The organism is Nocardia transvalensis NBRC 15921 (assembly GCF_000308875.1).
Lineage (GTDB): Bacteria > Actinomycetota > Actinomycetes > Mycobacteriales > Mycobacteriaceae > Nocardia > Nocardia transvalensis.
In genome coordinates this window covers 56,339-142,428 of the sequence record NZ_BAGL01000081.1, presented here as the reverse complement: position 1 = coordinate 142,428, position 86,090 = coordinate 56,339, and the positions used below count along the sequence as shown (strand labels likewise).

Below are 86,090 nucleotides of genomic sequence, written 5' to 3'. Positions count from 1 at the left end.
TCGAACGGTGCCGGCCGAACGGGTACGGGTCGAACGGCTCCGACTTGGGCGGATACGGCGCGAACGGTGCCGACCTGAACGGATTCGGGTCGAACGGGTACGGGTCTAACGGTTCCGACCCGAGTGGGTTCGGCGGCTACGGGGCCAACGGCTCAGACCCGGGCGGCTTCGGCGCGAACGGGTTCAACGGTTACGGATCCAGCGGCCCCGACCTGAACGGCTACAACGGCGGCGCTCCGAACGGCGCCCCGCCCCCGTTCGAACAGCACTCCTACCAGTCACCCGCCATGTCGGACGCCGCGCTGCGCGAGCCCACCGGATACGGCGGCTGGCCCGGCACGCCGTCTCCCGAAGCGCCCGCTCCGGCGGAACCCGATCCCGTCGATCCGTTCGCCGGCCCCGGCGGCCGCCGCGCGCGCCGGGAGCGCATGGAAGCCATGGACGCGCTGGCGGAGCCGGGCTTCGACGCGCCCGCGCCGGATCAGGCGCCCGGCCGCCGGCACCGCCACGGTCCGGCCGACGAGGCGACCGAGGTACGCCCGCTCCGCGGCCCGTTCCCGCCCCCCGACGGCGGCGCCCCGCCCGCATGGTCGCCCGCGCCCCCGCCCCCGGACGCGGAGTCGCTATCGCCCGGGCGCCCGCAGTTGCCGCGGCGCAACGGCGCCGGTCCCGCCGGTCCCGCGAACGGTCTACCCGCGTGGTCGGCGCGCAGACGGCCGACTCCCGAGCCGCCCGCCCCGCCGCTGGATTCGCCGAACGGCATGCCCGGCAATCCGGACGCGCAGGCCACGGCCGTCTGGTCGCTGGCCGGACGTGACCAGCAGCTGGTGTCCGGTTCGACGGTGGCCGGAGATCTCCTGCGCGATCAGGCCGACCGCCGCGAATCCGGTTCGCGCCGCGGCCGGGCGGCCGTCGCCGAGATGCCGGCGCCCGTCGACGATCGCACCGATATCTACTCGCCGGTCCATCCCGACGAGGACTTCGACGACGAATTCGATTCCGACGAGTACGACCTCGACGACCTCGATCTGGACGACGACGACCTCGACGACAAGCCCAAACCGTGGGCGGCCGCGGCGGCCAAGATCGCCGAGGTGCGTTCCCGGGCGGCCGCGCGGGCTCCCTCGAAGTCCTCTCGCGCCTCCCGCGCACTCAGCGACGACGACATCGCCCGCAAACAGTGGATGGTGCTCGGCGGCCAGGTCGCCGGGGCCGCGGTGGCGGGCATGCTGCTGTTCAAGGGCTTCGAGAAGATGTGGGACGTCCTGCCGTTCGTCGCCCTGGTCCTGGCCATGGTCGTGATACTCGGCCTGGTGGCCCTGGTGCGCGTGCTGCGCCGGACCGACGACATCACCAGCACCGTGATCGCCGTCGTCGTGGGCATCTTCGTGACGCTCGGCCCGCTAGCCTTCCTTCTCAGCACCAACTGAGCAGGGAGCGGCAGTGGGGACCAGTCAGGCCGGGAACGTCATCCAGGTGGGGTTGTCGACGGCGTCGGTGTACCCGGAGAACACCGAGGCGGCGTTCCGCTACGCGGCCGAACTCGGCTACGACGGCGTGGAACTGATGGTCTGGGCCGAACCGGCCAGCCAGAGCATCGCGACCGTGCAGACCTACGCGCGCCGGTATTCGGTGCCCGTCCTGGCGGTCCACGCGCCCTGTCTGCTCATCTCGCAGCGGGTCTGGGGCCCCGACCCCATCGCGAAGCTGGAGCGCAGCGTGCACACCGCGGAGGCGCTCGGCGCGGATACGGTCGTGGTGCACCCGCCCTTCCGCTGGCAGCGGCGCTACGCCGAGGGTTTCTCCGAGCAGGTGGACCGGCTGGAGGAGAACGGCTCGGTGGCGGTGGCCGTCGAGAACATGTTCCCCATGCGCGCCGACACCCTCTTCGGCCGGGGGCCGGGTTCGGCGCGCCGACTGGAACGCCGCGGCGGTCCCGGACTGTCGCTCACCACGTTCAGCCCGTCCTACGACCCGACCGACACCGGCTTCCGGCACTACACGCTCGACCTGTCGCACACCGCGACCGCGGGCGTCGATCCGCTCGCGCTGGCGGCCCGGATGGGCGGCAACCTGGTGCATCTGCATCTGGCCGACGGCACCGGCGCCGCCCACGACGAGCATCTGGTCCCGGGCGAGGGCACACAGCCGTGTGTCGAGGTCTGCGAGGCTCTCGTGCACGGCGGATTCGGCGGCCACGCGGTGATCGAGGTGAACACCCAGAACGCTCGCACCACGGGAACGCGCGCCGCCGCCCTGCGTCGCGCGCTGAGCTTCGCCCGCGCGCATCTGAACGATCCGCACGCGGCGCCCACTCCGGAGTCCACCGGGGCCAACAGGGCCTGATATCGGCCGGATGTGGTGCGTTCGTCACATCGGGTAGGGAATCGCCGCGCCCCGAGCCACACTTATACGCTGTACGAGCGAATCGAGACCTGGGCAGGAAGGAGCGGCGGTGACGGAACTGGCGACGGATACGGGACGGTCGGACACCGACCTCGGAGACGCCCCGTTCAGCCGGGTGTGCGCGGTGACCGAGCTTCCGGACGCCGGACGCTATCTGGGCCGTATCGACCGGGTCTGGACCATCGGCAAGAAGCTGCACGGCGGCACGATGGTCGCGGGCAGCGCCGCGGCGGCCGCCCGCCGGCTGCGTGATCGCGAACCCGCCCTGGCCGAGATGTTCCCGATCGCGGCCGCCACCGACTTCCTCGGCGCCCCGGATCCGGGCGACGTGGAGTATCACGTCGACATCCGCAAGACCGGCAGGCAGATCTGCCTGGTCGACACCGACCTGGTGCAGGACGGCCGCACGCTGGTGCACACCACCTTCACCTTCGGGCACCTCGACGACACGGCGCCCGCCTACACCCGCGACAGCCACACCGACATGCCGGTCGAACCGCCCGCCGACGCCGTCGGCTACGAGATCGACTCCCCGATGGGCCGCCTCGTGCACGTCGCGCAGGGCGCCTCGGTGGCCATCGATCCGGGCTGGGCCCGCTTTCTGAAGGGCGAACAGGGCGAGCCGCGGTTGCGACTGTGGATCCGGCCGCGCGCCGGCGACGAACAGGATCCGGACGTCGCCGCGTACTTCGCGATGATGGCCGGCGATATGAGCCCGCCGGTGCCGATGAATCTGGGCACCTTCGGCTGGGCCCCGACCGTTCAGATGACCACCTACCTGCGCCGCCGTCCGGCCCCGGGCTGGCTGCGGATCATCGCCACCGCCGAGGAGATCGGCGGGCGCATGTTCGACGAGGACCAGCTCGTGCTCGACTCCACCGGCGCCGTGGTCGCCCAGTCCCGGCAGCTCGCCCTCATCCCGCAACCGCGATAAGAACCCTTTGCCCGCCGCCGCGCGGCACGCGGATAGCCTTGACCATCATGACGAGAATTGCGGTGATCGGTGGCGGACGGATCGGTGAGGCATTGATCGCCGGGCTGCTCGAGTCGGGGCGGGCGAGCAAGGATCTGGTCGCCGTCGAGACGGCGGCCCCGCGCGCCGAATTCCTCGGCGAGCGGTTCGGCATCCGGGTCACCGGCAGCATCGCCGACGCCGCGACCGCCGCGGATCTGCTCGTGATCGCCGTCAAGCCCCACGACGTCGACGCCGTGCTGACCGAGCTGGGCAAGGCCGAACTCGACAACGATCGCGATCAGGTCCTGGTGTCGCTGGCCGCCGGGGTGCCCACCGCGCGCCTGGAGTCCAAGATGCCCGCCGGGTTCCCGGTCGTGCGCGTCATGCCCAACACGCCGATGCTCGTCGGCCAGGGCATGAGCGTGCTGGCCTCGGGCCGCTACGCCAAACCCGAGCAGTTGCAGCAGGTCAGCGAGGTCCTCGAGGCGGTCGGCAAGGTGGTGACCGTGCCGGAGTCGCAGATGGACGCCGTGACCGCGGTCTCCGGCTCGGGCCCGGCGTACTTCTTCCTGGTCGTGGAGGCCATGGTCGAGGCCGGCGTCGGCCTCGGGCTCAGCCGCGATGTGGCGACACAGCTCGTCGGGCAGACCATGCTCGGCTCCGCGGCGCTGCTGGACGAGTCGGGTCAGGACGCTGCGGAGTTGCGCGCGGCGGTCACCTCGCCCGCCGGAACCACTGCCGCGGCGGTGCGCGAACTGGAGCGCGGCGCCGTGCGCTCGGCGTTCTGGGAGGCATTGCATGCCGCCAAGCGACGCTCTGTGGAACAGGGATCGACGGCCGAGTAGCGCGCAATCGACACTGTTATCTCCCACCCGTCGCAGTAATCCCACTGGTCCCGCTAAGCTTCAAGGAGCACGTGCGTGTCTGTTCCGCCGGTGGGGAAGCCGGCGGCGCGGACGTGCCGGAGGTGTGAGTGGCGCAATGATGTCTGGAAACAGCTCTGCGAGTACCGGTCCCGCTATCGGTGGAGGGACGCAGTTCCTCACCGTCGCCGAAGTGGCGAGTCTGATGCGGGTGTCCAAGATGACGGTGTACCGGCTGGTGCACTCGGGAGAGCTGCCCGCCGTGCGGGTAGGTCGATCGTTCCGGGTGCACGCGAAGGCCGTGCACGATTATCTGCAGACGTCGTACTTCGACGCCGGGTAGACAACCGGTCGGGCCCGAACCGTTCCGGCGACAGCCGGAGCGGCGGGTCCGGCGACCCTGTTGACGGGCCGGCCGTCGGCGATCCCCGTTTCGTTCGCCGATGGTTGGCCCGGTACGATGAACCACCGTCGTGTTCTCCCGCGGGCGTGCTGGATCCAGCCGGGTGGACACGGGCGTACGTAAACCGGCGTGCGCGCCGAGGTAGAGAGAGAACGCGAGGAACAACCCTATGGGTTCTGTGATCAAGAAGCGCCGCAAGCGCATGTCGAAGAAGAAGCACCGCAAGCTGCTCCGCCGCACACGCGTGCAGCGTCGTAAACTCGGCAAGTAACGCTGCGGTTGCTGAAAGCCCGTCACCCGATGTGGTGACGGGCTTTCCATTTTGAAAATCACGAATTTAAAACCTCGTGGTTTCCGGTGGCGGAAGTCATCGTAAGAAGCAGGTTAAAGACTGCTGAGGTAGTGGCGGCAACGGCTACTCTGGAACGCGGGAATCAGGCGAAAATCGGGGCTGCATAGGTGGGATCCGGCGTGGGTGCGAGTGTGCGGGACGGGCATACGCCCAAGGTCGTCCTGGTGACCGGCGCGAGCCGGTTCTTCGGCGGCAACGTGGTCGCGCGGCTGGCCGCCGACCCCACCGTCGAGCGCGTCATCGCCGTGGACGCGCGGACGCCGGGCCGGGAGCTGCTGCGGCGCATGGGCCGGGCCGAATTCGTCCGCGCCGATATCCGAAATCCCTTGATCCGCAAGGTGATCGACGGTAACGAGGTCGACACCGTGGTCCATCCGGCGGTGCTGTCGCGCCCGCCGTCCGGCGGCGGCCGGGCGGAGATGAAGGACTTCAACGTCCTCGGCGCCATGCAGCTGATCGCGGTCTGCCAGAAGTCGTCCACCGTTCGCCGGGTGGTGGTGCGCTCGTCCTCCGCGGTCTACGGATGCAGTGCGAAAGACCCCGCGAAATTCACCGAGGAAATGAGCGCGCGCACCCCGCCGCGGGGATGGTTCGCGCGTGACATGATCGAAGTGGAAGGTTTCGTCCGCGGCCTCGCCCGGCGGCGTCCGGATATCGCCGCCGCGATTCTCCGTTTTCCGCCGATCGTCGGCCCGCGCCTGGCGCATCGGGGCGTCCAATATTTCCGTTCCCCGGTGACGCCGACCATCCTCGGCCGGGACCCGCGCCTGCAACTGCTGCACGAGGAGGACGCGATCGCCGCCCTCGCGCACTCCGCGCTGGCCGCGCCCGGCGGCACGTTCAACGTGGGCGGGGACGGATCGCTGGTGCTGTCGCAGGCCATCCGGCGCGCCGGCCGCATCGCGCTGCCGGTGCCGTACTCGCTGTTCCGTTCCGTGGGCCGCTCGTTTATGGGCCCGGTGATGCGGGAATTCACCGCAGAACAGATCGACTACTTCCACTTCGGCTGCGGTCTGGACACCACGCGGATGCGCGCCGAACTCGGATATCAGCCGCGCTGGACGACAGTGCAGGCATTCGACGACTTCGTCGGGGGCGCAGCGTTGCGGCCCGTCATAGATCCACGGTGGATCGACGCCGCGGAGACGAGACTTCTCGGCCTGGTCGGGGCCGGAGCGGGAGCACACCAATGAGTGACGTGGCCAAGGTAATTCAACTGCACGATGTGGACACCGAGGCGCGACACCGCGCGGCCGCGCGGCGTCGTCAGGGGGAAACCGCGCCGAGCCCGGTGACCTCGCTGACCGAACGGCTGGCCGAGACGGGCCCGCAGGAGCCGCCGTCGCTGGGGGAGATGCTCCGCGGCGCGGTCACCGACGGCATCCGCGGCACCGCCGACTTCGCTCGCCGCCGCCTCACCGGCGACTACCAGATCGACGAGTTCGGCCTCGACGAACACCTGCTCGAGACGCTGGTGCTGCCGGCGCTGCGGCCGCTGTCGGAGCTGTGGTTCCGGGTGCAGGTCAGCGGCATCGAGAACCTGCCCGAATCGGGCGGCGCCCTCATCGTGTCCAATCACGCAGGCGTGGTCCCGATCGACGGCCTGATGCTGCAACTCGCCGTGCACGACCGCCACCCCAAGCAGCGCGCGCTGCGGCTGCTGGCCGCCGACCTGATCTTCGAACTGCCGGTGCTGGGCGGGCTGGCCCGCAAGGCCGGGCACACCCTGGCCTGCCCCGCCGATGCCGAGCGACTGCTGCGCGCGGGCGAACTGGCCGGTGTGTTCCCCGAGGGCTTCAAGGGCATCGGCAAGCCGTACAGCGAGCGCTACAAGTTGCAGCGGTTCGGGCGCGGCGGATTCGTGTCGGCCGCGGTGAAGACGGGCGTGCCGATCATCCCGTGCTCGATCGTCGGTTCCGAGGAGATCTACCCCAAGCTCGGCGACCTCAAGCCGCTGGCCCGCCTGCTCGGCCTGCCGTACTTCCCGGTCACCCCGCTGTTCCCGCACCTCGGCATGCTCGGCGCCCTCCCGCTGCCGTCCAAGTGGTACATCGAATTCGGCACCCCCATCTGCACCGGCGGCTACGAACCCGAAGCCGCCGACGACCCCATGACCATGTTCGAGGTCACCGACCAGGTCCGGGAGACCATCCAGCAGACGCTGTACAAGCTGCTGATGAAGCGCCGGAATCCCTTCACGGGATAGTCGCCCGGAAACAAGAGGGGAAGCGCTCAGTGCGAGTTTTCCCGCTTGCGGGTCAGGACGGCCGCAGCCGCACCGCCCGCCGCGCCCAGGGCCAGGGCTGTCGGGACGCCGATCTTGGCGGCCTTGCGGCCGGTGCGGAAGTCGCGGACCTCCCAGCCTCGGTTCTTCGCGACCTCGCGCAGGTCGGAGTCGGGGTTGATGGCTACCGAGGTGCCGACGAGCGACAGCATGGGGACGTCGTTGTGGCTGTCGGAGTAGGCCGTGCAGCGCTTGAGGTTCAGGCCTTCGCGAATGGCCAATGTGCGTACCGCGTGCGCCTTGCCCAGGCCGTGCAGGACATCGCCGACCAGGCGACCGGTGAACACCCCGTCGACGCTCTCGGCGACCGTGCCCAGCGCACCGGTGAGACCCAGCCGCTTCGCGATCACCTGGGCCAGCTCGACCGGCGTCGCGGTCACCAGCCACACCTGCTGACCGGCGTCCAGATGCATCTGCGCCAGCGCACGGGTGCCGGGCCAGATCTTGTCGGCGATGATCTCGTCGTAGATCTCCTCGCCGAGGGCGGCCAGTTCGGCTGTGGAGCGCCCGGCGATGAACGACAGCGCCTTTTCCTTGCCGCTGACCATGTCGCCCTGGTTCTCCTTGCCGGTCACCCGGAACTTCACCTGCTTCCAGGCGATATCGACCAGATCCGTGGTCCGGAAGTACTTGCGCGCGGCCAGCCCGCGGGCGAAGTGCACGATCGACGCGCCCTGCACCATCGTGTTGTCCACATCGAAGAACGCGGCCGCCGTCAGATCCCGCGGCGGACGAGCGTGCGGCGGCAGCTCCGAATCGGCCTCGTCGACACCGGATTCGGCCAGTTCGGCATCGTGCAGCGCGAGGGCGGCGTCGGCGCTGGCCTCACCGGCGAGGTTCGCGCGCACCTCCTCCTCGCTGGGCCCGAACGGGCTGCGCGCGATGCGGGTGAGCTGGTCGGACAGGCCCTGGCTCCAGCGTGCCGGGAATTCGCCGAACCTGCCCGCGATGAAGCCCGTCCTCGCCTCTTTCGATCGTTCCGGCACCAGTACCTCCGCCTGTCCGCGCGAACATCTCAACCCTACTGTGTTTAATGGCGCCGCCTTCGGCGTCGCGGGTTTGCGGCGCTCGTGTGGCTCGCGTTCGGTGGGCGTTTGCTTGCTCCTTCGTCGCATCGCAAACGCCCACCGAACGCGAGCCGCGCCGCAAACCTTGTGGGGAGTACCCAATTCGTGGCTTGGCCTGGGGGGCCTCTCACTCTCGGCCTGGTCCCCCTCTCGTTCTACTGCTCGTTCGTGCGCATTAAATGGTGGCATGAGTGAGGCGTTGCATTCTGTGACCTTGTTGACCCGGGCGGGGTGTGGGCTGTGCACCGTGGCTCTCGATCGGCTGCGGGCGGTGTGCGCGGAGTTCGGGATCGCGCCGGACACCCTCGACGTGGACGAGGCCGCGGCGACCGATCCGGGGCTGCGGGCCGAGTACGGGGACCGGCTTCCGGTCGTGCTGCTGGACGGGCGCGAACACAGCTACTTCGACGTCGACGAGCCGCGGTTGCGCGCCGACCTGAGTCGCTGAGCACGGGCTTCGGCGCGTTGGGTGGAAACGCACGGGTAATTGCCGGTTGAATGCGGGTGTGACGTCGGGTGCGAGCGCGCCCGCGAGTGACTGAATTCACCGACTTTGTGCAGGGCTTCACAAGCGGTTACGGTGGTGACACGCAAACCCGACTGCTGTAGGCAGCGGGCGCACCCGAAGCCCCGATGTATCGAGACCGGCGCCTGGCCCGGCGTCGGCGGTGCACAGCGAACCGGACACCTATCCCCGGCCGGACGAGGAGCCGAACGACGTGACAGAGCAGCATGAGACGCCAGGTGCAGGCGTCTCCGGCAGGGCTCTGCATAAGGACATCCCGCAGGCCACAGTGACGCGGCTGGCCACCTATCTCCGGGTGCTCGCCCTACTCGCCGACGAGGGTGTCCTCATCGTATCGAGTGAAGAACTGGCTGTCGCGGCGGGTGTCGGTTCTGCGAAGTTGCGCAAGGATCTGTCGTTCCTCGGCCCCAACGGGGTTCGCGGTGTCGGATACGACGTCGCCAAGCTGCGCGCCCGCATCGAGAACGTGCTCGGCCTGTCCGAGGGACACCGGGTGATCCTGGTCGGCGCCGGAAATCTGGGGCGCGCGCTGGTCGGGTACGGCGGCTTCCGGCGGCGCGGGTTCAGCATGGTCGGCATCTTCGATTCCGATCCCGGGGTCGTCGGCGACGCCGTATGCGGCCTGATCGTCCGCGATGTCGCGGGCCTGCACGCCGCGGTCACCGAACTCGAACCCACCATCGCCGTGATCACCGTGCCGGACGCCGCCGCGCAGGACGTCTGCGATCAGCTCGTCGCGGCCGGTGTGCAGAGCATTCTCAGTTTCTCGCCGACCGCGCTCGACGCGCCGCCGACGGTCGAGGTCCGCCGGGTCGACCTCGCCGTCGAGATGCAGATGCTGTCGTTCGAGCGAGCGCGCAGCGCGGAGGCCGAGGCACAGGACGAGGCGCACAGCGTGGCCGCGGGTGAGACCGTGACCGCGGTGTCCACGCCGATCGGGCGCCGGGTGGCGGACCGGTCGCACGTGGGCATCAAGCATTCGGCAACGGAGCCAAACAAGGGATCGGTGGTAGCACCATGAGCGTGCTTCTCGTCGGAATTTCGCATCGCAGCGCACCGGTCGCGGTGCTGGAGAAGGTTGCTGTCACCGAGGACGACCGGCCGAAGCTGACCGATCGCATGCTGACCTCGCAGCACGTCTCCGAAGCGATGATCGTCTCCACCTGCAACCGCGTGGAGATCTACGCGGTGGTCGACGCCTTCCACGGCGGCCTCGCCGAGGTCGGCGACCTACTCGCCAAGCACTCCGGCCTGCCGCTTCCCGAACTGACCAGGCACGCCTACGTGCGCTACAGCGAGGCCGCCGCCGAGCACCTGTTCGCCGTCGCGAGCGGGCTGGACTCCCTGGTGGTCGGCGAGCAGCAGGTGCTCAGCCAGATCCGCGCCGCCTACGCCGCCGCCGACGCGCAGCAGGCCGCCGGGCGCACCCTGCACGAACTGGCCCAGCACGCGCTGCGGGTCGGCAAGCGGGTCCACTCCGAGACCGGGATCGACCGGGCCGGCGCCTCGGTGGTGTCGGTGGCCCTCGACCGGGCGCGCAGCGTGCTCGGCGGGGTGGACGGCCGCGCCGCCGTGGTGATCGGCGCCGGCGCGATGGGCGGTCTCGCGGTCGCGCACCTCGCGCGGGCCGGGGTCGGCCACATCACCGTCGTGAACCGGACGCTGGAGCGGGCGCAGCGGCTGGCCACCACCGCCGCCACCATGCACGGCGCCTCGGCATCCGCCGCCGATCTGTCCGGCCTCGTCCCCGCCTTGGCCGATGCCGACATCGTGATCACGAGCACCGGAGCGGTCGGTTCGGTGGTCACCCTCGCCGACGCGCACCGCGCGCTCAACGCCGCGCGGGTCGGCCACCAGATGGTCATCTGCGATCTGGGCCTGCCGCGCGATGTGGACCCCGCGGTCGCCGGCCTGCCCGACGTGACCGTGATCGACATGGAGACGCTGCAGCGCGATCCGGCCGCGGGCGCGGCCGCCGACGACACCACCGCCGCGCGCGCGATCGTCGCCGAGGAACTCGCGAAATACCTTGCGGGCCAGCGGATGGCGGAGGTGACGCCGACCGTGGCGGCGCTGCGCCAGCGGGCCGCCGACGTGGTCGAGGCCGAACTGCTGCGGCTCGAGTCGAAGCTGCCGGACCTCGCCGATCCCGAGCGCGAGGAGGTGGCCCGCACGGTGCGCCGCGTGGTCGACAAGCTGCTGCACGCGCCGACGGTGCGGGTCAAACAGCTGGCCTCCACGCCGGGCGGCGACACCTATGCCGAGGCGCTGCGCGAGCTGTTCGAACTGAAACCGGGCGCGGCGCAGGCCGTCGCCGCGCCGATGGAGATCGCGGCACTGGGCGATCTGGCCGACGACTTCACCCCCGGCCACCCGAGCGAGGGGCAGGGACACACCGCATGACCGAGACGACGATGACCGGGGAAATCGTGACCGATGCACTGATGCAGGAGCACGACATGACCGCACGAGGCACTACCGACGCGCCGTGGCGCATCGGCACCCGCGGCAGTCTGCTGGCGCTCACGCAGGCCGGTACGGTCCGCGACGCGCTGATCGCGGGCGGGCAGCACGCCGAACTCGTCGTCGTGAAAACCGCCGGAGACAAATCGTCCGATCCGGTCGAGAAGATCGGCGTCGGCGTATTCACCGCCGCGCTGCGCGACGAACTGGCCGCCGGCACCGTCGATATCGCGGTGCACTCCTACAAGGATCTGCCGACCGCCCCGGACCCGCGCTTCGTCATCCCCGCGATCCCGCCGCGCGCGGACCCGCGCGACGCGGTGGTCGCCCGCGACGGCATGGTGCTCGGCGAACTGCCGCCCGGCGCGAAGGTCGGCACCTCCGCGCCGCGCCGGATCTCGCAGTTGCGGGCGCTGGGCCTGGGCCTGGAGGTCCTGCCGCTGCGCGGCAATATCGACACCAGAATGCGCAAGGTCGCCGACGGCGAACTCGACGCGGTGATCCTCGCCCGGGCCGGACTGGCCCGCGTCGGCCGCCTCGACGAGGTCACCGAGGCGCTCGAGCCGGTGCAGATGCTGCCCGCGCCCGCGCAGGGCGCGCTGGCCGTCGAATGCCGCGTCGAGGACACCGATCTCGTGACCATCCTGTCCGGCCTGGACGATGCCGCCACCCGGGCCGCCATCCTCGCCGAGCGCTCCCTGCTGGCCGAGCTGGAGGCCGGTTGCACCGCGCCGGTCGGCGCACTCGCCGAGGTGGTCGAGTCGCTCGACGACGACGGCCGGGTGTTCGAAGAACTGTCGCTGCGCGGGTGCGCGGCGGCGATCGATGGCTCGGACGTGATCCGGGCATCCGCGGTCGGCTCGCTCGACCAGGCCGAGGAGCTCGGCCGCGCGCTGGCGCGTGAGCTCCTGGAGCTGGGGGCACGCGACCTGCTCGGCGGTAGCGACGGGGCCGAAGGAGGCAGCCTGCGTAACCACGAAGGCCCCCGCGGACGCCGCGTCGAGCACAGCGCTGACGACAGCGCCCCCTCAGACCTCAGTAATCCCAGCCCGATGGAGAACACCTAATGAGCCGAGCCACCAAGAAGCACCCCGGTCGGATCCTGTTCGTGGGATCGGGCCCCGGTGATCCGGCGCTGCTCACCGTGCGGGCCCGCGAGGTGCTCGGCCGGGCGACGCTGGCCTTCACCGATCCCGATGTCGACAAGGGCGTGCTGGCCCTGGTCGGGACCGCGGTCGAGCCGGAACCGGACGGAGAGCTTCCGGTCGACGTGCGCCCGGCGCTCGGCGAGCCGGCGGAGGTGGCCAAGACCCTGATCGCGGAGGCGCGCAACGGGCACGACGTGGTCCGCCTGGTCTCCGGCGACCCGCTGACGACCGATTCGGTGATCTCCGAGGTCAACGCCGTCACCCGGTCGCATATGACCTTCGAGGTGCTGCCCGGCCTGCCGTCCGGCACCACCGTCCCGTCCTACGCGGGAATCGCGCTGGGCTCCAGCCACACCGAGGTCGACGTGCGCGGCGAGGTCGACTGGGCCGCCGTCGCGGGCGCGCCCGGGCCGCTGGTGCTGCACGCCACCTCCGGGCACCTGGCCGAGACGGCGAGCGCCCTGGTCGAGCACGGCCTCGCGCCGCAGACCCCGGTCGCGGTGACTGTGCGCGGCACCACCCGCCAGCAGCGCACCATCGAGGCCACGCTGGCCACGCTCAACTCCGCCGCCTCCGAACTGGTCGGGCCTCTCGTGGTCACGGTCGGTAAGGAGGTCGAGAAGCGGTCGAAGATGTCCTGGTGGGAGTCGCGCGCGCTGTACGGCTGGACCGTGCTCGTTCCCCGCACCAAGGAGCAGGCGGGCGAGATGAGCGAGAAGCTCGTCATGCACGGCGCCATCCCGATGGAGGTGCCGACCATCGCCGTCGAGCCGCCGCGCAGCCCCGCGCAGATGGAGCGCGCGGTGAAGGGCCTGGTCGACGGCCGCTACCAGTGGGTGGTGTTCACCTCCACCAACGCGGTGCGAGCGGTGTGGGAGAAGTTCGGCGAATTCGGCCTGGACGCGCGCGCCTTCTCGGGTGTGAAGATCGCCTGCGTCGGCGAGGCCACCGCGGACAAGGTGCGCTCGTTCGGCATCAACCCCGAACTGGTGCCCAGCGGCGAGCAGTCCTCCGAGGGCCTGCTGGCCGACTTCCCGCCCTACGACGACGTTTTCGATCCGGTGAACCGGGTGCTGTTGCCGCGCGCGGATATCGCCACCGAAACCCTGGCCGAGGGTCTGCGCGACCGCGGCTGGGAGATCGACGACGTGACCGCGTACCGGACGGTGCGCGCCTCGCCGCCGCCCGCCGAGACCCGCGAGATGATCAAGACCGGCGGCTTCGACGCCGTGCTGTTCACCTCCTCGTCCACGGTGCGGAATCTGGTCGGAATCGCCGGAAAGCCGCACGCGCGCACCATCGTTGCCTGCATCGGCCCGAAGACCGCCGAGACGGCCATCGAATTCGGCCTGCGCGTGGACGTGCAGCCGGAGATCGCCCAGGTCGGCCCGCTGGTCGACGCGCTCGCCGAACACGCCGCCCACCTGCGCGCCGAGGGCCTGCTGCCCCCGCCGCGCAAGAAGAGCCGCCGCAGCCGGTAGTGGTGTGCCGGTGCCCGTGCGAGCACCGGCACACCACCCCAGGCCCCGCGCGAAGCCGCCGCGTCCCGTCGTAGCTCGGGCGGGCATGCCTCAGCGCCGGGCGCGCATCAGGTCGCGGACCAGACGGCAGGTCTTGTCGGACGGCGGGCGGATGCCGACGATTTCCGCTGTGCGGCGGATGGTTTCGTTATCGGCCAGACTCGCGCGATAGACCCCGGAGTCGAGCAGTGCGATGGACAGCCGCATCGCCTTCAACCTCCGATTGTGGGTGACGTACCACGTGCGCGGCCGGCCCGGCGGCAGCGGACGCTTCATCAGCGGGACATAGGGCCGATCGATGATCGTCGGTGCGGTTGCGGCCACGAGATCCTCCCCTCGCCATCGAGAATCCTATCGGATCCCCTCGAACATATCTTCGATTCTACCGCGGACCACCGACAGGAATCGTGACCCGGGCGACAGCGGCGGAGGCGCTCGCGACAGCCGCCGGAGCGGGGCGTATCGTGCGGATCATGACCGCAATGGACCGCCCGCGGCGGTTGCGTCGGACCCCTGCCCTGCGCCGCCTCGTCGCCGAGACCACGCTGGAGCCAAGGCAATTGGTGCTGCCGATGTTCGTCGCCGACGGCTTGGCAGAGCCGCGCGAGATCGGCTCGATGCCCGGTGTGTACCAGCATTCGATGGACTCGCTGCGCAAGGCTGCCGTCGAGGCCGTCACCGCGGGCGTCGGCGGGCTCATGCTGTTCGGCGTGCCGCGCCCGGAGGACAAGGATCCGAGCGGCAGTCAGGCCGCCGCACCGGACGGCATTCTCAACCGCGGCCTGCGCGCCCTGGCCGACGAGGTCGGTGACTCGACGGTCGTCATGGCCGACACCTGCCTGGACGAATTCACCGATCACGGCCACTGTGGCGTGCTGTCGGCGGACGGCAGCGTCGACAACGACGCCACCCTGGACCGCTACGTGGAGATGGCGCTGGCGCAGGCCGAGGCGGGCGCCGATCTGCTCGGCACCAGCGGCATGATGGACGGCCAGGTGGGCGCGATCCGCGCGGGTCTCGACGCCGCCGGCCGCACCGACACCGGCATCCTCGCCTACGCGGCGAAGTACGCCTCGGCGTTCTACGGCCCCTTCCGCGAGGCCGTCGGCTCCTCGCTGCAGGGCGACCGCCGCACCTACCAACAGGACCCGGCCAACCGCCGCGAGTCGATCCGCGAACTCGAGCTGGATCTGGCCGAGGGCGCCGACATCGTCATGGTGAAACCGGCCATGTCGTACCTGGACATCCTGCGCGACGTGTCCGACCGGTCGTCCGTTCCGGTCGCGGCGTACCAGATCTCCGGCGAGTACTCGATGATCACCGCCGCCGCCCAGCGCGGCTGGATCGATCGCCGGGGCGCCGTCCTGGAATCGCTGCTGGGTATCCGCCGGGCGGGCGCGGACTTCGTGCTCACCTACTGGGCCACGGAGGCGTCGCATTGGCTGTCCTGATGCAGGTCGGCCTGGGCGGTCGTCGTGGCTCCGTCTGTTGGGGCCACGGAGGCAGCGCATTGGCTGTCCTGATGCAGGTCGGCTCGGGCGGTCGTCGTGGCTCCGTCTGTTGGGGCCACGGAGGCAGCGCATTGGCTGTCCTGAAGCAGTCGGCTCGCGCGGTTGTCGGGGCGACCGAGGCCGCGCACTGGCTGTCGTGAATCAGTGGAGTCCGCCGGGACGCCCGGAACCCGTACCGGTTCCGACGGATGTCCGCACCGCCGGCCAATTGTGGTGGGGTGTCGTCGCTCTGGGAGTGCTGCGGCTGATCACGGGCGCCGTGGACCGGTTCGCCGGCCGCCGCGACCTCGCCAAGGAGCTGTACGACCAGGTGCGCGCGCAGCAGCCGGAGGCCACGCTCGCCCAGGTCGACCTGATCGTCTCGGTCATGCAGGTGCTGATCGTGGTGTTCGGCCTGGCGCTCGCGGTCGGCGCGCTGGCCGTGGTGCACCAGCTGCGCCGCGGGCGGCTGTGGGCTCGCACGCTGCTCGATGTGGCCGCGGCCGTGCTGGTGTTCGGCGCGATCGGGACGATGATCGAACTCGGCGGCCGCGGCGGCGTGGTCCCGCTGGTCACCGGTGCGGCCGCGATCCTGCAGGCCGTGATGGCGGGCGGCGCGCTGTTCCTGTGTCGCAGAAGCGAATCCGACGCTTTCTTCCGGCTCAACGGCCGATAGAAGATACTCCGAATTTGTTACAGACATGCCAGGATGTATCGTGAGGGCAGTCACAGAGGATTTGGGAATCGGATGTCGTTGCTCGAACGTTCCATTTGGGCTCGCGATGCGCGGACGACTCCGATGGAGCGGAGGCATCGATGCGTGTGGTGATCCAGCAGCCCCAAAGCCTTCGGCGAGACGTACTGGTGCTGAGTCTGCTCATCCTGTTCGGACTGCTCACCCTCGCCGTTCTGTTGCTTCCGGGAGCGGTCGGCTGAATTCCCCCGTATGAACGACGTGTCCACCGTGCCCACGGTGCTGTTCGCCGAACCGGGCGCCCGCTGGCGCACGGTCGCCTACGGCCCGCTGCTGTGCCTGATAATCCTGGTGCTGGAACTCGTTGTGCGAGGTCAGGTGCACTGGTTCGGGCTGGCGTTCTGCGCGGCGCTGCTGGCGGGATTCGTCTGGTTGCAGGTGGTCGCCGGGCGCCGGCACGTGAGTGTCGAACTCACCCCGACCGACCTGCGTGAGGGTACCGAGACCCTGCCGCTGCGCCGCATCGCCGAGGTCCTTCCGGAACGCGACGACGAGTCCTGGGACGACGAGGACTGGGAATCCGCCCGCGCGCTCGGCGAGCTGTCCGGCGTCCCGCGCCGCCGCAAGGGCATCGGGCTGAAATTGCGTGACGGCAGCCTGCTCCAGGCGTGGGCCCGCGATCATCGCAGGTTGCGCGCCGAACTGACCGCCGCCCTGGAACAGTTGCCCGACCCCGAACCCGATACCGAGGAGGACGCCCGGTGATGCGACGGTTGTGGATCGTGGTCGACCTGGTTCTGCTGGTGCTGTGCGTCGGGGCGGCGGTGCCGAGCTGGCGCCACGGCCTCACCACGACGTCCTTCGCCGCGTCGGGCGAGCAGCCCGCCTTCGAGGCCACCCGCTACTCCGGCTCCTGGATCGGCCTGTCCGCCCTGCTGTTCGCGATCGCCGGCCTCGCCGCCATAGACCTCGTCGCCCGCTGTGCCCGCTCCCGCTGATCCCGGGCCTGTCCGCTCCGGGCATATCGCTTACTCTTGCGCGGCACGCCGCCCCTGAAGCTGTTGAGTGTCGCGGGATGCGGCGGACAATGGCGATATGAAGCGCACACATCTCACGAGACGCGCCGCGCTCACAGTGCTGGCCACGGGGGCCATCGGCGCTGCCATCGTGACCCCGGCAGCCGCCGAGGTCCCTGCCGCGACGACACCTACGATGGCCGCCCCGGTCTCCCTGCTCGACCTACTCCCCAACCCGCTGAACTGCCTGCTCTCCACGGGCTTCGCGGCGTTCTGCCTGGGCGTGCCGCTGTCGTGAGGAGGGCGGGTCAGTTCCAGCGCTGGTAGATGTCGATCACCCGCGCGCCGTGCGTGCCGGGCGCGTTGACGAACACCGCGACGCTCCCGTCCGGATGCTCGGCGGCCTCCATGATCACCTGCCGGAGCGAGGCGTGAATGCTGCCGCGATCGTCGCGGTAGAGGTCGGTATCCGCCTGCAGGCCCGCACCCATCCGGCTCTGCGGCACCACCTTGGTGACCATTGCCGGAACCGGTCCGGCCGCCAGCGCGGCCGTTTCCTCGTGGGACAGATTCACCCCGATGCGCCCCTGATCGGGCTGCGCGACCGGGACACCCGCCGCGGCCTGGCCGGCGCCGCCGAGCGCGGCGGCGATCCCGGCGGTGAGCAGGGCTGTGCTGAGCAGGATGGTTCGCATGGAAATCCCTCCCGGCCGTGGACGAGTCGTGGGTCGAGCGTACGTTTCAGCAATCGATCAGCGATCGATATGTCCTGAAAGACGTACCGGCGTGTTGCGATTTCATCCCTTTCGTGCGGTTCTTGGCCTGATGTGGGCAAACTTCGGGAAACGTGACGTGTCCCGACTCCGGACCGAGGCCGATGTGCCGTGGCTCACCCCACTACACCCTGTCGTCGACCGGTCGCGGCCCGGCTGCGACACTGGAGGCCGTGAGTTCTTCTCCGCGCGCAACCCAGGTGCACGTGCCGGTCTCCGCCAGCCTCTTCGAACGCGCCGCCGCGATCATTCCCGGCGGCGTGAACTCGCCCGTCCGGGCGTTCCAGTCCGTCGGCGGCACACCGAGATTCATCGCCTCCGCGCGCGGCTGCACCCTCACCGACGCCGACGGCAACGACTACGTCGACCTGGTGTCCTCGTGGGGCCCGATGATCCTGGGCCACGCGCATCCGGCCGTGGTCGAGGCGGTGCGGCGGGCCGCGACCGGCGGGCTGTCGTTCGGCGCGCCGACCGAGGCGGAGATCGACCTGGCCGAGGCCATCGCCGCACGGGTCGATCCGGTCGAGCGGGTGCGGCTGGTCAACTCCGGCACCGAGGCCACCATGAGCGCGGTCCGGCTGGCGCGCGGCTACACCGGCCGTCCCAAGATCATCAAATTCGCCGGCTGCTACCACGGGCACGTGGACGCGCTGCTGGCCGACGCGGGCTCGGGCGTCGCGACGCTGGGCCTGCCCACCTCGCCGGGCGTCACCGGCGCGCAGGCCGCCGACACCATCGTGCTGCCGTACAACGACCTCGACGCCGTCGCCGCCGCGTTCGCCGAACATCCCGACCAGATCGCGTGTGTGATCACCGAGGCCGCGGCCGGGAACATGGGCGCGGTCGCGCCGGTGCCGGGCTTCAACGCGGGCCTGCGCGAACTCACCACCCGGTACGGCGCGCTGCTGGTCATGGACGAGGTGATGACCGGATTCCGCGTGAGCCCGGCCGGCTGGTACGGAATCGACGGCGTCGCGGGCGATCTGTACACCTTCGGCAAGGTGATGAGCGGCGGACTACCGGCCGCGGCGTTCGGCGGCCGCGCGGACATCATGAACCGCCTGGCCCCGATCGGACCGGTCTACCAGGCGGGCACGCTGTCCGGGAATCCGGTCGCGGTGGCCGCCGGCCTGGCCAGCCTGCGTGCGGCCGACGACGCCGTGTATGCCGCGCTCGATCGCAACGCGCAGCGCTTGGGCGGCCTGTTCACCGAGGCGCTCACCGCGGCCGGCGTCGCCCACGTGGTGCAATTCGCGGGCAATATGGTGAGCGTGTTCTTCGCCGACCGACCGGTGACCGACTACGCCGCCGCCAAAGCCAGTGACACCTGGCGCTATCCGGCCTTCTTCCACGCCCTGCTCGAGCGCGGCGTGTACGGCCCGCCGAGCGCGTTCGAGGTGTGGTTCGTCTCCGCGGCCCTCGACGAGGACGCATTCGCCCGTATCGCCGCCGCCCTGCCCGCCGCCGCGGCGGCCGCGGCGGCCGCCACACCCGAAGGATCCCGCGCGTGAGCGACCCCGACCACCTCGATTCGGCCTCTGCCCCGATACCTCCCGCCTCCCCGGTGCTCTCCGACTCCGGATCACCCGCCGCCACCGCGCGCGGCGAAGATCTGGACGCGGGGGCGACCGGAGCCGAGTCTGCGCGGGAACCCGCCGCACCGCGCTCCGAGAGCGAGCCGGAGTCCGGCGCCGACTCCGGCGCCACGCGGTCACTGCCCGCGCACGTCGCCTCCGACACCGAGACGATCGTGCACGTCATGCGGCACGGCGAGGTGCACAACCCGAAGGGCATCCTCTACGGGCGGCTGCCGGGATTCAGCCTGTCGGTGAGCGGCCGCTCGCAGGCCACGGCCGTGGCCCGGTCGCTGGCCGACCACGACATCTCGCTCGTGGTGGCCTCGCCGCTGCAGCGCGCGCAGGAGACCGCCGAACCCATCGCGGTCCAGCACGGCGTCGTGGTCCGCACCGACGACAACCTGATCGAGGCCGGCAACACCTTCGAGGGACTGCGCGTCTCGGTGGGCGACGGCGCCCTGCGCAAGCCCCGGCACTGGTGGAAGTTGCGCGACCCGTTCACCCCGTCGTGGGGCGAGCCGTATCTCCAGATCGCCCATCGCATGCTGGCCGCGGTCAACAAGGCCCGCGTCGAGGCGGCCGGCCACGAGGCGGTGCTGGTCTCGCATCAGCTGCCGGTGTGGACGCTGCGCCGCTTCCTGGAGGGCAAGCGGCTGTGGCACGACCCGCGCAACCGGCAGTGCTCGCTCGCCTCGCTGACTTCGCTTGTGTACCAGGGCGATACGCTCATCGACATCGTCTACTCCGAGCCCGCCGGCGAATCGGATCCGCGGGTGACGGGAGCGTGAACGGCCGGGCCGGTCGCTGGTCGGTGGTGCTCGCGTGCCTGGCGCTCGTGGCGGTGCTGACCGGCTGTTCGACGGGTAACGACGCCGTGGTCAGCGGCGGCACCTTCGATTTCGTCTCGCCCGGCGGCAAGACCGACATCTTCTACGACCCGCCCGCGACCCGCGGCACCATCGGCAAGTTGACCGGCCCGAATCTGACCAGCCCCGACAAGAAGATCTCGGTCGACGATTTCGCGAATCAGGTCGTGGTGCTGAATCTCTGGGGCCAGTGGTGCGGCCCGTGCCGCTCCGAGGTCTCCGCGCTGGAGCAGGTCTACGAGCAGTCGAAGGCCAAGGGCGTGGCGTTCCTCGGGATCAACGTCCGCGATCCGCAACGCGACAAGGCCCAGGACTTCGTCGCCGACGCGCACGTCGGCTACCCCTCGATCTACGACCCGGAGATGCGCACCCTGCTCGCCCTCGGCGGCAAATTCCCCACCAGCGTCATCCCCACCACCCTGGTCCTGGACCGTCAGCACCGCGTGGCCGCCGTCTTCCTCCGCCCCCTCCTCGCCGAGGACCTCCAGCCGGTCGTCGACCGCATCGCCGCGGAGGCTTCGCTGTGACAGGCGGCGTGGTGAGTGTGGATATTCTTGCGGGCGTGGGGGATTCGTTTCAGGAGACCGCGGCCTCGGGGCCGTTGATACTGGCGCTGGGTGCGTGCCTGCTCGCCGGGCTGGTGTCGTTCGCGTCGCCGTGTGTGGTGCCGCTGGTGCCCGGGTATCTGTCGTATCTGGCCGGTCTGGTGGGGGCCGAGGCGCCGCCGGTGACGGTCGAGTCCGCGTCGAAGGACCGGCAGGCCACGCTGCTCGCCAAGGCCGGGCGGATGCGGGTCGCGGGGGCGGCGGGGCTGTTCGTGGCCGGCTTCACGGTCGTCTTCGTGCTGGCCTCGGTGACCGTCTTCGGCGTCATCCAGACGTTGAACGTGAATCGTGAACTGCTGCAGCGCATCGGCGGCGTGGTCACCATCGTGATGGGGCTGGTGTTCCTGGGCCTCATCCCGGCCTTGCAGCGCGATACCCGGATGCACCCGCGCCGGTTGACCGGTGTCGTCGGCGCACCCTTGCTCGGCGCGGTCTTCGCACTCGGCTGGACGCCGTGCCTGGGCCCGACGCTGTCCGGCGTGATGGCCGTTTCCGCGGGGACGGAAGGTACTACGGCCGCCCGCGGAGTGGTGCTGATCGTCGCTTACTGCCTCGGGCTGGGCCTGCCGTTCGTGATCCTGGCGTTCGGGTCGGCCAGCGCGCTGCGCGGTGTCGGCTGGCTGCGCCGCAATTCGCGCACCATCCAGGTGATCGGGGGGATCCTGCTCGTCGCGGTCGGCATCGCCCTGGTCACGGGGCTGTGGGATCAGTTCGTCGGGTGGGTTCGCAATGTATTCGTCTCCCAGGTGACCCTTCCGATCTGACATGACTGCCACCATGACCCCCGCCCCAGCCCCGGCCCGCCCGCCGCGCCAGTCCCTGCCCCGTCGCGCGTGGGCGCTGGTGCGCAACACCTGGCGCGGGCTCACCAGCATGCGCACCGCGCTGATGCTGCTGTTCCTGCTGGCGCTGGCGGCCATCCCCGGCGCCCTGCTGCCGCAGCGGAGCCTCAACGAGCAGAAGGTCGACCAGTACATCATCGATCGGCCCACGCTGGGCCCGTGGATGGACCGGCTCCAACTGTTCGACGTGTTCTCCAGCTTCTGGTTCACCGCGGTCTACGTGCTGCTGTTCGTCTCGCTGGTGGGCTGCATCGTGCCGCGCGTCTTCGACCACTACAAGGCATGGCGCACACCGCCGGTGAAAGCGCCGCGCAATCTGGCGCGGCTGCCGCACCACTACTCCACCAGCACCGCCGACCCGGCCGAGGACGTGATCGCGAAGGCCCGCGGGGAGCTGCGCGGCTGGCGGGTGCGCGAGCGCGCGGGCGACCAGGACGGCGAACTGACGCTCTCGGCGGAGAAGGGGTACTTTCGCGAGCTGGGCAATCTCGTCTTCCACCTCGCCCTCGTCGCGCTGCTCGTGGCGGTGGCCGCGGGCCGGTTGTTCGGGTACGAGGGCACGGTCATCGTGATCGCCGACAACGGCCCGGGTTTCTGCACCACCTCGACCGCCGCCTTCGACTCCTTCCGCGCGGGCCGGGTGAACGACGGCACCGGACTGGCCCCGATGTGCGTGCGCGTCAAGGACTTCCGGGCCGACTACCTGCCCAACGGCCAGGCCGAGATGTTCACCGCGGACATCTCCTATCAGGCCGGCGGCGATCTCTCGAGCGATACCTGGCGCGACACCACGATCCAGGTCAACCACCCGCTGCGAGTCTCCGGCGACCGCCTGTACCTGCAGGGTCACGGCTACGCGCCGACTTTCACGGTCACCTATCCCGACGGCCGGACCCGCACCGAGACCACGCAGTGGCGGCTCGACGACGGCACCACCTTCCTCTCCAGCGGCGTCATGCGCTTCGACCCGCCCGGCGGCATGTTCGGCACCGAACAGGAGCGACGCAAGCATCAGATCGCGATCGAGGGCCTGTTCGCGCCGACCGCCCTGCTGCACGGCAACCTGCTGACGTCGTCCTATCCGGCGCTGAACGATCCGGCGGTGGCCGTCGACATCTATCGCGGCGAGACCGGTCTCGACACCGGCCGCCCGCAGTCGCTGTTCGCGCTGGATCCGGAGATGGTCAAGCAGGGCCGGTTGGCCAAGGAACAGCGGGTCAATATGCGGCCCGGCGAATCCGCCACGCTGGCCGACGGCACCAAGGTGACCTTCGACGGCGCCAAGCAGTACGCGAACCTGCAGGTGTCGCACGATCCGGCGCAGGGCTGGGTGCTGGCCTCCGCGCTCACGATGATGGCCGGGCTGCTGGTGTCACTGCTGGTGAAGCGCCGCCGAATCTGGTTGCGCGCCTACCCGGACGCCTCCTCGGATGATGAACGACGTACTGTAGTAGAGATGGGCGGTCTGGCCCGCACCGACCAGGCGGGTTGGGGCGGAGAATTCGATCGCCTGCGCACACGGCTGCTGGACGGCGGCCCGGACGACCCCACCGCGCGGACCGAGAGCACGAGAGAGTGACCATGCCGATCGACGAAACTCTCGCCGGATACAGCAATCTCGCCTTCAAGACGGCGTTCGTCATCTACGTCCTCGTGCTGGCGATGCTGATCGTGCAGTACGCCTCGGCGCGCAGCCGCCAGACCGCCGAGAAGGAACTCGTCACCGTCGGCGGCGGTGACGCTCCGGCGGCGCCCGGCCGCATCGCCGAATCTCCCCGCAGTCCGCTGCCCGAGCGGCTCGGCAATATGGCGTTCTCGGTGCTGTTCGTCGCCATCGGCCTGCATCTCGCGGCGATCGTGTTGCGCGGCTTCGCGACTCACCGCTTCCCGCTCGGCAACATGTACGAATTCATCACGATGGCCACGGCCGCCGCGGCGGTCACGGGCGTGGTGTTCATGCACGAGCGGCGCTATCGCTCGATGTGGGTCTTCCTGCTGGCGCCGATCCTGATCCTGATGTTCCTCGCCGGCCAGGTCCTCTACGCCGACGCCGCCCCCGTGGTCCCGGCTCTGAAGTCCTACTGGCTCCCCATCCACGTCACGGTCGTCAGCATCGGCAGCGGCATCTTCATGCTCTCCGGCGTAGCCAGCCTCCTGTTCCTCTTCCGCCTCCGCCAGCCCGAGGGCCAGGAATCCTCGAACGTCCTCGGCGCCATGGCCCGTCGCCTCCCCGACGCCCGAGCCCTCGACCGCCTCGCCTACAAAACCACCATCGTCGGCTTCCCCCTCTTCGGCTGCGGCGTCATCCTCGGCGCCATCTGGGCCGAATCCGCCTGGGGCCGCTTCTGGGGCTGGGACCCGAAGGAAACAGTCTCCTTCATAGCCTGGGTCGTCTACGCCGCCTACCTCCACGCCCGAGCCACCTCAGGCTGGCGAGACACCAAGGCCGCCTGGATCAACGTCGCAGGTTTCGTAGCCATGCTGTTCAACCTCTTCATCATCAACATCGTGGTGAGCGGCCTGCACAGCTACGCGGGTCTCAACTGATTCAGCCGAGGTTGATCGCATCCGCCCAGCGAGGCGTCCTGCCCATCTCGGCCATGATTTCGGCCCGCTCGCGGTAGCGCGCGATGTCGGGGGCGGTGGCGGTGAACCATGTGGAGACGTGCGGCCAAGTCTCGCGGGCGTACTCGTGTTCGATGATGGCCCATACCGGGGGATCGTCCAGATGGAGATCCGCGCCGTCGATCGCGGTGTATGCGTAGCTCTGGTGTGAGGTCAGGGTCAGTAGGCCGTCCGGGGCGCGCATCCCGTGTTGCACGGTCGTGAGGGAAGCAATCGCCTGCCGCTTGGTGTCGCTGGTGACGGCGTGCACACCGAAATGCGTGCCGGCCAACCACAATCCGGGTTGGCTGCCCACCACCCGCAACACCGCTCGAACGGATACCGGTGCGTCGGCACAGCCCTGCGCAGCGGCGAATCGATCGATCTGTTCGTCGGAAGCTCCCGCGACCGCAGAGCGGCGAAGTCCTTGGCGTATCGCCTGTTCGAAGGTCGCCTCGATAGCCCCGACCACTCGAATCTGCTCTTCGTTCATGGATTACTCCTACTGGCCGTATGAGTAGCGGAGGTCGGCGAACAACAGTTTGTTGAGGCGGTAGCGGAGGTGGCCGGTTTTGCTCTGGTCCGGGGGTGGGTCTGCTGCGGGCAATGTTCCCGCCTTGGACCCGATGGTGATCACTCGATCAGCGTAGGTCGCGCAGGACTGGGACAACGGGGCGAGCTGTGCGCCACAACGATTCATTGTGGATGTAGGTTTCGGCCGTGGATCTCGATGCGGTTCGGACCTTCGTCTCGGTGGCCGAGACGGGTCAGTTTCAGGCCGCTGCCGATGACCTGAGGATTACTCAGCAGGGGGCGTCGAGAAGAGTGGCGTCGCTGGAGCGAGAGCTTGGGGTGCAGCTCTTCGCGCGGACCGCTCGTGGGGCGCGGCTCACCGTCGACGGGCAGGCGCTGCTGCCTCATGCACGGGAACTGCTCCGCGCCGCCGAACGTGTCGTCGCGGCCGTGGCACCGGGGCGTCGGGCCCTGCGGATCGATGTCGTCGCGCGCAGGGTCGCACCTTCCAACGCTCTGTACGCGTTCTATCAGGAACACCCCGGCATCGAGTTGGATGTCGTCACTTTGGCTCACGCCGATGCCGCGACGGCGCTGGCGGAGGTCGGTGCCGGAACCCTCGACGCCACCTTCAGATCCCTACGAGGCCTGGATGTTCCGCGTGAACTTCGCGCGGCGCGGGTGCTCGATGATCGGCACCAACTACTGGTCGGGCCGCGGCATCCGCTCGCCGATGCAAAAGCCGTGACGGTCGCCGACCTTGCCGCGCACCGCATCTGGATGCCCGGCATGGTCGATGCCGAACCCCTCGGCTATTACGAGGATCTGGCGGCGGCCTTCGGACTCACCATCGATACGGCCGGGCCGAGCTTCGGAGCAGAAGCGCTCCTCGCCGAGATCGCCGACTCGCCCCAGCTCGCCACCTTCGTCTGCGAAGGCACCCGCTACCTCTGGCCGGAAAGCTACGACCTACGCCGAATCCCGATCATCGACCCGACCCCGGTCTACCCGCTCTCCGTGATCTGGCGAGCCGACAATCCCCACCCCGTCCTCGCCCACTTCCTCGACTACCTCCACACCAGGTACGAAACGACATCGACCGACGGCACCTGGGTTCCGGACTGGGCCCGCTGAATCGAACTCGTCGCTCCTACACCGAGGTCGGGCGTAGCACAGGGGTGAGCGTTGCGATGAGACGGTCGGCGTACGCGGGGTCGATCGTCGCGCCGCTGATCAGGAGCCGGTAGTACAGAGCCCCGTAGACCAGGTCGATCACGATCTCGGGGTCGACGTCTGCGGGGAACTGCCCCTCCTCGACACCCTGTGCGATGAGCGTGGTGACGTCGGCCCGGCGGCTCTCGATGAAGCGTTCGCGAAGGGCGGCAGCGAGTTCGGGGTCGTGCTGGGCCGCGGCGACCAGGGCCGTGAAGGGCAGGCGGGCCTCCGGAGTGTTCATGAGCTGCGCGACGCGGCGGACCTGGGTGTGGAGGCGAGACAGGGCGTCGCCGTCCGCCGGGGCTGTCATCTTGCCCGCGTAGGCGTCGGTGAAGGCGTCCATCAGGACCGCGGCCTTGGTCGGCCACCAGCGATAGATGGTGTTCTTGCTGACGCCGGCGTGGGCGGCGATGTCGTCGACGCTCAGGCCGGGGAGGCCACGGTCGGTCAGGAGTTCCCGGGCCGCGATGAGCACTGCCCGGCGGGAGCGTTCGCTGCGGGGGCGGCCCGGTCCGCGGGCATCGTTCGGCTCGGCCATGGCGCAAGTCTACACATTTCGATACGATACGTTCAGTATTGAAAATATCGCCTGATGAGGAGAGTATGATGAGCAACGATCGGGTGTGGCTGGTGACCGGCGCGGCGTCGGGTTTCGGGTACGCGATGAGCCGGGCGGTGGCCGCCGCCGGTGGACGGGTGGTTGCCACGGCCCGGCGGCCCGAGCGGGCGCAGTCGTTGCGGGAGTTGGCGGCGGCGCATCCGGATCGCGTTCTCGTCCTGCCCTTGGACGTGACCGACGGTGAGCAAGCCGAGCGGGCGGTGGCAGAGGCTGTGAATGTGTTCGGCCGGTTGGATGTCGTCGTGAACAATGCCGGCTACGGGATATTCGGTGCCCTGGAGGAGATCTCCGACGACGCCGTGCGAAAGGTCTTCGAGACCAACGTCTTCGGCTCGCTCAATGTCATTCGCGCCGCACTACCGACCCTACGCGAACAGCGCTCCGGCCATATCGTGCAGATTTCATCGGTGGCCGGCGTCACCGCTCCGTCACCGGGCCTGGGCCTCTACGCCGCAACCAAATTCACGGTCGAGGGCATGTGCGAAGGTCTCGCCAAGGAGGTAGCCCACCTCGGCATCGGCGTCACCATTGTCGAGCCGGGCATGTTCGGCACGAATTTCGTTGCCTCACTGGATATCACTCCGACCCAGCACCCGGATTACGCCGCCAGCGTGGAAGCCGCGCACCAACGCCTGACCCACCTCGACCCGAGCGCTTACGGCGACCCCGACCACGCGGCCCACCAGATCGTCACCGCCGTCGAATCATCCACGCCCCCACTCCGTTTGCCACTGGGCCAGGACGCCATCACCGCCATCCGCACAAAACTGATCGACCATCTCGCCGAAATCGACGATCAGCACCCAGCCGTCGCGGCGGCTAGTTGATCCCGGCATTCGTCGACTCGATCGAGCCGAAACGCCTCAGCCGTAGACGAAATCGCGGCCCCGATCAGTTGCGATCGCGAACTGTATTGATACTCGACCGGCTACTCACTTGTTCTCCACGTCCTCATGGTCGATTCGTCTCCGGATGGCTTCGACCGTTTGGTCCTTCGGGATGTTTTGCGGCCAGAGCGTTGCCGCTGCCAGGACGGTCAGTGGGATGGCGATCGCGATGATCAAACCGATCGGCCATCCCCACAGACTCATGATGCCTCCGCATCGGTCTCGCCACTTCGATCCTCGAGGGCGGGATTGCAGAGTTCCAGGTAGACGCCCGAATCGCTGTCTGATTCGGGCAAGTCCCCGTAATCGCGGATCTCCAACATCCCTCCGGGGAACTCGATAAGCCGTGTGCGCCAGTGGTGCTCCATGTCTTCCTCTATTCCGGTGATGAGGTAGCTCAGAGTTGGGGAGCGAACGTGTCGGCGGGTGCCAGAGACTGCGCCGTCGGTGAGACGCTAGGCATCTCGGCCTGACCGCCGCGACAAGCTTGCTCAGTCTTGCTCGAATTGGTCCATCTGCATACGTGATTGGTCACCGTGCGGGATGATGCAGAAAGTGCGGGAAAACCCCGCGCACAGAGGAAGAATGGGGGTAAGGATCATGCGCCTGCGGTTCCTCGGTAAGGGCGGCTCCGACGTTGGGGAGTGCCCGAGCCTGTACGTCACGGACATGGGAACCTTCTTGGTGCAGGGATGGGAGACGGGCAAGAGCGATACCGTCGAGATCCCGCACCTTCTCCCGGGTTTCGCTGAGCCGGACACGTTCATCGGCACCACGATGACCGACACCGGACGCGGCACGTTCACCCTCACTGGACGACCGGTGACCGACGGCGAGACCCTGGGGCAACTCGACCTGGCTCGCGGGGAAGCTGCGATCGAAGTGCCGATGCGGGAGAGGACGTTCTACGGTGCAGTTTCGGCGGCGTGATCCGCGGTTGTGGGCGGACCTACTCCACGAGTGTGAGACCGAAGCCTTTCATCTGGAAACCAAGGATTCCTATGGTGTGCCGGAGGAGTCGGAACGGTTTCGACGGTTCATGAACGGGCTACCGCCGTTACCGGACGCCTATAAGGACGGCTGGATGGACCTCGTACGCGAGACCACCACGCGCGGTGTATCCGTGAGCAGGGTTCGGGTGGTGACGGTTCCGCATACCGACTATCACCGGTGGTTGTTGTCGGTGACCGGTGACAATGTGGCGGCTGGGGAAGATATTCGCTATGTCCCTCGCCATCTGGCCGGGGAGGTGCCGCCGGACGACTGGTGGCTCATGGACGGCATACGGGTTGCCTACAATCTCGTTGACGACAAGGGAGCGCCGGCCGGTATGGCGGTGACCACCGATCCCGGGATCGTTATCTACTGTCAGGGTGTGCGAGAAAGGCTTTGGCGATCGGCGGCGCCGTACACCGAATACGTTGAGAGCGAGCATATTCGACAGTGAAAGATGGCGTTCACGACGCGAGAGAAGCTCTCGGGGCCAGGCTCCGGGAGCTTCGGCGTCGTGCGGGCCTGTCCGGTCGGCAACTGGCCGAACTGGCTGGGTGGCACGAATCCAAGGTGTCGAAAATCGAGTACGGCCGGACGAGGCCGACCGATGACGACATCCGGGCATACTGTGCACACGCCGACGCTGACGACCAGCAGTCCGAGCTGCTCGCCGTCCTGCACAACATAGATAGCGCCTATTTGGAGTGGCGACGCGCTCTCGGTTCGGGCATCAAACACCGGCAGCAGCAATATTTGAAGCTGGAGACCGAGGCAACCTTCATCCGAAATTATCAACCGCAGATCATCCCCGGCTTGCTGCAAACCGCCGACTACGCCGAGGCCAAGCTGAGGCGGGCCGCCGAATTCCATGGCATATCAACCGATGTGGACAGTGGTGTGTCCAAAAGACTGGAGCGGCAGCAGATCCTGTACCGCCGAAAGTATCGCTGTCACTTCTTGATGGGTGAGCAATCGCTCCGCACGACGGTAGGTGGAAACGGTGTCATGATCGGCCAGTTGGACAGGTTGAGTTCGATGATAGGGATGCCACGTGTCACGCTCGGCATCGTGCCCGCCGAGTCGGAGGCGCTGGTGGTAGCAAGCAACTTCGCGATGTACGACAACCGACTGGTACTGGTCGAGGGCGTCTCTGCCGAACTGCGGATTACTCAGCCGAGGGAGATAGCGCTCTACGGGCGGGCATTCGATACCTTGGCCCGGCAGTCCGTCACCGGTGATGCCGCTCGAGAATTGATCGGCACGATACTCGAGAGTCGACGGCGGGGATGATTGGTGAAGTGAGTCTTTCGGGCGAACGCCCAGCGTGGCCGAGAACCTTCGATTCCGACTCGTTGCTACTAAGCTGCAGTTCATGCAGGCAGGTGGATCGACTCACGTGTGGTACGCCGCGTACGGTTCCAATCTGTTCGAGCGCCGGTTCGATTACTACCGGAAGGGTGGGAATCTGCCTGGGACGCCGCGTACCTACCCCGGATTTCGGGATCCGACGCCGCCTCGGGCTATTACGCCGCTGACGCTGCCGGGGACTATCTATTTCGCGTGGGAGAGTCCGGTGTGGACCGGGGGAGTTGCGTTCTATGCGCATAGGCCGATCAAAGGGTGGCCGTTGGGGGCCGCGGCGCGGGGGTATCTGATTACCGTGGAGCAGTTCGGTGACCTTATGGCGCAGGAGATGTATCGGGATCCGGGGACTGCCGCGGGGTTCGATCTGGGGGATGTGGTGGGTAATGGGATGAGCAAGTTGGGGGAGGGGCGGTACGAAACTCTGCTGCACATAGCGGATTTGGACAGGTATCCCGTGTTGGCGTTCACCTCGCCGTGGGATTGTGCGGCCGTCGAATTGAACCGGCCCTCGCCGCGGTATCTCGCCATGCTGGCGGCGGGGCTCGTGGAGTCGCACGGCTGGACTCCGGACGACGCGATGGACTATCTCACCCGGCTGCCCGGAGTGGAGGGCTTCTGGGAGCCGGATGATCTGCGTGATCTCATCGACGCGAAATGAGGTCTGTCAGCTGACCTCGAGCACGATCTTTCCTCGTGACCGGCCCTTCTTGCTCACTTCGAGAGCCTCGGCGGCCTGGGCCAACGGCAATGCGGTGTCGATGGGTACGGTCAATTTCCCGGCGTCGGCCAATTCGGCGAGCGCGGTGAGGTCGACCGCGGAGGGCCGTACCCATACCTGATGTCCGCCCTTCTCGCCCACGCTGCCGTCGGCGATCGAGGCGATTCGGGAGCGGTCGCGCAGGAGATCCTGGGACAACTCGATCACGCCGCTTCCGACGAAATCGGCTGCGGCGTCGATGCCTTCGGGCGCGAGTGCGCGGACCCGGTCCGCCAGGCCGTCGCCGTAGGTAATCGGTTCAGCGCCGAGGGAGCGGAGGAAGTCGTGGTTGCGTTCGCTGGCAGTGCCGATGACGCGAGCGCCGCGGGCGACGGCGATCTGGACGGCGAGCGAGCCGACCCCGCCGGACGCGGCGTGGATCAACACCGTTTCGCCGGATGAAAGCCCCACGCGGTTCAGCACCTGGTAGGCGGTGAGCCCGGCGAGCGGCAGGGCTCCCGCCTGCTGCCAGCTCAGCGCCGCGGGCTTGCGGGCCAGCGTCCGCACCGGCGCCGCGACCAGTTCGGCGTAGGTGCCGTGCTGCACCTCGTCGCGGCGGACGTACCCCATCACCTCGTCGCCGACCTGGTATTCGGGCACATCCAGGCCGAGCTGCGTGATCACTCCCGCCACGTCCCAGCCGGGGATCAGCGGGAAGTACGCGTACATCATCGGGTCCAGATATCCGGCGAGGACCTTCCAGTCGACCGGATTCACCCCGGCCGCCCTGACCTCGATAAGCACCTGGTCAGGGCCTACTTTCGGGGTGGGAAGCTCGCCGAATTCCAGTGCGTCGGGCTCACCGTAGGCGTTGGCAATGATCGCTTTCATACGTCCTCCCGAGGTCGGGTTGCCGCCGGAAATGATCGATTAGTGCCTGCCTCGCACCATACTCGCGGTGGGAAATGGCTCGCCCGCAGTGGGCCGTGATCGCTAACCTCGCGCCCATGTCGTACGAGAGCCCCCTGTCCTACGCCCTCGGCCTGGAAGGCATCGCCCTGCTGCGCACCTTCGCCGGTGAGCGCGACCGGGACTTCGGCGAGGCACGGATAGACGAGATCCGCCGCTTGCTCGACGACCCCGCGCTGCGCCGAGGCATCGCGGTCGAGGTGGTGGATACCGTTGCGGGATACGAGATCTGGGCGGATACCTACGACGGCCCCAACCCCGCCTTCGATTTCGACGAGCCGGTCGTGCGCGATATCGCCGGGGCCCTGCCACCGGGCACGGCTCTGGACGCGGCGTGCGGGACGGGCCGGGTCGCGGAGGTGCTGGCGGACTGCGGGCATCACGTCGTCGGCGTCGACAGCTCACCCCATATGCTCGACCACGCGCGAAAGCGGCTCCCGGAGGCGGACTTCCGGGCCGGCGACCTTCAAGAATTGCCGGTCGACGACGCCTCCGTGGATATCGTGACCTGCTCGCTCGCCCTGTCACACATCCCGGATCTGGTACCCGCCTACAGCGAATTCGCCCGCGTACTCCGCCCGGGGGGCCACGTGGTGATCACCGATATCCACCCCGAGCAGGTGGCCCGCACCCACGTGCCGACGGTGCGCCGCCCGGACGGCACCCCCGCCCGCCTGCGCACCTACCCCCACCGCACCGGCGATCACCTGCGCGCCGCCCTGGCCGCGGGACTGTCGGTCCGCGGCTGCGAAGAGCCTTCGCTACCTGCGCCGGAACCGGGAGAGCCTGCCACCGGCCCGGGTCCGTGGGAGGCCTGGCCGTGGTCGCTGGCGGCCCTGACCCCCGCTGCGGCTCATCTCGCAAGCGAGGGAGTCCCCGCGGTGATCATCTGGCATCTCCACCGGGACTGACGCCCGCGGCCGGAATCGCGGCACACGCGGTGTGCAGGGCGGCGCGGGCGGCGGCGATGGCCGGGTGGGCCCCGGTGCCGCGGCGGTAGGCCAGGCGGGTCCGCCGGCGGGTCGGCAGCGGAACGAGCGCGACGCCCTCGGGAATGTGCAGCGCGCCCAACTCGGGCACCAGCGCCACGCCCTGACCGGCCGCGACCAGTGCGAGCACGGTTCCGAAATCGTCGGCGTGGTGGCGGATGCGCGGCGCGAAACCCGCTGCCTCGCAAGCCCGTACGGTCATGAGGTGGCACAGCGTGCCGTGGGTGCTCGCGATCCACGGCGAGTCGCGGTGCGTGGCCAGCGGCGCCGGAGACGGCGCGGCCAGATAGACCGTCTCCTCCAGGAACGGTTCGGTATCCAGCCCGGTCTCGGGCGCGGCGGGCACGTAGTCGTACTCCTGGACCAGCGCGATATCGAGCGACTCCGCCCGCAGCGCCGCCGGCGCGCTCACCGGATCCAGCTCGGACACCAGCAGTTCCAGGCGCGGATGTTCCCGGCTGAGCGCGACGAGCGCCGGGGAGAGCATGGTCCGCACCGCCGTCGGGAAAGCGCCGATGCGCAGTGTGCCGGTGAGTTCGGTTCGGGCCGTGGCCAGTTCGGCCGACGCCTGCTCCAGCACCGCGAGGATGGCCTCCGCGTGCTCGGCCAGCCGCAGGGCCGCCGGGGTGAGCGTGACGCTGCGGCCGGTCCGCTCCAGCAGCGGCACCCCCGCCTCGCGCTCCAGCGCGGCCAGCTGCTGGGATACCGCGGACGGCGTATAGGCGAGCGCCTCGGCGACGGCCGCGATCGTGCCGCGCTGGGCCAGCTCGCGCAACAGGCGCAGGCGTCGGACATCGAGCATCAGTTCATCTTAAGCTCGCATGCAGAAACCTGAAATAGACGTGAAGCATCGAATCCATCAGGGTGAAGCCATGACGCTTACCGGCCTGTTCGTCCCGCTGATCACGCCGTTCACCGCGACCGGCGACCTCGCGGCCGACGCCCTGGAACGGCTCGCGCACGACGTGCTCGACGCGGGCGCGTCCGGGATCGTCGCGCTGGGAACCACGGGCGAACCCGCCACCCTGACCGGTGACGAGCGCCGCCGGGTCCTCGATATCTGCGCCACCGTGTGCCGGGAGCGGCAGGTCCCGCTGATCGCCGGGACCGGGTCGAATTCGACGGCCGACTCCATGGCGTCGCTGGCCGGACTCGATGCGCGGGTCACCGCGGCACTGGTCGTGGTGCCGTACTACACCCGCCCGTCCGCCGCCGGCGTGGTGGAACACTTCCGCAGCGTGACCGCGGCCTCGCCGGTTCCCGTGCTGGTGTACAACATCCCCTACCGCACCGGCGTATCGCTCGACGCCGAAAGCCTGTGCCGCCTGGCCGAACTGCCCGGCGTCGCCGGATTCAAGCACGCGGTGGGCGGTATCGACGCGGCGACCATCGCGTTCATGAGCAGGCGCCCGGCCGGGACGAGCGTGCTGGCGGGGGACGACCTGTTCGCCGCGCCGCTGCTGGCGCTCGGCGCGTCCGGCGCGATTCTGGCCAGCGCCAATGTGGCGCCGACGCCGTATGTGGACATGACCGCCGCGTGGCGCGACGGCTCGATGGACCGGGCCAGGGAACTCGGCAACCTGCTGGCGCCGCTGTCGGGGGCGCTGTTCGCCGAGCCCAATCCCGTTGTGGTGAAAGGTGTTCTGGCCGCTCAGGGCCGTATTCCGAGCGCGGCCGTGCGGCTGCCGCTGCTCCCCGCCACCGACGCGGCCGTGACGGTCGCGCTGGCGGCGCTGGACAGCAGCATCGCCGCACCGGTCTGATTACCGACTGCACATGTGAAGCGAGTCACAGTGGGGTCGCACCCGCGAAGGGGAAATCAGCGATCGTTTCCGGGGTCGCCGTCGCGATGCTGGCGCGACAGGCGCCAGAGAAATTCCGGATCGTCGTCGGGGCCGATAATGCGATTGCGTCGAGTGGAACCGGCACCGAGTCGATGCGAGCGCTCCGGCCCGAACGCCTTCCAGCACAGCACCGCGACGGCTACGACCGCGATGAGTGCCAACAGGTACGCCACGTCACTCACCTCCTGTCATCGAGGGTAATCCGTGTCCGTACCTGCGGCACCGCAGACGCCGGAAATAAGGGTCAGGCGCGCGTCGCCTCGGTGGTCAGCGACCTGAGCAGCTGCATCACCTCGGACTCACGGAAACGCCGGTGGCCACCCGGCGTGCGCAGCGAACCGAGCCGCCCGGCGTGCGCCCAGCGGGTGACGGTCTTGGGATCGACATGGAACAGTGCTGCTACCTGCCCGGGGGTCAGGAGGGCCTCCTGGCCGTTGACGGAACCCAAAGTGCGGCTCGCCGCGGTGATCGCAGTCATTCGCAAACCTTTCCGTAATCGACAGTTCCCTCATCAGATAGCGACATCGTTGCACCGCACCCCCCACGTACTCGAATGATCTAACGTTGGTAAAGGGGAAGTAATAGACAAATCGGATATGCGTACGGATTGGCGACGGTCCGGCAAACGCTGTCCAGCGAATATGCAGCGATCCGAACGTTCCGGACGCCGGGCGGGGCGGTCGCGATGTGTGGCCGTCGCTTAGGCTGGTCGTCGTGAGTGACGCATCCCGACCGGACGGAGCACCGGCCGATCCCGCCCCGGCCGCCGCTGGCCGGCGGCTGGCGCGCAACCTGGTGCTGTACACCCTGGCCCGGCTGGTGCTGGTCGCGGTCCTCGCCGCCGTCATCGTCGGGCTGGCGCATGTGCTGTCTGTGGATATCCCCCTGATCGTGGCGCTGTTGTTCGCGCTGATCATCGCGCTGCCGTTGTCGTTGGTGCTGTTCAAGCGGCTGCGCGCCCGGGTCAACGAGGACATCGCGGCGGTCGATCAGAAGCGGCGCACCGACAAGGCCCAGCTGCGCGCCCGCATGCGCGGCGACGAGGGCTAGAGCGCTCCGCCCCTGGTACCGCGCGCCCTGTGCCGCGCGGGCTACCGGCCCGCGCGGCGTGCACACCACCTGATCGAAATCCCAGCAAACCGTCCCTGACGGCCGCTGCGCCCGAACGTCTTTCGCTGACGTCTCCGCCCGTGTTTTTCACCGGTGGCGAACACCCTCGCCCGACATGTCAATTTTCGTTGACGCCTGCCGAATGTCAACGTAAATTGACGACATGAGTGAAGCAACAACGCTGGCGGCCGCCGCCGGCAGTCCCGACCCCAAGGTCGGGCTGCGCGCGGTGCTCGCGCTGAGCAGGCTGCTCGAACGGCTGGAGGCGATCCAGGTGGCCAATGCCCGGGAACAGGGCTGGTCCTGGCAGGCGATCGCCGAGGCGCTCGAGGTCAGCCGGCAGGCGGTCCACCAGAAGTACAACCGGAGAGGCGGGATCCGCTGATGTTCGAACGATTCTCGAAGGCGGCGCGGTACGCGGTCGTGGTCGCGCAGGAGGAGGCGCGCGAATTGCGTTCTCCGCACATCGATATCGAGCACCTGCTGCTCGGGCTGGCCGCGTGCCCCGACGCGGGCCTGCGAAAAGTGCTGTCGGAGAACGGCCTCACCGCCGAGGGCATCCGGGAGAGCCTGGGCCGCGGGCTGAGCGAGGACGCCGCCGAGCCCATCGGAGAGCCCCTGGGCGAGGAGGACGCCGCGGCCCTGCGCTCCATCGGCATCGATCTCGACGCCGTGCGCGAGAGCCTGGAGGCCACCTTCGGCTCGGACGCGCTCGACCGCGCCGTGCCGCCGGAGGACGAGCCCAAGCGGGGCCGCTTCCGTCGTCGCGGCGGTATGACCTTCGGCCATATCCCGTTCACCAAGCAAGCCAAGAAGGCGCTGGAACTGTCGCTGCGCGAGGCGCTCTCGCGGGGCGACGACCGCATCGAGGCCGCGCACGTGCTGCTCGGCGTGCTGCGCGCGCCCAACGATCCCGTCCGTGACCTGGCCGGCGGCGACGACGGCGTGCGCCGGCTGCGCGAGAACGTCCACGACCTGTTGGACCGCGCGGCCTGAGGATCCGGGTAGCCGCGCGGTGGCCGCTACGCCCGGCCGACGGGCGTGGCGGCCGTTAGCATGTCGCCATGGTCCTCTTGCTACGCCTGATCATCAACGCGGTCGCGATCTGGCTCGCCGCCGCCTGGGTTGCCGATATCGACCTGGTCAGCCCGTCGGATCAGGGCACCGGCGCGAAGATCGTGGTGGTGCTCGCCGTCGCGATCGTCTTCGGTCTGGTGAACGCCCTCGTCAAGCCGATCGTGAAACTGCTGTCGCTCCCGCTGGTGATCGTCAGCCTGGGCCTGTTCCTGCTGGTGATCAACGCCCTGATGCTGTGGCTCACGGCGAAGATCACCGAGACCACCGAGTACGGTCTGCGCGTGCACGGCTTCTGGGCCGCGATCTTCGGCGCGATCATCATCACGCTGGTCAACTGGGTACTGGGCATCCTGGTGCCCGACAACGACTAGCCGATCGCCAGCGCGATGGTGGTGAGGATCGACCACACCAGCATCGCCAGGCCGGTGTCGCGCAGCGACGGGATCAGGCCCGGTCCGTTCTCGCCGCCGCGCACGGGCGCGTTGGAGCGCACGGCCAGCGGAATCGCGAGCAGGCCGGCCAGGGCCCACGGGGTCCTGGCCACCAGCAGCAGCGAGACCGCGAACGGCACCCCCAGCAGCACCATATGCAGTGTGCGGGTGCGGGTGTCGCCGAGGCGCACGGCCAGCGTGGTCTTCCCGGTCACCGAATCGGTCGGGATATCGCGCAGGTTGTTGGTGACCAGCACCGCGCTGGAGAACGCGCCGACGCCGATCGCGCCGACCACACCGGCCCACTCGATCCGCTCGGCCTGCACGAATTCGGTGCCCAGCACCGCGATCAGGCCGAAGAACACGAACACCGCGATCTCGCCGAAACCGCTGTAGCCGTAGGGTTTCGCGCCCCCGGTGTAGAACCACGCCCCGGCCAGGCAGGCCGCGCCCACCAGCAACAGCCACCACGCCGTGGTGAACACCAGCACCAGGCCCACGACGGCGGCCACCGCCAGGCTCGCGACGGCCGCGGCGCGCACCGCGGCGGGGCTCGCCGCACCCGAGCCGACCAGCCGCAGCGGGCCGACTCGCTCGTCGTCCGTGCCGCGGATGCCGTCGGAGTAGTCGTTGGCGTAGTTGACGCCGATGATCAGCGCGAGCGACACCACCAGGCTCAGCAGCGCCTTCCACCAGACCGCGCCGTCCAGCGACGCCGCCGCGCCGGTGCCGACCAGGACCGGGGCGATCGCATTGGGAAGGGTGCGCGGGCGGGCGCCTTCGAGCCATTGTGCGGGACTTGCCATCCTCGCAGCCTAATGCGCACCGGGGACTCGGCAACCGAGCGCGCCCGCCACTGTATCGGTAGAATTATTCCGATATATCGGATTAGAATATGCGGCGACGCGGCGCACAATGGGGAGCGGTGATCCGCACTGTTGCGCGCCCGATAACCAGTAGACCGGTCACATACGATTGCGACGGCATGTTTCCTGATCACAGCGGCTCCACAGGCGCCGGGACGACACACACCCGGTCGGGCACGAACCGGGACGAGAATCTGCCCGGGGCGCGGATCCTGGTGGCGCTGCTGGGCGAGATCGCGGTGCGCAAGGACGGCGAACTCACCGCGGTTCCCGGCGCCCGGGCGCGCCTGCTGGTCGCGGCGCTCGCCGCGCATCCCGGCCGCAGCCGCAGCGCGCAGGCGCTGATCGACGAGGTCTGGGGCGAGCAGCCCCCGCGGGCGCCGATGAACGCGCTGCACACGCAGGTGTCGCGGCTGCGGTCGGTGCTGCCGGAGGGCGCGCTGGAGATCGGCCCGGCCGGGTACCGGCTGGTGCTGCCCGAGGGCGCGGTCGATCTGAGCGCCGCGCGCCTCCTCGAGCGGGAGGCCCGGGACCTGCTCGACAGCGGCGACGCGGCGGGCTGCCTGGAGCGGATCGCGCGGGCGCGGCGGCTGTGGCGGGGCGAGCCGGGGTCGGATCTGCCGTCCGGCCCGGTCGCGGACGAACTGGGCGAACTCGCGGCGGCGCGCTGGAATGCCCTGGACGGCCTGGAACTGGCGGCCCGCGAGGAGGCCGGTGATCTCGCCGGCGCGACGGCCGTCGCCCGCCGGGCCGCGCTCGCGCAGCCGCTGGACGAGCCCGCGCACGGCACGCTCATGCGCCTGCTCGCCGCCGACGGCCGGTCCAACGAGGCCCTGGAAGTCTTTGCGACGCTGCGCAAACGGCTGGGCGACGAACTCGGCGCCGATCCGGGCCCGGCCCTGGTCACGCTGAATACCGCCATCCTGCGCGGGGAACCGATGCCGGAGCCCGCGCGCGCCAGGCCCGCCGCGAGCCGGACGCCGGTGCAGCTGGTGTCCTCGGCACAGCATGCCCTGACGCCCGAATCCGGTGACGGGCACGCGGAACGCCCGGCGCCGCCGCTGCTGTCGACGATCGGGTTGCGGGCCGCGCCCAATCCGCTGCTGGGCCGCGAGGCCGATCTCGACGCCCTCGAACGGTCGCTGCGGACCTCGCGGGCGGTGACCGTCCTCGGACCCGGCGGTACCGGAAAGACCAGGGTGGCCAACGAATTGGGCGCGCGGGTCGGCGGCGAGCAGCCGGTCGCGATGGTCGAGCTGGCCTCGCTGCGGGCCGATCCGGACGGCCTGGCGGCGACCTGCGCGGAGATCGAGGCCGCCATCGGCGCGACGCTCGGGATGAGCGAATACTCCCGCGAGACAAAGGTATTGCGCCCGAATCAGATCATCGACGGCCGCCGGCGCCTGCGGGAGGCGCTGTCGCTGCGGCCGATGCTGCTGATCCTCGACAACTGCGAACACCTGATCGACGCCGTCGCCGAGGTGGTCGCGGATCTGGTCGGCGCGTGCGATCAGCTGACCGTGCTGGCCACCAGCCGGGCCCCGCTGGCGATCACCGCCGAGACCGTCTACCCGTTGCCGCCCTTGGCCATCGACGCGCACGGTTCACCGGCCACCGACCTCTTCGTCGCGCGGGCCCGCGCCGTCCGGCCGTCGGTGCGGCTGGAACCCGAGGCCGTGGCGCGGCTGTGCCGGACGCTGGACGGGCTGCCGCTCGCCATCGAACTCGCCGCGGCCCGGGTGCGGACGATGAGCGTGGAGGAGATCGAGGCGCGGCTCGAGCACCGGTTCGCCCTGCTGCGCTCGGGCGACCGCACCTCGCCGGAACGGCATCGCACGCTGCACGCGGTGATCGAGTGGAGCTGGAATCTCCTCGATCCCGAACAGCAGATCGCGTTGCGGCGGCTGTGCCGGTTCCCGGCCGGATTCACCCTCGCCGCAGCCGAATTCGTGGCCGGTGGGGACGGGGTCATCGATCCGATGGGCGCCGTGGAGGGTCTGGTGAGCCAGTCGCTGCTCACCGTGCTCGAGGGGGACGACGAGGTCGGGACGCGCTACCGCATGCTGGAGACGGTCCGCGAATTCGGCGAGGAGCAGCTGATCGACGGCGAGGCCGATCTCGTCATGGACCGGATGTGCGGCTGGGCGCGGGAATTCGTCGTCGACGTCGCGCGGCGGTACCAGACACAGGACCAGGTCGAAGTGGTGCTGTCGGTCGCCGCGGAACTGGACAACCTGCTCGCCGTGCTCCGATACGCGCTGGACACCGAGGACGCCGAAACCGTGTACTCGGTCTTCGCGGTCGTGGCCACCCTGTGGGTCATGCGGGGCGGCCATATGGAACTGATGAACTGGGCGCCGCGACTGCTCGCGGTGGCGCCGCCGACGGGCGAGCGCACGCTGGAGCAGGCCGCGCTGGAGATGCAGACCTACCTGACGGTCGGGGCGCACCTGATGTTCGGCAACGCGGGCCTGCGGGCGCTCGCGATCATCCGCGGGCGGACCCGCCGGCTGCTGAACTCGACCGCACCGCTGACCCCGATGGCCCGCTACTTCGGTGAGCTGATCTGCCTGCGACCCGACGTCAGCCGGCTCGGGCGCAAGCTCGCCGAGGGCGCTCGTAGTCCCGACGACGACGTGCGCGCCGTGGCGCTGATGCTGCGCGCGAACATGCGCGAGAACAACAGCGACGTGTACGGCTCCACCCAGGACGCGATCCAGGTGCTGAAAATCGTGGAGCCCCACGATGTCTGGAGCACCGCGATGGCCTGCCAGCATCTCGGCCAGATGTCCTCGCAGCAGGCGCACTACCGGGAGTCGGCGGGCTACTACCGCCGTGCCGTCGATCTGCTGGTGCTGCTGCACAGCTACGAGGAGGCCGTGGAGATCCGCACCTTCCTGGCCGTCGCGCTGGTCGGCGCCGGGGAGCCGGTGGCGGCCCGCACGGAACTGGAATTCGCGCTGGGCATGGTGGACGACGGCACCGATCTCGACGATCCCGTGGTGCGGCCGAATCACCGGCGCGGGATGGTGGTGTCGGGGCTCGCGGAACTGGAACTCGCCGAAGGGGAGATCGAGCGCGGCCTGCGGACCTATCGCAAATCGCTGGAGCTGTTCGACTGGCCCCTGCAGCAGGTGGCGCCCGGTCCCGGCGACATCCTGATCGGCGCGGCCGTCCTCGACGCGCATGTGCTCCACGACCGGCTGTCCGAGGTTCCGGCGCTGCCGGCGCAGCTGATCGACGAGACGCTGGCGCGGCTGGCGCAGTACTTCGATCTGCCGCAGATCGGCGCGGTCGCCTGCGCGATCGGCACGTATCTCGTTGCCACCGGCAAGAATACGCAGACGGGGCTGTCCCTGCTGGCGCTCGCGCCGAAGGTCGTCGGCCGCCAGGACATGCCCTCGATGCGCTGGAATCGGCACCTCGCGCTGCACCGGCCGGTCGTCGGCGAGGAGGCGCTGGAGAACGTCCGGCGGGCGCTGCCGGGCCTGAGCCGCCGGGTGGCGGCGGAGCGGGTGATGCGGATGCTGGGCGAGGTCCTCGACACGGTACGCGAATGAGCGTGTCCGCCAACCGGTTTCCCGGTCGGCGGACACGCTCGGTGCGGTGTGGGTCACGCCCGGCGCATGTAGGCCCGGATCGCGAGGGGTGCGAAGATCACGACCACGGCCACCGAGCCGACCAGGCACCAGACCAGGTTGCTCGAGAAGACGTTGTCGTTCATCAGTTCTCGTGACGCGTTGACCATGTAGTAGATCGGGTTGACCTTGTTCAGGCCCTGCAACCAGCCGGGCATGGTGTTCACGCCGACGAAGGCGCCGGACATGAAGGTCAGCGGGAACATGATCATCATCGAGATGCCCTGGACGGCCGAGGCGCTCTTACCAGTGACTCCGACCAGCGCCCAGATCCAGCTGACGGCGAACGAGCAGAGCACCACGACCAGGCCGGCCGTGACCACGCCGACGACCCCGCCGCCGGGCCGGTAACCCAGGATCAGGCCCATCACGATGGTGAGGACGGTCGCGATGCCGTAGCGCACCATATCGGCGATCAGCGCGCCCGACAGCGCCGAAATGCGGGCGATCGGAAGGGATTTGAACCGGTCGAAGACGCCCTTGTCCATATCCTCCCGGAGCTGGGTGCCGGTGACGACCGAGGTCAGCACCACGGTCTGCACCAGGATGCCCGGAATCAGGGTCGGCAGGTAGTCGTGCATGCTCCCGGCGAGGCCGCCGCCGAAGATGTAGGCGAACAGCGCCGTGAACAGGATCGGCTGGATCGTGACGTCGAACAGCTGCTCGGGATTGTGCTTGATCTTGAGGATCCCGCGGTAGGCCATGGTGAGCGAATTCGCCACGGTCTGGCGGAGTGAGATGTGGTTGCTGACTTGGGGAATCGCGACGGGCGCCGCGTGGCGCCCGGTCTGGGCAGGGGCGGTCATCGTGGTTGTCATGCCGCGCTCCTCTCGGAATCGGTATCGGTCTCTTCGGCGCCGTGCCCGGTGATGGCGAAGAAGACCTCGTCCAGGCTCGGCTTGCTGACGGTGATCTCGTCGACCCGGACGTCGTTGTCGCGCAACCGGATCAGCAGATCGGCGGTGACGCCCGGATCGTCCAGGGGTGCGGTGATGCGGCGGGCCTCGGGGGTGACGCTGGCCTCGACGAGCTTGCCCGCGGCGTGCGAGAGGAATTCGCCGATGAGGGTGCGGGCGGTCTCGGTGCGTTCGGGATCGGCGACGGTGATCTGCAGCGCCGACACCCCGACCGACGCCTTCAGCTCGTCGGAGGTGCCGTCGGCGATGACCTTGCCGCGGTCGATCACCGCGATCCGGTCGGCCAGCTGATCGGCCTCGTCGAGGTACTGCGTGGTGAGCAGGACGGTCGCGCCCTCGCGGACCAGACGCCGGATGGTCTCCCACATCTGCGCGCGGGTGCGCGGATCCAGGCCGGTGGTCGGCTCGTCGAGGAACAGCAGCGGCGGGGTGGAGATCAGGCTGGCGGCCAGATCGAGCCGGCGCCGCATACCGCCGGAGAAGTTCTCCAGGGGTTTGTTGGCGGCCTCGGTCAGTCCGAACTCCTCCAGCAGTTCGGCGGACTTGCGCCGGGCGTCGAAGCGGCTCAGGCCGAGCAGGCGGGAGAAGATCATCAGGTTCTCGGTGGCGCTCAGCTTCTCGTCGACCGAGGCGTACTGCCCGGTGACGCCGATGAGCGAGCGGACCGCGGTCGGTTCTGCCATCACGTCGTGGCCGAAGATCCGCGCGCTGCCCCCGTCCGGGCGCAGCAGCGTGGCGAGCATGCGGATGGTGGTGGTCTTACCGGCCCCGTTGGGTCCCAGCACGCCGTACACGGCGCCCTGCGGCACCGCCAGGCTCACGCCGTCGACGGCTCGCTGCTCCCCGAAGACCTTGACCAGCCCGTCCGCCTCGATTGCGAGAGCATCAGCAGGTGCGTATGAAGTCATGCCACACACTCTGCGACCCCACCCTTGCACGCCCCTTGCGCCACTGTTGCACGCCCACGCAAGCCGGGCTTTCGTCAGCGTTTCCCACGCTCAACCTTGGTTTCCGGCCAACGGCACGCCGGAAAACGAGCATTGCGATGCGGGAAGAAATCCTCGCTTCCGGCACGCTTTCGGCCGGAATCCACGTCAGTGCGGAGCGTCGGCGAGGAGATGCTCACGCAGTTTGATGCGGTCCGGCTTCCCGGGCCCACGCATAGGAACCTCGTCGATGACGGCGAGTTCGCGGGGGGCCGCGATGGCGTCGAGTTCGCGGGTGACGTGGTCGCGGAGCTCGTCGAGGGTGGGGCGGGAGCCGGCGGTGGGGACGACGGCGACGGCCACGCGCTGGCCGAGGCGTTCGTCGGGCAGACCCAGGACGACGACCTCGCTCACTCCGGGGTGGTTGGCCAGCACGGCCTCCACCACCTGCGGGATCACCAGCAGGCCGCCGGTCATGATGGCCTCGTCCAGGCGGCCCTGGATGGTCAGGACGCCGTTCTCGTAGACCCCGGCGTCCTCGGTGCGGAACCAGCCGGGTTCGGCGAAGGCGGGGTGGTCGGGCAGTCCGCGGTAGCCGCTCGCGAGCATGGCCCCGCCGAGCAGCACCCGGCCGTCCTCGATGCGCACCTCGGCGCCGTCGAGCGGGATGCCCTCGTAGACGCAGCCGCCGCAGGTCTCGCTCATGCCGTACGTGCGCACCACGGTGATGCCCGCGGCCCGGGCACGCTCCAGCACCGGCTTCGGGGTGGGCGCGCCGCCGATCAGCACGGCGTCGAGGGACGCGAGCGCCTCCGCGCCGGACGGCTCGTCGAGGGCCTTGATCAGCTGGGTCGGCACGAGGGAGGTGTACCGGCGCGGACCGGTCATCCCCGCGATGGCGGTCGCCAGGCCGTCGGGTAGGAAACCGTCCGAAACGTCCAGTACGACGGGTTCGGTGCCGGCCTGGATACTGCGCAGCAACACCTGAATTCCGGCGATGTGATGGGTCGGCAGCGCCAGCAGCCACTGGCCCGGCCCGCCCAGCCGCTCGTGCGTGGCGGTCCCGCTGGCGCGCAGGGCGGCCGCGCTGAGCATCGCTCCCTTGGGGACCCCCGTGGTGCCCGAGGTGGTGACGACGAGCGCCACCTCGTCCTCGATCGGTTCGCCGGGACGCAGGGCGTTGGAGAGCCGGTGTGATTCGCGGCGATCACCCGTCGGCACCGGCAACCAGGCCGGACCGTTGCCGGCCAGTGCCTCTCGCAGGTGCGGCATGACCTCACCCACCGCGGCTCCGGTGGGTATGGGAAGGGTCCGCAGGGTGCTGCTCACGTTCGCGATCGTGTCATGTCAGGGCCGACGACCCGCGAACGGGTCCGCGCTTCCTTCACTCGGGTAGGGAGGAGAATCAGTCCGACGTCACTGTCGCGAGCGGCCAGCCACCGGCTGCCAGCCGGGAGGCCACACGAGCGATATCGTCCTCGCCCGGCTGCTCCTTGGCAACTCGGGCGATCGCGTCCTCGATCTCGTGCCGGGCGATCTCGTCGTCGCCCGCGCGCTCGCTGACCAGCTCCTCGACGATCAGATGCACCTCGTAGTCGGTGAGGCGGCGATGCAGCACGGCGAGCAACGCCACGTAATCCGACTGCGGGATGCCCTGCGGATATCCGGCCCTCAGCCAGCCGAGCACCTTGCCGAGGACCGAGCGCTCGGCCTCGGAACGCTCGGGCGTCTGCGGTGATGTGGACTGCGGTTCATCGGTCACGGGATATGTCCTTCCGGGCGGTCAGCCCTGTCCGAACAGGTGGATGCCGAGACGAGCGGCGAGAAATGCCTTGGCGACGAACAACACTCCCGCGACGACCGCCACCAGCACAACCGCGAAGCACAGCGCGGCCGTCGCGGCGGCGGCCCGGCGGCGTCCCGGCGAGACCGCCGCGCCGCCGTCGGCGCTCACGGTCGCGCGCGAGTGGAATCGCACACCGAAGGCGAAGATCGCGGGCAGCCCGGCCCCGAAAATCAACGCCGCCAGCGTGACCTGCCACAACTCCTTCGCGACCAGCGTCACGGTATCCATCACGGCCTCCTTACCGGCGGTTGCGAGGGTGCCGATCCGCGCGTCGATTCGCCGTCCCGCGATACGGGATCACCGTGGGCGGCAGCCTCGCTCGGTGGCGCGGTAGCGCTCGCTGGTCCGGCAGCTCCGGGGGAGGGCAGCTCACCCCACTCGGCGTTGACGTTCGACGCGTGTACCGGCGCCCGGCGCGAGCGTAGCCACATGATCGTCGCCAGCGCGATCAGCACCGCGAACACCACCAGCACACCGGCCAGCCCGCCGATGCCGTGCGCCAGCCCCCAGCAGATCGCGCCCACGACGCCCGCCAGGGGCAGCGTGAGCACCCAGGCCACCACCATGCGGCCCAGCACCTGCCAGCGCACCTCCGCGCCCCGGCCGAGGCCGGTGCCGAGGATCGAGCCGGTCACGGTCTGGGTCGTCGACAGCGGCAGGCCGAAGTGCGCGGAGGTCAGAATGATGGCGGCGCTGGTGGATTCGGCGGCGAGCCCCTGCGGCGGGGTGATGTCGACCAGCCCCTTGCCGAGGGTGCGGATGATGCGCCAGCCCCCGAGCGAGGTACCCGCGGCGATGGCCACCGCACACGACACGATCACCCACAGCGGCAGCGAATCCGACGGCGAGCGCGACCCGTAGGCGATGAGCGCCAGGAAGATGATGCCCATGGTCTTCTGCGCGTCGTTGGTCCCGTGGGCCAGCGACACCAGCGACGCCGAACCGATCTGGCCCCAGCGGAAGCCGCGGTTGACCACCTTCTCGTCGCTGCTGCGGGTGATGCGATAGACCAGCCACGTGGCGATCGCGGCGACCAGCGCGGCGACCACCGGCGCCAGCACCGCGGGCAGCACGATCTTGCTGATCACGCCCTGCTTACCCGCCGACCAGATGACGCCGTTCCAGCCGAGCGCGGCGATGGTCGCGCCGATGAGCCCGCCGAACAGCGCGTGCGAGGAACTCGACGGCAATCCGAGCAGCCAGGTCACCAGATTCCACAGGATGCCGCCGACCAGGCCCGCGAAGACGATCTCCAGCAGGTCGGGGCCGCCGACCTCGTTGAGCCGGACGATGCCCTCCGCCACGGTCGCCGCGACCTCCACGCTGAGGAACGCGCCGATCAGATTCAGGCTGCCCGACAGCAGAACCGCGGTCCGCGGACGAAGCGCGCCGGTGGCGATGGAGGTGGCCATCGCGTTGGCGGTGTCATGGAAACCGTTGGTGAAGTCGAAGGCCAGTGCAGTGACGACGACGATGAGCAGAACCAATAGTTCGGCGGTCACCGCTCCAGTGTGCGTTATCGATCCGTTAACGCTGTGGTCAGGCTGCCGCCACCTTTGACAAGACCGGATGGTATGCCGGGTGCGATGCCGGGAATTCGCTGGTCGGGACCCTCATTCCCGCGGCTTGCGGTTGTCGCTGCGCAGTGGGTGTTCCGCCGGGATCTCCACCACCACGATCGGCACGCCGTCCGGATCGCGCGTCCACATCTCGATCAGTCCCCAGGGTTCCCGCACGGGCGCGCGATCGATGCCGATCCCGCGCAGCGCGAGTTCCGCCGCGGCATCGTCCGCGCTGCGCACCTGCAGCCACAACGCGCCCGCGAAGTCACCGGGCGCGTCCTCGCGCCGGCCGTGCGCGGCCACCTCGATCAGCGACTGCCCCGCGAAGAACACGGTGCCGCCCGGATACTCCCGCGCGATCGCCAGCCCCAGCCCGTCCCGATAGAACGCCAATGTTCGCTCGTAGTTCGCCGGTCGCAAGATGACGCGGCTGCCGAGAATGTCCACGGGTTCGAGGGTAGAGGGCGCCCGCCGCCCTCTCGGCCGTATCGATCTTCCGACCCACCTGTTTCCGGCACGCTTTTGGCCGGAATCTCGCGAGTTCCCGGCCAAAAGCACGCCGGGAAACGAGTGGTGAAGCATGCCGGGAAACGAGTGGTGAAGCGCGCCGGGAAACGAGTGGTGGAAGCATGCCGGGAAACGAGTGGTGAAGCACGCCGGGAAAGGGGTGGTGGTGCGCGCCGGGAAACGAGTGGTGGTGCGCCGGGTGTGCTCAGAAGTACCAGGGGTACGGGGACCAGTCCGGCTTGCGCTTCTCCAGGAAGGCGTCGCGGCCCTCGACGGCCTCGTCGGTCATGTAGCCGAGGCGGGTGGCCTCGCCGGCGAACAGTTGCTGGCCGACCAGGCCGTCGTCGGTGAGGTTGAAGGCGTACTTGAGCATTCGCTGGGCCTGGGGGGACTTGCCGAGGATCTCGGCGGTCCATTCGAGGGCCTCGTCCTCGAGCCGGTCGTGGTCGACGACGGCGTTCACCGCGCCCATATGGTGCATCTGCTCGGCGGTGTAGGGGCGGCCCAGGAAGAAGATCTCGCGGGCGAACTTCTGGCCCACCATCTTCGCCAGGTACGCGCTGCCGTAGCCGGCGTCGAAACTGCCCACATCGGCGTCGGTCTGCTTGAACCGGGCGTGCTCGCGGCTGGCCAGGGTGAGATCGCACACCACGTGCAGGCTGTGCCCGCCCCCGGCCGCCCAGCCGTTCACCAGGGCGATGACCACCTTCGGCATGAACCGGATCAGCCGCTGCACCTCGAGGATGTGCAGCCGTCCCGCGCGGGCCTTGTCGACGGTGTCGGCCGTCTCGCCGTCGGCGTACTGGTAGCCGCTGCGGCCGCGGATGCGCTGGTCGCCGCCGGAGCAGAACGCCCACCCGCCGTCCTTGGGGCTCGGGCCGTTGCCGGTGAGCAGGACCGCGCCGACGTCCGAGGTCATCCGGGCATGGTCGAGCGCGCGATACAACTCGTCGACGGTGTGCGGGCGGAAGGCGTTGCGCACCTCCGGCCGGTCGAACGCCACGCGCACCGTGCCCTGCTCGATGTGCCGGTGGTAGGTGATGTCGGTCAGGTCCTCGAACCCGGCGACCGGCTCCCAAAGTTTCGCATTGAACGTCACGGTGTCATTTTGCAGCGGCTCCGTGTCGGTTGTTACCGCTGGGTTGGGTTGGACAGCGTAAGAACACGGATTACCGTGCAGGTATGAGTGAGCGAGTGGAACCGGTTATCGACCGGAGCGCGATCGATACCGATCGCTACGAGCATCACGGCGGGTTTCCCAAGGTCGTGGAGGCCGAACCGGGCCCCAACTTCGGGGCGTTCGTCGAGGCCATGCGCACGCTACAGGACCTCACGGTCTCGGTGGACTGCACCGACGAGGAGTACGGGCGGGCGCTGGCGCAGGCGCAACAGCTGATCGATCTGCTCGAACCCCACCGCGCGCCCGAATTGCAGGGACCGGCGGGCCGGGTGACCGCACTTCCCGGCCGTGGGAGCCTGCTCATGCCGCCCTGGGAAGTCGTAGCGGCCGGGCCCGGCGGCGTCCGGATGCGCGGACGGTTCCGCCGGTACCACCTCGGCGGCAACAGCGCGGTGCACGGTGGCGTGTTGCCCCTACTCTTCGATGATCTCTTCGGGTCCCTCGTGCACTACGCCGGACGGCCGATCAGCCGCACCGCCTACCTGCATGTGAACTACCGCAAGGTCACTCCGTTGGACACGCCGTTGCTGGTGGAGGGCACTGTCGACCGGACGGACGGGCGCAAGGCATTCGTCAGCGCGCGGCTCACCGACGAATCTGAAACATTGCTGGCCGATTGTGAAGGACTCATGGTGCAGTTGCTGCCGTGGCAGCCATAGCGGGTCGGACCTGTGTGTCACGTTCGTCCGGTGCGTATAGTTGCGTGCGCTCGCTCATCGAAAATCTATCCGGAGGAACCTGAAAGTGGTTGCAGCACTGTCTGAATCCCTGCTCGATGACGCCAAGCGACCGGCCTTCATCGCCGATGCCCAGCAGGTGCTGGAAGCGGAGGTGTCGGACAAGGGCGGCGCATCGGGCCTGGCCGTGAAGGGCGCATACGCGGCGGCGAAGAAGGTCAGCCCGACCATCGTGTCGGACGGGCTGGAGTCGTTCGTGCCGAAGTTCGTCGAGCGGCTCGAGCCGTACTGGGCGGAGTTCCAGGCCTCGGGTAACGGCTCGTTCGCCGATCTGCTCGTCTCCAAGGAGGACGAGGTTGCCGAGGCGCTGCTCGCGGTGACCGACGCCCGGGCCGAGAGCTCCTCGCGCCCTGCCTTGAAGAAGGCGTACTCCGCGGTCCGGTCGTCGGCGAAAAAGCATGTCGCCGAGGCCCTTCCCCGGGTCGGCGACCTGATCCAGCGTCACGCTGGGTAGTTGGCCGCGGCTCCGCCACGGCGGGGTTTGTGGCCTCTTGGTCCCGGTGGTCGGCACCCGATGCTCGCGACTTCGTCGCATGCGCATCGGGCGCCGACCACCGGGACGGCCACAAACGTTGGGGTTGCGTGGGGTTTTCTCGCGCAACCCTTTTCTTTTACGTCTCTCCCGCTGATTTTCCTATGCGCCAATAGCCGGTGAAGGTGATGTCCGCCTTGGGGATTCCGCGGTCGTTGGCCAGGTGTCTGCGCAGGCCGGAGGCCAGTTTCTGTTCGCCTGCGACGAAGGCGTAGACGCCTGCCGCGGGGATCTTCGCCGCGCGGACGGCCTCCAGTGCGGGGCCGCCGATTTCGGTGACGGGGTCGGTGCGGGGGAGCCAATGCACCTGTACGCCTTCGGGTTCGCCCAGGTCCTGGGCGTCGTCGGGGTGGATGATCTCGATGAAGGCCGCGCCGCGCTGATCTCTCGGCATCGATCGCAGCACACCCGCGACGGCGGGGAGCGCGCTCTCGTCGCCTACCAGCAGCGACCATGAAGTATGGTGCGGCGCTTGGTACATGATGCCCTCGTCCAGCAGGCCGACCTCGCTTCCGACGGCCGTGCCGGAGGCCCAGCCGCAGGCGGGCGTGTCGTCGCCGTGCATGGCGAAGTCGACATCCAGTTCGGCCGTATCGCCGAAATCCCCACGGCCGGCGGGGCGGAACTCGCGCACGGTGTAGTTGCGCACGAGCGGACGCTGGTCCTTGCTCATCATCAGATACTGCGCGTACCAGAGGTTGCTGGACGCCGTGGGCAGCCGCAGGCCGTTGCGGCCCGGCAGGAACAGCCGGAACCACTGATCGAATCCCATCGGGACGAATTCGCCCAGCCCGGCCCCGCCCAGGGTGACACGGACGAAATTGGGGCTGACCCGCTTACTCGCGAGAACCTCGGTGGTGAGGATCTGCCGCTCCTCGGGCTTGAGGTATTTGGTGCGCTTGGCCATGTCAGTTAGGTTAGCAAAACCTAACTTTGGTGAACAGGTGTGAGCGGCCCGACTCCCCATGACAGCGCACTGTCTGGGAGGCTGGGCCCTGTGAATCCTTCGACAGCACAGGCCCAGGTCGTCGTCGACGAGCTGGTGCGCGGGGGTGTGCAGGATGTCGTGCTGTGCCCCGGGTCGCGCAACGCGCCGCTGGCCTTCGCGCTGCAGGCCGCCGACGCCGCGGGCAGGCTGCGGTTGCACATGCGCATCGACGAGCGCACCGCGGGATTCCTGGCGCTGGGATTAGCGGTCTCCAGCGGGCGTCCGGTGCCGGTCGTGATGACGTCCGGAACGGCCGTCGCCAATCTCGGACCGGCCGTGCTGGAGGCCAATTACGCCCGGCAGCCGCTGATCGTGCTGAGCGCCAACCGGCCCTACGAGATGCTCGGCAGCGGGGCCAATCAGACCGTCGAGCAGTTCGGCCTGTTCGGCAGCCAGGTGCGCCTCGCCACGAATCTCGGGCTGGCCGAGGTCGAGGAGGGCTACCGCAAGCAGAACAGCGTGTGGCGCGCCGCGGTGGTCCGCGTGCTGGCCGCCGCCCGCGGCACCCGCTCCGGGAATGCCGGACCGGTGCATTTCGATATCCCGCTGCGGGAACCGCTGGTGCCCGACGCGGAACCCGGCGAGATCGCCGCCGACGGGCGTCCCGGGGGAAAGCCCTGGACCGCAACGCAGTACGCGACGCTGGACGTGCCGCTCGACGTCGACCTGACCCCCGACACGGTGGTGATCTCCGGCCACGGCGCGGGGCACCGCCCGGAGCTGGCCGATCTGCCGACGGTCGCCGAGCCCACCGCGCCCATGCACGGCCCGGCGCTGCATCCGATGGCGCTGTCGCTGCTGCGGCCGCGGCAGGCCATCATCACCGGCCGGCCCACCCTGCACCGGCAGGTGTCGAAGGTGCTGGCCGATCCGGACGTCACCGTCTACGCGCTGACCACCGGCCCGCGCTGGCCCGATGTCTCCGGCAATGTGGTCGGCACCGGGACCCGCGCGATCACCACCGGCACGCCGCGCCCGGAGTGGATCGAGCACTGCGCCGAGATGAACGCCAAGGCGTGCCAGGTGGTGCGGGACGAGCTGGCCAAGCATCCCAAGCCGACGGGCCTGCACGTGGCGGCCGTGGTGATGGACGCGCTACACGACGGCGATCAGCTGCTGCTGGGCGCATCGAATCCGGTCCGCGACGCCGCGCTGGTGTCGTATCCGCGGCCGGGCGTGAAGGTGCTGTCCAATCGCGGTGTGGCCGGTATCGACGGCACGGTGTCGACGGCCGTGGGCGCCGCGCTGAGCCATCCGGGCCGGACGGTCGCGCTGATCGGTGACCTCACCTTCCTGCACGACGCCTCCGGCCTGCTGCTCGGCCCCGGCGAACCGCGTCCGGCCGACCTGACCATCGTGGTCGCCAACGACGACGGCGGCGGCATCTTCGAACTGCTGGAACAGGGCGATCCGCAGTACGCCGGGGTCTTCGAGCGGGTGTTCGGCACGCCGCACGGCATGGATCTGGCGGCGTTGTGCGCGGCCTACCGGATTCCGCACCGGCAGGTCGATCCCGCCGAACTCGCGGTCGAGCTGACCGGGCACGCGCACGGTATCCGCGTGCTCGAGGTGGCGACCGAGCGGTCCAGCCTGCGCGAACTGCACGCTACCGTGCGCGCGGGCATCGACGGCTAGTACTCCGGCTCGCTCTCGGCCTCGTAGTCGTCGTCGATCGGCACCGGAATGGCCTGGTCGATGATGTCGGCCTCGGTGGCCTCCCGGTCGGTGCCCACCGGCACGTCGGCCTCGGTGTCGTCGTCTTCGACGTCGGGGTACGCGGGTACGGTCTGCTCGGCGAAATCGGCTTCCGGCACGGTATCGATGGTGCGATCGGTCATCGGTTGCTCCTCTCCGCTAGGGGCCGACTACCCGGCCCGAGGACCGGGACACCTTCGAGAATGCGCCGCCGGAGCCCACCTGGCAACCTGTCCGCGACTCATGTCACCGCGGAAATGTCCTCGGCCGGGTATTCGACCAGCGCCAGCGTCCGCCCGGCCATGAACCGCGCCGTCCGCACCGGACTCCCGCTCCGCGTGACCTCGCTGACCTCCACCACCCCGCGCGCGATCCGGATATCCACCCGCCGCCCCGCCTTGGTGGCCACCACCTCATAGGTCCGCGACCCGTTCCCGGTATCCACCACAATCTCCACCCGATCGCCCTTCATCCCCCAATTCTCCCCGTTACCAGGACTTTTCGCCGCTAACGAGTGGGTTGCGGCCGGCGGGTGTACTTGCAGCCGCAGCGCTCAGCGCGGCGTGATGATGGCCTGTTCGAGCAGGCTCTGGAGCATGCGCTGCTGTCCGGCGTCGAGGCCGGCGAGGGGGGAGTCCTGGGTGAGGAGTTCGAGAAGCCGGTCGCGGAGGGCGTGGCCCGCCGCGGTGAGGACGAGTTGTTTCGCGCGGCGGTCGGTGGGGTGCTCGCGGCGTTCGAGCAGACCTTTCTTCGCGAGGTTGTCGGCGATGAAGGTGGCGTTGGAAGGTTCGCAGCTCATGCGTTCGGCCAGTTCGCGCATGGTCATCGGTCCGGTCAGCTCGCGCAGCGCGGTCGCCTGCGCGGCGGTCAGTCCCAGGGCGATCGCCCGCTCCCGGACGTGGTCCGCGATCTGCTGGGCCAATCCGTTGACCAGGCCGCACAGCTCGCGCTCGGCGACAGCGTGCGGTTCCGGGGAGGTCGTCATGGGCCGATCCTACCGAATCCATCAAGCCAGTATATTTAAAGCTTGAATGTTTCTAGCTTGATGCTTATTATCGTCCTGGTCGCCGGTCGGGAAGGCGACGACCAGGAGAAGGGATCGCGTCATGACACAGGCAGACCTGAGTGGGCGGTTGAATACCGCGCCGGGCATCCGCTCGATTCGGCTGGGCGAGACGAAGGTGTCCTTCGTCCCCGACGGGGCCGTGCAGGGCAGGCCCCTCGAGTGGCTGCCCGCCACCACCCCGGAGACGTGGGCCGACCACCCCGAGTACCTGGATTCCGCAGGCTATCTGGTGGCCGGCATCGGCGGACTACTCGTGGAGCGCGGGGACCGGGCGCTACTGATCGACGCGGGATTCGGCCCACAGTCCGCACCCGCCGAGCCCGGCAGCCCGAACGGCGCAATCTACGGTGGCGCCCTGGTGACCAGCCTCGCCGAACTCGGCCGCACGCCCGCCGAGATCGAGTCCGTCGCCTTCACCCACCTCCACCCCGACCACATCGGCTGGGCCTGGCACCCGGCGCCCGGCGATGACCAACCAGTCTTCACCCACGCGGAATACCTGGTGGCAGAACCGGAATGGTCTCCGCGTGACCTGCTGGAGTCGGGCACCGCGACGCCCGACATCATCGCCGCGCTGGCGCCACGAGTGCGCACGATCGCCGAAGGCCAGGAGATCTTCCCCGGCGTCGAAATCCGAATGATGGACGGCCACACCGGCGGCCACGCGGGATACGTGATCACCGACGGCGACACCCGCCTGATCGCCTTCGGCGACGCCTTCCACTCACCCCTCCAGATAACCCACCCCGAATGGTCCTGCGTCTACGACCACAACCCCCTCCGCGCCACCGAACACCGCCGCCACCTACTCACCGAACTGGAACAACCGGGCACGATCGGCTTCGGCAACCATTTCGCCGACGCCGTCTTCGGCCAGGTCCGCCAAGAACCCGAAGGTCGCACCTGGCACCCCCTCAACCCCTGATCCATCACCCCCCAGTCCCTACCGCCCTGCTCGAATCCGGTGCGATACGACGAGCTTCCACGAGTCGCCGATAGGCCACGGCTTTGCGTGGGCAGTCTTCGCGGCGGCAGGCCAGGTGTTGCTGCATGATGCGGTGTGCCTGCGGCAGGGTGAGTTGGCGTGGCGGTGCGGCATGAGTCCAGACCGTGAGTTCGATGATTTGGTCTGGTGGTTCGCAGTCGTAATCGGTGTCGTCCAGTTCGGTGCGGACCAGTAGTCCGATTACGGCGCAGAAGATTTACGAGGATCGTGACGAGCACTGCGGTGCTCATGCTTGCCTTGTCTGGCAAGGGCAGGTCGTGCGGCGGGCGAAGCTGATTCGTGGTTCGGCGGTTTCGATATCCACCATGTGCATCAGAGTGTGGAGTTGGATTATGTCGAGATGGATTGGCGACGGCGTGATTACCGCGTCGACATCGGCGCTGCGCACCTGATCGACTAGAGGGAGCACTGATGGTTCGGGCCGATACAGGCGGTAGCCGAGCTGTCGGGCAAGAGCGCGGATTCTGGTGTCTTCCAGCTCGGACCACGGATCGATGGCCGGGTCTATCCAGGCGAATGCGGTGGGGTGTGCCCTCATAGCCGTGTCTCCCTGCGTTGGTCTGTGGTCGGGTGCACAGACTTTCGCTCGCTGTAGCGATGGGATGGGGTGCGGAGTGCGCCTCTTCGGCGACGGCCTCGGAATGCGGCTGTCGGGTGGGGTGCAGGTGGTTAGGTCAGTACGGGAGGCCGATGCTGCCTGCGAGGGAGCGGGTGCGGTGGTTGATGAGTGCGCCGCCGTGTTGTACGGCGTCGGCGGTCATCTGCCTGGCCGAGGGGGAGAACTGTACGGAGTCGTGGGAGGTTTGGTAGGCGTACTCGAGCCAATGGAGCATGGCCGGATAGTCGCGGTGTGGGTGGTAGGAGCGGGCGATCTCCACGCCGAGTCGGCCACGCCTTTCCCTGCTGGGGATGGAGTCGGGTTCGATATCCTCGGCACGGGTGCGGGTGTCGGAGGATTTCGACAAATCGGCGGAGATCGAGACGGCGTGTAGGTCGACGTTCGATCGGCCGAACATCGTCCATGGGTGGTGGTAGCCGGTCGCGATGCGTGCGACGACGCCGTTGGCGGTGTCCCAATATCGCCATGCGTCGCCTTCGCGGCCCGCGCGGGCAGCCGTTGTCGCGGCGTGCAATTGGAGCGCTCCGTACATGGCGCGTAGTTCGTCGTCGGCGTCGTCCAGGCGGGGCGCGAGTATGTCCGCCGCCTCATTCACGAGGCCGAGCGCACCCTCGGTGTCGCCCGTCGTGCGCTGCACCATTCCGAGCGTCCACGCCGCGCCCGCCAGCGCCATCGGCGTATCGGCTTCCTGCGCGGCGGCCAGCGCGCGATCGGCGATCGTCCACACCAATTCCGTCTCACTCGCCCACACGACCTCGTGCTGGGCCAAGGCATAGACGTCGGCCAGAACGGCATGGGCTCGACGCCGTTCGTTCCCGTCGGTGAGACGTGCCGCTACGCGGGCGTCTGTGATCAACCGGGGCAGCACACGGCCGACGTCCGTGCGATGTTGTGTGGACTTATGCCACAACTGCCATGCGTTCGATGTCCTCGATACAAGCGCCGCAACATCGATATGGCCGTCAGGTAGCCGCAGGAGGGGGGCGCGAATCGACTCTCGGATCGCCGGTAATGCGTCGTGCGGGATCCGCGCGAAGGACGCTAGTGGCAGTGATGTCGAGCCCCCGAGGTCCAGATCCGTTCCAGCGAGAATCGCGACATCGCCCACGCTCAATGCCTCGGCCAGCTTCACCAGCAGCGGCAGCCGCGGCGGCAATCGAGTACCTCGCTCGATCCCTTTGAGCCAGGACGGCGACATGCCGACGAGCCCGGCCAGCACCGGCCGGCTCAGACCTTTTCGTTCTCGCAGAATCTGGATGCGTTCCCCGGTGCGCATCCCGGCCATGTCATCGAGCATTGCCCATCCGATGCCCTCGAGATCCGATGATGAATCCACCCGCATCGTATCCGGTTCGAAAGACGGTTCGTCGTGCGTTTTCGATGTCGGGCGATGAGTTCGGGGAGTTCGGGGCGTCTCATGTGTGGATGGTGTGTCGTCTCCAGGAGGAGTGAGCCGTGACGGAACCGATGTTCGACTTTGAAGTGGCCGCTGACGGGATGGGAGCGGTGGTGGCGGGGATCGGGGACGATCAGCTCGGTCTGGTGACGCCCGCGGATATTTCGGTGCGGGAGTTGCTGGTGCATGTGGTGGGGTTGACCGAGGCGTTTCGGCAGGCGGCTACCAAAGAGGCTGTGGGGCGGTCGGTGCCGCCGGAGGTGGGGCCCGACGCGGTGCTGGTGAACGATTGGCGTACGCGGATTCCGGCGCAGTTGAAGGCGCTGGTGGAGGCGTGGCGGGAGCCGGGCGTCTGGGAGGGGGATACCGAGGCGGGCGGGGTTGCGATGCCGGCCGTGGAGATGGCCGTGGTCGCCCTCGACGAGATCGTCGTGCACGGGTGGGATCTGGCCCGCGCCACCGGACAGCCGTTCGCACCGGCCGACAAGGATGTGACCGTGCTGATGGGCATGCTGAGCGAGACACCACCGGAAGGCGTCCCCGGACTCTTCGGCCCCCGCGTGGACGTACCCGCCGAGGCGTCGCCGTGGGACCGCGCCCTCGGCCTCGCCGGTCGCGACCCGGCGTGGTTGCCTGCGTAACCGTGCGGCCCGGTCTTGGTTGCCTGCGTAATCGTGCGCCTCCGGTTCGTTCCCGGCATGTTTTTGGCCGGGAACCATGCTGCGGGGACGTTGGATTCCGGCCAAAAGCGTGCCGGAAAATGGGTGAGCGGCGTCGGGATGAATGTGGGCGTGCCGGCTGGCGTGCGCTGGAATTCGGGTGAGCCGGACGCTGTCAGGGGCGGGATACGAAGAGACCAGCCTGGGCGGCAACGATCGCGGCGTCGGCGGCGGTGACGGCGGCGGCGTCGTCGATGGGGTCTCCGCTGGTGAGGAGCCGGTAGTAGAGCGGGGCCGAGACGGCGGAAAGGACTGCGCGGGGGTCGGTTTCGGCCGGAATCTCGCCACGTGCCACCGCCGCCTCGACGCACGGTGACCACTCGGTGAGGCGGATGTCGTAGAAGCGGTGCAGCGCCTCCGCGGCGGCGGCATCGCAGGTCGCGGCGGCGACAAGGGATGCGAACAGCGGGCCCTGACGCTCGTCGGTGAGGGTCTTCACGACCAGGCGGGCATTGGCGAGCAGATCGCCGCGCAGCGATCCGGTATCGGCATGGGGGAGCGAGGTTTCCGCCATCTCCGTCAGCAGATCGGTGACCAGGCCCGCGGGTGTGCGCCAGCGCCGGTAGACCGTCGTCTTACCGACCTCCGCCCGCGCCGCCACCTCCGCCGGATCCAGACCGGCGAAGCCGCGCTCGGCCAGCAGATCCCCCGCGGCGCGTAACACGGCCTCTCGAACCCGGGCCGTGCGGCCGCCGGGGCGCAGCGAGCCCGGCGCGGTGGTGTCGTAGGTCATAACGGGCCTCCAGTTCCATTAGATCCGAGACCAGTGTATCGTCGGCTCTGTTAATGAAACAACAGTTCCATTAGGAGTGGTCATGGACTATCGGCGACTGGGCGATTCGGGCCTGATGGTTCCGGCGCTGAGCTTCGGCGCGGGCACCTTCGGCGGCAGCGGCGAACTCTTCGGTGCCTGGGGAAATACCGACGTGGAACAGGCCCGCAGGCTGGTGGATATCAGCGTCGACGCGGGCGTGACCATGTTCGACACGGCCGATGTCTACTCGGACGGCGCGTCGGAGGAGGTGCTCGGCGCGGCCGTCAAAGGCCGCCGCGATCGAGTGCTGTTGTCCACCAAGGCCTCGCTGCCCACCGGGCCCGGCCCGTACGACGCGGGATCGGGCCGTTCGCGGCTGATCGGCGCGGTCGAGGCGTCGCTGCGCCGGTTGGGCACCGACTACATCGACCTGTTCCAGCTGCACGCCTTCGACGCCGGAACTCCTGTCACGGAGGTGCTCTCGGCGCTGGACGATCTGGTCCGGGCGGGCAAGATCCGCTACGTGGGCGCCTCGAATTTCGCCGGCTGGCAGCTGATGAAATCGCTGGCGGAGGCGGAACGGCACGGCCTGCCGCGCTACGTCGCCCACCAGGTGTACTACTCGCTCGTCGGCCGCGACTACGAGTGGGAGCTGATGCCGCTCGGTCGCGATCAGGGCGTCGGCGCGGTGGTGTGGAGCCCGCTCGGCTGGGGCCGCCTCACCGGGAAGATCCGTCGGGGACAACCACTTCCGGACGGCAGCCGGTTGCACAAGACCGCCGAGGCCGGCCCGCCGGTCGACGATGACCTGCTCTACGACGTGGTCGACGTCCTCGACGACATCGCCGCCGAGACCGGCCGGACGGTGCCGCAGATCGCCCTGAACTGGCTGCTGTCGCGCCCGACCGTCGCCACGGTGATCGTCGGCGCCCGCAACGAGGATCAGTTGCGCCAGAACCTCGGCGCCGTGGGCTGGCAGCTGACCGGCGACCAGATCGCCCGCCTCGACAAGGCCAGTGCCGTCACCCCGCCGTATCCCTACTACCCGTACTACCGCCTGCCCGACTTCGCCCGCCTGAACCCGCCGGCGGTGTGACTCGGGCTCGCCCCCGCGGCCGTGATCGTTACCATGCCCGGATGGACGACGTGGAGCTGGTCGAACGGGCGATGGTGGCGATCCGGCGCAGGCAGAACCGGCGCACGCTGGCGCCGTCCGACGAGCCGTCCGGGCAGTCCTTCGATGTCCTGGACGCCGTCGAATCGATGGCCGACGCCACGGTCTCGGCGGTGGCCGCCGCGCTCGGCCTCGACCAGCCGCGCGTCAGCAGGCTGATCTCGGCGGCCGTCGACGCCGGCCTGATCGAACGGGTCGCCGATCAGCACGACGGGCGGCGCTCGAGACTGGCGCTCACCCGCACGGGCCGGGAGGTCGTGCGCACCGCGCACCGCCGCCGCACGGAGGTGTTCGCCGAGGCCATGCGGACCTGGTCCGCCACCGAACGCACCGAATTCGCCAGCCTGCTCACGCGTTTCGTCGCCAAGCTGCCGGGATCGTGAGGCTCAGTACACGTCGCGCAGGTACCGCTTCTCGGCGACGAGTCGCTTCTTGAAGGCCAGCGCACCGTCCGCGTCGAGCTTGCCGTGCACCTGCGCGATGGTCAGCAGGGCGTCGTCGACGTCGCGGGCCATCCGCCCGGCGTCGCCGCAGACGTAGAAGTGGCCGCCGTCGGCGAGCCAGGCCCACAGTTCCGCGCCGTGCTCGATCATCCTGTGCTGCACGTAGACCCGCTCCCGCTGATCGCGCGAGAAGGCCAGGTCCAGCCGGGTGAGGAAGCCGGTGCGGAACATGTCCTCGAGTTCGTCGCGGTAGTAGAAGTTGTCCGCGGCGTGCTGATCGCCGAAGAACAGCCAGTTGCGCCCGCCGCTGCCGAGCGCGCGCCGCTCGTGCAGGAAGCCGCGGAACGGCGCGATCCCGGTTCCCGGCCCGACCATGATCATCGGCGCGTTCGGGTCCAGCGGCGGGCGGAAATGCGGTGCGCGCTGGAGGAATATCGGCGCGGAGGCGTCCTGGCAGCGGTCGGCGAGGAAGGTCGAGCAGACGCCGCCGCGCTCGCCGTAGCGCACCACGCCGACCGTCAGCTGCACCTCGTGCGGATCGACCAGCGGGCTCGAGGAGATCGAATACTGGCGTGGTTGCAGCTTTTTCAGCGCGCCCAGCCATTCGACCAGGTCGGCGCGGATCGGGAAGTCGCGCAGCACGTCGACCGCCTGCCGATCCCAGAGATACCGCTCCAGCTCGTTGCGGTTGTCGCGACGCAGCAGTTTGGCCAGTCGCTGGCTCGGATTGTGCTCGGCGACGAAGGTCAGCAGATCGCGGCTGACCTTGGTGATGTCGTAGTGGGTGCGCAAGGCGTGTGCCAGTGGCAGTTCCCGGCCGTCCAGCTCGATGCCGCGCTCCCCGTCCAGGCCGGTGGCGGCCAGCCATTCGGCGACCGAGCCGTCGTCGTTGGCGGGCCACACGCCCAGCGAGTCGCCGACCTCGTACTCGGCCTCGAGCCCGCGCAGGTCGAACCCGAACTGCCGCACTTCCTTTCCCGCCCCGGGGCGGGACAGCAGGGTGTTGCGGACGAGCGGTGCGGTCAGTGGTGTGCTGCGGGTGAACTGCTGTGTGCGGGCCGGGGCGGGTGCCGCCGGGCGAGCGAGGACCATGGTCGAGCCGGTCGGCCCGGGCCCGGAGTTCCCTTCGGGTGCGGCGGTTTCCGTCCCGCCGAGGGCCTCGAGCACGTCGTCGAGCCAGCGCGCGGACAGCTCCTCGTGATCGGGTTCGCTGTCGACGCGCGGGAGCAGCCGGGTCGCGCCGCGCTCGGACAGCGTCCGGTCCACCGCCCGTCCGTGCCCGCAGAAATCGTCGTAGGAGGAGTCGCCGAGGGCGAAGACCGCGAAGCGCAGCGTCGTGAACCGAGTCGCGCTGTCGTGCAGGCGCTCCCAGAAGTCCGCGCCGTTGTCCGGTGGGCCGCCGTCGCCGAAGGTGCTGGTGATCACCAGCGCGTCGCCGGTGAGATCGGTCAGCTCGCAGGAGTCCATATCGACCAGCCGCGGCGCGTATCCGGAGTCGGCCAGCCGGGCGGCGGCGGCCGCGGCGAGGTCCTCGGCGGTCCCGGTCTGCGATGCCCACAGCACGGTGACCGGCCGCCCCGGCCCGTCCTCCGCGCTCGGTCGGTCCGGCGCGCCCCCGGATTGCTCGGCCCGCGAGTACATTCCGGCGAGCAGCCCGTCGACCCACATCCGGCTGTGCGCGGACAGCGGCGCACTCTCCGGCAGCACCGGCTGCCCCTGCACCGGAAGCGAGTGCAGCGCGGCCAGATAGCCACCGAGGTAGATCCGCTCGGTCTCGCTGAGCGTCGGGGGCGTCCCCGTATCCAGCCCGAGGATGGCGGCCAGCGGATGCCCGCCCCCACTCGCCAACGAGAACGCAGGTGTCGGGTTGCTGCCGGGCGTGGGTGCCTGGTTGCCGCCGAGTGCGGGTGTCGGGTTGCTGCCGGGCGTGGGTGCCTGGTTGCGGCCGAGTGCGGGTGTCGAGTTGCTGCCGGGCGCGAGGTGGGCGGCGAGCGCGGGTTGTCCGGCCTGCGTTGTGGGCGCGGGTTTCGGCACCGACGCCACCTTGCGTAGGGCGACGGCGCAGGCCTTGAATTCGGGCTGGAGCGAATCGGCGTCGACGGCGTCGTTGGTGACGGCGTTGACGGTCAGGTATTCGCCGTGTTCGTCGTTCCAGTGGAAGGGCGCGAAGCAGTCGCCCGGCCGCACCCGATCGCTGATCCGCGCCGGGAGTACGGCACGCCCGCGGCGCGAGGCCAGTTCGACCTGATCGCCCTCCGCAAGGCCGAGCCGCGCGGCGTCGGCGGGATGTACCTCGACGAACGGTTTCCCGTTGAGCCGGTTCAGCTTCGCGACCCGTCCGGTCTTGGTCATGGTGTGCCACTGGTGGGGCAGGCGTCCGGTGTTGAGGACGAACGGATAGTCGTCGTCGGGCATCTCGTCCGGCGCCATGTGCGGGCGCGGCCAGAACACCGCGCGGCGGCTGGCGGTGGCGAAGGCCAGACGCGGCCGATGCCCCGAACCGTCGGTGAACGGCTCGGCACCGTCGTTCAGATAGCGAATCGGATTGCGCCGCTGGTCGGGCGTGCGGCACGGCCACTGCGCGGGCCCCTCGCGCAACATGTCGTAATCGATCCCCGACAGGTCGTAACCCGTTGCGGGATTGGCGAACCGGCGAATCTCCTCGAACACTTCGGCGCTCGAGCCGAACTCGAAACCCGGGAACCCCATCGCCGTGGCCACCTGCGCGATCAGCAGCCAGTCCGGACGCGCGTCACCGGGCGGATCGACGGACCGGCGCAGCAGCGTGACCGTCCGCTCCGAACTCACCATCGTCGCATCGGATTCCGCCCACAGCGTGGCGGGCAGCAGCAGGTCGGCGTAGGCGTTGGTGGCCGTCTCGGTGTACACGTCCTGCGCGATCACCAGGTCCGCGGCCTCCAGCCCGGCGATCACGGTCTTGCGATTCGCCACCGTCGCGACCGGATTGCTGCACACGATCCAGCACGCCTTGATCCGGCCCTCGGCCATCCCGCGGAACATCTCGACCGTGCCCGGACCGGATTCCTCGCGCAGCGTGCCGGGCGCGAGCCCCCAGGCGGTCTCGACGAACGTCCGGTCGGCCGCCGACAGCAGGCTGCGCTGTCCAGGCAGGCCGGGGCCCATGTAGCCCATCTCCCTGCCGCCCATGGCATTCGGCTGTCCGGTCAGCGAGAACGGCCCGCTGCCCCGGCGGCAGATGGCGCCGGTCGCGAGGTGCAGGTTGCACAGGGCGTTGGTATTCCAGGTGCCGTGCGTGGACTGGTTGAGCCCCATCGTCCACAGCGACATCCACTCGTCCGCCGCGCCGATCCACCGTGCGGCCGTGCGGATGTCGTCCTCGGCCAGGCCGGTGATCTCGGCGACCCGGGCCGGGGGATAGTCCGCCAGGAACTCCGGCATCGACTCCCAGCCCTCGGTGTGCTCGGCGATGAAGTCGGCGTCGATATCGCCGTTCTCGATCAGCAGGTGCAGCAGCCCGTTCAGCAGTGCGAGATCGGTGCCGGGGGCGATCTGTAAGAAGAGGTCGGCGTCCTTGGCGGTCTCGGTGCGCCGCGGATCGACAACGATCAGTTTCGCGCCCGCCTTGCGGCGATCGGCCATCCGCAGATACAGGATCGGATGACAGTCGGCCATATTCGCGCCGATCACGAAGAACAGGTCGGCGTGGTCGAGATCGTCGTAGGACCCCGGCGGGCCGTCCGCGCCGAGCGACTGCTTGTAGCCGGTGCCCGCGCTCGCCATGCACAGCCGCGAATTGGCCTCGATGTGCACCGTGCGCAGATAGCCCTTCGCGAGCTTGTTGGCGAGGTACTGCGCCTCCATCGACATCTGGCCGGAGACGTACAGGGCGATCGCGTCGGGGCCGTGCTCGTCGAGGATGCCGCGCAGGCGGTCGGCGGCCTCGCGGACGGCGTCGTCCACCGGGATCGGGGCCGGGGAGCCGCTGCGATCGGCGCGGTGGAAGGCGGTCGTCATCCGGCCCGGGGCCCGCATGAGGTCGGCGTGGGTGGCGCCCTTCGTGCACAGCCGTCCCGCGTTGGCCGGATGCAGTTTGTCGCCCCGCACCTTCGCGATCACCGGTGTGCCCCGGTCGTCGGCGGCGGTCTCCACCACGATGCCGCAGCCCACCCCGCAGTACGAGCACGCCGTTCTGGTGGTGCCCGGGCTGCTCGCGGCTGCGTCCGACATGAACCCGATGATGTCCAGCGGGGATTGCGTCGAATTTACCGAACGTTATCGCCAGGTGACGAACGTGCTCACTCCTCGTGACCGGGGCTGTGAGAACACTGGAAGAACCTGGTGAAGGGGCGTTTCCGGCCCCGATCACACCCGCGACGGGAACACGTGAGCAGTATCACGTGAGCGGAGATGCGGCGGTGATCCGCGGACCTAGCCCAGTTTGTAACCCCGGTGCAGCGCCACGATCCCGCCGGTGAGATTGCGCCACTTCACCTCCGACCAGCCCGCGTCGGCGATGCGCATCGCCAGCTGCGGCTGATTCGGCCACGCCCGAATCGATTCGGCGAGGTAGACGTAGGCGTCCGGATTGCTGCTGACCGCCCGCGCCACCCGCGGCAGCGCTCGCATCAGGTACTCCATGTAGATCGTGCGGAACGGGCCGAACACCGGTGTGGAGAACTCCGCGATCACCAGCCGCCCGCCGGGCTTGGTGACGCGGAGCAGCTCCCGCATCGCGGCGTCCGGATCGGAGACGTTGCGCAGCCCGTAGGAGATGGCGACGGCATCGAAGACGCCGTCGGCGAACGGCAGCGCGGTGGCGTCGCCGGCCACCATCGGCAGCTTGCGGAACCGGCCCGCCGCCAGCATCCCCTGGGAGAAGTCCGTGGCGACGCACCAGGCGCCGGATTTGGCGAATTCCGCGGTGGACACGCCCGTTCCGGCCGCCAGATCCAGCACCCGCTCGCCGGGACGCAGGGCCAGCGCCTGGCGCGTGGCCCACCGCCAATACCGGTCCAGCCCGCCGGTGAGCACCGTATTGGTGAGGTCGTAGCGCTTGGCCACGCCGTCGAACATGGACGCGACCTCGTCCGGCTGCTTGTCCAGGGAGGCCCGGAACGACTCTGTCTTCGCCACGATCCCGACAGTAACCTGAACCGCCGACACGGCGCGATCCGCGTAGCCGCCCTGGGTGCCGTGCGCCTACCCGGCAAGCACGCGGTAGAGAACGATCCACGCCTCCGGTGGTACGAAACCCACCGGTTCGTCGGCCGCCACTCCCGCTGCGGCGCAAGCCTTTCGCACGGCACGAGCCGGATATTCGCGGCGTAGCGAGGCGGCGACCGATCCGCCCACACCGGAGAAGCCGAGTGCGACCAGGTGGCGGTATCCGTCGGCCGCGGTGCGGGGGAGCAGCGGGGCCGCTCGGCGGCGCAGGTGCAGGACGGCGGCGTCGACCTGCGGTATCGGATGGAAACTGGTGCGGGTGATCGTCGCGCCCAGCGTCATCGACACCCACGGCCAGTGGTCGACCGTCAGCTTGGACCAGCGGCCGTACCCACCGGAGTGCTTGCGCGCGAATTCGCGCTGGGTCACCAGGGTCGCGGCGCTCAGGTGGCGGGCCGCCAGACACCATCGGACGATATCGGTGGTGATGCCGAACGGGATGTTGGCGACCACCGCGAAGGGTTCGCGCGGCGGCCGGACGGTCCGGAAATCCCGGTGGTACAGGCGGATCCGATCGTTCGAGGCGTAGCGGCGGCGCAGCAGACCGGCGTAGCGGGGATCCTTCTCGTACGCCAGCACCCGGCCGCCGGCCGCGAGAATGTGCCTGGTCAGCATGCCGTCGCCGGGCCCGACCTCGAGGACCAGATCGTCCGGCGCGATACCGGAGGTGCGCACGATCGTCGCTGCGGCGCGGGCGTCGATCAGGAAATTCTGTGACAGCGTCTTGCGCGGACCGGGCGCGCGCGACAGTGAGCGGGACATGGGTGTCCTCCGAACGGAGCGGTCGAATCGGAAAGAGTCGATTCGCCCGGACCCACGCCGGGGCGCGCGAAAGCCACACGGCGGCAGCCGCCGTCAGCTCGTCAGACAGAACTCCGGATCAGCGAATACGGAGAACGATGCGATGCGCGGGCATGGTCCGGGCCACCGTGCGCAGCCGCATGAAGCACGCGCACGCCCCGTTCATGCCTGGACCTCCCATGCGCCCCACCCTAGGCCCCGCCCACATCCGAATGCCACCGATTTTCCGTGCGCCCGCTGTACGCCTGCCATCGGCGCACCCCCGGTTGCGTGTGCCTGCTGTCGGGTGTGTCCCCGGTTGCGTGTGCCTGCTGTCGGGTGTGCCTCTGATTGCGTGTGACCGCTGTCGGCGTACCCGCAGTTGCGTGTGCCTGCTGTTTGTCGTCCGCATGCACCCTCCGTGTGCCCAGCCGTGTTGGTGCACGGACGGCGTGGACATGCCCTGCCCGGGGACAGCTCGTTCGTTTGTCGCCGCCGGGATGTCAGGCGCTGCGGGAGACGGTGTCGCGGTCGGTGCCGAGGACCTCGGCGTAGTGGCCCATCAGTTCGGTGCAGATGGCGGGCCAGGTGCGGTGGAGGACCGACTTGCGGGCGGCGCCGGAGAAACGGGCGCGTAGCTGGGGGTCTTGCAGGGCGGAGACGGCGCTGGGTAGCAGTTCGCTGAAGCGGTCCACCGGGAGGAGGTAGCCGTTGCGGCAGTGGGAGATCAGGTCGCGCGGGCCGCCGGCGTCCGGGCCGACGACCGGCAGTCCGGCGGCCAGTGCCTCCTGGACGCCCTGGCAGAACGTCTCGTGCTCGCCGGCGTGCACCATCACGTCGAGGCTGGCGTACGCCTCGGCCAGTTCCGCGCCGCCGAGTTCCCCGGTGAACACGGCCGTCGGCATGAGCCGCGCCAGCCGCGCCCGCTCCGGGCCGTCGCCGACGATCACCAGCTGAACGTCGGGGTCACCGTCCAGCGAGGCGAGCCGGTCCACGTGCTTCTCCGGCGCCAGACGGCCGACGAAGCCGACGATCAGCTTGCCGTCCGGCGACCATTTCTGCCGCAACTCGCCCGAGCGCGCGGACGGCGTGAACCGCGCGATGTCGACGCCTCGCGCCCACCGGTGCACCCGCGGAATCCCGTGCCGCGCAAGGTCTTCGGCCGCCGCCGAGGACGGCGCCAGGGTGCGCGCGGAGCGCATGTGAATGCGCCGCGTCCACGCCCAGGCGGCCCGGCGCGCGGGACCCAGCCCGTAGCTGGAGGCGAATCCCGCGACATCGGTCTGATACACCGCCACCGCCGGCAGATCCAGCCGCACCGCGGCCGCCGCGCCGCCGGCGCCCAGCAGGAACGGCGACGCCAGATGCACGACGTCCGCGTCGAATGCGTCGATGGCCGCGGTGATCACGGGCTGCGGCAACCCGACCGGCAGCGAGCTGATCTTCGGCACCATTACCGCCGGCACCCGCAGCACCGGGAACCGGCCGTGCGAGCGCGGGGCGGGCGGCTGCCCGCGAGGCGTATCGGGCGCGATCACCAGGGCCTGGTGGCCGTGGCGCTCGAGGTGATCGAGCACCTGGAGCACGGAGTTGACCACACCGTTCATATTCGGCAGAAACGACTCCGCGACAATCGCTACATGCACACCTCGAGTGTGATCACCGCACGACGCAAAGCCGCCACGCCGACGTGACGCACATACGAAGTTCGGGCGAACACTGCACGACTTCCGCCGTGTCAGGACGGGTTGCGGCGCTCCGACCTGCGAAGCAGCCACAGGACGGGTAGTGCCAGCGCCCACGCCACCACGATCACCGACAGCGCGGGGATGATCGCGACCCGGGCGTCGCGCCCGGCCACGCGGACCAGTTCCGGATCCTTCTTGCTGTATTCGACGTTGATGCGTTCGCCCGCAGTCAGTTTCGTCGGGTAGAGCACGCCGACCTTCGGATTGCGCGTCACGCCGTCGGGCGTGACGTAGGTGACCGCCGATCGCAGCCGGCCGGCCGACAACACTTCCGCGCTGGTCACGCCCTTGTTCGCGCTGATCAGCATGTCGTCGCGCCAGGCCGCCAGCACCAGCAGCACCGCCAGCACGCTCACCGCCGTCGCGGCCACCACGACACCGATCCGGGTCCGCCGCCAGCGCCCGGCCCGACGCTGCATCCGACGGCCTCGCAGCTGATCAGACTGGGTGGTTTCCGACACTGCACAAGGCTATTGCATCGCTCGGATAGCGTGTGCGCCCATGTCCCGAAAATTCAGCTTCACCGTGTCATACACCGTCCCGGTAGAAGAGCTTCACCGGGCGATCACCAGCGACGACATGTGGCAGTCCCGGTTCGACGGCGCCGAGACGGCCACCCTCGACCTGTCCCACCCCGAGGGGCCGGGCACCATCCGCGTCCACATGACCGAACGCGCGCGCCAGGACAAGATCCCGGCCATCGTGCGCAAGGTCCTCAAGAACGATCTCGTCCTCGAGCGCACCGACCATTGGGGCCCGCTCGACGGCGACACCGCGAAGGGCGCCTTCGCCGGCGCCTCGACGGGCATCACCACCGAGATGGAGGGCACCTACGTCATGCGGCCCACCGCCGAGGGCTCCGAGATCGAGGTCGCCGGCACCGTCGCGGTCAAGGTGCCGCTGGTCGGCGGCGCCATCGAGCCCCTGGCCGAGCAACTCCAGCAGCGAGTGGTGTCCAGCGAGCGCAAGTTCATCCAGAACTGGCTGGCCGCAACGACCGACGCATAACGACTGTCCGCGAGGGCCGCGATCCCATGCGATTCGCGGCCCGCCTCGGCCTGGACTGACGGAGTGGAGGCCGCTTGCGGCCGGAGCGGAGGAGGGAAGGCCGAGGTTACGAGGGCCGCGACGCGGCGCCGGAGGCGTCGCCGTCGAACACAGCGGGGTCGAACGCTCGCTTCTCCACCAGGACAAGCCAATTCCCCGAGTTGTCCCGCATGACCGCCTCCACGCCGTAGGGCCGTTCCGACGGCGGCTGCACGAATTCCACGCCCTTGGCGGTGAACTCCTCGTACGCCTTCTGGCAGTCGTCGGTGTTGAGGCCCAGCGCGCCCATGGTGCCGTTGCCGAGTGAGCGCCGGACGGCCTCGGCCATGCCCTCGTCCAGCGGCGGCCCGGGAACCATGAGCGTCACCTCCAGCTCCGGATGATCCGGCTGCGCCACGGTCACCCAGCGAAACCCGCTGTCGCCCATGGTCACATCGGTCATCTCGATGAAGCCCAGCTTCTCGATGTACCACTGCTTGGCCGCGGTCTGATCGGTGACGTACACCGTGACCAGCGAAACGTTCTTGATGGTTGCCATGCGACAAGGCTATGGGCGGGCACGCGCTCCGGGCTTCTCCGAAATTGCTCTGTTTCCGGCCAAGAGCGTGCCGGAAAAAAGGGGGGAGGGCTATGAAAAGAGGGGGAGGGCTATGAAAAGGGGGCCGAGGGCTATGAAAAGGGCGGGCGAGGCTATTCGGATGGCTTGCGGTCCGACAGGCCGTGCATGAAGACGTAGCAGCCGGGAATCCGCGGAACCCCCTCGGCGGCGAATTTCGCCTGGTAGGCGGAGGGGGACATGCCGACCAGCTCGGTGAACTTGCGGCTGAAGGAGCCCAGGCTGGTGTAGCCGACCAGCATGCACGCCTCGGTGACGGTCACATTGGTGGCACGCAGCAGGTCCTGGGCGCGCTCGATGCGGCGCTCGGCCAGATACACCGCGGGGGTCTTGCCGTAGGTGGCGGCGAACGAGCGCAGGAAGTAGTACTTGGACACCCCCGCCGCCGCGGCCAATCCCTCGAGATCCAGCGGTTCGGCGTAGTGCCGGTCGGCGAGGTCGCGCGCCCGCCGCAGATGCGGCAGTAGATCCAGCGGCGGGCGGTCGGTCACGTGAACGGCTGGAGGTCGTCGAATCGCATGGACGCGCGTCCCGCGGCCCGCCACGCGCGGGCGGTCAGGTCGGCGTCCTCCTCGGTCACCAGATTGCCCATCACCCGGACCGCGGTGCGCTGCAGATACTTCGAGCGCATCACCGGCGGCCCGCCCGTCGGCACCATGCGCGGATGGGTGGCCAGCCCGGCGATGCGGCGGGCCACCGAGAACGTACGGCCGTAGCGGGCGCGCAGCAGATCCGGCCACAGCGTGGTCAGATCCGGCTCGTCGAGCAGCCCGGCCAGCAGATGCCCGCCCTCGAGGCCATAGTCGATGCCTTCGCCGTTGAGCGGATTGACGCAGCCCGCGGCATCGCCGACCAGCGCCCAGTTGCGCCCGGCCACCGTCGAGACGGCCCCGCCCATGGGCAGCAGCGCCGAGGCCACCGCCCGCGTCTCGCCCTCCAGCTCCCATTCCCCGCGCCGCTGCGAGACATAGTGCTGCAGTAGCGGTTTCAGCGCGATGTGCGAGGGCCGGCGCTCGGTGGCCAGCGAGCCCACCCCGATATTGATCTCGCCGTTGCCCAGCGGGAACACCCAGCCGTACCCGGGAACCAGGGTGCCGTCGGCGTCGCGCAGCTCCAGATGCGAGGTGATCCACTCGTCGTCGCTGCGCGCGGACTTGATGTACGCCCGGGCCGCGACGCCGTAGGCGAACCTGCGGTGCCAGGTCCGGCCCAGCAGCTTCCCGACCGGCGAGCGCACCCCGTCGGCCACGATCAAGGTGCGGCACCCGATCTCGCGCACGCCGTCGTCGGTGCGCACGGTGACGCCCGTGACCCGGTCGCCGTCCCGGGCCACCTCGACCACCCGGGCCCCGTCGATCATCCGGGCGCCCCACTTGACCGCCGTCTCGCGCAGCTTGTCGTCGAGTTCGGTGCGGGCGACCGCGCTGCCGTAGGCCGGAAACGAGCCGTCCGGCCAGGTGAGCAACGCCTCCCGGCCGAACCCGGTCATGCGCAGGCCGCGATTGACGGTGTGCGCGCGCACCCACTCGCCGAGCCCGAGGTGTTCCAGCTCCGCGGTCGCGCGCGGCGTCAACCCGTCGCCGCAGGTCTTGTCGCGCGGGAATACCGCGGCGTCCAGCAGCAGGACCTCGCGTCCGGCGCGCGCGGCCCACGCGGCCGCCGCCGACCCCGCCGGACCCGCGCCCACCACCAGGACGTCGGCCCGCGCGGGCGTCGAATCACCGTTCGGGGTCTTGGCATCCGCTGCACCCATGGCCCCAATACTGGCAGTACCGGTCGAAGGGTGTCGACGGCACCGTGCCGAGAGCACTGTCTGATTCGTCCCAGAGTGACTCCGTTCATGGGCGGGTCACCCCCGACACGCTAGGTTCTTGGGTGTGGGGATGGAACCGGCAGTGGGAGATGGCATGAGTGCCTCGTCTGTGAGCGAGCTTGCGAGCGATGAGACCACCACCGTGGTCGCCGGCGTCGACCTCGGCGATGTCGAACTCGCCTCGACCGTGAGCAACGGTCTGGAGGCGGTGGAGAAGCTACTCATCAGCGAGCTGTCCGACGGCGAGGAATTCCTCCAGGAAGCGGCGCTGCATCTGGCCAAGGCCGGCGGTAAACGCTTCCGCCCCCTGTTCACCATCCTCACCGGACAGCTGGGTCCCCGCCCGGGCGATCCCGACCTGATCACCGCCGGCACCGTCGTCGAACTCGTCCACCTCGCCACGCTGTACCACGACGACGTGATGGACGAGGCCTCCATGCGCCGCGGCGCGCCCAGCGTCAACTCCCGCTGGGGCAACAGCGTCGCGATCCTGGCCGGCGACTACCTGTTCGCGCACGCCTCGCGGCTGGTGTCCACGCTGGGTCCCGACGCCGTGCGCATCATCGCGGAGACGTTCGCCGAACTGGTCACCGGTCAGATGCGGGAAACCCTGGGCGCCAAGCAATCCCAGGATCCGGTCGAACACTATCTGCGGGTGGTGTGGGAGAAGACCGGCTCGCTGATCGCCGCCGCCGGCCGGTTCGGCGGCACCTTCTCCGGGGCCGGTCTCGAACACGTCGAGCGCCTCGCGCGGCTGGGCGACGCGGTCGGCACGGCGTTCCAGATCTCCGACGACATCATCGACATCTCCTCGGTCTCCGAGCAGTCCGGCAAGACGCCGGGCACCGACCTGCGCGAGGGCGTGCACACGCTGCCGGTGCTGTACGCGCTGCGTGACGAGGGCGCCGAGGGGGACCGGCTGCGCACGCTGCTGGCCCGCCCGCTGGAGACCGACGCCGAGGTCACCGAGGCCCTCGACCTGCTGTCCCGCTCGCGCGGCATGGTGCTGGCCAAGGAGAAGTTGCAGGGCTACGCCGACATCGCCCACGCGGAGCTGTCCGCCCTGCCCTCCGGACCCGCCAACGACGCGCTCGAACGGCTGGTCCGCTACACCATCGAACGCGTGGGCTGAGTCCCGGCGGGAACCTTCGCCCGGCCTTCTATCGTTGACCTGGTGTAACGCATTCGATGAATGGGGGCGTGAAGGAGAGCGATGCACGGGCACGGTGGATTCGGAAACGGTCTGAAGACGTTCGGCTTGATGGTCGGGCTCTCGGCGCTGATCGTGTTCGCCGGGGCGATGTTCCGCAACCCGACCATCCTGGTCGTCGCGATCCTGATCGCGGTCGGCATGAACGCGTACGCCTATTTCAACAGCGACAAGCTGGCGCTCAAGGCCATGCACGCCCAGCCGGTGTCCGAGCTGGAGGCGCCGGTCATCTACAAGATCGTGCGCGAGCTGGCCACCGCCGCGCGCCAGCCGATGCCGCGGCTGTACATCAGCCCGACCAACGCCCCCAATGCCTTCGCGACCGGCCGCAATCCGCGGCACGCGGCGGTCTGCTGTACCAGCGGCATCCTGCAGATTCTCAACGAGCGGGAGTTGCGCGCGGTGCTGGGGCACGAGCTGTCGCACGTCTACAACCGCGACATCCTGATCTCGTCGGTCGCGGGGGCGATGGCCGCGGTCATCTCCGGCCTGGCCAACCTGGCCTTCTTCGCCAGCATGTTCGGCGGCGGCAGCCGCGACGGCGAGGGACCCAACATCCTGGGCGTCATCCTGGTCTCGCTGCTCGGGCCGATCGCCGCCACACTCGTCAAGCTGGCCGTCTCCCGCTCCCGCGAGTACCAGGCCGACCAGGACGGCGCCGCCCTGACCGGCGACCCGCTGGCCCTGGCCTCGGCCCTGCGCAAACTGGAACGCGGCACCCAGGCCGCCCCGCTGCCGCCGGAGCCGCAGCTCACCTCCCAGTCGCACCTGATGATCGCCAACCCGTTCCGCGCCGGCGACCGCATGGCCCGCTGGTTCTCCACCCACCCGCCCATGGACGAGCGCATCTCCCGCCTGGAGCAGATGGCAGGCGGGCCAAGGAACTACTAGCCCTCCCGCGGCCTGGCGCGCCCCCTCGTTCCCGGTGTGCTCGCGCCCCCTTTCCCGGCGTGCTTTTGGCCGGGAACTACCGGTAGTTCACGAACTGCAAGGCGACATCCAGATCGGCATTCTTGAGCAGCGAGATGACGGCCTGTAGGTCGTCGCGCTTCTTACTGCTCACTCGCAGTTCGTCGCCCTGGATCTGGGCCTTGACGCCCTTGGGGCCCTCGTCGCGGATCAGTTTGGAGATCTTCTTCGCATTCTCCTGGGAGATGCCCTGGACGAGGGTGCCTGTGATTTTGTACACCTTGCCGGAGGACTGCGGGTCGCCGGTCTCGAAGGCCTTCAGGGAGATATCGCGGCGAATCAGCTTCTCCTTGAACACCTCCAGCGCGGCCTTGACCCGGTCCTCCGATTCGGCCGACAGCACGATCTTCTCCTCGCCGGACCACTCGACGCTCGCACCGGTGCCGCGGAAGTCGTAGCGGGTGGTGAGCTCCTTCGCCGCCTGATTCAGCGCGTTGTCGACCTCCTGGCGATCGACCTTGCTCACGACATCGAATGACGAATCGGCCACCGTGCGCTCCTGTCTGAGATTGTGATTTCGGTCCGCTGAATTTCTACCCCGAACCGTCGACGCTAGTCCGGCGGGTGGCACGTGTTCAACGCGGTGGTGCGGCCGCACGCCGCCGCGCACGAGCCGTTCGCGCCCCGGCGCAACCATCGGTGGCCTGCTGGTTTGCGTCCGGGGGCCGTGGTCGTTGTATTCTGCTGTGCGCGCTGAGACAACGCGCGGCACGGCGGATTGCCCGAGTGGCCAAAGGGAGCTGACTGTAAATCAGCCGCGAAAGCTTCGGAGGTTCGAATCCTTCATCCGCCACGTAAGACCCCCGTAGGCAGAGCCTGCGGGGGTTTTTCGTTCAACCGCCGCGCGGGCGTGCCGGAAAGTGCCTTCTACCTGCCGGTTTGGTAACCGTGCGCTCAGGTGTGTAACCTCGTTCAAGGCTTCGGCGCCCCGGGTGCGAGCGATCGACACTCGGAGCGCGAGTAGCCGTGCCCCCTTAGCTCAGTCGGCAGAGCGTTTCCATGGTAAGGAAAAGGTCAACGGTTCGATTCCGTTAGGGGGCTCGCCGGATTGCCGGTGGTGGCCGACGGCATCTCCATGGCCCAGGCGCCATCGCAAGCCGAGCCCATGGCGGTGTAGCTCAGTCGGTAGAGCAAACGACTCATAATCGTTGTGTCGCCGGTTCAAGTCCGGCCATCGCTACAAAAACTGATACCTCCCGTCAGGTTGACCCGAAAGAAGGCATATCGTGGCCGCGAAGTCCACCGATGTCCGGCCAAAGATCACCTTGGCCTGCGAAGAGTGCAAGCACCGCAACTACATCACCAAGAAGAACCGGCGCAACGACCCGGACCGCCTCGAGCTGAAGAAGTTCTGCCCGAACTGCGGCACCCACCGGGCGCACCGCGAGTCTCGCTAACTCTCCGCGTGCGAGCTGCCGCGCCATCAGAAGCCGTTTCTACAGTGCCGGAGCAGGTCTAGCCGCTCCGGCACTTGGTGTAAGTGCGGTAGTGAGCGCTCCGCCGACTCCCGGTAGTGGGGTCAGATAGGGACAGCCTTCCGTGACAATCAACACCGGTACCGAAGTCGACACGAACGGACTCGCCGCCGAGGTGGACGGTGCGCCGCTCGATCCCGCCGCGCACGCGGCGTCGATGGTCGGCCATCACTACCGGGTCGACGACTACTACGAGGTCGGCCGCGAGAAGGTGCGTGAATACGCGCGCGCCGTGCAGGACTACCACCCCGTGCACTGGGACGAGAACGTCGCTCGGGAGTACGGCTACGACGGTCTCCTGGCGCCGCTGACCTTCATCTCCCTGGTCGGCATCCTGGCGCAGAGCAAGCTGTTCGAGAAGGTCGTCACCGGCTACGACCTGAGCCAGATCATGCAGGCCGACCAGACCCTGGAGTTCCACCGCCCGATCGAGGTCGGCGACCAGCTGGTCTGCGACGTCTACCTGCACTCGTTCCGGCAGGCGCCGGGCGGCGCCGACATGATCGTCACCAAGAACATCGTCACCTCGCGGGGTGAGCTGGTTCTCACCACGTATACGACCCTCGCCGGGCGCAGCGGCGTCGACATCGACCCGAACATCCGCGAGGTCGCCCGCAACGTCCTGATGCAGGGCGGCACCGCGTCGCCCGACCACCGCCCGCTGTCGAGCACGCCCGTCGTCATCGAGGCCGCCGATGAGGCCGCGGCCCCCGCCGCCGAGCCGAGCAAGTTCGCGCTCCGCTTCGACGACGTCGCCGAGGGCGACGAGCTGCCGTCGCGCACGGTCAAGCTCACCCGCGGCGATCTGGTCAACTACGCCGGCGTCTCCGGGGATCCGAACCCGATCCACTGGAGCGACGAGATGGTGAAGCGGGTCGGCCTGGACAACGTCGTCGCGCACGGCATGCTCACCATGGGTCTGGGCGGCGGCTTCGTCACCTCCTGGCTGGGTGACCCGGGCGCGGTGAAGGAATACAACGTCCGATTCACCAGCATGGTCTACGTGCCGGCGGACGCACCGGCCGAGATCGAGTTCACGGGCAAGGTCAAGTCGAAGGACCCGGAGACGCGCACCGCGGTCGTCGCGATCACCGCCAAGTCCGAGGGCCGCCGGATCTTCGGACGGGCCACGGCCACCGTGCAACTGGCGTGAGCGGTCAGGCCCGGAGGCGGCAGCGGAGCGTAACCACGGAGGGCCCCGCTCACGCCAGAGGGAATACTGCGTAGGGGAGGCGTCCGGACCCGATTGGCTATCCCGAGGATCGGTAACGTACACTCGGGTTTCTGGGGTCACCAGCCGCTGCGCGCTGCTCTGAGGGCTGGTTCCGGACGGGTAACCGTCGGGGCCTGCCGTCGCTGGAGCGGCGCGCGTGCTGTGTGATACCCCTGCACAACTGAAGAGAATCGTGCTGGATAAGCTAGAAGTCCAGCCGAAGGGGCGTAGCTCAATTGGCAGAGCAGCGGTCTCCAAAACCGCAGGTTGCAGGTTCAAGTCCTGTCGCCCCTGCACCGGATGCCAGCGACGAGAGAGGATCGACGTGGACGAGCGGGACAGTCGCCACGGCGCGCACGCGTCCGATGACGATGACACCGCCGCGGTGAGTCGCCCGAGCGGCAAGCGGTCGACTCGCCGGGCTCGCAGCACGTCGTCCGGACAGAGCGATACGGGCGCGGTAGCGACCATCGAGCGGTCCGACTCCGAGTCGCGCAAGGCGTCCAAAACGGACAAGAAGGCGCGGGGTTCGGCGAATCCGTTCAAGCGCCTGGTGAAGTTCCTGCGCGAGGTGGTCTCGGAACTCCGCAAGGTGATCTGGCCCAACCGCAAGCAGATGGTCACCTATACGAGCGTGGTCTTGGTGTTCGTGGTCTTCATGGTCGCGTACATCGCCGGGTTGGATGTGGCGTTCATCAAGGGTGTCAACTGGCTGTTCGGCTAGCTGACCCGCGGCGCCGGTACCCGTTCCCGGTAGTGCCCGATTCGCTCGGGCCGGGGCGGCACCATCCGCCGGATTCACCTCCGGCACGCAGAGGAAGTTAGTGACGACACAGGAAGCGAGTGCCCCAGTGAGCACCCCGGAGAACGGCACAACCGAAGAGTTCCCGGTCGAGGACGTGGTGGACGAGACCACCGCCGAGGCCGTCGAGGACTCCGCGGACTCCGCGCCGGCCGACGGCGGGGACGCTAGCACCGACGGCGAGAGCGAGAGCCCGGCAGAGCCCGAAGAGCCCGCCGACCCGGTCGCGGAGATGAAGGCCGCCCTGCGGCGCGCTCCCGGCGACTGGTACGTCGTCCACTCCTACGCCGGCTACGAGAACAAGGTGAAGGCCAACCTCGAGACCCGCGTGCAGAATCTCGGCCTCGAGGACTACATCTTCCAGGTCGAGGTCCCCACCGAGCAGGTCACCGAGATCAAGAACGGCCAGCGCAAGAACGTGCAGCGCAAGGTGCTGCCGGGCTACATCCTGGTGCGCATGGAGCTCAACGACGAGTCGTGGGGCGCGGTGCGCAACACCCCCGGCGTCACCGGATTCGTCGGCGCCACCTCGCGCCCGTCGCCGCTGACCATCGACGACGTGGTCAAGTTCCTGCTTCCCGCCGAGCAGCAGCAGAAGAAGCCCGCCGCCGCGGCGAACGCCTCCTCCTCCGCCGAGACCGCCACCGAGGTCGCCCCGAAGCCGGCCATCGAGGTCGATTTCGAGGTCGGCGAGTCGGTGACCGTCATGGACGGCCCGTTCGCGACGCTGCCGGCCAGCATCTCCGAGGTCAACGCCGAGCAGCAGAAGCTCAAGGTGCTGGTGTCGATCTTCGGTCGCGAGACCCCGGTCGAACTCGCGTTCACCCAGGTCGCGAAGATCTAAGGACTTCCGGGGCGCGCCCCGGAGCAGGCTTACGGGAATCCGTAAGGAACCGATACCAAGGAAGAAAGATGCCCCCCAAGAAGAAGAAGGTCTCCGGGCTCATCAAGCTCCAGATCCAGGCCGGCGCGGCCAACCCCGCCCCGCCCGTGGGTCCGGCGCTCGGTCAGCACGGCGTCAACATCATGGAGTTCTGCAAGGCGTACAACGCCGCGACCGAGTCGCAGCGTGGCAACGTCATCCCGGTCGAGATCACGGTCTACGAGGACCGCTCGTTCGACTTCAAGCTGAAGACTCCGCCCGCCGCCAAGCTGCTGCTGAAGGCCGCCGGTGTCCAGAAGGGTTCGCCGGAGCCGCACCGCAACAAGGTCGCCACGATCACCATGGACCAGGTCAAGGAGATCGCGAAGACCAAGCAGGAAGATCTGAACGCCAACGACATCGATCAGGCGGCGAAGATCATCGCGGGCACCGCTCGCTCGATGGGTATCACCATCTCCGAGTGATCCCGGCCAAAAGCGTGCCGGGAACACGGCGCGCGGGTGAAGTGGGAGGGACGGCCAGTCCCGGAAACCACGTCTGAACCACGAACAGGACAGAGAATCATGGCAAAACGAAGCAAGGCATACCTCGAGGCGGCCGCCAAGGTCGACCGCAACGAGCTGTACTCCCCGCTGGCCGCGACGCGGCTGGCGAAGGACACCTCCACCAAGAAGACCGACGCCACCGTCGAGGTCGCCGTCCGTCTGGGTGTCGATCCCCGCAAGGCCGACCAGATGGTGCGCGGCACCGTCAACCTGCCGCACGGCACCGGTAAGACCGCGCGCGTCATCGTGTTCGCCGCCGGTGAGAAGGCCGCCGAGGCCGAGGCCGCCGGCGCCGACGCCGTGGGCGCCGAGGACCTGATCGAGCGGATCCAGGGCGGCTGGCTCGACTTCGACGCCGCGATCGCCACCCCGGACCAGATGGCCAAGGTCGGCCGCATCGCGCGCGTGCTGGGCCCCCGCGGCCTCATGCCGAACCCGAAGACGGGCACCGTCACCACCGATGTGGTGAAGGCCGTCAACGAGATCAAGGGCGGCAAGATCAACTTCCGCGTCGACAAGCAGGCCAACCTTCACTTCGTGATCGGCAAGGCCTCCTTCGACGACAAGAACCTGGTGGAGAACTACGGCGCCGCCCTCGAGGAGATCCTGCGCCTCAAGCCCTCGACCGCGAAGGGCCGCTACGTCAAGAAGGTGACGATTTCGACGAACACCGGACCGGGCATCCCGGTGGACCCGAACCGCACCCGCAACCTCACCGAAGAGGATGCGTAAGTAGCGCAACAGGTTTCGAAGGGCCGGTACCCGATCGGGTGCCGGCCCTTCGGGTTTCCGCCCGCCCCCTCGTTTCCGGCACGCTTTTGGCCGGAATCTCCCGTGTGGATCCCGGCCAAAAGCGTGCCGGGAAATGCGTGGTCGAGCGGAGGCCGCGGTGGGCGCGGGACCCGTTTTGGCAGATGGGCCGGGGTTCCGCTATTCTGTAATACGGTCGTCGGCCAGTTCGGCGATCACCCCCATCGTTCTACCGAAGACCGTTGGTCGCTGCCCTCGGGCAGTCGAAGGTCCGGCGATATTGCCGGCGGCCCACGCAGGGAGGACCGAGGTAGGGAAATACGCGCGAGTTCGCTCGTGCCCATTTCTTGTGCGCCCCGGAACGCTCTGCGTCCGGGGCGTCAGCTTTGTCGCCGGGGCGACTCCTGCGGACGTCGGTAGTTCATACGGAACCGACCATCCAGAGAGGAGGCGAGTATGGCAATTCAGTGGAAGCACACGCAGGTCGACCAGATCACCGAGCGGTTCAAGGACTCCACTGCCACCGTGATCACGGAATACCGTGGTCTGTCGGTCGGCAAGCTCACCGAGCTGCGCCGGGCGCTGGGCGCTGATGCCACCTATACCGTCGCCAAGAACACCCTGGTCAAGCGTGCCGCCGCCGAGGCGGGCGTGGAAGGCCTGGATGACTTGTTCGTCGGTCCGACCGCCATCACCTTCATCAGCGGTGAGCCGGTCGAGGCAGCGAAGGCGCTGAAGACCTTCGCCAAGGAGAACAAGGCCCTCGTCATCAAGGGCGGCTACATGGACGGCGCGCCGCTGTCCGTGTCCGAGGTCGAGCGCATCGCGGACCTGGAGTCCCGCGAGGTGCTGCTGTCCAAGCTGGCGGGCGCCATGAAGGGCAACCTGACCAAGGCGGCCGGCCTGTTCGCCGCGCCGGCCGGCCAGGTGGTTCGCCTGTTCGCCGCGCTCGAGGACAAGAAGCGCGCCGAGGGTGGCGAAGCCGCCCCGGCCGCCGATGCCGAATAAGCCATTACCCCAACACAAGACATCTACCGAAAGGAAGCCATCATGGCCAACGTTGACGAGCTGCTCGAGACCATCGGCGGCATGACCCTGCTCGAGCTGTCGGACTTCGTCAAGAAGTTCGAGGAGAAGTTCGAGGTCACCGCGGCCGCTCCGGTCGCCGTCGCCGCTGTCGGCGCCGCGGGTGCCGCCCCGGCCGAGGCCGAGGCCGAGCAGGACGAGTTCGACGTCGTCCTCGAGGGCGCGGGCGACAAGAAGATCCAGGTCATCAAGGTCGTGCGCGAGATCGTGTCCGGCCTGGGCCTGAAGGAGGCCAAGGATCTGGTCGAGAGCGCCCCGAAGCCGATCCTGGAGAAGGTCGCCAAGGACGCTGCCGACGCCGCCAAGGCCAAGCTGGAAGAGGCCGGCGCCAAGGTGTCCGTCAAGTAAGACGGTCGCGTCTGTCCGGAGCGGGCGGTTCCCTCACGGGGCCGCCCGCTTCGGCGTTTCGGCACACCCGGCCCGGTCGCGTGGTGTTATGCGACAAAGTTTCTACCGGTGAGTCAGGTAGGGTGTCCGAGACAAGCGGCATGCGATACAGTGACCGCACCCCAGTGCGCCGCGTCACATCGCGCCGAATAGCTGTGACGTGTCCACGTGGGCGCTCGTCAGAAGAATTCGTGGAGGTTGGCGTGGGCGTCGAGGTCAGGACCGAAGGGGTCACCAAGTCTTTCGGTTCGCAGCGGATTTGGCAGGACGTCACGCTGACGCTGCCACCGGGGGAAGTCAGCGCGCTGCTCGGCCCCTCCGGTACCGGTAAGTCGGTCTTCCTGAAGTCGTTGATCGGCCTGCTGCGCCCCGAGCGCGGCTCGATCTTCATCGACGGCACGGATATCACGACGTGCTCGAACAAGGAGCTCTACGAGATCCGTAAGTTGTTCGGCGTTCTGTTTCAGGACGGCGCGCTGTTCGGGTCGATGAACCTGTTCGACAACGTGGCCTTCCCGCTGCGCGAGCACACCAAGAAGAGCGAATCCGAGATCAAGAAGATCGTCATGGAGAAGCTCGAGCTGACCGGTCTGCTCGGTGCGGAAGGCAAACTGCCGGGCGAGATCTCGGGTGGTATGCGCAAGCGCGCCGGCCTGGCCCGCGCCCTGGTGCTGGACCCGCAGATCATCCTCGTGGACGAGCCGGACTCCGGTCTGGATCCCGTGCGTACCACATACCTGTCGCAGCTGCTGATCGACATCAACGCGCAGATCGACGCGACGATCCTGATCGTCACGCACAACATCAACCTGGCTCGTACCGTGCCGGACAACATCGGCATGCTGTTCCGTCGTCAGCTGGTCATGTTCGGCCCGCGTGAGGTGCTGCTGACCTCGGAGGAGCCGGTGGTCAAGCAGTTCCTCAACGGCCGCATGGTCGGTCCGATCGGTATGTCGGAGGAGAAGGACGAGGCGCAGATGGCGCGCGAGCAGGCGCTCGCCGACGCCGGCCACCTCGACAACGGCGCCGACGAGATCGAGGGCATCATCCCGCAGATGAAGGCCACGCCCGGGATGCCCTTCCGTCAGGGCGTCGAGCGCCGTCGTCAGCGGGTCCTGGAGATCATGCACACCCTGCCGCACGCGGCCCAGGTGGCGATCCAGGAATCCCTGGCCGAGAACGGCGATACACAAGTTCTGCCCGCCTACACCGGCAACACTCCGGAATATCAGGGCGGCGCGTACGACACCACTGTGCGTCATAACCCAACCAACGGGTAACATACGCGATCGTGAATCAAACCCTGACGCGGCTGCGCACCTCGGTCGAGTCGGGTTTTGCCCAGGCGGGCAACATATTTGCGCTGCTCATCAGTGTTGCGCGCAAGACGTTCGTCCGGCCTTTCCAGTGGCGTGAGTTCATCGAGCAGTCGTGGTTCATCGCGAGCGTCTCGATCCTCCCCGCCGCGCTGGTGGCAATCCCGTTCGGCGCCGTTGTGGCTTTGCAGACCGGTTCACTGATCAAGCAGCTCGGTGCCGAGTCGTTCACCGGCGCAACCAGTGTGCTGGCAACCGTGCAGCAGGCCGCCCCCGTCGTGACCGCGTTGATCATCGCGGGCGCGGCGGGCTCGGCCGTCGCGGCCGATCTGGGCTCGCGGACCATCCGCGAGGAGATCGACGCGATGGAGGTGCTCGGCATCGACCCGGTGCAGCGGCTGGTGGTGCCGCGCGTACTCGGCATGATGCTGGTCGCGGTACTCCTCAACGGTCTGGTCTCGGTGGTCGGCATCGCCGGCGGCTACGGCTTCAACGTGCTGCTGCAGGGCGGCACCCCGGGGTCCTACCTGGCCTCGTTCTCGGCGCTGGCCCAGCTGCCCGACCTGTGGATCGGCGAGATCAAGGCCCTCATCTTCGGCCTGATCGCCGGTGTCATCGCGGCCTACAAGGGTTTGCATCCGAAGGGGGGACCGAAAGGAGTGGGTGACGCGGTGAACCAGTCCGTGGTGATCACCTTCCTGGTGCTCTTCTTCGTCAATCTCGTTCTGACGTTGGTGTACCTGCAGGTCGTCCCCGCCAAGGGCTCCTGATGGTCGTCGCGCAGCGCTCCCCGAGCCTCGTGAGAGGTGTGCGGCGGGTCGGTAAGGCCTTACGCGGGCCGGTCGACGTCATCGACCGCGCCGGCGACCAGATGTCGTTCTACTCCAAGGCGATCGCGTGGATTCCGCGCACCTTGGTGCACTACCGCAAAGAGGTCATGCGGCTGCTGGCCGAAGTGACCTTCGGTTCCGGCGCCCTGGCCGTCATCGGCGGCACCATCGGCGTGGTCGTCATGATGTCGGCCTCGGTGGGTGTGGTCGTCGGCCTGCAGGGCTTCAAGGCCCTCGACGCGCTCGGCAGCGGTGTGCTGACCGGCTTCCTCACCGGCTACATCAACACCCGCGAGCTGGCCCCGCTGGTCGCGGCGCTGGCCCTGTCGGCGACGGTCGGCTGTGGTTTCACCGCCCAGCTGGGCGCGATGCGCATCTCCGAGGAGATCGACGCGCTCGAGGTGATGGCGGTGCCGGGCGTGCCGTTCCTGGTGACCACCCGCGTCATCGCCGGATTCACCGCGGTGATCCCGCTCTACATCGTCGGCCTGCTGGGCACTTTCGTGGCGTCGCGGCAGATCAGCGTGTGGTTCAACGGCCAATCCAGCGGATCGTACGACCACTATTTCAGTTTGTTCCTGCCACCCGAGGACGTGTTGTATTCGTTCCTCAAGGTGCTGGTCTTCGCCTTCGTAGTGATCTTGATCCACTGCTACTACGGGTTCAACGCCACCGGTGGCCCGGCCGGCGTCGGCGTGGCCGTGGGCCGCGCGGTGCGCGCGTCGATCGTGCTGATCAACATCCTCGATTTCTTCCTGTCCCTGGCGATCTGGGGAACGACTACGACGGTTCGGGTGGCCGGATGAACGGGGTGCAGTTGTGGCGCTCCACCGAGAAGGTGCGGGTCCGCACCCTCGGAGTGCTGTTCTTCGTGGTGATGGCGCTGTTCCTGGGGACCACGATCGCGGCCTACAACAAGGTGTGGGTCAAGACCGTGAAGGTCGACCTGATCACCGACACCGTCGGGAACGCGTTGACGCGCAACGCGGATGTGAAGGTCCGCGGCGTCACCGTCGGCGAGGTCCGCTCGAGCGAGTCCACCGGCGGCAAGGTGACGCTGCACCTGGCGCTGAATCCGGATCAGGCCCAGGTGATCCCGTCCAACGTGACCGCGCGGCTGCTGCCCAAGACGCTGTTCGGCGAGCGCTACGTGGAGCTGGTCTGGCCCGAGCAGCCCAGCGGGCAGCCGCTGAAAGGCGGCATGACCCTGCAGCAGGACGCCAGCGGTAACGCGGTCGAGGTCAGCCAGCTGCTCGATACGGTGCTGCCGCTGCTGCAGGCGATTCCGCCGCAGTACCTGGCCTCCACCCTCGGCGCGCTGTCGCAGGCGCTCGGCGGACAGGGCGAGGAGCTCGGCCACACCATCGACCGGCTCGACAGCATCTTCCGCGATATCAACAGCGTGATGCCGACCCTGCAGGACGACATCCGGCAGTTCGCCACGGTGGCCGACACCTATTCGGACGCCCTGCCGCAGCTGGTCGACGCCTTCGACAACCTGCGCACGCTCAACGCCACGGTCGTGCAGAAGCGTTCGCAGCTCGACACGCTCTATTCGGTGCTGACGCCCACTTCGGCGCAGACGGCCGACTTCCTGGTGGCCAACCGCGACAACATCATCGACGTCGCCGCGGACTCGCGCACCGCGCTGGAACTGCTGGGCACCTATTCGCCCACCTTCGCCTGCACGTTCAAGAATTTCGCGCAGCTCAAGCCGCGCATCGACGACATCTTCGGCAAGGGCACCGACACGCCCGGTTCGCGGGTGTCGATCTCGCTCACCAATACGCGCGGCAAGTACCTGCCCAACCAGGACGAGCCGCGCTGGCTGGATCAGCGTCCGCCGGTGTGCTTCCCCGAATACCCGAACGGCGTCGATTCCGGCCAGTACCCGACCGGTTCGGGCAACGACGGTTCGTACCAGCCGCCCAGCCGCAACCCGGGTGATCAGAACATCGGCCACGTGCCGCCGGCGCAGTTCTCGGTGTACGGAGCCGGGACGCCGACGATGACGGGTTCCCCGGCCGAACAGCAGACGCTGGGCGCGATCTACGGTGCGGCCAACGGCGTCACGCCGGATCAGGTGCCGAGCTGGGTGTCCCGGATCGGCGCGCCGGCACTGCGCGGAAGCGAGGTGAGTGTGAAATGAGCGGGCCCTTACGCGGTCTGGGCGGGCCGCTGACCAAGCTCGCCGTCTTCATCGTGGTGACGCTGCTCGCGACGGCGCTGCTGGGCGTCACGATCGCCAACTACTCCGGCGGCGGCACCGAATTCAAGGCCCGCTTCAGCGATGTCACATCGCTGAACTCGGGTGACGAGGTGCGCATCGCCGGCGTGCGCGTCGGCAAGGTGACCAAGGTCGCGGTGGTCGGCCACAACCAGGCCGAGGTGAAATTCGAGCTGACCGACCGGGATTGGCTGCCGGCCTCGACCACCGCCACCATCCGCTTCCGCAACCTCGTCGGCCAGCGCTATATCGCGCTGGAGCAGGGCACCGGGCTGCAGGGCCGCAAACTCAGCAAGGGCGGGACGATCCCGCTCGACCGGACCAAGCCGGCGCTGAATCTGACCACGCTGTTCAACGGCTTCCGCCCGCTGTTCCAGACGCTGTCCGCCGAGGACGTCAACAAGCTGTCGTACGAGATCATCCAGGTGTTCCAGGGCGAGTCCGGGACCATCAAGGATCTGGTCTCGAATACCGCGAGCCTGACCAACAAGATCGCCGACAAGGACGCGGTGATCGGCGAGATCGTGAAGAACCTGAATGCCGTGCTGGATTCGATCAATTCGCGCGACGGGCAGCTCAACGATCTGATCATCAATACCGAGGCGCTGGTCAGCGGGCTGAACGCCGAGCGGGGCACGATCGGCTCGGCCGTCCAGTCGCTGGGCAACCTGGCCTCGGCCACCGCCGACCTGCTGGTGCCCACGCGGCCGACCCTGCAGGGGTCGATCGCCGGTTTGAACCAGCTGACCGGGACCCTCAACGACCGCTCGGACGATGTCAACGAGGGACTGACCAACCTGCCGATCAAGATGGAGAAGCTGGGCCGCGCCGCGAGTTACGGCTCCTGGTTCCAGTTCTATCTGTGCGGTATCGACATCGTGGCCGGTCCGGGCACGAAGGACGCGCCGCAGCTGAACCTGCCGGCCGCCATCACGGATCTGCCGACGGTGAACCAGCCGCTGTACACGAATCCGGCGCCGCGTTGTCACGGAAAGGGTGGCCGCTGATGGACGACCACCAACTGATGGGGAGGCGCAGCCCCGCCTTCATGGGCGGGCTGGGCCTGTTCCTGGTGCTGCTGATGACCGTGTCGGTGTTCTTCCTGGACCGGCTGCCGATCATCGGCGCCGGCACCAAGTACACCGCCGAATTCTCCGAGGCCGCGGGCCTGAAGAAGGGTAACGAGGTCCGCATAGCCGGGGTGAAGGTCGGCGCGGTGGCCGATGTGACCCTCGACGGCGACCGGGTGGTCGTGGCCTTCCGCACCAAGGACGCCTGGATCGGCGATTCGACCACCGCCTCCATCCAGATCAAGACGCTGCTGGGGCAGAAGTACCTGGCTCTGGATCCGAAGGGTTCGCACGTCGCCGATCCGTCGAAGCGGATCCCGTTGTCGCGCACCGTTTCTCCGTACGACGTCACCGAGGCGTTCCAGGACGCGGCCAAGGAGATCG

At 68.7% G+C, this 86,090-nt stretch carries 97 protein-coding genes and 4 tRNA genes (1 of these 101 cut by a window edge); 65 read left to right on the top strand and 36 right to left on the bottom strand.

Features of this window, described 5'->3' with window-relative positions; genetic code table 11:
* The first annotated feature begins 287 nt into the window (after positions 1-287).
* The 8 genes from ON41_RS42525 (at position 288) to ON41_RS28690 (ending at position 7,185) form a co-directional block, all read left to right on the top strand.
* Positions 288-1,430 (top strand): Rv0497 family membrane protein, encoded by a 1,143-nt coding sequence (locus ON41_RS42525; protein ID WP_246829620.1) that lies wholly within the window; start codon positions 288-290, stop codon positions 1,428-1,430.
* 13 nt (positions 1,431-1,443) lie between these two features.
* Positions 1,444-2,346, top strand: coding sequence for a sugar phosphate isomerase/epimerase family protein (locus ON41_RS28715; protein ID WP_040751099.1), 903 nt, complete (start codon positions 1,444-1,446; stop codon positions 2,344-2,346).
* Between the two features lie 109 nt (positions 2,347-2,455).
* The gene (locus ON41_RS28710; RefSeq protein WP_246829619.1) at positions 2,456-3,340 is read left to right on the top strand and encodes a thioesterase family protein; all 885 of its coding nucleotides are present in this window, start codon (positions 2,456-2,458) and stop codon (positions 3,338-3,340) included.
* A gap of 47 nt (positions 3,341-3,387) precedes the next feature.
* Complete coding sequence (gene proC / locus ON41_RS28705) at positions 3,388-4,206, top strand: pyrroline-5-carboxylate reductase (protein ID WP_083905705.1); 819 nt, start codon at positions 3,388-3,390, stop codon at positions 4,204-4,206.
* A gap of 136 nt (positions 4,207-4,342) precedes the next feature.
* Positions 4,343-4,567, top strand: a complete 225-nt coding sequence (locus ON41_RS28700) for a helix-turn-helix domain-containing protein (protein WP_040751096.1) — start codon at positions 4,343-4,345, stop codon at positions 4,565-4,567.
* A 229-nt stretch (positions 4,568-4,796) separates the two neighbouring features.
* Positions 4,797-4,898 (top strand): 30S ribosomal protein bS22, encoded by a 102-nt coding sequence (locus tag ON41_RS40670; RefSeq protein ID WP_003402602.1) that lies wholly within the window; start codon positions 4,797-4,799, stop codon positions 4,896-4,898.
* 200 nt (positions 4,899-5,098) lie between these two features.
* On the top strand, positions 5,099-6,172 hold the full coding sequence (locus tag ON41_RS28695) for an NAD-dependent epimerase/dehydratase family protein (protein WP_051162698.1): 1,074 nt from the start codon (positions 5,099-5,101) through the stop codon (positions 6,170-6,172).
* Positions 6,169-7,185, top strand: a complete 1,017-nt coding sequence (locus tag ON41_RS28690) for a lysophospholipid acyltransferase family protein (protein ID WP_040751095.1) — start codon at positions 6,169-6,171, stop codon at positions 7,183-7,185. Before ON41_RS28695 ends, ON41_RS28690 begins: the two co-directional genes overlap by 4 nt.
* 26 nt (positions 7,186-7,211) lie before the next feature.
* On the opposite strand, the gene ON41_RS28685 is transcribed toward ON41_RS28690, so the two are convergent.
* On the bottom strand, positions 7,212-8,249 hold the full coding sequence (locus ON41_RS28685; RefSeq protein ID WP_157185651.1) for an HAD family hydrolase: 1,038 nt from the start codon (positions 8,247-8,249) through the stop codon (positions 7,212-7,214).
* 280 nt (positions 8,250-8,529) lie between these two features.
* On the opposite strand from ON41_RS28685, the gene ON41_RS28680 reads away from it, so the two are divergent.
* From ON41_RS28680 to ON41_RS28660, 5 genes are all read left to right on the top strand, one after another.
* Entirely contained in the window at positions 8,530-8,778 is a 249-nt protein-coding gene (locus tag ON41_RS28680) for a glutaredoxin family protein (protein WP_174411373.1), read from the top strand.
* 271 nt (positions 8,779-9,049) lie between these two features.
* A complete protein-coding gene (locus tag ON41_RS28675; protein ID WP_040751130.1) occupies positions 9,050-9,877 on the top strand; it encodes a redox-sensing transcriptional repressor Rex in 828 nt (275 codons plus the stop codon).
* Positions 9,874-11,259 carry a glutamyl-tRNA reductase gene (locus ON41_RS28670; protein ID WP_040751093.1) on the top strand — a complete coding sequence of 462 codons (1,386 nt, stop codon included), beginning with the start codon at positions 9,874-9,876 and terminating at the stop codon, positions 11,257-11,259. The genes ON41_RS28675 and ON41_RS28670 overlap by 4 nt, the downstream gene beginning before the upstream one ends.
* A gap of 41 nt (positions 11,260-11,300) precedes the next feature.
* Positions 11,301-12,386 (top strand): hydroxymethylbilane synthase, encoded by a 1,086-nt coding sequence (hemC, locus tag ON41_RS28665; RefSeq protein ID WP_373281365.1) that lies wholly within the window; start codon positions 11,301-11,303, stop codon positions 12,384-12,386.
* On the top strand, positions 12,386-13,948 hold the full coding sequence (locus ON41_RS28660) for a bifunctional uroporphyrinogen-III C-methyltransferase/uroporphyrinogen-III synthase (protein WP_040751092.1): 1,563 nt from the start codon (positions 12,386-12,388) through the stop codon (positions 13,946-13,948). Before hemC ends, ON41_RS28660 begins: the two co-directional genes overlap by 1 nt.
* A gap of 90 nt (positions 13,949-14,038) precedes the next feature.
* Here ON41_RS28660 and ON41_RS28655 read toward each other — a convergent pair whose 3' ends face one another.
* The gene (locus ON41_RS28655) at positions 14,039-14,311 is read right to left on the bottom strand and encodes a hypothetical protein (protein WP_040751090.1); all 273 of its coding nucleotides are present in this window, start codon (positions 14,309-14,311) and stop codon (positions 14,039-14,041) included.
* 149 nt (positions 14,312-14,460) lie between these two features.
* On the opposite strand from ON41_RS28655, the gene hemB reads away from it, so the two are divergent.
* From hemB to ON41_RS28630, 5 genes are all read left to right on the top strand, one after another.
* Complete coding sequence (gene hemB, locus ON41_RS28650) at positions 14,461-15,438, top strand: porphobilinogen synthase (protein ID WP_040751128.1); 978 nt, start codon at positions 14,461-14,463, stop codon at positions 15,436-15,438.
* A 196-nt stretch (positions 15,439-15,634) separates the two neighbouring features.
* Entirely contained in the window at positions 15,635-16,153 is a 519-nt protein-coding gene (locus ON41_RS28645; RefSeq protein WP_040751089.1) for a hypothetical protein, read from the top strand.
* Between the two features lie 270 nt (positions 16,154-16,423).
* Positions 16,424-16,936: a transport-regulating membrane protein Mce1N gene (gene mce1N, locus ON41_RS28640; protein WP_040751088.1), complete on the top strand. Its 513-nt coding sequence runs from the start codon at positions 16,424-16,426 to the stop codon at positions 16,934-16,936.
* Positions 16,936-17,169, top strand: coding sequence for a hypothetical protein (locus ON41_RS28635; RefSeq protein ID WP_040751087.1), 234 nt, complete (start codon positions 16,936-16,938; stop codon positions 17,167-17,169). The genes mce1N and ON41_RS28635 overlap by 1 nt, the downstream gene beginning before the upstream one ends.
* Before the next feature lie 97 nt (positions 17,170-17,266).
* The gene (locus ON41_RS28630; protein WP_040751085.1) at positions 17,267-17,485 is read left to right on the top strand and encodes a hypothetical protein; all 219 of its coding nucleotides are present in this window, start codon (positions 17,267-17,269) and stop codon (positions 17,483-17,485) included.
* Between the two features lie 10 nt (positions 17,486-17,495).
* Here ON41_RS28630 and ON41_RS28625 read toward each other — a convergent pair whose 3' ends face one another.
* Entirely contained in the window at positions 17,496-17,882 is a 387-nt protein-coding gene (locus tag ON41_RS28625) for a hypothetical protein (protein ID WP_040751084.1), read from the bottom strand.
* 251 nt (positions 17,883-18,133) lie between these two features.
* On the opposite strand from ON41_RS28625, the gene hemL reads away from it, so the two are divergent.
* From hemL to ccsB, 6 genes are all read left to right on the top strand, one after another.
* Complete coding sequence (gene hemL / locus ON41_RS28620) at positions 18,134-19,471, top strand: glutamate-1-semialdehyde 2,1-aminomutase (protein WP_051162688.1); 1,338 nt, start codon at positions 18,134-18,136, stop codon at positions 19,469-19,471.
* 248 nt (positions 19,472-19,719) lie between these two features.
* A complete protein-coding gene (locus ON41_RS28615; RefSeq protein WP_051162694.1) occupies positions 19,720-20,325 on the top strand; it encodes a histidine phosphatase family protein in 606 nt (201 codons plus the stop codon).
* Positions 20,322-20,930: a TlpA disulfide reductase family protein gene (locus ON41_RS28610; protein WP_040751080.1), complete on the top strand. Its 609-nt coding sequence runs from the start codon at positions 20,322-20,324 to the stop codon at positions 20,928-20,930. Before ON41_RS28615 ends, ON41_RS28610 begins: the two co-directional genes overlap by 4 nt.
* Positions 20,931-20,947: 17 nt before the next feature.
* Entirely contained in the window at positions 20,948-21,772 is an 825-nt protein-coding gene (locus ON41_RS28605) for a cytochrome c biogenesis CcdA family protein (protein WP_174411372.1), read from the top strand.
* A 1-nt stretch (position 21,773) separates the two neighbouring features.
* Positions 21,774-23,429 carry a cytochrome c biogenesis protein ResB gene (resB, locus tag ON41_RS28600; RefSeq protein WP_040751079.1) on the top strand — a complete coding sequence of 552 codons (1,656 nt, stop codon included), beginning with the start codon at positions 21,774-21,776 and terminating at the stop codon, positions 23,427-23,429.
* 2 nt (positions 23,430-23,431) lie between these two features.
* Positions 23,432-24,397: a c-type cytochrome biogenesis protein CcsB gene (ccsB, locus tag ON41_RS28595; protein ID WP_040751077.1), complete on the top strand. Its 966-nt coding sequence runs from the start codon at positions 23,432-23,434 to the stop codon at positions 24,395-24,397.
* A gap of 1 nt (position 24,398) precedes the next feature.
* On the opposite strand, the gene ON41_RS28590 is transcribed toward ccsB, so the two are convergent.
* Positions 24,399-24,947: a hypothetical protein gene (locus ON41_RS28590; RefSeq protein ID WP_063709968.1), complete on the bottom strand. Its 549-nt coding sequence runs from the start codon at positions 24,945-24,947 to the stop codon at positions 24,399-24,401.
* A gap of 9 nt (positions 24,948-24,956) precedes the next feature.
* Positions 24,957-25,091: a hypothetical protein gene (locus ON41_RS43505; protein ID WP_276325758.1), complete on the bottom strand. Its 135-nt coding sequence runs from the start codon at positions 25,089-25,091 to the stop codon at positions 24,957-24,959.
* An 83-nt stretch (positions 25,092-25,174) separates the two neighbouring features.
* On the opposite strand from ON41_RS43505, the gene ON41_RS28585 reads away from it, so the two are divergent.
* Positions 25,175-26,101, top strand: coding sequence for a LysR family transcriptional regulator (locus ON41_RS28585; RefSeq protein ID WP_040751073.1), 927 nt, complete (start codon positions 25,175-25,177; stop codon positions 26,099-26,101).
* Positions 26,102-26,117: 16 nt separating this feature from the next.
* Here ON41_RS28585 and ON41_RS28580 read toward each other — a convergent pair whose 3' ends face one another.
* Complete coding sequence (locus tag ON41_RS28580) at positions 26,118-26,720, bottom strand: TetR/AcrR family transcriptional regulator (RefSeq protein ID WP_051162686.1); 603 nt, start codon at positions 26,718-26,720, stop codon at positions 26,118-26,120.
* A gap of 92 nt (positions 26,721-26,812) precedes the next feature.
* On the opposite strand from ON41_RS28580, the gene ON41_RS28575 reads away from it, so the two are divergent.
* Positions 26,813-27,628: an SDR family NAD(P)-dependent oxidoreductase gene (locus ON41_RS28575; protein WP_218003570.1), complete on the top strand. Its 816-nt coding sequence runs from the start codon at positions 26,813-26,815 to the stop codon at positions 27,626-27,628.
* Positions 27,629-27,733: 105 nt separating this feature from the next.
* Here the strand turns inward: ON41_RS28575 and ON41_RS41875 are convergent, their stop codons facing one another.
* Positions 27,734-27,892 (bottom strand): hypothetical protein, encoded by a 159-nt coding sequence (locus ON41_RS41875; protein ID WP_157185650.1) that lies wholly within the window; start codon positions 27,890-27,892, stop codon positions 27,734-27,736.
* Between the two features lie 396 nt (positions 27,893-28,288).
* On the opposite strand from ON41_RS41875, the gene ON41_RS28570 reads away from it, so the two are divergent.
* The 4 genes from ON41_RS28570 to ON41_RS28555 all read left to right on the top strand — a co-directional run bounded on the left by ON41_RS28570 (position 28,289) and on the right by ON41_RS28555 (position 30,704).
* Positions 28,289-28,618 (top strand): hypothetical protein, encoded by a 330-nt coding sequence (locus ON41_RS28570; RefSeq protein ID WP_040751124.1) that lies wholly within the window; start codon positions 28,289-28,291, stop codon positions 28,616-28,618.
* On the top strand, positions 28,599-29,135 hold the full coding sequence (locus ON41_RS28565) for a DUF6879 family protein (RefSeq protein ID WP_051162684.1): 537 nt from the start codon (positions 28,599-28,601) through the stop codon (positions 29,133-29,135). The genes ON41_RS28570 and ON41_RS28565 overlap by 20 nt, the downstream gene beginning before the upstream one ends.
* Complete coding sequence (locus tag ON41_RS28560; protein ID WP_040751069.1) at positions 29,132-29,971, top strand: helix-turn-helix domain-containing protein; 840 nt, start codon at positions 29,132-29,134, stop codon at positions 29,969-29,971. Before ON41_RS28565 ends, ON41_RS28560 begins: the two co-directional genes overlap by 4 nt.
* Positions 29,972-30,053: 82 nt before the next feature.
* Positions 30,054-30,704, top strand: a complete 651-nt coding sequence (locus ON41_RS28555) for a hypothetical protein (RefSeq protein ID WP_040751068.1) — start codon at positions 30,054-30,056, stop codon at positions 30,702-30,704.
* A gap of 6 nt (positions 30,705-30,710) precedes the next feature.
* Here ON41_RS28555 and ON41_RS28550 read toward each other — a convergent pair whose 3' ends face one another.
* Positions 30,711-31,634 carry an NADP-dependent oxidoreductase gene (locus ON41_RS28550; RefSeq protein WP_040751067.1) on the bottom strand — a complete coding sequence of 308 codons (924 nt, stop codon included), beginning with the start codon at positions 31,632-31,634 and terminating at the stop codon, positions 30,711-30,713.
* Between the two features lie 116 nt (positions 31,635-31,750).
* Between ON41_RS28550 and ON41_RS28545 the strand changes: the two genes are divergently transcribed.
* Positions 31,751-32,623, top strand: coding sequence for a class I SAM-dependent methyltransferase (locus ON41_RS28545; protein ID WP_040751122.1), 873 nt, complete (start codon positions 31,751-31,753; stop codon positions 32,621-32,623).
* Here ON41_RS28545 and ON41_RS28540 read toward each other — a convergent pair.
* Complete coding sequence (locus ON41_RS28540) at positions 32,598-33,503, bottom strand: LysR family transcriptional regulator (RefSeq protein ID WP_040751065.1); 906 nt, start codon at positions 33,501-33,503, stop codon at positions 32,598-32,600. The two genes, ON41_RS28545 and ON41_RS28540, sit on opposite strands and share 26 nt — an antisense overlap.
* Positions 33,504-33,573: 70 nt before the next feature.
* Between ON41_RS28540 and dapA the strand changes: the two genes are divergently transcribed.
* A complete protein-coding gene (gene dapA / locus ON41_RS28535; protein ID WP_040751063.1) occupies positions 33,574-34,464 on the top strand; it encodes a 4-hydroxy-tetrahydrodipicolinate synthase in 891 nt (296 codons plus the stop codon).
* A 56-nt stretch (positions 34,465-34,520) separates the two neighbouring features.
* On the opposite strand, the gene ON41_RS28530 is transcribed toward dapA, so the two are convergent.
* Positions 34,521-34,718 (bottom strand): hypothetical protein, encoded by a 198-nt coding sequence (locus ON41_RS28530; protein ID WP_040751061.1) that lies wholly within the window; start codon positions 34,716-34,718, stop codon positions 34,521-34,523.
* 71 nt (positions 34,719-34,789) lie between these two features.
* Entirely contained in the window at positions 34,790-35,023 is a 234-nt protein-coding gene (locus ON41_RS28525; protein WP_051162682.1) for a BldC family transcriptional regulator, read from the bottom strand.
* Positions 35,024-35,259: 236 nt separating this feature from the next.
* Between ON41_RS28525 and ON41_RS28520 the strand changes: the two genes are divergently transcribed.
* The 4 genes from ON41_RS28520 to ON41_RS28505 all read left to right on the top strand — a co-directional run bounded on the left by ON41_RS28520 (position 35,260) and on the right by ON41_RS28505 (position 37,103).
* A complete protein-coding gene (locus tag ON41_RS28520) occupies positions 35,260-35,595 on the top strand; it encodes a DUF4229 domain-containing protein (protein WP_040751060.1) in 336 nt (111 codons plus the stop codon).
* A 223-nt stretch (positions 35,596-35,818) separates the two neighbouring features.
* Positions 35,819-36,040: a helix-turn-helix domain-containing protein gene (locus tag ON41_RS28515; RefSeq protein ID WP_040751059.1), complete on the top strand. Its 222-nt coding sequence runs from the start codon at positions 35,819-35,821 to the stop codon at positions 36,038-36,040.
* Complete coding sequence (locus tag ON41_RS28510) at positions 36,040-36,651, top strand: Clp protease N-terminal domain-containing protein (protein WP_040751057.1); 612 nt, start codon at positions 36,040-36,042, stop codon at positions 36,649-36,651. The genes ON41_RS28515 and ON41_RS28510 overlap by 1 nt, the downstream gene beginning before the upstream one ends.
* A gap of 68 nt (positions 36,652-36,719) precedes the next feature.
* A complete protein-coding gene (locus ON41_RS28505) occupies positions 36,720-37,103 on the top strand; it encodes a phage holin family protein (protein ID WP_040751055.1) in 384 nt (127 codons plus the stop codon).
* Here ON41_RS28505 and ON41_RS28500 read toward each other — a convergent pair.
* Complete coding sequence (locus ON41_RS28500) at positions 37,100-37,969, bottom strand: 1,4-dihydroxy-2-naphthoate polyprenyltransferase (protein WP_040751053.1); 870 nt, start codon at positions 37,967-37,969, stop codon at positions 37,100-37,102. The genes ON41_RS28505 and ON41_RS28500 overlap by 4 nt on opposite strands.
* A gap of 179 nt (positions 37,970-38,148) precedes the next feature.
* Between ON41_RS28500 and ON41_RS28495 the strand changes: the two genes are divergently transcribed.
* The gene (locus ON41_RS28495; RefSeq protein ID WP_051162680.1) at positions 38,149-41,589 is read left to right on the top strand and encodes an AfsR/SARP family transcriptional regulator; all 3,441 of its coding nucleotides are present in this window, start codon (positions 38,149-38,151) and stop codon (positions 41,587-41,589) included.
* A gap of 53 nt (positions 41,590-41,642) precedes the next feature.
* Here the strand turns inward: ON41_RS28495 and ON41_RS28490 are convergent, their stop codons facing one another.
* The 8 genes from ON41_RS28490 to ON41_RS28455 all read right to left on the bottom strand — a co-directional run bounded on the left by ON41_RS28490 (position 41,643) and on the right by ON41_RS28455 (position 48,524).
* Positions 41,643-42,485, bottom strand: coding sequence for an ABC transporter permease (locus ON41_RS28490; protein ID WP_040751051.1), 843 nt, complete (start codon positions 42,483-42,485; stop codon positions 41,643-41,645).
* Complete coding sequence (locus ON41_RS28485) at positions 42,482-43,492, bottom strand: daunorubicin resistance protein DrrA family ABC transporter ATP-binding protein (RefSeq protein ID WP_040751049.1); 1,011 nt, start codon at positions 43,490-43,492, stop codon at positions 42,482-42,484. Before ON41_RS28485 ends, ON41_RS28490 begins: the two co-directional genes overlap by 4 nt.
* A 186-nt stretch (positions 43,493-43,678) precedes the next feature.
* On the bottom strand, positions 43,679-44,782 hold the full coding sequence (gene menE / locus ON41_RS28480) for an o-succinylbenzoate--CoA ligase (protein ID WP_051162678.1): 1,104 nt from the start codon (positions 44,780-44,782) through the stop codon (positions 43,679-43,681).
* 133 nt (positions 44,783-44,915) lie between these two features.
* Entirely contained in the window at positions 44,916-45,272 is a 357-nt protein-coding gene (locus ON41_RS28475; RefSeq protein WP_051162676.1) for a DUF3349 domain-containing protein, read from the bottom strand.
* Positions 45,273-45,293: 21 nt separating this feature from the next.
* On the bottom strand, positions 45,294-45,584 hold the full coding sequence (locus ON41_RS28470; RefSeq protein WP_040751045.1) for a hypothetical protein: 291 nt from the start codon (positions 45,582-45,584) through the stop codon (positions 45,294-45,296).
* The gene (locus ON41_RS28465) at positions 45,584-46,858 is read right to left on the bottom strand and encodes an inorganic phosphate transporter (protein WP_083905703.1); all 1,275 of its coding nucleotides are present in this window, start codon (positions 46,856-46,858) and stop codon (positions 45,584-45,586) included. Before ON41_RS28465 ends, ON41_RS28470 begins: the two co-directional genes overlap by 1 nt.
* 111 nt (positions 46,859-46,969) lie before the next feature.
* Positions 46,970-47,365, bottom strand: a complete 396-nt coding sequence (locus ON41_RS28460) for a VOC family protein (RefSeq protein WP_040751043.1) — start codon at positions 47,363-47,365, stop codon at positions 46,970-46,972.
* 265 nt (positions 47,366-47,630) lie between these two features.
* On the bottom strand, positions 47,631-48,524 hold the full coding sequence (locus ON41_RS28455; protein ID WP_040751042.1) for a 1,4-dihydroxy-2-naphthoyl-CoA synthase: 894 nt from the start codon (positions 48,522-48,524) through the stop codon (positions 47,631-47,633).
* Positions 48,525-48,607: 83 nt separating this feature from the next.
* Here ON41_RS28455 and ON41_RS28450 point away from each other — a divergent pair, with 83 nt between their 5' ends.
* Together ON41_RS28450 and ON41_RS28445 are read left to right on the top strand one after the other, a co-directional pair.
* Positions 48,608-49,264, top strand: coding sequence for a PaaI family thioesterase (locus ON41_RS28450; protein ID WP_040751040.1), 657 nt, complete (start codon positions 48,608-48,610; stop codon positions 49,262-49,264).
* A gap of 85 nt (positions 49,265-49,349) precedes the next feature.
* Positions 49,350-49,796 (top strand): DUF6918 family protein, encoded by a 447-nt coding sequence (locus ON41_RS28445; RefSeq protein WP_040751038.1) that lies wholly within the window; start codon positions 49,350-49,352, stop codon positions 49,794-49,796.
* 157 nt (positions 49,797-49,953) lie between these two features.
* Here the strand turns inward: ON41_RS28445 and ON41_RS28440 are convergent, their stop codons facing one another.
* Entirely contained in the window at positions 49,954-50,781 is an 828-nt protein-coding gene (locus tag ON41_RS28440) for a siderophore-interacting protein (protein ID WP_040751036.1), read from the bottom strand.
* Positions 50,782-50,871: 90 nt separating this feature from the next.
* Here ON41_RS28440 and menD point away from each other — a divergent pair, with 90 nt between their 5' ends.
* Positions 50,872-52,497: a 2-succinyl-5-enolpyruvyl-6-hydroxy-3-cyclohexene-1-carboxylic-acid synthase gene (menD, locus tag ON41_RS28435; protein WP_040751035.1), complete on the top strand. Its 1,626-nt coding sequence runs from the start codon at positions 50,872-50,874 to the stop codon at positions 52,495-52,497.
* On the opposite strand, the gene ON41_RS28430 is transcribed toward menD, so the two are convergent.
* The 3 genes from ON41_RS28430 to ON41_RS28420 form a co-directional block, all read right to left on the bottom strand.
* Positions 52,494-52,700 (bottom strand): Rv3202a family protein, encoded by a 207-nt coding sequence (locus ON41_RS28430; protein ID WP_040751033.1) that lies wholly within the window; start codon positions 52,698-52,700, stop codon positions 52,494-52,496. The two genes, menD and ON41_RS28430, sit on opposite strands and share 4 nt — an antisense overlap.
* A gap of 98 nt (positions 52,701-52,798) precedes the next feature.
* Positions 52,799-53,029 (bottom strand): DUF8836 family protein, encoded by a 231-nt coding sequence (locus ON41_RS28425; RefSeq protein WP_040751031.1) that lies wholly within the window; start codon positions 53,027-53,029, stop codon positions 52,799-52,801.
* 81 nt (positions 53,030-53,110) lie between these two features.
* Positions 53,111-53,542, bottom strand: a complete 432-nt coding sequence (locus ON41_RS28420) for a MarR family winged helix-turn-helix transcriptional regulator (protein ID WP_040751029.1) — start codon at positions 53,540-53,542, stop codon at positions 53,111-53,113.
* Between the two features lie 121 nt (positions 53,543-53,663).
* Between ON41_RS28420 and ON41_RS28415 the strand changes: the two genes are divergently transcribed.
* A complete protein-coding gene (locus tag ON41_RS28415; RefSeq protein WP_083905702.1) occupies positions 53,664-54,548 on the top strand; it encodes an MBL fold metallo-hydrolase in 885 nt (294 codons plus the stop codon).
* Positions 54,549-54,855: 307 nt separating this feature from the next.
* Here the strand turns inward: ON41_RS28415 and ON41_RS40665 are convergent, their stop codons facing one another.
* On the bottom strand, positions 54,856-55,167 hold the full coding sequence (locus tag ON41_RS40665; RefSeq protein ID WP_083905701.1) for a hypothetical protein: 312 nt from the start codon (positions 55,165-55,167) through the stop codon (positions 54,856-54,858).
* A 136-nt stretch (positions 55,168-55,303) separates the two neighbouring features.
* Positions 55,304-56,545: a helix-turn-helix transcriptional regulator gene (locus tag ON41_RS28410; RefSeq protein ID WP_040751115.1), complete on the bottom strand. Its 1,242-nt coding sequence runs from the start codon at positions 56,543-56,545 to the stop codon at positions 55,304-55,306.
* Between the two features lie 158 nt (positions 56,546-56,703).
* On the opposite strand from ON41_RS28410, the gene ON41_RS28405 reads away from it, so the two are divergent.
* Positions 56,704-57,285: a TIGR03086 family metal-binding protein gene (locus tag ON41_RS28405; protein WP_373281364.1), complete on the top strand. Its 582-nt coding sequence runs from the start codon at positions 56,704-56,706 to the stop codon at positions 57,283-57,285.
* A 193-nt stretch (positions 57,286-57,478) separates the two neighbouring features.
* On the opposite strand, the gene ON41_RS28400 is transcribed toward ON41_RS28405, so the two are convergent.
* Positions 57,479-58,096, bottom strand: coding sequence for a TetR/AcrR family transcriptional regulator (locus ON41_RS28400; RefSeq protein WP_040751026.1), 618 nt, complete (start codon positions 58,094-58,096; stop codon positions 57,479-57,481).
* Between the two features lie 82 nt (positions 58,097-58,178).
* Between ON41_RS28400 and ON41_RS28395 the strand changes: the two genes are divergently transcribed.
* A complete protein-coding gene (locus ON41_RS28395) occupies positions 58,179-59,213 on the top strand; it encodes an aldo/keto reductase (RefSeq protein ID WP_040751114.1) in 1,035 nt (344 codons plus the stop codon).
* A gap of 41 nt (positions 59,214-59,254) precedes the next feature.
* On the top strand, positions 59,255-59,674 hold the full coding sequence (locus ON41_RS28390; RefSeq protein WP_040751024.1) for a MarR family winged helix-turn-helix transcriptional regulator: 420 nt from the start codon (positions 59,255-59,257) through the stop codon (positions 59,672-59,674).
* Between the two features lie 3 nt (positions 59,675-59,677).
* Here the strand turns inward: ON41_RS28390 and ON41_RS28385 are convergent, their stop codons facing one another.
* The 5 genes from ON41_RS28385 to ON41_RS28365 all read right to left on the bottom strand — a co-directional run bounded on the left by ON41_RS28385 (position 59,678) and on the right by ON41_RS28365 (position 67,886).
* Positions 59,678-63,943 (bottom strand): bifunctional nitrate reductase/sulfite reductase flavoprotein subunit alpha, encoded by a 4,266-nt coding sequence (locus tag ON41_RS28385; protein ID WP_040751022.1) that lies wholly within the window; start codon positions 63,941-63,943, stop codon positions 59,678-59,680.
* 201 nt (positions 63,944-64,144) lie between these two features.
* Positions 64,145-64,849: a demethylmenaquinone methyltransferase gene (locus tag ON41_RS28380; protein WP_040751019.1), complete on the bottom strand. Its 705-nt coding sequence runs from the start codon at positions 64,847-64,849 to the stop codon at positions 64,145-64,147.
* Positions 64,850-64,915: 66 nt separating this feature from the next.
* Positions 64,916-65,701, bottom strand: a complete 786-nt coding sequence (erm, locus tag ON41_RS28375; protein ID WP_040751017.1) for a 23S ribosomal RNA methyltransferase Erm — start codon at positions 65,699-65,701, stop codon at positions 64,916-64,918.
* 521 nt (positions 65,702-66,222) lie between these two features.
* Entirely contained in the window at positions 66,223-67,365 is a 1,143-nt protein-coding gene (locus ON41_RS28370) for a glycosyltransferase family 4 protein (protein ID WP_083905699.1), read from the bottom strand.
* 92 nt (positions 67,366-67,457) lie between these two features.
* The gene (locus tag ON41_RS28365) at positions 67,458-67,886 is read right to left on the bottom strand and encodes a DUF3592 domain-containing protein (protein WP_040751014.1); all 429 of its coding nucleotides are present in this window, start codon (positions 67,884-67,886) and stop codon (positions 67,458-67,460) included.
* Positions 67,887-67,968: 82 nt separating this feature from the next.
* Between ON41_RS28365 and ON41_RS28360 the strand changes: the two genes are divergently transcribed.
* Positions 67,969-68,475, top strand: a complete 507-nt coding sequence (locus ON41_RS28360) for a DUF2505 domain-containing protein (RefSeq protein ID WP_040751012.1) — start codon at positions 67,969-67,971, stop codon at positions 68,473-68,475.
* A gap of 106 nt (positions 68,476-68,581) precedes the next feature.
* Here ON41_RS28360 and ON41_RS28355 read toward each other — a convergent pair whose 3' ends face one another.
* The 3 genes from ON41_RS28355 to ON41_RS28345 form a co-directional block, all read right to left on the bottom strand.
* Positions 68,582-69,052, bottom strand: coding sequence for a VOC family protein (locus tag ON41_RS28355; protein WP_051162672.1), 471 nt, complete (start codon positions 69,050-69,052; stop codon positions 68,582-68,584).
* 152 nt (positions 69,053-69,204) lie between these two features.
* Positions 69,205-69,621, bottom strand: a complete 417-nt coding sequence (locus ON41_RS28350) for a helix-turn-helix transcriptional regulator (protein WP_040751010.1) — start codon at positions 69,619-69,621, stop codon at positions 69,205-69,207.
* Positions 69,618-70,883 (bottom strand): geranylgeranyl reductase family protein, encoded by a 1,266-nt coding sequence (locus ON41_RS28345; RefSeq protein ID WP_040751008.1) that lies wholly within the window; start codon positions 70,881-70,883, stop codon positions 69,618-69,620. The genes ON41_RS28350 and ON41_RS28345 overlap by 4 nt, the downstream gene beginning before the upstream one ends.
* A gap of 154 nt (positions 70,884-71,037) precedes the next feature.
* On the opposite strand from ON41_RS28345, the gene ON41_RS28340 reads away from it, so the two are divergent.
* Positions 71,038-72,075 carry a polyprenyl synthetase family protein gene (locus ON41_RS28340; RefSeq protein WP_040751006.1) on the top strand — a complete coding sequence of 346 codons (1,038 nt, stop codon included), beginning with the start codon at positions 71,038-71,040 and terminating at the stop codon, positions 72,073-72,075.
* A gap of 81 nt (positions 72,076-72,156) precedes the next feature.
* Positions 72,157-73,044, top strand: coding sequence for a zinc metalloprotease HtpX (htpX, locus tag ON41_RS28335; RefSeq protein ID WP_040751005.1), 888 nt, complete (start codon positions 72,157-72,159; stop codon positions 73,042-73,044).
* Positions 73,045-73,120: 76 nt separating this feature from the next.
* Here the strand turns inward: htpX and ON41_RS28330 are convergent, their stop codons facing one another.
* On the bottom strand, positions 73,121-73,612 hold the full coding sequence (locus tag ON41_RS28330; RefSeq protein ID WP_040751003.1) for a YajQ family cyclic di-GMP-binding protein: 492 nt from the start codon (positions 73,610-73,612) through the stop codon (positions 73,121-73,123).
* Between the two features lie 222 nt (positions 73,613-73,834).
* Between ON41_RS28330 and ON41_RS28325 the strand changes: the two genes are divergently transcribed.
* The 18 genes from ON41_RS28325 to ON41_RS28240 all read left to right on the top strand — a co-directional run.
* A tRNA-Tyr gene (locus tag ON41_RS28325) sits at positions 73,835-73,915 on the top strand.
* Between the two features lie 175 nt (positions 73,916-74,090).
* A tRNA-Thr gene (locus ON41_RS28320) sits at positions 74,091-74,163 on the top strand.
* Between the two features lie 66 nt (positions 74,164-74,229).
* Positions 74,230-74,302 (top strand) — tRNA-Met (locus ON41_RS28315).
* 46 nt (positions 74,303-74,348) lie between these two features.
* A complete protein-coding gene (rpmG, locus tag ON41_RS28310) occupies positions 74,349-74,519 on the top strand; it encodes a 50S ribosomal protein L33 (protein ID WP_019049401.1) in 171 nt (56 codons plus the stop codon).
* 235 nt (positions 74,520-74,754) lie between these two features.
* Positions 74,755-75,750 (top strand): fused (3R)-hydroxyacyl-ACP dehydratase subunits HadA/HadB, encoded by a 996-nt coding sequence (locus ON41_RS28305; RefSeq protein ID WP_085995840.1) that lies wholly within the window; start codon positions 74,755-74,757, stop codon positions 75,748-75,750.
* Between the two features lie 281 nt (positions 75,751-76,031).
* Positions 76,032-76,104, top strand: a tRNA-Trp gene (locus ON41_RS28300).
* A 31-nt stretch (positions 76,105-76,135) separates the two neighbouring features.
* Entirely contained in the window at positions 76,136-76,534 is a 399-nt protein-coding gene (gene secE, locus ON41_RS28295; RefSeq protein WP_040751000.1) for a preprotein translocase subunit SecE, read from the top strand.
* A 127-nt stretch (positions 76,535-76,661) separates the two neighbouring features.
* Positions 76,662-77,456: a transcription termination/antitermination protein NusG gene (gene nusG, locus ON41_RS28290; protein ID WP_040750998.1), complete on the top strand. Its 795-nt coding sequence runs from the start codon at positions 76,662-76,664 to the stop codon at positions 77,454-77,456.
* A 68-nt stretch (positions 77,457-77,524) separates the two neighbouring features.
* Positions 77,525-77,959: a 50S ribosomal protein L11 gene (gene rplK, locus ON41_RS28285; protein WP_040750996.1), complete on the top strand. Its 435-nt coding sequence runs from the start codon at positions 77,525-77,527 to the stop codon at positions 77,957-77,959.
* Positions 77,960-78,058: 99 nt separating this feature from the next.
* The gene (gene rplA, locus ON41_RS28280) at positions 78,059-78,772 is read left to right on the top strand and encodes a 50S ribosomal protein L1 (RefSeq protein ID WP_040750994.1); all 714 of its coding nucleotides are present in this window, start codon (positions 78,059-78,061) and stop codon (positions 78,770-78,772) included.
* Between the two features lie 474 nt (positions 78,773-79,246).
* Positions 79,247-79,798 (top strand): 50S ribosomal protein L10, encoded by a 552-nt coding sequence (gene rplJ / locus ON41_RS28275; RefSeq protein ID WP_040750991.1) that lies wholly within the window; start codon positions 79,247-79,249, stop codon positions 79,796-79,798.
* 42 nt (positions 79,799-79,840) lie between these two features.
* Entirely contained in the window at positions 79,841-80,224 is a 384-nt protein-coding gene (gene rplL, locus ON41_RS28270; RefSeq protein WP_040750990.1) for a 50S ribosomal protein L7/L12, read from the top strand.
* Between the two features lie 242 nt (positions 80,225-80,466).
* The gene (locus ON41_RS28265; RefSeq protein ID WP_040750988.1) at positions 80,467-81,543 is read left to right on the top strand and encodes an ABC transporter ATP-binding protein; all 1,077 of its coding nucleotides are present in this window, start codon (positions 80,467-80,469) and stop codon (positions 81,541-81,543) included.
* 11 nt (positions 81,544-81,554) lie between these two features.
* Positions 81,555-82,349: an MlaE family ABC transporter permease gene (locus tag ON41_RS28260; RefSeq protein ID WP_051162671.1), complete on the top strand. Its 795-nt coding sequence runs from the start codon at positions 81,555-81,557 to the stop codon at positions 82,347-82,349.
* Positions 82,349-83,215: an MlaE family ABC transporter permease gene (locus tag ON41_RS28255; RefSeq protein ID WP_040750986.1), complete on the top strand. Its 867-nt coding sequence runs from the start codon at positions 82,349-82,351 to the stop codon at positions 83,213-83,215. Before ON41_RS28260 ends, ON41_RS28255 begins: the two co-directional genes overlap by 1 nt.
* Positions 83,212-84,558, top strand: coding sequence for an MCE family protein (locus ON41_RS28250; RefSeq protein ID WP_040750985.1), 1,347 nt, complete (start codon positions 83,212-83,214; stop codon positions 84,556-84,558). Before ON41_RS28255 ends, ON41_RS28250 begins: the two co-directional genes overlap by 4 nt.
* Complete coding sequence (locus ON41_RS28245; RefSeq protein ID WP_040750983.1) at positions 84,555-85,643, top strand: MCE family protein; 1,089 nt, start codon at positions 84,555-84,557, stop codon at positions 85,641-85,643. The genes ON41_RS28250 and ON41_RS28245 overlap by 4 nt, the downstream gene beginning before the upstream one ends.
* Positions 85,643-86,090: the beginning of an MCE family protein gene (locus tag ON41_RS28240; RefSeq protein WP_083905696.1), read on the top strand. It continues 563 nt past the right edge of the window; the window shows 448 of its 1,011 coding nt (coding positions 1-448); the start codon lies at positions 85,643-85,645; its stop codon lies off the right edge, out of view. Before ON41_RS28245 ends, ON41_RS28240 begins: the two co-directional genes overlap by 1 nt.

Excerpts from the sequence above, each read along its gene's own strand:
- ON41_RS42525 (WP_246829620.1), top strand. The coding sequence starts at position 288 with ATGTCGGACGCCGCGCTGCGCGAGCCCACCGGATACGGCGGCTGGCCC.
- proC (WP_083905705.1), top strand. The coding sequence starts at position 3,388 with ATGACGAGAATTGCGGTGATCGGTGGCGGACGGATCGGTGAGGCATTG.
- ON41_RS28700 (WP_040751096.1), top strand. The coding sequence starts at position 4,343 with ATGATGTCTGGAAACAGCTCTGCGAGTACCGGTCCCGCTATCGGTGGA.
- ON41_RS40670 (WP_003402602.1), top strand. The coding sequence starts at position 4,797 with ATGGGTTCTGTGATCAAGAAGCGCCGCAAGCGCATGTCGAAGAAGAAG.
- ON41_RS28690 (WP_040751095.1), top strand. The coding sequence starts at position 6,169 with ATGAGTGACGTGGCCAAGGTAATTCAACTGCACGATGTGGACACCGAG.
- ON41_RS28670 (WP_040751093.1), top strand. The coding sequence starts at position 9,874 with ATGAGCGTGCTTCTCGTCGGAATTTCGCATCGCAGCGCACCGGTCGCG.
- hemC (WP_373281365.1), top strand. The coding sequence starts at position 11,301 with ATGCAGGAGCACGACATGACCGCACGAGGCACTACCGACGCGCCGTGG.
- ON41_RS28660 (WP_040751092.1), top strand. The coding sequence starts at position 12,386 with ATGAGCCGAGCCACCAAGAAGCACCCCGGTCGGATCCTGTTCGTGGGA.
- hemB (WP_040751128.1), top strand. The coding sequence starts at position 14,461 with ATGACCGCAATGGACCGCCCGCGGCGGTTGCGTCGGACCCCTGCCCTG.
- mce1N (WP_040751088.1), top strand. The coding sequence starts at position 16,424 with ATGAACGACGTGTCCACCGTGCCCACGGTGCTGTTCGCCGAACCGGGC.
- ON41_RS28635 (WP_040751087.1), top strand. The coding sequence starts at position 16,936 with ATGCGACGGTTGTGGATCGTGGTCGACCTGGTTCTGCTGGTGCTGTGC.
- ON41_RS28630 (WP_040751085.1), top strand. The coding sequence starts at position 17,267 with ATGAAGCGCACACATCTCACGAGACGCGCCGCGCTCACAGTGCTGGCC.
- ON41_RS28625 (WP_040751084.1), bottom strand. The coding sequence starts at position 17,882 with ATGCGAACCATCCTGCTCAGCACAGCCCTGCTCACCGCCGGGATCGCC.
- ON41_RS28615 (WP_051162694.1), top strand. The coding sequence starts at position 19,720 with ATGCGGCACGGCGAGGTGCACAACCCGAAGGGCATCCTCTACGGGCGG.
- resB (WP_040751079.1), top strand. The coding sequence starts at position 21,774 with ATGACTGCCACCATGACCCCCGCCCCAGCCCCGGCCCGCCCGCCGCGC.
- ccsB (WP_040751077.1), top strand. The coding sequence starts at position 23,432 with ATGCCGATCGACGAAACTCTCGCCGGATACAGCAATCTCGCCTTCAAG.
- ON41_RS28590 (WP_063709968.1), bottom strand. The coding sequence starts at position 24,947 with ATGAACGAAGAGCAGATTCGAGTGGTCGGGGCTATCGAGGCGACCTTC.
- ON41_RS28580 (WP_051162686.1), bottom strand. The coding sequence starts at position 26,720 with ATGGCCGAGCCGAACGATGCCCGCGGACCGGGCCGCCCCCGCAGCGAA.
- ON41_RS41875 (WP_157185650.1), bottom strand. The coding sequence starts at position 27,892 with ATGAGTCTGTGGGGATGGCCGATCGGTTTGATCATCGCGATCGCCATC.
- ON41_RS28570 (WP_040751124.1), top strand. The coding sequence starts at position 28,289 with ATGCGCCTGCGGTTCCTCGGTAAGGGCGGCTCCGACGTTGGGGAGTGC.
- ON41_RS28555 (WP_040751068.1), top strand. The coding sequence starts at position 30,054 with ATGCAGGCAGGTGGATCGACTCACGTGTGGTACGCCGCGTACGGTTCC.
- ON41_RS28550 (WP_040751067.1), bottom strand. The coding sequence starts at position 31,634 with ATGAAAGCGATCATTGCCAACGCCTACGGTGAGCCCGACGCACTGGAA.
- ON41_RS28545 (WP_040751122.1), top strand. The coding sequence starts at position 31,751 with ATGTCGTACGAGAGCCCCCTGTCCTACGCCCTCGGCCTGGAAGGCATC.
- ON41_RS28540 (WP_040751065.1), bottom strand. The coding sequence starts at position 33,503 with ATGCTCGATGTCCGACGCCTGCGCCTGTTGCGCGAGCTGGCCCAGCGC.
- dapA (WP_040751063.1), top strand. The coding sequence starts at position 33,574 with ATGACGCTTACCGGCCTGTTCGTCCCGCTGATCACGCCGTTCACCGCG.
- ON41_RS28525 (WP_051162682.1), bottom strand. The coding sequence starts at position 35,023 with ATGACTGCGATCACCGCGGCGAGCCGCACTTTGGGTTCCGTCAACGGC.
- ON41_RS28515 (WP_040751059.1), top strand. The coding sequence starts at position 35,819 with ATGAGTGAAGCAACAACGCTGGCGGCCGCCGCCGGCAGTCCCGACCCC.
- ON41_RS28510 (WP_040751057.1), top strand. The coding sequence starts at position 36,040 with ATGTTCGAACGATTCTCGAAGGCGGCGCGGTACGCGGTCGTGGTCGCG.
- ON41_RS28505 (WP_040751055.1), top strand. The coding sequence starts at position 36,720 with ATGGTCCTCTTGCTACGCCTGATCATCAACGCGGTCGCGATCTGGCTC.
- ON41_RS28500 (WP_040751053.1), bottom strand. The coding sequence starts at position 37,969 with ATGGCAAGTCCCGCACAATGGCTCGAAGGCGCCCGCCCGCGCACCCTT.
- ON41_RS28495 (WP_051162680.1), top strand. The coding sequence starts at position 38,149 with ATGTTTCCTGATCACAGCGGCTCCACAGGCGCCGGGACGACACACACC.
- ON41_RS28490 (WP_040751051.1), bottom strand. The coding sequence starts at position 42,485 with ATGACAACCACGATGACCGCCCCTGCCCAGACCGGGCGCCACGCGGCG.
- ON41_RS28485 (WP_040751049.1), bottom strand. The coding sequence starts at position 43,492 with ATGACTTCATACGCACCTGCTGATGCTCTCGCAATCGAGGCGGACGGG.
- menE (WP_051162678.1), bottom strand. The coding sequence starts at position 44,782 with ATGCCGCACCTGCGAGAGGCACTGGCCGGCAACGGTCCGGCCTGGTTG.
- ON41_RS28470 (WP_040751045.1), bottom strand. The coding sequence starts at position 45,584 with ATGGATACCGTGACGCTGGTCGCGAAGGAGTTGTGGCAGGTCACGCTG.
- ON41_RS28450 (WP_040751040.1), top strand. The coding sequence starts at position 48,608 with ATGAGTGAGCGAGTGGAACCGGTTATCGACCGGAGCGCGATCGATACC.
- ON41_RS28440 (WP_040751036.1), bottom strand. The coding sequence starts at position 50,781 with ATGGCCAAGCGCACCAAATACCTCAAGCCCGAGGAGCGGCAGATCCTC.
- ON41_RS28430 (WP_040751033.1), bottom strand. The coding sequence starts at position 52,700 with ATGACCGATCGCACCATCGATACCGTGCCGGAAGCCGATTTCGCCGAG.
- ON41_RS28425 (WP_040751031.1), bottom strand. The coding sequence starts at position 53,029 with ATGAAGGGCGATCGGGTGGAGATTGTGGTGGATACCGGGAACGGGTCG.
- ON41_RS28420 (WP_040751029.1), bottom strand. The coding sequence starts at position 53,542 with ATGACGACCTCCCCGGAACCGCACGCTGTCGCCGAGCGCGAGCTGTGC.
- ON41_RS28415 (WP_083905702.1), top strand. The coding sequence starts at position 53,664 with ATGACACAGGCAGACCTGAGTGGGCGGTTGAATACCGCGCCGGGCATC.
- ON41_RS40665 (WP_083905701.1), bottom strand. The coding sequence starts at position 55,167 with ATGAGGGCACACCCCACCGCATTCGCCTGGATAGACCCGGCCATCGAT.
- ON41_RS28410 (WP_040751115.1), bottom strand. The coding sequence starts at position 56,545 with ATGCTCGATGACATGGCCGGGATGCGCACCGGGGAACGCATCCAGATT.
- ON41_RS28400 (WP_040751026.1), bottom strand. The coding sequence starts at position 58,096 with ATGACCTACGACACCACCGCGCCGGGCTCGCTGCGCCCCGGCGGCCGC.
- ON41_RS28395 (WP_040751114.1), top strand. The coding sequence starts at position 58,179 with ATGGACTATCGGCGACTGGGCGATTCGGGCCTGATGGTTCCGGCGCTG.
- ON41_RS28390 (WP_040751024.1), top strand. The coding sequence starts at position 59,255 with ATGGACGACGTGGAGCTGGTCGAACGGGCGATGGTGGCGATCCGGCGC.
- ON41_RS28385 (WP_040751022.1), bottom strand. The coding sequence starts at position 63,943 with ATGTCGGACGCAGCCGCGAGCAGCCCGGGCACCACCAGAACGGCGTGC.
- erm (WP_040751017.1), bottom strand. The coding sequence starts at position 65,701 with ATGTCCCGCTCACTGTCGCGCGCGCCCGGTCCGCGCAAGACGCTGTCA.
- ON41_RS28365 (WP_040751014.1), bottom strand. The coding sequence starts at position 67,886 with ATGCAGCGTCGGGCCGGGCGCTGGCGGCGGACCCGGATCGGTGTCGTG.
- ON41_RS28360 (WP_040751012.1), top strand. The coding sequence starts at position 67,969 with ATGTCCCGAAAATTCAGCTTCACCGTGTCATACACCGTCCCGGTAGAA.
- ON41_RS28355 (WP_051162672.1), bottom strand. The coding sequence starts at position 69,052 with ATGGCAACCATCAAGAACGTTTCGCTGGTCACGGTGTACGTCACCGAT.
- ON41_RS28345 (WP_040751008.1), bottom strand. The coding sequence starts at position 70,883 with ATGGGTGCAGCGGATGCCAAGACCCCGAACGGTGATTCGACGCCCGCG.
- ON41_RS28340 (WP_040751006.1), top strand. The coding sequence starts at position 71,038 with ATGAGTGCCTCGTCTGTGAGCGAGCTTGCGAGCGATGAGACCACCACC.
- htpX (WP_040751005.1), top strand. The coding sequence starts at position 72,157 with ATGCACGGGCACGGTGGATTCGGAAACGGTCTGAAGACGTTCGGCTTG.
- ON41_RS28305 (WP_085995840.1), top strand. The coding sequence starts at position 74,755 with ATGGTCGGCCATCACTACCGGGTCGACGACTACTACGAGGTCGGCCGC.
- rplK (WP_040750996.1), top strand. The coding sequence starts at position 77,525 with ATGCCCCCCAAGAAGAAGAAGGTCTCCGGGCTCATCAAGCTCCAGATC.
- rplA (WP_040750994.1), top strand. The coding sequence starts at position 78,059 with ATGGCAAAACGAAGCAAGGCATACCTCGAGGCGGCCGCCAAGGTCGAC.
- rplJ (WP_040750991.1), top strand. The coding sequence starts at position 79,247 with ATGGCAATTCAGTGGAAGCACACGCAGGTCGACCAGATCACCGAGCGG.
- rplL (WP_040750990.1), top strand. The coding sequence starts at position 79,841 with ATGGCCAACGTTGACGAGCTGCTCGAGACCATCGGCGGCATGACCCTG.
- ON41_RS28255 (WP_040750986.1), top strand. The coding sequence starts at position 82,349 with ATGGTCGTCGCGCAGCGCTCCCCGAGCCTCGTGAGAGGTGTGCGGCGG.
- ON41_RS28250 (WP_040750985.1), top strand. The coding sequence starts at position 83,212 with ATGAACGGGGTGCAGTTGTGGCGCTCCACCGAGAAGGTGCGGGTCCGC.
- ON41_RS28245 (WP_040750983.1), top strand. The coding sequence starts at position 84,555 with ATGAGCGGGCCCTTACGCGGTCTGGGCGGGCCGCTGACCAAGCTCGCC.